At 58.6% G+C, this 112,141-nt stretch carries 112 protein-coding genes, 2 pseudogenes and 1 riboswitch (2 of these 115 only partly in view); of the genes and pseudogenes, 60 read left to right on the top strand and 54 right to left on the bottom strand.

From position 1 onward, the window contains the following. Positions 1–49, top strand: partial view of a tetratricopeptide repeat protein gene (locus ACZ1G7_RS15065; protein WP_472660203.1) — the 3' portion only. The gene continues 1,631 nt to the left of window position 1, outside the view; only the last 49 of its 1,680 coding nucleotides appear in the window; its start codon lies beyond the left edge, outside the window; the stop codon is at positions 47–49. Between the two features lie 174 nt (positions 50–223). Next, the gene (locus tag ACZ1G7_RS15060) at positions 224–1,147 is read left to right on the top strand and encodes a 4-(cytidine 5'-diphospho)-2-C-methyl-D-erythritol kinase (RefSeq protein ID WP_472660202.1); all 924 of its coding nucleotides are present in this window, start codon (positions 224–226) and stop codon (positions 1,145–1,147) included. A 59-nt stretch (positions 1,148–1,206) separates the two neighbouring features. Here the strand turns inward: ACZ1G7_RS15060 and ACZ1G7_RS15055 are convergent, their stop codons facing one another. Beyond that, a complete protein-coding gene (locus ACZ1G7_RS15055; protein ID WP_472663743.1) occupies positions 1,207–2,193 on the bottom strand; it encodes a polyprenyl synthetase family protein in 987 nt (328 codons plus the stop codon). 67 nt (positions 2,194–2,260) lie between these two features. Here ACZ1G7_RS15055 and ACZ1G7_RS15050 point away from each other — a divergent pair, with 67 nt between their 5' ends. The 3 genes from ACZ1G7_RS15050 (at position 2,261) to ACZ1G7_RS15040 (ending at position 3,489) form a co-directional block, all read left to right on the top strand. After that, entirely contained in the window at positions 2,261–2,476 is a 216-nt protein-coding gene (locus tag ACZ1G7_RS15050) for a putative signal transducing protein (protein WP_472660201.1), read from the top strand. A 5-nt stretch (positions 2,477–2,481) separates the two neighbouring features. After that, positions 2,482–3,231 (top strand): tRNA1(Val) (adenine(37)-N6)-methyltransferase, encoded by a 750-nt coding sequence (locus ACZ1G7_RS15045; RefSeq protein ID WP_472660200.1) that lies wholly within the window; start codon positions 2,482–2,484, stop codon positions 3,229–3,231. A gap of 93 nt (positions 3,232–3,324) precedes the next feature. Continuing rightward, positions 3,325–3,489 (top strand): YdcH family protein, encoded by a 165-nt coding sequence (locus tag ACZ1G7_RS15040; protein WP_472660199.1) that lies wholly within the window; start codon positions 3,325–3,327, stop codon positions 3,487–3,489. Positions 3,490–3,560: 71 nt separating this feature from the next. On the opposite strand, the gene gcvA is transcribed toward ACZ1G7_RS15040, so the two are convergent. Continuing rightward, positions 3,561–4,442: a transcriptional regulator GcvA gene (gene gcvA / locus ACZ1G7_RS15035; RefSeq protein WP_472660198.1), complete on the bottom strand. Its 882-nt coding sequence runs from the start codon at positions 4,440–4,442 to the stop codon at positions 3,561–3,563. A gap of 169 nt (positions 4,443–4,611) precedes the next feature. Here gcvA and ACZ1G7_RS15030 point away from each other — a divergent pair, with 169 nt between their 5' ends. Further along, entirely contained in the window at positions 4,612–4,743 is a 132-nt protein-coding gene (locus ACZ1G7_RS15030) for a hypothetical protein (RefSeq protein ID WP_472660197.1), read from the top strand. Positions 4,744–4,814: 71 nt separating this feature from the next. Here the strand turns inward: ACZ1G7_RS15030 and phbB are convergent, their stop codons facing one another. The 3 genes from phbB to ACZ1G7_RS15015 all read right to left on the bottom strand — a co-directional run bounded on the left by phbB (position 4,815) and on the right by ACZ1G7_RS15015 (position 7,793). After that, a complete protein-coding gene (gene phbB, locus ACZ1G7_RS15025; RefSeq protein WP_472660196.1) occupies positions 4,815–5,540 on the bottom strand; it encodes an acetoacetyl-CoA reductase in 726 nt (241 codons plus the stop codon). Between the two features lie 85 nt (positions 5,541–5,625). Beyond that, positions 5,626–6,801: an acetyl-CoA C-acetyltransferase gene (locus ACZ1G7_RS15020; protein WP_472660195.1), complete on the bottom strand. Its 1,176-nt coding sequence runs from the start codon at positions 6,799–6,801 to the stop codon at positions 5,626–5,628. Between the two features lie 167 nt (positions 6,802–6,968). Next, complete coding sequence (locus tag ACZ1G7_RS15015; protein WP_472660194.1) at positions 6,969–7,793, bottom strand: EAL domain-containing protein; 825 nt, start codon at positions 7,791–7,793, stop codon at positions 6,969–6,971. Between the two features lie 127 nt (positions 7,794–7,920). Here ACZ1G7_RS15015 and ACZ1G7_RS15010 point away from each other — a divergent pair, with 127 nt between their 5' ends. After that, positions 7,921–8,490, top strand: a complete 570-nt coding sequence (locus ACZ1G7_RS15010) for a DNA-3-methyladenine glycosylase I (protein WP_472660193.1) — start codon at positions 7,921–7,923, stop codon at positions 8,488–8,490. An 80-nt stretch (positions 8,491–8,570) separates the two neighbouring features. Here ACZ1G7_RS15010 and katG read toward each other — a convergent pair whose 3' ends face one another. Beyond that, positions 8,571–10,757 (bottom strand): catalase/peroxidase HPI, encoded by a 2,187-nt coding sequence (katG, locus tag ACZ1G7_RS15005; RefSeq protein WP_472660192.1) that lies wholly within the window; start codon positions 10,755–10,757, stop codon positions 8,571–8,573. A gap of 123 nt (positions 10,758–10,880) precedes the next feature. Here katG and ACZ1G7_RS15000 point away from each other — a divergent pair, with 123 nt between their 5' ends. Beyond that, entirely contained in the window at positions 10,881–11,783 is a 903-nt protein-coding gene (locus tag ACZ1G7_RS15000; RefSeq protein ID WP_472660191.1) for a LysR substrate-binding domain-containing protein, read from the top strand. Here the strand turns inward: ACZ1G7_RS15000 and ACZ1G7_RS14995 are convergent. Both ACZ1G7_RS14995 and ACZ1G7_RS14990 read right to left on the bottom strand, forming a co-directional pair. Next, the gene (locus ACZ1G7_RS14995) at positions 11,780–14,293 is read right to left on the bottom strand and encodes an ABC transporter permease (protein WP_472660190.1); all 2,514 of its coding nucleotides are present in this window, start codon (positions 14,291–14,293) and stop codon (positions 11,780–11,782) included. The two genes, ACZ1G7_RS15000 and ACZ1G7_RS14995, sit on opposite strands and share 4 nt — an antisense overlap. Next, on the bottom strand, positions 14,290–14,979 hold the full coding sequence (locus ACZ1G7_RS14990; protein WP_472660189.1) for an ABC transporter ATP-binding protein: 690 nt from the start codon (positions 14,977–14,979) through the stop codon (positions 14,290–14,292). Before ACZ1G7_RS14990 ends, ACZ1G7_RS14995 begins: the two co-directional genes overlap by 4 nt. A gap of 10 nt (positions 14,980–14,989) precedes the next feature. On the opposite strand from ACZ1G7_RS14990, the gene ACZ1G7_RS14985 reads away from it, so the two are divergent. Next, positions 14,990–15,652, top strand: a complete 663-nt coding sequence (locus ACZ1G7_RS14985; protein WP_472660188.1) for an arylesterase — start codon at positions 14,990–14,992, stop codon at positions 15,650–15,652. On the opposite strand, the pseudogene ACZ1G7_RS14980 reads toward ACZ1G7_RS14985, so the two are convergent. Both ACZ1G7_RS14980 and ACZ1G7_RS14975 read right to left on the bottom strand, forming a co-directional pair. After that, positions 15,649–17,291 (bottom strand): annotated as a pseudogene (locus ACZ1G7_RS14980) (ABC transporter permease). The gene ACZ1G7_RS14985 and the pseudogene ACZ1G7_RS14980 sit on opposite strands and share 4 nt — an antisense overlap. 106 nt (positions 17,292–17,397) lie before the next feature. Then, positions 17,398–18,387, bottom strand: a complete 990-nt coding sequence (locus ACZ1G7_RS14975) for a phosphotransferase enzyme family protein (RefSeq protein ID WP_472660187.1) — start codon at positions 18,385–18,387, stop codon at positions 17,398–17,400. A 114-nt stretch (positions 18,388–18,501) separates the two neighbouring features. Here ACZ1G7_RS14975 and ACZ1G7_RS14970 point away from each other — a divergent pair, with 114 nt between their 5' ends. Both ACZ1G7_RS14970 and ACZ1G7_RS14965 read left to right on the top strand, forming a co-directional pair. Then, positions 18,502–21,708 carry a 2Fe-2S iron-sulfur cluster-binding protein gene (locus ACZ1G7_RS14970; protein WP_472660186.1) on the top strand — a complete coding sequence of 1,069 codons (3,207 nt, stop codon included), beginning with the start codon at positions 18,502–18,504 and terminating at the stop codon, positions 21,706–21,708. A 106-nt stretch (positions 21,709–21,814) separates the two neighbouring features. Then, entirely contained in the window at positions 21,815–22,576 is a 762-nt protein-coding gene (locus ACZ1G7_RS14965; protein WP_472660185.1) for an HpcH/HpaI aldolase family protein, read from the top strand. Between the two features lie 15 nt (positions 22,577–22,591). On the opposite strand, the gene ACZ1G7_RS14960 is transcribed toward ACZ1G7_RS14965, so the two are convergent. The 3 genes from ACZ1G7_RS14960 to ACZ1G7_RS14950 are packed head-to-tail and all read right to left on the bottom strand — an operon-like array spanning position 22,592 to position 27,008. Beyond that, positions 22,592–24,901: a hybrid sensor histidine kinase/response regulator gene (locus ACZ1G7_RS14960; RefSeq protein WP_472660184.1), complete on the bottom strand. Its 2,310-nt coding sequence runs from the start codon at positions 24,899–24,901 to the stop codon at positions 22,592–22,594. 52 nt (positions 24,902–24,953) lie between these two features. After that, positions 24,954–25,268, bottom strand: a complete 315-nt coding sequence (locus ACZ1G7_RS14955) for a DUF1653 domain-containing protein (protein ID WP_472660183.1) — start codon at positions 25,266–25,268, stop codon at positions 24,954–24,956. Between the two features lie 15 nt (positions 25,269–25,283). Then, complete coding sequence (locus tag ACZ1G7_RS14950; protein ID WP_472660182.1) at positions 25,284–27,008, bottom strand: adenosylcobalamin-dependent ribonucleoside-diphosphate reductase; 1,725 nt, start codon at positions 27,006–27,008, stop codon at positions 25,284–25,286. Between the two features lie 458 nt (positions 27,009–27,466). Between ACZ1G7_RS14950 and ACZ1G7_RS14945 the strand changes: the two genes are divergently transcribed. The 4 genes from ACZ1G7_RS14945 to ACZ1G7_RS14930 all read left to right on the top strand — a co-directional run bounded on the left by ACZ1G7_RS14945 (position 27,467) and on the right by ACZ1G7_RS14930 (position 32,323). Beyond that, a complete protein-coding gene (locus tag ACZ1G7_RS14945; protein WP_472660181.1) occupies positions 27,467–28,042 on the top strand; it encodes a glutathione S-transferase family protein in 576 nt (191 codons plus the stop codon). A 382-nt stretch (positions 28,043–28,424) separates the two neighbouring features. Beyond that, positions 28,425–30,131, top strand: a complete 1,707-nt coding sequence (locus ACZ1G7_RS14940; protein WP_472660180.1) for a putative bifunctional diguanylate cyclase/phosphodiesterase — start codon at positions 28,425–28,427, stop codon at positions 30,129–30,131. Positions 30,132–30,391: 260 nt separating this feature from the next. Further along, complete coding sequence (locus tag ACZ1G7_RS14935; RefSeq protein WP_472660179.1) at positions 30,392–31,312, top strand: aminotransferase class IV; 921 nt, start codon at positions 30,392–30,394, stop codon at positions 31,310–31,312. A gap of 39 nt (positions 31,313–31,351) precedes the next feature. Further along, complete coding sequence (locus ACZ1G7_RS14930; protein ID WP_472660178.1) at positions 31,352–32,323, top strand: LysR family transcriptional regulator; 972 nt, start codon at positions 31,352–31,354, stop codon at positions 32,321–32,323. Here ACZ1G7_RS14930 and ACZ1G7_RS14925 read toward each other — a convergent pair. Next, positions 32,320–33,822 carry a trimethylamine methyltransferase family protein gene (locus ACZ1G7_RS14925; protein ID WP_472660177.1) on the bottom strand — a complete coding sequence of 501 codons (1,503 nt, stop codon included), beginning with the start codon at positions 33,820–33,822 and terminating at the stop codon, positions 32,320–32,322. The two genes, ACZ1G7_RS14930 and ACZ1G7_RS14925, sit on opposite strands and share 4 nt — an antisense overlap. 187 nt (positions 33,823–34,009) lie before the next feature. Between ACZ1G7_RS14925 and ACZ1G7_RS14920 the strand changes: the two genes are divergently transcribed. The 4 genes from ACZ1G7_RS14920 to ACZ1G7_RS14905 all read left to right on the top strand — a co-directional run bounded on the left by ACZ1G7_RS14920 (position 34,010) and on the right by ACZ1G7_RS14905 (position 38,713). Then, a complete protein-coding gene (locus ACZ1G7_RS14920) occupies positions 34,010–36,445 on the top strand; it encodes a GcvT family protein (RefSeq protein WP_472660176.1) in 2,436 nt (811 codons plus the stop codon). A 110-nt stretch (positions 36,446–36,555) separates the two neighbouring features. Then, positions 36,556–36,792, top strand: a complete 237-nt coding sequence (locus tag ACZ1G7_RS14915) for an Lrp/AsnC family transcriptional regulator (RefSeq protein ID WP_472660175.1) — start codon at positions 36,556–36,558, stop codon at positions 36,790–36,792. 54 nt (positions 36,793–36,846) lie between these two features. After that, positions 36,847–37,734: an MBL fold metallo-hydrolase gene (locus tag ACZ1G7_RS14910; RefSeq protein WP_472660174.1), complete on the top strand. Its 888-nt coding sequence runs from the start codon at positions 36,847–36,849 to the stop codon at positions 37,732–37,734. Positions 37,735–37,909: 175 nt separating this feature from the next. Further along, entirely contained in the window at positions 37,910–38,713 is an 804-nt protein-coding gene (locus ACZ1G7_RS14905; protein ID WP_472660173.1) for a CE1 family esterase, read from the top strand. Here ACZ1G7_RS14905 and ACZ1G7_RS14900 read toward each other — a convergent pair. Beyond that, positions 38,710–39,642: an MBL fold metallo-hydrolase gene (locus ACZ1G7_RS14900; RefSeq protein ID WP_472660172.1), complete on the bottom strand. Its 933-nt coding sequence runs from the start codon at positions 39,640–39,642 to the stop codon at positions 38,710–38,712. The genes ACZ1G7_RS14905 and ACZ1G7_RS14900 overlap by 4 nt on opposite strands. 145 nt (positions 39,643–39,787) lie before the next feature. Here ACZ1G7_RS14900 and gltX point away from each other — a divergent pair, with 145 nt between their 5' ends. Then, positions 39,788–41,110 carry a glutamate--tRNA ligase gene (gene gltX / locus ACZ1G7_RS14895; RefSeq protein ID WP_472660171.1) on the top strand — a complete coding sequence of 441 codons (1,323 nt, stop codon included), beginning with the start codon at positions 39,788–39,790 and terminating at the stop codon, positions 41,108–41,110. 94 nt (positions 41,111–41,204) lie between these two features. On the opposite strand, the gene ACZ1G7_RS14890 is transcribed toward gltX, so the two are convergent. Then, on the bottom strand, positions 41,205–41,759 hold the full coding sequence (locus tag ACZ1G7_RS14890; protein ID WP_472660170.1) for a TlpA disulfide reductase family protein: 555 nt from the start codon (positions 41,757–41,759) through the stop codon (positions 41,205–41,207). Positions 41,760–41,787: 28 nt separating this feature from the next. On the opposite strand from ACZ1G7_RS14890, the gene argH reads away from it, so the two are divergent. From argH to ACZ1G7_RS14870, 4 genes are all read left to right on the top strand, one after another. Beyond that, positions 41,788–43,194 (top strand): argininosuccinate lyase, encoded by a 1,407-nt coding sequence (gene argH, locus ACZ1G7_RS14885; protein WP_472660169.1) that lies wholly within the window; start codon positions 41,788–41,790, stop codon positions 43,192–43,194. Further along, on the top strand, positions 43,191–43,313 hold the full coding sequence (locus ACZ1G7_RS14880) for a hypothetical protein (protein ID WP_472660168.1): 123 nt from the start codon (positions 43,191–43,193) through the stop codon (positions 43,311–43,313). The genes argH and ACZ1G7_RS14880 overlap by 4 nt, the downstream gene beginning before the upstream one ends. A 96-nt stretch (positions 43,314–43,409) precedes the next feature. Beyond that, positions 43,410–43,880, top strand: coding sequence for a transcription elongation factor GreA (greA, locus tag ACZ1G7_RS14875; RefSeq protein ID WP_472660167.1), 471 nt, complete (start codon positions 43,410–43,412; stop codon positions 43,878–43,880). Between the two features lie 35 nt (positions 43,881–43,915). Beyond that, a complete protein-coding gene (locus ACZ1G7_RS14870; protein ID WP_472660166.1) occupies positions 43,916–44,977 on the top strand; it encodes a hypothetical protein in 1,062 nt (353 codons plus the stop codon). A 30-nt stretch (positions 44,978–45,007) separates the two neighbouring features. Here ACZ1G7_RS14870 and ACZ1G7_RS14865 read toward each other — a convergent pair whose 3' ends face one another. Genes ACZ1G7_RS14865 through ACZ1G7_RS14850 form a run of 4 tightly spaced genes read right to left on the bottom strand, consistent with a single transcriptional unit; the run spans position 45,008 to position 49,123 of the window. Beyond that, on the bottom strand, positions 45,008–47,113 hold the full coding sequence (locus ACZ1G7_RS14865) for a molybdopterin-binding protein (protein WP_472660165.1): 2,106 nt from the start codon (positions 47,111–47,113) through the stop codon (positions 45,008–45,010). Then, entirely contained in the window at positions 47,110–47,604 is a 495-nt protein-coding gene (gene mobB / locus ACZ1G7_RS14860) for a molybdopterin-guanine dinucleotide biosynthesis protein B (protein ID WP_472660164.1), read from the bottom strand. Before mobB ends, ACZ1G7_RS14865 begins: the two co-directional genes overlap by 4 nt. Further along, positions 47,601–48,203, bottom strand: coding sequence for a molybdenum cofactor guanylyltransferase MobA (gene mobA, locus ACZ1G7_RS14855; protein ID WP_472660163.1), 603 nt, complete (start codon positions 48,201–48,203; stop codon positions 47,601–47,603). Before mobA ends, mobB begins: the two co-directional genes overlap by 4 nt. Positions 48,204–48,244: 41 nt before the next feature. Then, positions 48,245–49,123, bottom strand: coding sequence for a formate dehydrogenase accessory sulfurtransferase FdhD (locus ACZ1G7_RS14850; RefSeq protein WP_472660162.1), 879 nt, complete (start codon positions 49,121–49,123; stop codon positions 48,245–48,247). 60 nt (positions 49,124–49,183) lie between these two features. On the opposite strand from ACZ1G7_RS14850, the gene ACZ1G7_RS14845 reads away from it, so the two are divergent. Both ACZ1G7_RS14845 and ACZ1G7_RS14840 read left to right on the top strand, forming a co-directional pair. After that, complete coding sequence (locus tag ACZ1G7_RS14845) at positions 49,184–49,882, top strand: AzlC family ABC transporter permease (RefSeq protein WP_472660161.1); 699 nt, start codon at positions 49,184–49,186, stop codon at positions 49,880–49,882. Further along, entirely contained in the window at positions 49,879–50,208 is a 330-nt protein-coding gene (locus ACZ1G7_RS14840) for an AzlD domain-containing protein (RefSeq protein ID WP_472660160.1), read from the top strand. The genes ACZ1G7_RS14845 and ACZ1G7_RS14840 overlap by 4 nt, the downstream gene beginning before the upstream one ends. On the opposite strand, the gene ACZ1G7_RS14835 is transcribed toward ACZ1G7_RS14840, so the two are convergent. Both ACZ1G7_RS14835 and mscL read right to left on the bottom strand, forming a co-directional pair. Further along, positions 50,205–50,669, bottom strand: coding sequence for an Lrp/AsnC family transcriptional regulator (locus ACZ1G7_RS14835; RefSeq protein ID WP_472660159.1), 465 nt, complete (start codon positions 50,667–50,669; stop codon positions 50,205–50,207). The genes ACZ1G7_RS14840 and ACZ1G7_RS14835 overlap by 4 nt on opposite strands. Before the next feature lie 119 nt (positions 50,670–50,788). After that, positions 50,789–51,220, bottom strand: a complete 432-nt coding sequence (mscL, locus tag ACZ1G7_RS14830) for a large conductance mechanosensitive channel protein MscL (RefSeq protein ID WP_472660158.1) — start codon at positions 51,218–51,220, stop codon at positions 50,789–50,791. Between the two features lie 148 nt (positions 51,221–51,368). Between mscL and ACZ1G7_RS14825 the strand changes: the two genes are divergently transcribed. Then, positions 51,369–52,067 carry a glutathione S-transferase family protein gene (locus ACZ1G7_RS14825; RefSeq protein ID WP_472660157.1) on the top strand — a complete coding sequence of 233 codons (699 nt, stop codon included), beginning with the start codon at positions 51,369–51,371 and terminating at the stop codon, positions 52,065–52,067. A 40-nt stretch (positions 52,068–52,107) separates the two neighbouring features. Next, the gene (locus ACZ1G7_RS14820; RefSeq protein ID WP_472660156.1) at positions 52,108–52,413 is read left to right on the top strand and encodes a DUF6958 family protein; all 306 of its coding nucleotides are present in this window, start codon (positions 52,108–52,110) and stop codon (positions 52,411–52,413) included. Positions 52,414–52,429: 16 nt separating this feature from the next. Here the strand turns inward: ACZ1G7_RS14820 and ACZ1G7_RS14815 are convergent, their stop codons facing one another. Further along, positions 52,430–52,879, bottom strand: a complete 450-nt coding sequence (locus ACZ1G7_RS14815) for a YtoQ family protein (RefSeq protein ID WP_472660155.1) — start codon at positions 52,877–52,879, stop codon at positions 52,430–52,432. A gap of 13 nt (positions 52,880–52,892) precedes the next feature. After that, complete coding sequence (gene pheT / locus ACZ1G7_RS14810) at positions 52,893–55,295, bottom strand: phenylalanine--tRNA ligase subunit beta (RefSeq protein ID WP_472660154.1); 2,403 nt, start codon at positions 55,293–55,295, stop codon at positions 52,893–52,895. Between the two features lie 199 nt (positions 55,296–55,494). On the opposite strand from pheT, the gene ACZ1G7_RS14805 reads away from it, so the two are divergent. Continuing rightward, positions 55,495–55,683: a hypothetical protein gene (locus tag ACZ1G7_RS14805; protein ID WP_472660153.1), complete on the top strand. Its 189-nt coding sequence runs from the start codon at positions 55,495–55,497 to the stop codon at positions 55,681–55,683. Between the two features lie 34 nt (positions 55,684–55,717). On the opposite strand, the gene pheS is transcribed toward ACZ1G7_RS14805, so the two are convergent. Continuing rightward, the gene (pheS, locus tag ACZ1G7_RS14800; protein WP_472660152.1) at positions 55,718–56,791 is read right to left on the bottom strand and encodes a phenylalanine--tRNA ligase subunit alpha; all 1,074 of its coding nucleotides are present in this window, start codon (positions 56,789–56,791) and stop codon (positions 55,718–55,720) included. 334 nt (positions 56,792–57,125) lie between these two features. On the opposite strand from pheS, the gene ACZ1G7_RS14795 reads away from it, so the two are divergent. Both ACZ1G7_RS14795 and ACZ1G7_RS14790 read left to right on the top strand, forming a co-directional pair. After that, positions 57,126–57,854 carry an OmpA family protein gene (locus tag ACZ1G7_RS14795; protein WP_472660151.1) on the top strand — a complete coding sequence of 243 codons (729 nt, stop codon included), beginning with the start codon at positions 57,126–57,128 and terminating at the stop codon, positions 57,852–57,854. Next, a complete protein-coding gene (locus tag ACZ1G7_RS14790; RefSeq protein WP_472660150.1) occupies positions 57,851–58,117 on the top strand; it encodes a hypothetical protein in 267 nt (88 codons plus the stop codon). Before ACZ1G7_RS14795 ends, ACZ1G7_RS14790 begins: the two co-directional genes overlap by 4 nt. A gap of 600 nt (positions 58,118–58,717) precedes the next feature. On the opposite strand, the gene rplT is transcribed toward ACZ1G7_RS14790, so the two are convergent. The 4 genes from rplT to pyk all read right to left on the bottom strand — a co-directional run bounded on the left by rplT (position 58,718) and on the right by pyk (position 61,118). Beyond that, positions 58,718–59,083, bottom strand: coding sequence for a 50S ribosomal protein L20 (gene rplT / locus ACZ1G7_RS14785; protein WP_472660149.1), 366 nt, complete (start codon positions 59,081–59,083; stop codon positions 58,718–58,720). Positions 59,084–59,095: 12 nt separating this feature from the next. After that, a complete protein-coding gene (rpmI, locus tag ACZ1G7_RS14780; RefSeq protein WP_298295760.1) occupies positions 59,096–59,296 on the bottom strand; it encodes a 50S ribosomal protein L35 in 201 nt (66 codons plus the stop codon). Positions 59,297–59,418: 122 nt separating this feature from the next. Next, positions 59,419–59,643: a hypothetical protein gene (locus tag ACZ1G7_RS14775; protein ID WP_472660148.1), complete on the bottom strand. Its 225-nt coding sequence runs from the start codon at positions 59,641–59,643 to the stop codon at positions 59,419–59,421. A gap of 26 nt (positions 59,644–59,669) precedes the next feature. After that, the gene (pyk, locus tag ACZ1G7_RS14770; RefSeq protein ID WP_472660147.1) at positions 59,670–61,118 is read right to left on the bottom strand and encodes a pyruvate kinase; all 1,449 of its coding nucleotides are present in this window, start codon (positions 61,116–61,118) and stop codon (positions 59,670–59,672) included. A 136-nt stretch (positions 61,119–61,254) separates the two neighbouring features. On the opposite strand from pyk, the pseudogene ACZ1G7_RS14765 reads away from it, so the two are divergent. The 3 genes and pseudogenes from ACZ1G7_RS14765 (at position 61,255) to ACZ1G7_RS14755 (ending at position 62,659) form a co-directional block, all read left to right on the top strand. Then, positions 61,255–62,000, top strand: a pseudogene (locus ACZ1G7_RS14765) (N-formylglutamate amidohydrolase). 12 nt (positions 62,001–62,012) lie between these two features. Then, positions 62,013–62,312: a DUF1244 domain-containing protein gene (locus ACZ1G7_RS14760; protein WP_472660146.1), complete on the top strand. Its 300-nt coding sequence runs from the start codon at positions 62,013–62,015 to the stop codon at positions 62,310–62,312. 77 nt (positions 62,313–62,389) lie between these two features. After that, entirely contained in the window at positions 62,390–62,659 is a 270-nt protein-coding gene (locus ACZ1G7_RS14755) for a hypothetical protein (protein WP_472660145.1), read from the top strand. A gap of 20 nt (positions 62,660–62,679) precedes the next feature. Here ACZ1G7_RS14755 and ACZ1G7_RS14750 read toward each other — a convergent pair whose 3' ends face one another. The 6 genes from ACZ1G7_RS14750 to ACZ1G7_RS14725 form a co-directional block, all read right to left on the bottom strand. After that, entirely contained in the window at positions 62,680–64,395 is a 1,716-nt protein-coding gene (locus ACZ1G7_RS14750; protein WP_472660144.1) for a hypothetical protein, read from the bottom strand. Positions 64,396–64,737: 342 nt separating this feature from the next. Next, positions 64,738–65,595, bottom strand: a complete 858-nt coding sequence (locus ACZ1G7_RS14745) for a D-amino-acid transaminase (protein WP_472660143.1) — start codon at positions 65,593–65,595, stop codon at positions 64,738–64,740. A gap of 4 nt (positions 65,596–65,599) precedes the next feature. Continuing rightward, positions 65,600–66,562 carry an N-acetyl-D-Glu racemase DgcA gene (dgcA, locus tag ACZ1G7_RS14740; protein ID WP_472660142.1) on the bottom strand — a complete coding sequence of 321 codons (963 nt, stop codon included), beginning with the start codon at positions 66,560–66,562 and terminating at the stop codon, positions 65,600–65,602. Beyond that, the gene (gene dgcN / locus ACZ1G7_RS14735; protein WP_472660141.1) at positions 66,559–67,560 is read right to left on the bottom strand and encodes an N-acetyltransferase DgcN; all 1,002 of its coding nucleotides are present in this window, start codon (positions 67,558–67,560) and stop codon (positions 66,559–66,561) included. Before dgcN ends, dgcA begins: the two co-directional genes overlap by 4 nt. Before the next feature lie 147 nt (positions 67,561–67,707). Continuing rightward, positions 67,708–68,550, bottom strand: a complete 843-nt coding sequence (locus ACZ1G7_RS14730) for a sugar phosphate isomerase/epimerase family protein (RefSeq protein ID WP_472660140.1) — start codon at positions 68,548–68,550, stop codon at positions 67,708–67,710. Beyond that, entirely contained in the window at positions 68,547–69,530 is a 984-nt protein-coding gene (locus ACZ1G7_RS14725; protein WP_472660139.1) for a fatty acid desaturase, read from the bottom strand. Before ACZ1G7_RS14725 ends, ACZ1G7_RS14730 begins: the two co-directional genes overlap by 4 nt. Positions 69,531–69,622: 92 nt before the next feature. Between ACZ1G7_RS14725 and ACZ1G7_RS14720 the strand changes: the two genes are divergently transcribed. Beyond that, positions 69,623–70,480, top strand: coding sequence for a LysR substrate-binding domain-containing protein (locus ACZ1G7_RS14720; RefSeq protein ID WP_472660138.1), 858 nt, complete (start codon positions 69,623–69,625; stop codon positions 70,478–70,480). 8 nt (positions 70,481–70,488) lie between these two features. Here the strand turns inward: ACZ1G7_RS14720 and ACZ1G7_RS14715 are convergent, their stop codons facing one another. The 8 genes from ACZ1G7_RS14715 to ACZ1G7_RS14680 all read right to left on the bottom strand — a co-directional run bounded on the left by ACZ1G7_RS14715 (position 70,489) and on the right by ACZ1G7_RS14680 (position 77,775). After that, entirely contained in the window at positions 70,489–70,839 is a 351-nt protein-coding gene (locus ACZ1G7_RS14715) for a hypothetical protein (RefSeq protein WP_472660137.1), read from the bottom strand. Between the two features lie 92 nt (positions 70,840–70,931). Continuing rightward, the gene (gene cobM, locus ACZ1G7_RS14710; protein ID WP_472660136.1) at positions 70,932–71,699 is read right to left on the bottom strand and encodes a precorrin-4 C(11)-methyltransferase; all 768 of its coding nucleotides are present in this window, start codon (positions 71,697–71,699) and stop codon (positions 70,932–70,934) included. Positions 71,700–71,760: 61 nt separating this feature from the next. After that, a complete protein-coding gene (gene cobJ / locus ACZ1G7_RS14705; RefSeq protein WP_472660135.1) occupies positions 71,761–73,572 on the bottom strand; it encodes a precorrin-3B C(17)-methyltransferase in 1,812 nt (603 codons plus the stop codon). Next, positions 73,563–74,264 (bottom strand): precorrin-2 C(20)-methyltransferase, encoded by a 702-nt coding sequence (gene cobI / locus ACZ1G7_RS14700; RefSeq protein WP_472660134.1) that lies wholly within the window; start codon positions 74,262–74,264, stop codon positions 73,563–73,565. The genes cobJ and cobI overlap by 10 nt, the downstream gene beginning before the upstream one ends. Further along, a complete protein-coding gene (cbiE, locus tag ACZ1G7_RS14695) occupies positions 74,261–75,466 on the bottom strand; it encodes a precorrin-6y C5,15-methyltransferase (decarboxylating) subunit CbiE (RefSeq protein ID WP_472660133.1) in 1,206 nt (401 codons plus the stop codon). The genes cobI and cbiE overlap by 4 nt, the downstream gene beginning before the upstream one ends. An 83-nt stretch (positions 75,467–75,549) precedes the next feature. Beyond that, positions 75,550–76,191, bottom strand: a complete 642-nt coding sequence (locus tag ACZ1G7_RS14690; protein ID WP_472660132.1) for a precorrin-8X methylmutase — start codon at positions 76,189–76,191, stop codon at positions 75,550–75,552. A gap of 61 nt (positions 76,192–76,252) precedes the next feature. After that, positions 76,253–77,554, bottom strand: coding sequence for a sirohydrochlorin chelatase (locus tag ACZ1G7_RS14685; RefSeq protein WP_472660131.1), 1,302 nt, complete (start codon positions 77,552–77,554; stop codon positions 76,253–76,255). Further along, positions 77,551–77,775, bottom strand: a complete 225-nt coding sequence (locus tag ACZ1G7_RS14680) for a DUF6732 family protein (RefSeq protein WP_472660130.1) — start codon at positions 77,773–77,775, stop codon at positions 77,551–77,553. The genes ACZ1G7_RS14685 and ACZ1G7_RS14680 overlap by 4 nt, the downstream gene beginning before the upstream one ends. A gap of 287 nt (positions 77,776–78,062) precedes the next feature. Between ACZ1G7_RS14680 and ACZ1G7_RS14675 the strand changes: the two genes are divergently transcribed. Then, positions 78,063–79,037 (top strand): glutathione S-transferase family protein, encoded by a 975-nt coding sequence (locus ACZ1G7_RS14675; protein ID WP_472663742.1) that lies wholly within the window; start codon positions 78,063–78,065, stop codon positions 79,035–79,037. 6 nt (positions 79,038–79,043) lie between these two features. Here ACZ1G7_RS14675 and ACZ1G7_RS14670 read toward each other — a convergent pair whose 3' ends face one another. Then, a complete protein-coding gene (locus ACZ1G7_RS14670) occupies positions 79,044–79,400 on the bottom strand; it encodes a response regulator (RefSeq protein ID WP_472660129.1) in 357 nt (118 codons plus the stop codon). Positions 79,401–79,584: 184 nt separating this feature from the next. Here ACZ1G7_RS14670 and ACZ1G7_RS14665 point away from each other — a divergent pair, with 184 nt between their 5' ends. Then, positions 79,585–79,971, top strand: a complete 387-nt coding sequence (locus ACZ1G7_RS14665) for a DUF1636 family protein (protein ID WP_472660128.1) — start codon at positions 79,585–79,587, stop codon at positions 79,969–79,971. A 17-nt stretch (positions 79,972–79,988) separates the two neighbouring features. Beyond that, positions 79,989–80,888 carry an adenosylcobinamide-phosphate synthase CbiB gene (cbiB, locus tag ACZ1G7_RS14660; protein WP_472660127.1) on the top strand — a complete coding sequence of 300 codons (900 nt, stop codon included), beginning with the start codon at positions 79,989–79,991 and terminating at the stop codon, positions 80,886–80,888. Here the strand turns inward: cbiB and ACZ1G7_RS14655 are convergent. Then, positions 80,878–81,708, bottom strand: a complete 831-nt coding sequence (locus ACZ1G7_RS14655) for a trypsin-like serine peptidase (protein ID WP_472660126.1) — start codon at positions 81,706–81,708, stop codon at positions 80,878–80,880. The two genes, cbiB and ACZ1G7_RS14655, sit on opposite strands and share 11 nt — an antisense overlap. Positions 81,709–81,811: 103 nt before the next feature. Next, on the bottom strand, positions 81,812–85,267 hold the full coding sequence (gene smc / locus ACZ1G7_RS14650; RefSeq protein WP_472660125.1) for a chromosome segregation protein SMC: 3,456 nt from the start codon (positions 85,265–85,267) through the stop codon (positions 81,812–81,814). Positions 85,268–85,479: 212 nt separating this feature from the next. Between smc and ACZ1G7_RS14645 the strand changes: the two genes are divergently transcribed. The 6 genes from ACZ1G7_RS14645 to ACZ1G7_RS14620 all read left to right on the top strand — a co-directional run bounded on the left by ACZ1G7_RS14645 (position 85,480) and on the right by ACZ1G7_RS14620 (position 92,071). Further along, entirely contained in the window at positions 85,480–85,773 is a 294-nt protein-coding gene (locus ACZ1G7_RS14645) for a DUF1294 domain-containing protein (RefSeq protein WP_472660124.1), read from the top strand. Between the two features lie 89 nt (positions 85,774–85,862). Continuing rightward, a riboswitch (cobalamin riboswitch) is annotated at positions 85,863–86,078 on the top strand. A 37-nt stretch (positions 86,079–86,115) separates the two neighbouring features. Continuing rightward, positions 86,116–86,253, top strand: coding sequence for a hypothetical protein (locus ACZ1G7_RS14640; RefSeq protein ID WP_472660123.1), 138 nt, complete (start codon positions 86,116–86,118; stop codon positions 86,251–86,253). A gap of 96 nt (positions 86,254–86,349) precedes the next feature. Further along, positions 86,350–87,429, top strand: a complete 1,080-nt coding sequence (gene cobW / locus ACZ1G7_RS14635) for a cobalamin biosynthesis protein CobW (RefSeq protein ID WP_472660122.1) — start codon at positions 86,350–86,352, stop codon at positions 87,427–87,429. After that, the gene (locus ACZ1G7_RS14630; RefSeq protein WP_472660121.1) at positions 87,426–87,872 is read left to right on the top strand and encodes a GNAT family N-acetyltransferase; all 447 of its coding nucleotides are present in this window, start codon (positions 87,426–87,428) and stop codon (positions 87,870–87,872) included. The genes cobW and ACZ1G7_RS14630 overlap by 4 nt, the downstream gene beginning before the upstream one ends. A gap of 1 nt (position 87,873) precedes the next feature. After that, positions 87,874–91,605, top strand: coding sequence for a cobaltochelatase subunit CobN (gene cobN, locus ACZ1G7_RS14625; protein WP_472660120.1), 3,732 nt, complete (start codon positions 87,874–87,876; stop codon positions 91,603–91,605). Continuing rightward, on the top strand, positions 91,598–92,071 hold the full coding sequence (locus tag ACZ1G7_RS14620; protein ID WP_472660119.1) for a GNAT family N-acetyltransferase: 474 nt from the start codon (positions 91,598–91,600) through the stop codon (positions 92,069–92,071). Before cobN ends, ACZ1G7_RS14620 begins: the two co-directional genes overlap by 8 nt. On the opposite strand, the gene ACZ1G7_RS14615 is transcribed toward ACZ1G7_RS14620, so the two are convergent. Next, positions 92,061–92,354 carry a hypothetical protein gene (locus ACZ1G7_RS14615; RefSeq protein WP_472660118.1) on the bottom strand — a complete coding sequence of 98 codons (294 nt, stop codon included), beginning with the start codon at positions 92,352–92,354 and terminating at the stop codon, positions 92,061–92,063. The genes ACZ1G7_RS14620 and ACZ1G7_RS14615 overlap by 11 nt on opposite strands. A 120-nt stretch (positions 92,355–92,474) precedes the next feature. Here ACZ1G7_RS14615 and cobO point away from each other — a divergent pair, with 120 nt between their 5' ends. After that, positions 92,475–93,092, top strand: a complete 618-nt coding sequence (gene cobO, locus ACZ1G7_RS14610; protein ID WP_472660117.1) for a cob(I)yrinic acid a,c-diamide adenosyltransferase — start codon at positions 92,475–92,477, stop codon at positions 93,090–93,092. 148 nt (positions 93,093–93,240) lie between these two features. Continuing rightward, positions 93,241–93,795 (top strand): NADPH-dependent FMN reductase, encoded by a 555-nt coding sequence (locus ACZ1G7_RS14605; RefSeq protein ID WP_472660116.1) that lies wholly within the window; start codon positions 93,241–93,243, stop codon positions 93,793–93,795. A gap of 11 nt (positions 93,796–93,806) precedes the next feature. On the opposite strand, the gene ACZ1G7_RS14600 is transcribed toward ACZ1G7_RS14605, so the two are convergent. Then, positions 93,807–94,868, bottom strand: a complete 1,062-nt coding sequence (locus ACZ1G7_RS14600; protein ID WP_472663741.1) for an NAD(P)/FAD-dependent oxidoreductase — start codon at positions 94,866–94,868, stop codon at positions 93,807–93,809. Positions 94,869–94,932: 64 nt separating this feature from the next. Between ACZ1G7_RS14600 and mnmC2 the strand changes: the two genes are divergently transcribed. Both mnmC2 and ACZ1G7_RS14590 read left to right on the top strand, forming a co-directional pair. Beyond that, positions 94,933–95,595, top strand: a complete 663-nt coding sequence (gene mnmC2, locus ACZ1G7_RS14595) for a tRNA (5-methylaminomethyl-2-thiouridine)(34)-methyltransferase MnmC2 (protein WP_472660115.1) — start codon at positions 94,933–94,935, stop codon at positions 95,593–95,595. Further along, positions 95,592–96,470, top strand: a complete 879-nt coding sequence (locus ACZ1G7_RS14590) for a DMT family transporter (protein ID WP_472660114.1) — start codon at positions 95,592–95,594, stop codon at positions 96,468–96,470. The genes mnmC2 and ACZ1G7_RS14590 overlap by 4 nt, the downstream gene beginning before the upstream one ends. On the opposite strand, the gene ACZ1G7_RS14585 is transcribed toward ACZ1G7_RS14590, so the two are convergent. Beyond that, positions 96,442–98,331 (bottom strand): lytic transglycosylase domain-containing protein, encoded by a 1,890-nt coding sequence (locus tag ACZ1G7_RS14585; protein ID WP_472660113.1) that lies wholly within the window; start codon positions 98,329–98,331, stop codon positions 96,442–96,444. The genes ACZ1G7_RS14590 and ACZ1G7_RS14585 overlap by 29 nt on opposite strands. A gap of 183 nt (positions 98,332–98,514) precedes the next feature. Here ACZ1G7_RS14585 and dapA point away from each other — a divergent pair, with 183 nt between their 5' ends. The 6 genes from dapA (at position 98,515) to ACZ1G7_RS14555 (ending at position 102,665) form a co-directional block, all read left to right on the top strand. Continuing rightward, positions 98,515–99,387, top strand: a complete 873-nt coding sequence (dapA, locus tag ACZ1G7_RS14580; RefSeq protein ID WP_472660112.1) for a 4-hydroxy-tetrahydrodipicolinate synthase — start codon at positions 98,515–98,517, stop codon at positions 99,385–99,387. Between the two features lie 149 nt (positions 99,388–99,536). Next, the gene (locus ACZ1G7_RS14575; protein ID WP_472660111.1) at positions 99,537–99,806 is read left to right on the top strand and encodes a GNAT family N-acetyltransferase; all 270 of its coding nucleotides are present in this window, start codon (positions 99,537–99,539) and stop codon (positions 99,804–99,806) included. 19 nt (positions 99,807–99,825) lie between these two features. Then, the gene (gene smpB, locus ACZ1G7_RS14570; RefSeq protein ID WP_472660110.1) at positions 99,826–100,299 is read left to right on the top strand and encodes an SsrA-binding protein SmpB; all 474 of its coding nucleotides are present in this window, start codon (positions 99,826–99,828) and stop codon (positions 100,297–100,299) included. Continuing rightward, entirely contained in the window at positions 100,299–100,574 is a 276-nt protein-coding gene (locus tag ACZ1G7_RS14565; RefSeq protein ID WP_472660109.1) for a hypothetical protein, read from the top strand. The genes smpB and ACZ1G7_RS14565 overlap by 1 nt, the downstream gene beginning before the upstream one ends. 54 nt (positions 100,575–100,628) lie before the next feature. Next, the gene (sseA, locus tag ACZ1G7_RS14560) at positions 100,629–101,477 is read left to right on the top strand and encodes a 3-mercaptopyruvate sulfurtransferase (RefSeq protein WP_472660108.1); all 849 of its coding nucleotides are present in this window, start codon (positions 100,629–100,631) and stop codon (positions 101,475–101,477) included. Between the two features lie 3 nt (positions 101,478–101,480). Continuing rightward, a complete protein-coding gene (locus ACZ1G7_RS14555) occupies positions 101,481–102,665 on the top strand; it encodes an amino acid aminotransferase (RefSeq protein WP_472660107.1) in 1,185 nt (394 codons plus the stop codon). Between the two features lie 347 nt (positions 102,666–103,012). Here the strand turns inward: ACZ1G7_RS14555 and ACZ1G7_RS14550 are convergent, their stop codons facing one another. Continuing rightward, positions 103,013–103,483, bottom strand: a complete 471-nt coding sequence (locus ACZ1G7_RS14550) for a protein tyrosine phosphatase family protein (RefSeq protein WP_472660106.1) — start codon at positions 103,481–103,483, stop codon at positions 103,013–103,015. A 125-nt stretch (positions 103,484–103,608) separates the two neighbouring features. On the opposite strand from ACZ1G7_RS14550, the gene ACZ1G7_RS14545 reads away from it, so the two are divergent. From ACZ1G7_RS14545 to ACZ1G7_RS14530, 4 genes are all read left to right on the top strand, one after another. Then, positions 103,609–104,235: a queuosine precursor transporter gene (locus ACZ1G7_RS14545; protein ID WP_472660105.1), complete on the top strand. Its 627-nt coding sequence runs from the start codon at positions 103,609–103,611 to the stop codon at positions 104,233–104,235. A gap of 255 nt (positions 104,236–104,490) precedes the next feature. Next, positions 104,491–104,913 (top strand): alternative ribosome rescue aminoacyl-tRNA hydrolase ArfB, encoded by a 423-nt coding sequence (gene arfB / locus ACZ1G7_RS14540; RefSeq protein WP_472660104.1) that lies wholly within the window; start codon positions 104,491–104,493, stop codon positions 104,911–104,913. Further along, positions 104,903–106,174 carry an aspartate aminotransferase family protein gene (locus ACZ1G7_RS14535; RefSeq protein ID WP_472660103.1) on the top strand — a complete coding sequence of 424 codons (1,272 nt, stop codon included), beginning with the start codon at positions 104,903–104,905 and terminating at the stop codon, positions 106,172–106,174. Before arfB ends, ACZ1G7_RS14535 begins: the two co-directional genes overlap by 11 nt. After that, on the top strand, positions 106,167–107,099 hold the full coding sequence (locus tag ACZ1G7_RS14530) for a phosphotransferase enzyme family protein (protein ID WP_472660102.1): 933 nt from the start codon (positions 106,167–106,169) through the stop codon (positions 107,097–107,099). The genes ACZ1G7_RS14535 and ACZ1G7_RS14530 overlap by 8 nt, the downstream gene beginning before the upstream one ends. Before the next feature lie 75 nt (positions 107,100–107,174). Here the strand turns inward: ACZ1G7_RS14530 and pncB are convergent, their stop codons facing one another. Beyond that, positions 107,175–108,467, bottom strand: coding sequence for a nicotinate phosphoribosyltransferase (pncB, locus tag ACZ1G7_RS14525; RefSeq protein ID WP_472660101.1), 1,293 nt, complete (start codon positions 108,465–108,467; stop codon positions 107,175–107,177). Between the two features lie 61 nt (positions 108,468–108,528). After that, the gene (gene pncA, locus ACZ1G7_RS14520) at positions 108,529–109,134 is read right to left on the bottom strand and encodes a bifunctional nicotinamidase/pyrazinamidase (protein WP_472660100.1); all 606 of its coding nucleotides are present in this window, start codon (positions 109,132–109,134) and stop codon (positions 108,529–108,531) included. 78 nt (positions 109,135–109,212) lie between these two features. Here pncA and trhO point away from each other — a divergent pair, with 78 nt between their 5' ends. After that, complete coding sequence (gene trhO, locus ACZ1G7_RS14515) at positions 109,213–110,112, top strand: oxygen-dependent tRNA uridine(34) hydroxylase TrhO (protein WP_472660099.1); 900 nt, start codon at positions 109,213–109,215, stop codon at positions 110,110–110,112. Next, positions 110,109–110,792 (top strand): arsenical resistance protein ArsH, encoded by a 684-nt coding sequence (gene arsH, locus ACZ1G7_RS14510; protein WP_472660098.1) that lies wholly within the window; start codon positions 110,109–110,111, stop codon positions 110,790–110,792. The genes trhO and arsH overlap by 4 nt, the downstream gene beginning before the upstream one ends. An 8-nt stretch (positions 110,793–110,800) precedes the next feature. On the opposite strand, the gene ACZ1G7_RS14505 is transcribed toward arsH, so the two are convergent. Beyond that, entirely contained in the window at positions 110,801–111,973 is a 1,173-nt protein-coding gene (locus ACZ1G7_RS14505; RefSeq protein ID WP_472660097.1) for an NAD(P)/FAD-dependent oxidoreductase, read from the bottom strand. 39 nt (positions 111,974–112,012) lie between these two features. Then, positions 112,013–112,141: the 3' end of a hypothetical protein gene (locus ACZ1G7_RS14500; protein ID WP_472660096.1), read on the bottom strand. The gene runs 288 nt beyond the window's last position; 129 of the gene's 417 nt are visible here — the last part of the coding sequence; its start codon lies beyond the right edge, outside the window; its stop codon occupies positions 112,013–112,015.

Here is a 112,141-nt window from a genome sequence, read left to right as displayed (position 1 = left end):
CGACGTGGTTTATGAAGAAGAAGCAGCCGCTGGTGGCTCTGACAACTAAGGCCAAACCAATTCTGAGCTTGGGCAAGACATCCACCTTTCGCCCGGTGGGAACCGCCGGGCAGCCCCCGACCGCCCCCATGGGCGGGGGCTTTCAGCCCGACGCCCGCGGTCGGGGCCTGCCCTCAGCTCTGCTAAATTGGGTCTCACACAGAAGACCCGGCGTGCTCAGTTCATGATCACCGAATTCGCCCCCGCCAAAGTCAACCTGACCTTGCACATCACCGGCCAACGCGATGACGGGTATCACCTGCTCGACAGTCTCGTGATGTTTGCAGATATCGGCGACCGGCTCGACATCGCCAAAGCAAACACCTTGTCCCTGACAATCGAGGGCCCGAAAGCCAAAGGCGTCCCAGCCGATACCTCCAACTCGATCCTCAAATGTGCCCAATTGTTTCAGCCCCAAGACACAGGCGCTGCATTCACGCTAACCAAACACCTGCCCTCCGCTGCTGGTATTGGCGGGGGGTCCGCCGACGCGGCTGCGGCGTTCCGTGGGCTGTTGCGCCTCTGGGACGACACGCCGCTCGACCAGCTTTTCTACAAAGCCCTCGACCCAGATCAATTGACTGATGATGAGACCGCCGCGATCTCCGCCAAACTCAAAGAGCTTGGCGCCGACGTCCCGGTTTGCCTGTTTTCCCAGACCACCCGGATGCGCGGCATCGGTGAGCAATTGACCTTCGTCACATCGTTGCCCAGCCTACACGCCGTCTTGGTCAATCCCGGCATCTCAGTGCCGACCCCGCAGGTCTTCAAGGCGATCACCGAAAAGAACAATTCGCCCATGCCAGATGCGCGCGTAGATTTTTCTGACCGTGCCGCCTTTATCGATTGGCTCGCCACCCAGCGCAACGATATGCAAGCCGCCGCCTGCGCGATTGCACCTGTGATCACGCAGAGCTTGCAACAAATCGAAACCACCCAAGGCTGCGCACTTGCACGCATGTCCGGCTCTGGGGCGACCTGTTTTGGGTTATACCTCAATGCGGAAGACGCCACCGCTGCGGCGCATGAAATTCAAGCAAATCAGCCCGAATTCTGGGTGCAACCCTGCCTGCTCGGCGGCGCGGGGCGCACCTTTCTAAATCGTTAAGATTTTTAGAATGTCGTTTCTTATGAGTAGCTTACAAGATTCCCCGCATGCGGGGCACCTCAATTGATCCGGGCGACCACGTAATCTGCCAGATCTGACAGCATCTCTCTCATCGCATGATCGGGAACGTTTTTCAGGGATGTCTTGGCCTTTTCAGCCCACTGAACCGCCTCCGTCCGAGACGCCTCCAACGCCCCATATTTCTTCAGCAGGGCCAGACAGGTTTCAAGATCACCCTCCTCCTGCTGACCCTTCTCAATCGTCCGCTTCCAGAACGCCCGCTCCTCATCATCCGCCCCGGCAATCGCCTTGATCAACGGCAAGGTCAGCTTCCGCTCCCGGAAATCATCCCCCACATTCTTCCCCGTCTGAGCGCTGATCCCGCCGAAGTCCAGAATATCATCCGCGATCTGAAAACTGATCCCCAGCGCGTCACCATACTCAAAGAACGCCCTTACAACCGCCTCCGGCGCGTCCGCAATCATCGCCCCCACTTCTGTCGCCGCCGAAAACAGCGCCGCCGTCTTCCCGCGCACGACCTTCAGGTAGGTCTCCTCCGTCGTCGCCAGGTTCGAGGCCGCCGTCAACTGCAGCACCTCCCCCTCCGCAATCGTCGCCGCCGCGTTCGACAGCACCCGAAGCACATCCATCCGCCCCGGCTCCGTCATCAACTGGAACGCCCGTGCAAACAGATAGTCGCCCACAAGTACACTGGATTGATTGTCCCACAACAGGTTCGCCGACGGCCGCCCCCGCCGCTGCTCGGATTCATCAACAACATCGTCATGCAACAAGGTCGCCGTATGGATGAACTCAACCGTCGCCGCCAGATGCACATGATAGGGCCCCGCGTAGCCACAGATACCCGCAGCCGCCAAAGTCAGCATCGGCCGCACCCGCTTGCCACCCGCATCCACCAAATGCGCCGTCACCTCAGGAATGCGCGGCGCGTGCTCAGACGCCATCCGGTCCCGGATCAAGCTGTTCACGTGGGTCAGATCATCCGACAGGGCCGCCTGCAAACGGTCATGCGGCTTGATGCTCATTTCGCTTTGGATCGTCACGCTGCCTCTTCTCTCGACATTCCTATCCGGCTGCCGTTATCTCGCATCTATGAAAGAGCTTCTACGCAGCAACGACCCCACAATAATCGCCTTCGCCAAAGCCCTGCTTGAGGGGGAAAACATAGGCGTGTTTGAAATGGACGTCCACATGAGTGTGCTCGAAGGTAGCATTGGCATAATGCCGCGGCGGCTGATGGTGGTCGACCGTGACCTTTTCATCGCCCGCGCGGTTCTCACGGACAATGATATCGAGCTGAACGGGTAGCGCCGGTGGGGTTTTCAGAGGCTCAGATCTCCAAAGACGATTTCCTCGATGGTCTTTTGACCATTCGGCAGCCAAAAGACGGGTACCGCGCTGCAACAGATCCGGTTTTTCTGGCGGCTGCGTGCCCTGCCAAACCGGGTGAAACGGTGCTCGATCTGGGCTGCGGCGTCGGGACCGCCAGCCTGTGTCTGACCCGTCGCGTCCCGGTCGAACTTACCGGCCTCGAAATTCAGCCTGACTATGCCGCCCTCGCCCGCAAAAATGCCCGGGAGAATGGGATTGCCATGACCGTGCTTGAAGGCGATCTGTCCAACATGCCAACGGAGCTGCGAAGCCAGAATTTCGACCACGTGATCATGAACCCGCCATTTTTTATCGGTGGCAGCAAAGCAACGGATGACGGTCGCGCGCGCGCGCGTCAGGAAGTGACGGAGCTTCCGATCTGGATCGACTCGGCACTCAAGCGACTGAAGCCGAAGGGCTGGCTGACGGTAATCTTAATAATTGAGCGCCTGCCGGATGTTATCAACGCGCTCAATGGGCGTGCAGCTGCGATACAAATAAAGCCACTTTCTGCACGGCAAAACAGGCGTGCGAGTCGATTTCTGTTGCGCGCGCGCAAAGGCTCCCGCGCCGCCGCATCCTTGTCTAACCCGCTGATTCTTCATGAAGGATCGACGCATGATCGGGACAGCGACAGCTATACCCAAGAGGCGAAATCTATCTTGCGCGGCGTGCAAGCCATAGAATTTTAACGATTTCTTCTGCGCCGCCGCGTCGTAAATGTCGTGACAGGTTGGCAAAGATATGCTGCACTGGGGCACCATATCATTTTTAGGAGGATTGCCATGACCATCACTTCGCATCTGACGGAGCTGAAACGAAAGCACGAAGCCCTGTCTGAAATGGTGGAGGCTGCACATCGCAGCCCGGGTGCGGATGACTTGTCTATCGTCGAGCTAAAGAAACAAAAACTGCGATTAAAGGAGGAAATGTCGCGGCTTCAAACCTAGCGACACTCCTCAGATTTAAGGTGCAGCGGCCTCGTTTGAAACACTCAAACGCGGCCGCAATTGGTTTTGGATCAGGTGATCGCACTTGGATCGAGGAAAGTGAGTCCTTGTTCGAACCCGGAAAGGTCTGCCGTTTCCGCCTCGATCCATTTGATGAACCTCGCCACCAAGGGGCGGGTTTCCGACCCAAGCGGACAAACAATCCGATAGGCCGCGTTAAGACGCATCGCGGATTTGAACGGAATCACCAAGCGCCCGTCCCGCAAATATGACTCCGTCATAGAAATACGCCCCAACACCACGCCGGCGGACGCAAGTGCCGCGTCAATCGCATGATCGGATTGCGAAAAGTGCGGACCCTGCTGACGGGGCTCAGGAAGCCCGCAGGCTTTGAAGAAATAAGACCAATTGGGATGCGGCTTCAAAAAGACGGTGTGGTCGTCATGCAGAAGCGTCATATCCGCAAGGTCTGACAGTTCCGACAGGTCTTGCGCCAAAACAGGCGACACCATCGGCGCGATCCATTCATCTATGATCTGCTTTGAATACAGGTTCTTGTCGCCGCCCTGCCCAAAACGAATTGCAACGTCGACATCATCGCGGTCGAAATCGACGATCTGCAGGCTAGCTGAAAAGCGCAATTCAATGTCCGGGTTTGCTTGGGCAAAGGTAAACAGACGCGGCGCAAGCCATTTTGCGGTAAAGCCCGGGCCTGCCGTGATGGTTAACGTGTCTTGGTTCAATCGACGCGTCACAGTGCGCCAGGCCGATTGCAGAGCTGTGAAGCCGTCGCGCACGCCGGGCTGCAACAGCTTGCCTTCCTCTGTCAGTTCAACCGCGCGGTTGAGGCGTCGGAACACGGGCGCGCCAAGATGCTGTTCAAGCGACTTGATCTGAAAGCTCAAAGCCGCCGGCGTGACATTCAATTCCTCCGCTGCGAGAGCAAAGCTCATATGGCGCGCAGCCGCTTCGAACGCTCTAAGCGCTGTGAGGGGTGGGAGCCTGTCCATAGCTCACATAAGTATAACTTAACTGAAGGCTTGAAAAGTCTCGTTTGTCGGTTGGCTGGCGGGGCCGCATATTGGTTTCAATTCAGAAATTCAGATGCTTACGGAGCTGACAATGATCGAAACACATCTCAACCCACAGGCAATCGCCGCACAGAAAGCTGCACATGACATTCGTGGGGAGGCCGTTGCCTCCTTGTTCCGCGCCATCCCAAAGCTGGTTTCGTCCCTTAGAAACTGGTCCTGACCAAGCGCGCCACGCAGAAAAAAAGGGCCGGAGCAGCTGATGCTCCGGCCCTTTCCATAAGCAATCTACTTTTAGGACAGGTACTGGCCGCCATTGGCTGAAATCGTGGAGCCCGTAACAAATCCAGCATCGTCCGACGCCAAGAAAGCGACAGCGCGCGCGATTTCTGATGCCTCGCCCAAGCGCCCAACGGGAATTTGGGGAAGAATGACTTCGTTCATCACCTTTTCAGGGATAGTACTCATCATTTCCGTGTTGATGTAGCCGGGTGCCACGACGTTGACTGTGATACCAGCCCGGGCACCTTCTTGCGCCAGAGCCTTGGTGAAGCCGATATCGCCCGCTTTGGTTGCCGCATAGTTGGCCTGTGCGAACTGACCCTTTTGGCCGTTGATCGAAGAAATCGTCACGATCCGCCCAAATTTGCGTTCGCGCATACCGCCCCAGACGTTGTGCGTCATGTTGAACACGCCATTCAGGTTGGTATCGATACACTCATGCCATTGCTGAGGCGTCATTTTGTGAAACGGTGCGTCGCGTGTGATCCCGGCATTATTTACGAGGATATCGACCGGGCCGATCTCGGCTTCGATCTGGGCCACGCCATTGGTACAGGCGTCATAATCGGCAACATTCCATTTGAAGGTTTTGATGCCAGTCTCCGCCGTGAAGGCCGCGGCTTTTTCGTCATTGCCGGCATAGGTCGCAGCGACTTGGCACCCTTCTGCCTGAAGCGCTTTCGAAATGGCCGCGCCGATACCGCGTGAGCCGCCTGTCACAAGTGCAACACGAGACATGATGTTTCCTCCTGAAAATCTAAGGTAATTTTATTTCTAAAGCACGATAGGTTGCGCAATATTTATGCGCAACCTATTTCCTCGCTTAGGGGCGTTCGAGGCACATCGCGACGCCCATACCGCCACCAATGCACAAGGTCGCGAGACCTTTTTTCGCATCGCGGCGCTGCATTTCGAAAAGAAGGGTGTTCAGAACACGACAGCCCGACGCACCGATCGGGTGCCCAATAGCAATGGCGCCGCCATTTACATTGACGATCTCAGGGTCCCAGCCCATATCCTTGTTCACGGCGCAGGCCTGCGCAGCGAAGGCCTCATTCGCCTCGACAAGGTCCAAATCTTCCGGCGACCAGCCCGCTTTTTCCAGCGCTTTACGCGACGCGTAAATCGGGCCGACACCCATGATGGACGGGTCCAACCCAGCTGTTGCGTAGGACACAATGCGGGCCAAAGGCTCAATCCCACGCTTTTCAGCATCGTCAGCCGACATCAAAAGCGTCGCTGCAGCACCGTCATTCAGACCAGAAGCATTCGCGGCGGTTACAGACCCATCTTTGGTGAAAGCCGGGCGCAGTTTTGCCATAGCCTCCATCGTTGCGCCGTGGCGGATATATTCATCACTATCGATGGTCAGGTCGCCCTTACGAGTCGACACAATGAATGGCGTGATTTCGTCAGCGAACTTGCCAGCTTTCTGCGCAGCCTCTGCTTTATTTTGCGAAGCGACGGCAAATTCATCCTGCGCATCGCGGCTGATCTGCCATTTCTGAGCAACATTCTCAGCCGTTTGGCCCATGTGATAACCGTTGAAGGCATCCCAAAGCCCATCGCGGATCATCGAGTCGATGTATTTGAGATCACCCATCTTCTGGCCTTGACGCAAATTCGCGACATGTGGGCTCATCGACATGTTTTCCTGACCGCCAGCGGCAACAATATCTGCGTCGCCAAGCTGGATATGTTGGGCGCCCAGCGCAACGGCACGCAAGCCCGAACCGCACACCTGGTTGATGCCCCAAGCGGCGCTTTCAATCGGAAGACCCGCGTTGACATGCGCCTGACGGGCCGGGTTTTGACCCTGCCCACCGGTCAACACCTGACCCATTATGGTTTCGCTCACCTCAGCTTTGTCAATTCCCGCGCGATCAACAACGGCTTCAAGAACTGTCTTGCCCAAATCATGCGCCGGAGTGTTGGCGAAAGACCCCAAAAAGCTGCCAACGGCCGTTCTGGCAGCTGATGCGATAACCACATTTGTCATGAATATTCCTTTCCGACGGCAACGCCGATTTCCGAATCCAACCCACGCGCTGACCGCGTGTTCTCTTGTTTGAGTAGCAAGGCAGGCATGGCGACGCAAACAATCAGCAGGCGAACTGCGCAAACAGCGCCCTGTGTCATTCTAAAAATTGGAAAGATAGAAAAACTTTAGCCGGTCGCGCCAAAGCTGCTTTTCGTTTGATTTGGCAATCTGAGTTGCGGCGCACCGAAGAGATAGCCCTGCAAACAGTCGAGCCCCGCGTTGATCAGATATTCTGCCTCCTGCGGACGCTCAACGCCCTCAGCAACCGTAAACATATCGAAGTGCTGGGCAATGGAGACGAGCGCCTCCGTCAGAACCTGATTGTCCTGATCTTCGTGGATATTGCGGATGAATTGGCAGTCAAGCTTCACAACATCAAAACAGAAATCCTTGAAGTATCGAAAGGCGGTATATCCAGCACCGAAATCATCCAAAGCAAAGCTCACGCCATGGCGGTTCAACCGGGTCATGAAATCAACAACAGCGTCCGGCATGCTGACGGCCGACGCCTCCGTGATTTCAATAATCAACCGCTCGCCCAGGGTCGGGTCTCGGAAAACTGCGCGTTCAAATACCGTTTCCCAACGATCCAAACCAATCGTGCGCGGCGAAATGTTGATCGAAAGGCGCAGGCTTGGATGGTCGATAAGCGCTTGGCAGCCCATTTCGAGGGCGAGGCAGTCGATAATGCGCCCTTCCTCAAACGGCTCAATTTCCGAAATAAATTCGCTGGCAGGGATCACGCGTTTGGTTTTGTCCATGACGCGCACCAGACCCTCAAAAAAGGCAGGCTGCGTCGTATTTTTACTTTGCATAATTGGCTGGAAAGCGAGCATGACATTGCGCGTCTTTAGGCCTTCGCGCACCATTTCGATGATGTTGCGGTCACGCTCCAACACCGCCGCTGCAAGCGGGTTCGAATAATTGTCCCAAGTGCCAGTTTCGGTCACAACCAATTCCTTCGCTACGGTCGCCCCAGCTACACGTGGCTCCGTTAAATCGAAGTAAATATTCCACTTTTGTTCTAATTTGACTAAACTCGCCATCCTAAGTCTAACCCGTTGAAAGAGATGCGAAATGGTCCAGAGGTGCGATTGGTGCGAAGGCAACCCCGACTATATTAAATATCATGATGATGAATGGGGTCAGCCAGAACATGACAGCCGTGCGTTGTTTGAATGCTTGATTCTCGAAGGGTTTCAGTCGGGCTTAAGCTGGATCACGATCCTGAAAAAACGTGAGGGTTTTCGTCGCGCCTTTGCTGAATTTGACCCAGACGTTATTGCGACTTGGGGTGATGCAGAAATTGAGAAGCTAGTTCTGGATCCCGGCATTGTGCGTCATCGCGGCAAAATCGCCGCAACAATCAAGAACGCAAAGGCCTGGCAAAAGATCGAGGCTCGGGAAGGGTTTTCCAACTTCATTTGGAACTATGTGAATCACACGCCAATCCAGCCATCACGCTCCGCTCTCAGCGACGTTCCGGGCAAAACCGAGCTCAGCACCACGATCTCTAAAGATTTGAAGAAAGAGGGATTTGGATTTTGCGGGCCGACGACAGTCTATGCCTTCATGCAAGCCGTTGGCATGGTTAACGACCATGTCGCGTCCTGTCACAAATTCGCCGCGCTCGCCGGCACGAAGTAGTCCAAGACTGCCCACCCTTACAGCTAAAAAAAACGGCGCGCTTCGGGTGAAGCGCGCCGTTCTTAGAACTTTTGGGACGGTTACGCCAATTCGAAGCGATCCGCGTCCATGACTTTGGTCCACGCGGCCACGAAGTCAGCGACAAAATCACCTTTCGCGTCGTCGCAGGCATAGACCTCCGCCAAAGCGCGCAATTGGGAGTTTGACCCGAACAACAGATCTACCGATGAGGCTGTCCATTTGACGTCGCCCGAGGCCGCGCTGCGCCCTTCGAACAGGTCAAATTCGCCGGTCTCTTCCCATTTCGTGTCCATATCCATCAGATTCACGAAGAAGTCGGTCGTCAGCTGCTCTGGTGTATCGGTGAGCACGCCAGCCTTGCTGCCATCGACAGTCGCAGCCAACACCCGCAAGCCACCGACAAGCACGGTCATTTCCGGTGCGCTAAGCCCCAGAAGATGCGCTCGGTCGACCAGCAGTTCGGACGGGGTACGGTACTGGTTCTTGGTTGCGTAGTTGCGGAAGCCGTCGGTCTTTGGCTCAAGCACGTCGAAGCTTGCCGTATCTGTCTGCTCGGCGCTCGCATCTGTCCGGCCCGGGGTGAAGGGAACGGTGACCGCGTGACCGGCATCGCCAGCAGCTTTCTCAACAGCCGCAGCGCCACCCAAGACAATCAGGTCCGCCATTGATACCGGCTTGCCAAAGCTTTGCTGCACGCCTTCAAGGGCGCTCAGCACTTTCGCCAAAACCTTGGGCTGGTTCACGGCCCAGTCCTTTTGTGGCGCAAGGCGGATACGGGCGCCATTGGCCCCACCACGGCGGTCAGTGTGGCGGAAGGTTGAAGCTGATGCCCAAGCCACGCTAACCAAATCTGAGACCGACATCCCCGTCGCCAGGATTTGCGATTTCAGCTCGGCCACGTCAGCATCGCCGATCAGGTCGTGATCTACTGCCGGAACCGGATCCTGCCAGATCAGCGGCTCGGCTGGTTTCTCCGCACCCAAGCCACAGACATGCGGGCCCATGTCGCGGTGGGTCAGCTTGAACCAAGCGCGCGCGAAGGCATCCGCAAACTCAGCGGGGTTTTCATGGTAACGGCGCGCGATTTTCTCGTAAGCCGGGTCCATGCGCATCGCCATATCAGCCGTGGTCATCATCAACGGCACTTTGGTGTCCGAGCCGTCGACTTGCGGTGCATGATCGCTGTCATCAAGGTCTTTTGCAGCCCAGATGTTGGCGCCAGCGGGGCTCTTGGTCAGCTCCCAGTCATAGCCGAACAGCACATCGAAATAGCCGTTGTCCCAGTTGGTCGGATTCGCGGTCCATGGGCCTTCAACGCCCGATGTGATCGCGTCCACGCCTTTGCCGCTGGCATATGATGACAGCCAGCCCAAGCCTTGCGCAGTCACATCGGCGCCTTCAGGCTCTGGGCCCACATGCTCAGGGTCGCCGGCACCGTGGCCTTTACCGAATGTGTGGCCACCAGCAACGAGTGCGACGGTTTCTTCGTCATTCATCGCCATACGCGCAAAGGTTTCACGAATGTCGCGGCCAGACCCGACCGGGTCCGGATTGCCGTTTGGACCTTCTGGATTGACGTAAATCAGGCCCATCTGCACAGCAGCAAGCGGGTCTTCAAGCTCACGGTCGCCTGTGTAGCGCTGATCGTCGAGCCAGACGGATTCGGGGCCCCAATAGATGTCTTCCTCGGGCTCCCACACGTCTTCACGGCCACCGGCGAAGCCGAACGTTTTGAACCCCATGGATTCCAATGCGACGTTGCCGGTGAGAACCATCAAGTCAGCCCAGGAAATCTTGCGGCCATATTTCTGCTTGATCGGCCAAAGCAGACGGCGCGCCTTGTCGAGGTTGCCATTGTCAGGCCAGCTGTTGAGCGGCGCAAAGCGCTGCGTGCCCGATGTGGCCCCGCCGCGGCCGTCATAGGTCCGGTAGGTGCCCGCGCTGTGCCACGCCATACGGATGAAAAGCGGACCATAATGGCCATAGTCAGCGGGCCACCAGTCCTGGCTGTCGGTCATCAATGCGGTCAGGTCATCTTTCAGCGCCTGCAAATCGAGGCTTTTGAATTCCTCAGCATAGTCAAAATCATCACCCATCGGGTCGTTTTGCGGCGCGTTCTGGTTCAACACTTTCAGGTTGAGTTGGTTGGGCCACCACAACTTGTTGTTCATACTTTGGATGACTGTGTTGATTTCACGTCCGCCCATAACTGGGCATTTCGATGCGCTACCTTGGTTGCCGTCCATGGTGGCCTCCCTGAATTGAGTTGCAAAAAATGGTGTGGGCTGACTCCCACTCTGGCATCGATTTACCACCTTCTTAGAATTAGTTTAAGTTGAATTTCCTGATTGTTGAGATAAGAATTTCTTATGAAAAATCTAACACTCAAACAATTCCGGTATTTTGAAGCGCTCGCCCAGCAAGCGCATTTTGGCCGCGCGGCTGAGACATGCGCCATATCGCAACCAGCCTTGTCGATGCAGATCAAGGAATTGGAAGACACGCTTGGCACACCGCTGTTCGAACGAAGTGCGCGCCGCGTCCGTCTTACGCATTTCGGCGAAGAATTTGCAGGCCGGGTCCGCGACATACTCAGGGCCGTTGACGAACTGACTGACCTCGCGCGCGGGCCAGATGACAGTTTGCTGCGGCGACTGCGCATTGGGGTGATCCCCACAATTGCGCCCTACCTTTTGCCTGGTTTCGTCGGTCGTCTGACCCAAAAGTTCCCGGGGCTTGAGCTGCATATCCGCGAAACGCTCACCTCCCGGCTGATTGAGGAACTTGATGAAGGGCGGATTGACGCGGCGATCGTGGCGCTTCCTGTGTCCGAGCCCGCGTTCACAGAGGTCGCCTTGTTTGAGGAAGACTTTGTACTTGTGCGCCCTGACACGGATGCCGAAAAACCTGTTCCCAGCCCCGAAACCCTGCGCGAAATGCGCCTACTTCTTCTTGAGGAAGGTCATTGCTTTCGCGATCAGGCCCTTTCGTTTTGCAATATTCAATCGGCTTTGCCGCGTGAAGGGCTCGATGGCAGTTCCTTGTCGACTTTGGTGCAAATGGTTGGCGCCGGGATCGGCGTTACCTTAATCCCCGAAATGGCCATCCCGATAGAAACCCGTTCCGCCGATGTCTCCGTCGCAGCGTTCAAATCGCGCAAGCCCTCGCGACAGGTTGGGATGATCTGGCGCAAGACCAGCCCGCTTTCCGATCAGTTTCTACAAATTTCCGAAGTGGTTCGTGACGCGGCGCAATCGTTGCGAACACGCTAGCCTTGTGCCCGCAAAACCTGCGCCGGACGCGCGGCAAGCGGACGCCATGCAAAATAGAACCCCGTCAGAAGCGTGGCCAGCAACCCACCTGCGACGACCGCCAAAGCAGACGGCAATGCGACCTGAAAGTCGCTATCCATCACAAAATAAGTCACCGCCCAACCCGCAGTGATCCCAGCGCAAAGCGCGATGACCCCAGCGGTCAGCCCAAGAATTGCAGATCGCAGCATGAAATTTCCCAGCACAGCAGCCCGTGTCGCGCCCAGCGTTTTCAAAATCGCGCCCTCGTAAACCCGCGCACGTTCACCTGCGGCGGCAGTCCCGATCAAGACAATCGCCCCGGTCAACAATGTCGCAAGTGCGCCATAAGTGACGGCAGCTGCGATCCCTGAGAGAAGCTCAGAGACACGGTCGATTGCATCGCGGACCCGGATCGCAGTGACGTTTGGATAGGCTTGCGCCAATGCGCGCAGCAACGCTCCTTCGTCGCTTTGTTCAGCATAGACGGTGGCAATGTGCGAATGCGGGGCGCCCGCCAATGCGGCGGGGTTCATGGACAGGATGAACCCGATCCCACCTGTGGAAAAATCGACTTCGCGAAAGCTTGTGATCGTGGCTGTGATGTCGCGCCCCAGCACGTTTACCGTCATCGTATCGCCCAGCGACAAACCCATTTCCGCAGCCTCCTCCGCGGCAAAGCTGATCTGCGGCAAGCCGCCATGATCTTCGGCCCACCAAGAACCTGCGGTGATCTTCGTGCCTTTGGGCGGGGCGGCCGCGTAGGTTATGCCCCGGTCGCCCTCCAAAACCCAGTGGTCCCCGGCCACATCGCGGGCCGGCATGTCATTGATCTGCGTAATCACACCGCGCAACATAGGCGCGCTTTCAACCCGGTCGACGCGGGCGCGGTCCTGCAAGGAACGGGTCAGCGGCGCAAGCTGGTCTGGTTGAATATCCACAAGGAAATAGGCTGGCGCGACCTCAGGCAGATCTGTCGAAATGGCGTTTCGCAAGTTCCAATCAATCTGGCCCACCGCCGCCAGAACCGACAGGCCCAGCCCTAATGACACCACGACCGAGTGCACCTCCCGCCCGGGTCCGCCCACGGCTGACAGCGCAAAGCGCAACTGACGCGTGGTGCGAAATCTCGGAGCAAGCAGGCGCGCCAACGCCTTGATCCCCGCAGCTGCCAACAACAACACCGCGAAGGCACCCATAACACCCAGCGACGCCCAAAGGGTCAGGTACCATAGACCAGTCAAATAGGCCGCGGACAGGATCAAAACCAACAAGATCACACTGCACAGCAACAGCCAGACCGGGCGCGGCCAGCCCGAAATGCCCGCCTTCGCGTCGCGAAACAGCGCGGCGGCTTTGATGTCTTCGGTTTGCGCCAAGGGCCAGAGCGTGAACAGCGCCGCAGACAGCGACCCATAAAGCGCCGCTTCAAACAGCGGCTTAGGGCGCAGGGCGAATTCCACCGGCACGGGCAATCGCGCCTCGATCAAGGGCGATAGCAAGAACGGCACGCTCGTCCCGATCAGCAATCCCAACGCGGTCCCAATCGCGGACAGCACCGCGATTTGCAGCATATAGGCCTGAAAGACGACGCGCCGTTCGGCCCCGATGGAGCGCAAAGTTGCAATGACTTGAGTCTTTTCTGACAGATAGGCCCGCACCGCGGCGGAAACGCCGACACCGCCCACCGCAAGCCCTGTCAGCCCAACAAGCACCAGAAACGCCGACAGCCGTTCGACAAACTCAGCGATCCCGGGCGCGCCGTTGCGACGGTCGCGCCAGCGAAACCCGGTGCCATCCAATTCTTGTTCGGCCTCAGCTTCCATCACTGCCGGATCGCGCGCGGATTTGATGCGGTACTGTGTTTCAAACAACGTCCCTGGCGCTACCAGCCCCGAGCCTTCAAGAGCGCGCGACGCCACAATCACCGGCGGGCCAAGGGAAAATCCTGCGCCGGCGCCGTCGGGCATACGTTCAAGCGCCGCCATCACAATGAAATCCTGCGTTCCCAGGCTGGCCGTATCCCCGACGGCAAGTCCCAACCGGTCCATCAAAAGCGGGTCGACAAGAATGCCCGGCACGCCTGCCTGCCCCGTAAGCGCCACGTCGAGAGCGATATCAGGGTCAAGCCTGAGCTTGCCATAAAGCGGGTAGAGATCATCAACGGCCTTCACCTGTGTCAGCGCGCGATCCTGATCCGCGCCGACCAACATAGAGCGGAAATCAACCAGTTCGGACAATTCCCCTTGGCTGGTCATCCAGTCACGCTCCTCCGGCGTGGCGAAGCGGTAGGTCAGTTGCACCTCCGCATCGCCGCCCAGAATGACCGCGCCTTGTTCGCTTAAGCCTGCCTCGATCGCGCTACGGACCGTCCCAATAGCTGCAATCGCGGCCACGCCAATGGCAAGGCAGGCCAAAAACACCCGAAACCCGCCTATCCCGCCGCGCAATTCGCGGCGCGCGATGGTCCATGCGACGGACAAACTGCTCATTGCGCGGCAACGGTAAGGCTGTCATCCAAAACCTGCCCGTCGCGCAATTGGACGATACGGTCACACCGCGCCGCAAGCTCCGGCGCATGGGTCACAAAAATAAGAGTTGCCCCCGTTCGGTCGCGCAGTTCAAACAGCAAGTCCATCACCATTTGGCCGGTTGCGGCATCAAGGTTCCCAGTCGGTTCATCCGCCAAAAGCACATCAGGTCGGGCGACAACGGCGCGCGCAAGCGCCACACGCTGCTGCTCACCCCCCGACATTTGCGATGGGTAGTGGCCCAGACGATCTGCCAGACCCACGGTGGCCAATTCCGCTTCCGCGCGCGCAAAGGCGTCTGGTGTTCCGGAAAGTTCCAAAGGCAGAGCCACGTTTTCCAATGCGGTCATTGTCGCAATGAGGTGGAATGATTGAAACACAACCCCCATATGATCCCTGCGGAACCGCGCCAGGGCATCCTCCCCCATCGGGGTCAGGTCCTGGCCCAAGACCTGCACCAAACCAGATGAGGCGCGCTCCAGCCCACCCATCAACATCAGGAGAGATGATTTGCCAGACCCGGATGCGCCCGTTAGCCCGACCGTTTCACCTTTGGCGACGTCCAACGAAATCCCTTTCAGGATGTCGACCGATCCCGCATTGCCGGCAAGCGACAGGCGCACGTCTTTCAAAGTCAAAATGGACAAGGCGATCTCCGTGGTTGGACCCTCCTTAAATAGGACCCGTTTATGGTTCCTCAACGCCGCATGTGTTTTTACCGCATTTCCTGCACTCGCAGAGCCAATCACCATTGCGGCACTGGGCGACAGCCTGACCCAGGGCTACGGGTTGGTGCAAGAGGATGGCTTCGTGGCGCAGTTGCAGAACTATCTCGATGACCAAGGCCTCGATGTGGTGCTGATCAACGCCGGTGTGTCGGGCGACACCACCGCTGGTGGGCTGTCGCGCATCGACTGGACCCTAACGGAAGATGTGGACGCGGTGATCGTCGCACTTGGGGCCAATGATATGCTGCGCGGGTTACCGCCCGAGGCGGCACGCGCCAATCTTGATGGCATTCTGGCCCGGATTGACGCCAAGCAATTGCCTGCACTTTTGGTCGGCATCGACGCCCCGCCCAATTTCGGCCCCGACTATGAGCAGGCGTTTGAAGCGATCTACCCCGAGCTTTCGCAGGATTACGGCACGCTTCACTTCCCCAATTTCATGCAAGGTTTGGCCGATCTAGGTGATTTGGAGGCCGTCATGCGCGATCACATGCAGGGCGACCGCATCCATCCGAACGCGTCCGGCGTTGCGCTGATCGTCGAGGCGATGGGGCCAATTGTCAAAGACCTAGCGGCCCGGGCGACGCCTTAGGCGCGCTGCGCTTTGCCGACCTTACGGCAGAGCAAAATCACCGGAAGCAAGCCAATCGATGCAATCACAAGACTAGGCACCGCAGCGCCGTCGAGTCGTTCATCGGCCGCCAGACGAAAGGCCTGGACCGCAAGCGTGTCAAAGTTGAAAGGCCGCATGATCAGCGTCGCGGGCAGCTCTTTCATCACGTCGACAAAAACGATCAAGGCGGCGGTTAGCAGGCTTGGTGTCAGGATCGGGATATGCACGCGCCCAACGACCCCCCACACCCCTTTGCCAAGAACCCGCGCCGCGGCATCCATGTTGGGGCTGATAGCTGAAATCCCGCCCTCATAGGCCCCCAGAGCGGCCGCCAGAAACCGGATCATATAAGCCGCGATCAGCAGCCAGATGGAACCGGTGAACAACAGACCGGTCGAGACATCAAATGTCGCTCGCATCCACGCGTCCAACGCATTGTCAAACGCCGCAAAAGGCACCAGCAGACCAACCGCGATTACGCCACCCGGCACCGCGTAGCCAAGCCTGCCAAAATACAGAGCGGAGGCCGCGAGCTTGCCCCCCAACTGCGATGCAGCGCCCCCAATAACAGCGCAGCAAATACGGTCAGCGCGGAGGCAATCAATGCCAGCGTGACGGTGTTGGAGATGAAAGACAGATAGCGCGGGCTCAACAGGTTTTGCTCAGATCCGAGCCCCATCAGCACCAGTGCTATGGTCGGAATGATCACGCCAAACAGGATCGGCGCGCAGCACAAGCATAAGGCAAACACCCCCGTCCCGCGTTCCAATTGGACCCTTTCATGCGCATTGGTGGCTTTCTTGGCCGCATAGCGCGCGTTGCCGCGGTTGCTGCGTTCCAAGAACGCCAAAAGCAGCGCGAATGCCAGCAGGCCCAACGACAATTGTGCCGCAGCGGCGCGGTCCCCCATGGAAAACCAGCTCGTGTAAATACCCGTCGCGAATGTCGGCACTGAGAAATAGGAGACAGTACCAAAGTCGGCAATCGTCTCCATAGACGCGAGCAAGACGCCAGCCGCAATCGCCGGGCGCGCCATGGGCAGCGAAACGCTCCAAAAGGTTTGCATGGGCGTCTTCCCCAGCGAACGCGCGGCATGAAACATGGACGCGCTCTGGCCCATAAACGCGCTACGCGCGAGCAGGTAGACGTATGGATACAACACCAGGATCAGCATGACGGCGGCCCCGCCCAAAGACCTGATTTCAGGAAACCAGTAATCGCGCGGGCCATAACCCATCACAGTGCGCAGCGTCGTTTGCACAATGCCCGGATGGTCAAGGATGTCTGTATAGGCATAGGCCAGCACATAAGCCGGAAAAGCCAAGGGAATGACCAACCCAACCTCAACCCATTTACGGCCTGGAAACTCGGTCATTGTGACCATCCAAGCCGCGCCTGTGCCCAGCGCAGCGGTCCCTGAGCCTACAAGTGCGACAAGCGCCAAGGTCGTCAGCATGTAGCCGCCCAGAACAGTGTCGAGCAGGTGCTGCAACGTGTCTGAAGACCCCGTGAACGCCGCGGCCACGACACCAAGATGCGGCAACGCACAGATCGCCGCGACAAGCACCGCGCCTGCCACAAGCCCCCTATGGCCCAGCTTTCCGAGTGCCAGCTTCATACCCTGCATTGCCACCATGCCTTACCACCGCGCCGCAAATTTGCGATTCCTTCGTAGGTCATAGCGCGTTTTCATTGAGTTGACTATTTCTGTAGGAAATACGCTACTAGCCAAGCTGATCAAGAAATGTTTGCCCTAAGCGCGCCGTGGTCGCAGCAAATCCATCGGCAAGCGCCTGCGGCTCCGGCGCCTCGATATGGCTGCCGATCCACGCCAGAAGGGCCATCCGGCGCAGCATGACGAATGTGTCAATCTCCGCCTCATCTTCTGGGTCCAGGTTCCGCAAACGGCGATACCCTTTCAGCCACGCCTGCTTCAGTTCCGGTATCCGTGGGTCATCTTCCAAAAAGCTGATCGCCGCGGCAAAGTCATACATCAACCAGCCAAAGCCGCAGTCATCAAAATCAATCAGCCGCGGCCCATCGGCACCAAGGATGACATTGGCCATCCGCATGTCAGCATGGATCAGGTTGAAACGCGTGGGCGCCTGACCATAAGCGCGCAACCGGGTTCGGATCAAAGCCTCGACCCGTTCCAAAACAGCGCTAATCTGAGGGTCAACACCGGGCGCGTCGCGCCAGTTGCCCCAGGTCGGGCGTGGGCCGAAGACGCTCTCGATATCCCATGTCAGCCTGTCAAACGGTGACGGCTTGTCCCAAATCATCACGTGGTCATGGCACTGCGCCGCAAACGCGCCAAGCTGCTCAAAGCTTTGCGCCAGATCGCCATCTTCGCGCGGGGCACTGCCTTCAATAAACTCGAACATCACCATTTGATGCGCGCCCGGCAGCTCCGCGATAGCGCCCTGCTGCAAGACCGCACCGTCGCGTCCGGGGATCGCTATAGGTGTCTCGACGCCTGCGTCGCGGCGCAGCGCATCAAGCCATGCCAATTCGCACATGATCGCCCGCACTGAATGATATCCCTGTCGATGCACCCGCAGCACGGATTTATAACCGCTTTCGGCCTCGATCAGGTAGGTCGTGTTCTCTGAGACGTTGATGAGCCGTGCCTGGGCATTTGGCGGCATATCCCACAGTGACAGCGAGTGCGTCACCAGTCGTTGCAAATGCGCCAGTTGCTGCTCCAGCGTCATTTTATGCCCTCCCAAACTTGGTAAAACAGGATGTCCCGCGTTTGTTTTACGAAGGCAAGCGCAAAACCGGCGCATTGCTCTGGCAAAACGCCATCGGCCCGATAGGATGCGCGAATGAAGTTCTTCTCCACCAAATCGCGCCCCATACATCTTGGTCCCTACCCGATGGAACGTCTGCTGCGCCAAGACAGTGCTGACCTGACCATATGCCCACCCGCAGAGCCGCTAAGCTTCGCACATCCCGACGCGCCGCAAAGCATCGTCAACGCTATGGCTGAATATCAGGCGATGCTCGATGCGATCGGGGACGGGCTGGTCAACAAGACCAAGGCTGACTGCCCATCCGACCTTACCGAACGCGCCAACCACGTCAAAAGCTTCGGCTATTTCGCGGACGCAAGCTGCGTCGGGATGTGTGAGCTTCCGCAAAGCGCTGTTCTGGCGCAGCCACATCGCAACCCTGACATTGACGCGCTAGCGGAGGCATTGCGCACCCGGCAGACCAAAACGCTGGCCTCAGGCATCGATGTGATCATGGCCAATCTGCGCGACAGTATGGAGGCTGGGCCAACTGGTATCGGCGGCCACACCCATGCCATTGTCTTTTTGTACGAGCATCCGCGCGATCCCGACCCATCGGAGCCGGGCTATGAGTGGATCAAAGATGCTCAAGCACATCGCGCCGCGCTCAGGGCAAATGAAACCGCCTGCGTCATCGGTAATTATCTACGCGTGTTGGGCTTTGACGCGAAATCGCACAGTGCCTCCTCCAGTGATGTGGATTTGGGTCAGCTGGCCGTCGCGGCGGGGGTTGCGACCGTTGAAGAAGGCGCCCTGACGCATCCCTATCTGGGCACAGGCTTTGGCCTCGCTGCCGTAACGACGACGTTTGAGGTAACGACTGATAGGCCCTTGCGCCCGCTGGCCCGGCAACCACGGTCAAAGACCCACGGGCTGGCCTGGCAGATCGGCAAAGGCACGGAGAAATCGGCGCATACCCGGACGCTGTTTGCCAAGCGCCGCTATGTCGACGGCGCACACCCGTTTGAGCGGCTCAAAAGGGTCGACACGCCCACCACCTATATCGACGAGCCCAATGTCGCACGCGTGCCCAAGCGCACCGACATGTTTGCACGGGCCTTGTTTGGTGACATGGGAAAGACCAATCAGAAAGCGGCAACCAACGGGCACTACGCCCTCAAAGCGGCGCCTTCCGCCGCGCAACGCCGCGCGCTCGGGGCTTTCGTGCTACTGCAAGACGGCGATCCGGAGGGCGCACCACAAAAGCTCGACCCGGTCGCCGCCGCAGAACATATCAAGGCTGCGAGCTACTTTTTGGGCGTAGACGCGGTTGGCATTTCGCGCTGCCCAGACTGGGCATGGTACAGCCATGATGCTCGCGGTGAGGTGCTGGTGCCGCCACACGACAACGCAATCTCCATGATAGTCGATCAGGGTTTTGAAACCATGGCGGGCTCCAGCGGCGATGACTGGATCGCCGTCGCCCAATCCATGCGCGCCTATTTGCGGTTTTCGCTGCTGGGTGGGGTCATCGCCAAGCAAATCCGTCGGTTGGGGTATTCCGCCAAGGCGCATACAGTGATTGACGGCGAAGTCTTGCAGCCGCCGCTTTTGTTGCTGTCAGGTCTGGGCGAGGTCAGCCGGATCGGCGAGGTTATCCTGAACCCGTATCTGGGCCCGCGTCTGAAATCAGGCGTTGTGACCACCGACCTGCCACTCGCCCATGACAAGCCCATTGATTTCGGTCTGCAGAGCTTTTGCGAAAGCTGCAACAAATGCGCGCGCGAATGCCCGTCCGGCGCGATCACCGCCGGGCCAAAGCTGATGTTCAACGGCTATGAAATCTGGAAATCCGACAGCCAAAAATGCACCTCCTACCGGATCACAACGCCGGGCGGCGCAATGTGCGGGCGCTGCATGAAAACCTGCCCTTGGAACCTTGAGGGTTTGTTTGCGGAAGCCCCGTTCCGCTGGGCCGCGATGCATATTCCAAAATCAGCACCACTGCTCGCCAAGCTCGATGACTTTGTTGGCAATGGCGATTTGAACCCGGTCAAAAAATGGTGGTGGGATCTCGAACTGGAAGAGGACGGCGGCTATCGCCCAACACGGCATCCCGTCAACACAAGGGGGCTGCAAAAAGACCTTGATCTGCGTTTTGAAGATCAAACTTTGGCAGTCTACCCCGCACCATTGGCACCCCATCCTTACCCCTACCCGTTCCCGATGGACCGTGAGGCTGGCATCGACGCCTATAAGAAGATGATCAGCGCATCGGAGTATCGCCGCCGACTGAACGCCGGCACACTCGACGGCGTGGTGCATCGCTACTCAAACGACGCCGAAAGCCCGGTCATCCCCGTGATCGTCAGCAAGGTGGAGAAAATGTCGGAATCGGTCACGAAGTATGAGTTCCGCCGCGAAGACGGGCAGGATCTGCCCGCATGGCAGGCGGGCGCGCATCTCGATATCGTCGTAGCCCCCGAATTCTTGCGGCAATATTCCATGTCTGGCGATCCTGCGGACCGGTCGCATTACCAAATTGGAGTGTTGCGCGAAGATCACGGGCGCGGCGGCTCGGCATTGCTGCACCGAATTTTCAGCGAAGGGCGCAAAGTCTTTATCGCCCCGCCGATCAACCATTTCCCAGTTGCCGCAGATGCGACACGGCACTTGTTGATGGGCGGCGGTATTGGCATCACCCCGATGATCGCCATGGCCCATGAACTGCATAAGGCGGGCCGCGATTTTGAGCTGCACTATTCGGTGAAAGACCGGGCGGGTGCAGGTTTTCTGGACGACTTGGCTGCGGTCCCTTGGGCCGCGAAGGCGCATATACATGTCTCAGCAGAGGGTACGCGCGCCGATCTAGGCACGTTCTTGGCGGGTTATCAGAAAGGTTGGCACGTCTACACGTGCGGCCCTGACGCGTTCATGAACGCTGTGTTGCAAGAAGCTGAAAACTGCGGCTTCCCGGAAGACGCGCGCCATATGGAATATTTCGCCACGCCGGAGACGCCCGACTGGGTCAATACGCCATTCACGCTCAAACTCGCGCGGTCAGGTCGCAGTTTGCATGTACCTGCGGACAAATCGGCCAGCGAGGTGCTGCTTGAGAACGGCATCCACGTCGATATGAAATGCTCCGACGGGATTTGCGGTGTGTGCAAATGCGGGCTTAGGTCCGGCGATGTCGAGCATCGTGACTTTGTGCTGTCAAAAGACCAACGTACCCGCGAAATCATCCTGTGCCAGTCGCGGGCCGCTGAGCCAGGTGGTGAGATCGAAATAGAGCTTTGAACCGGGTTTTACCGCCGATTTCGTCCGGGGATTGTGGCTGGACGTCTTGGAACCATTGGCCGAATATGGCGTGATCCGTTTCACTTGACCAAAGGCGCACCGCACCATGACACCATCCTTCAAAACACGCATGCTGTCGGGCGAGACGCTGGTGGGAACTTTCCTGAAGACCCCGGCGCATGAAATGATCGAGGTTTTAGCAAAATCAAATCTCGACTTCATCTGCATTGACGCCGAACACGCGCCCTTTGATCGTGGCAGATTGGATATGTGCCTGGCAATCGCGCGTGCGCTCGAGATGCCGACGCTGGTGCGGGTGCCTGTGGGCGCGCCGGTCGAGTTACTTAAAGCGCTCGACAGCGGGGCGACGGGCATTGTGGTGCCGCATATCGACACGGTTGAAAAGGCACGCGACATCGCACGCGCCGGTCGGTTCGGGCATGGCGGTCGCGGCTATGCGGGTTCCACGCGTTGGGCCGGGTTTGCGACCCGCCCAATGTCCGACGTGCTTCAGCAAAGCATCGATGAGACGGTCATCATTGCGCAAATCGAAGAGCCCGAGGGCGTCGAGGCAGCATCACAAATTGCAGCCGTCGATGGCATCGATGGGCTGTTCGTCGGCCCCGCAGATTTGGCAGTCTGTTTTGGAACCACGGACCCATCAGATCCGAAAGTGCTGGAGGCGATGCGCAGCACGGGCGAAGCTGCGAAAGCCAATGACAAGGCGTTTATGACCTTCGCCGGCAGCGCGGCCCAGGGGCCCACGCTCAAGGCATTGGGCGTTACAATGTTCTTTGTCGCCTCGGAACATGCCTTCATGCTGCGCGGCGCAAATGCCGAGGCAGACGCACTTCATTCAGACCAGTAGCCAGTCGCCACAACGCTAAGCTTGAACCGGGCCAAACATCACTTTGTTGATCGCTTTCGAAATGCTCGATTTGTCGAACGGCTTGGAGATCAGGACAAAATCGTCCTCATTGGCCCCGACAAGTTCGCTTTCCGCATAGCCGGACATGAAGAGCACTTTTGCCTGCGGCTGAACCTTCTTCAGATCCCGCGAAAAATCGACACCGCTGCGCGTGCCGGGCAGCAATATATCGACAAGAAACAGATGCACTGTTGGGTTATCTTGTGCGAAAGCGCTCGCCTCATCCGCGGTTGAAGAGGTGGACACTTTATATCCAAGCGACGCGACGATGCGCGACACGGTTTCCAACACATAAGGGTTGTCCTCAAGGATATGAATGTGTTCGTCATTGCCGGGCAAAGTCAGCTGCGGCTTCGCCTTTGGCTCTTTCGCACCTGTTCCGCTTGCGCGCGGAAGGTAGAAATAAACCGCGGTACCTTCCCCCGGCTCGCTCACAATCCGTGCATCGCCGCGCGACTGGCGCGAGAAGCCCAAAACCATCGACAAGCCCAGCCCGCTGCCCTCGCCAATACCTTTGGTGGTGAAAAACGGCTCAAACGCCTTTTGGCGCGTCGCGGCATCCATGCCCCGTCCTTGGTCCTTCAACGAAATCTCGACATAGTCTCCGGGCTCAAGATGCAGCCCTTGAAGGCTGAGCATTTCCTTTGCCGTTCTGTTGGCGCATGTGATGACCAGATCGCCACCTTTGGGCATCGCATCGCGCGCGTTCAGCGCCAAGTTGAGTATCGCGGTCTCTATTTGGGTCGGGTCGGCGTAGACGGGCCAAAGCTCCGTCGGGGCGGCATAGGTCACTTCGACGGTTTCACTGATCGCACGCAGCAACGTGCCTTTGATCCGCGGTATCGTAACATTCAAATCAACGCGCTTCGGTATCAGCGTTTGTTGCTTGGCAAAGGCCAGCAAATGCCGCGTCAAATCCGCGCCGCGCTGTGCTGCGCTCTTAATCGCGCCCGTCAGATCGGGCTCGCCCACCTCCAGCTCCTCCAGCAGCTCCGCATTGCCTTGGATCACCGTCAGCAGGTTGTTGAAATCATGCGCCAGCCCGCCGGTCAGCTGACCAATGGCTTCCATCCTTTGTGATGCGAGCAACGTCACCTCAAGCTCTTTGCGCTTGGTGATATTCGTGAGCAACCCGGCAGAGCGCAGGACCTTGCCTCGCGCGTCATAGACGCATTTTCCTTGGCAATGAAACCAAAGAACACGGCCATCTTTGCAAATGATGCGCATTTCATGTGACAGGGGACGGTCGTGGTGAAACAGGTGTTCTGACAGTTTCTGCTGGTAATCCGCCAGGTCATCGGGGTGCACAATACTGTCGAACCTATGCATCGCCAGCAGGCTCATAAACTCATCTTTGGTGTATCCCAAAGCATGTATGAAACTTGGCGACAAAAAGAGCCTGTCTGCGGCAACGTCCCAATCCCAAATCGCGGCGGTCTGAACCGCAAGCTCGTAGCGTTCACGCGACACACGCAACTTGTCGGAGCTTTCCTCGACCGCGCTTTTCAACGCTTCTTTTTCGCTCTCCTGGCGGGCGCGCAGCCGTGCTTGTTCGGTGACATCTTCTTCGCTCAGGACGATGACATATTCGCCTGTGATCGGGTCACGCCCTTTTCGAACGCCAACCATATGTGTGCGCACACCGCCTTGGGTGCGCATCTCGGCCTCCCAGCTTTCAGTGCTATTGGCCAAAGCAAGGTCAAGAACCTTGTCTGCGTCCACAGGATCGTGAAACCGCGACTGCAAATCGGTTACGTCCTGCGATGTACGCCGCAGCGCGCCAAAACAGGCCAAGGCGGCGGGGTTTTGCGCAAGCAAACGCCCATCCAGCGAAAAGGTTGTGATCAACAGCGAGGTCGCGCGCGCCGCCTCCAGCAAGCGCCAGGTTTCGTTGTCCGCGTCGCGTTCGAGCAACTGCAACAGCTCAATCAGAATACCATTGGTATTGTTGGCGATCTTGACTGGTTGGAAGGACAAAACGACCGTTTGCGGAACCCCGTCAGGGTACAAGGTCCATGTGTCTGACACGCGTGTCTCATGCGATGCCAGATCGACGATCTGACGCAGGCGTTCGCGCACTGTGACGCTGTCGCTTGAAAAGTCGCGCGACTGCATCTCCGAGAGGCTATCCGCCTTCCAGAAAGCCAGTCCCTGATCATTCGCCCACCAAATGTTGTGTTTGTCTGCATCAAAGATCCAAACAGGTGTCGACAGATGCGTAAGTTGGCGAAGATCGGAAAGATCTTCAAACTTCAAGCGTTCCAAAAAAATAGACTTTTATAAAACAATTCCAGATAGCTTGAGCGTTAACGATGATTTAATCAAGTTCAATCCCCGACGGCGGGGCGGCCGACAACGGCGAAAAGCGGCCATCATAGAACTCAGTCACAGGGCGCACCCAGACCGTGCCGTCAGCATCATCATATATCACGACATCACTCCGATCCGTTTCAAGAACGCCGGCCATCAACACCCGGTAAAGACCACCCTTTTTGTGCATATGCGTCGGTGCCCAACCGGGTAGCGCAGGCACCGCTGGCGTCGGGCCTTTAGGCGCCGCAATAGGGTCGTCGGGTGCGCGTCGGCGAAAGATCCCGCCGACGCCGCGCAGGGCTGTCTCAATAAAAGTCATACCCCAGTTAGGCCATTATGCTGCCAAAACGGAACCCGTAATGTCATTGGGCCGGTAAGTTGTGCAGCCCTTGCAGCCCCGCCTGTAGGCTTCCCGGTAGATATTCTGAAAGTCATCAAAAGAGATTTCTTCAGGGCAATTCACTGTCTTGGAAATGCCGCTATCAACCCATTTCTGTGCCGCTGCCTGAATACGCAAGTGATCCGTCGGGCTAAGGTCTGCAACCGTCACAAACGCCTCGCCCAGCGCAGCGTCTTTCCCATACACCTTTCGGTACAGGTAGACCGCGTAGTCCTCGACCAACTCTTCCGATTTCGTGCCGTCCGGCAGCGTGATCTTACGGCGGTAGCTCGTCGAAAAGATCGGCTCGATCCCTGAAGACACATTGCCCCCAAACATTGATGTCGTGCCCGTCGGCGCGATTGTCGTCAGTGCGCCATTGCGCAACCCGTGTTTCGCAATCGCTGCGCGCACATCATCATCAAGGTTTTGCACCGAAGCGCTGGTCAAATGCGCCTCGCGGTCGAAGGCAGGGAAGACCCCGCGCTCAGCCGCAAGCCGTGCGGACGCCAGATAAGCCGCGTTTTGGATCGTACGCATCCAGTGCTCGATCAGCTCAACCGACGCCGCGCTGCCATATTTCACTCCAAGCATGACCAAAGCGTCGGCCACGCCAGTGACGCCAATGCCAATCCGGCGTTTCGCTTGCGCTTCTTGAACCTGCTCCGGCGTCGCAAATTCCGAAACGTCCAATGTATTATCAAGCAGACGTACAGCCGTCCCAACATGCTCTTTCAGAGCATCAAGATCCAGGCGCGCCGCATCCCGGAACGGGGTTTTCACGAGCCGCGCAAGGTTGATTGATGCCAACGGACATGTGCCATTTGGCGGCAATGGCTGCTCAGCGCATGAATTTGTGGCAGAAATAGTCTCGACGTAGCTAAGCGGGTTCAGCGCGTTGATACGGTCAATAAACAGCACCCCAGGCTCGGCCGCTTTGTAGTTCTGTTCCATGATCTTGGTCCAAAGCAGCTCAGCATCGATTGTCTTAACAACCTCGCCGTTCCAGCGCAGATCCCATGTCTTTTTTTCGGCAACCGCCTGCATGAAAGCGTCGCTGATCATCACCGAAAGGTTAAAATTGCGCATCCGCGCGGGATCTGATTTGGCGACAATAAACTGTTCAATATCGGGATGATCATCGCGCAGCGTGCCCATCATCGCGCCGCGTCCCATACCCGTCACAAGCATGCGGCACACAGCGTCGCAAATATCCATCGCCGCCAGCGGGCCAGCGGCTGGACAGTCCAACCCGTCAACCACGAAACCGCGGGGCCGCAGCGTTGAAAAGTCGAACCCGATACCGCCGCCCATCTTCATCGTGAGCGCCGCTTCTTTCACCACGTCCATGATCCCCTCAACCGAGTCAGGAAGTGTTTTCATGACGAACGTATTGGAAAGTGTCACCGATTTTTGCGACCCTGCCCCAACCAGTATGCGCCCTGCCGGGAGCAGTTTGAACCCGCGCATGGCCTCGTAGAACTGTTCCTCATAAATGGGTTTGTCGCCCTCGAACTCGCCTGCAGCGAGCGCTTTGGCCACGCGCCTCCAAGTGTGTTCGACAGCAAAGTCATTAATCTTGCCGTTCTTCCTGTCTTGATATTTAGCACGCCAAATCTGTTCTGAAATCGGTTGGTCAAACGCGACCGGGTAAAGTGCGGACTGTGAAAAGTGGTACATAATTCCCCCAAAGGTTGCAGCTAATTCGAAATTTTTTTTCAAAGAATTTTCGATAAACCCAAAATAGGTCGAAATGTACCGTAACAACAGTAACAGGTGTAAATACTCTGTTAATTGGTTAACTCGATCACACGCGGAGGCGTCGCGCGTCTGCGCTGCCTGTACGAACAAAAAATCTTCGGCTCAACGCAAGTTAATTTGCGCTCAGAACACGGTACGCACTTCGTCACTCCAGGTCATGACTGAGATCATTCTTCTGCACTGTCTCAATCATGGTTACGAAAGGTTTGGCAGTTTTGGTAAAGTTTTATTTGAACTGAAAATGCAAAGGTTTCAGGCGTTTAATACGCTTTAAGGAATGGCATTTACGTCTCCGTCAAAAGTAGCTCGGAGATTGCAAAATGACAAAACTATACGCGTGCCTTGGATCGGGAAATTGCTTTAAACCATGGCTGGCCATGACGCAGCTTGGGGTACCCTTTGACCTTAGCCTCATCAATGTTCTTTCCGGCGAGCAAAAGTCAGAGTCTTACCTAAAAATTAACCCTTTAGGTGTGGTGCCCTACCTAGAGGTTGATGAAAAAATGGGCATTGGTGAAAGCAATGCGATGCTCTGGTACCTGTGCGAGGGCACGAACTTGATGCCTCAATCGCCCGCGGGGCGCGCCGAAGCACTGCAATGGATGTTTTTCGAGCAATCCAAACTGGAACCGTTTATCTCGCCCGCCCGCTTCTTTACGACCATTTTACCAGAGCAACGAGAGGACCGTGCAAACGATATCGCAACGTGGCAGTCATGTGCGCGGCCGGGCCTGGAGCGTTTGAACGCGCATTTGGAAAAACGCCAGTTCATGCTTGAAGAAGGCTATTCAATCGCTGACATCGCCCTCTTTGGATATGTGCATGTATTGGATGAAGCCGGTCTGAGCTTCGACGACTTTCCAGCCATCGGCCACTGGGTCGCCACCGTCGAAGCAACCGACGGGTTCAAGCCGCTCAGCGCGCTGGGCGCGGTGCAGGTCAAGGCAGCCTGATCACCTGGGGCTCAGAATGAGAAAAGCAGACATCAATCTGACATCTGTGTCGCCGGTCAATGGCGATACAGTCTCTGCCGTCGCAATGACGGAAGACCTGCGTCTTCTGTCACAAAGGCTGGAGACTGCAGTTTGGATATTTGACATTGATTTCTGCCGCATACTCTACGCCAACGAAAGTGCGTGCGACCTGTGGCAAGCTAAGTCAGAAGACGCGTTGCGCGAACGTGACCTTAGCAAGGATATGTCAAACAAAGTCGCCGAACGTCTGCGCCAGTATCAGGCCGATTTTCTGGAGTTTGACACGACCTTCCGGGAGGTTTGGACCCTTTACCCGGGGGGCGTGCCAACCAGCCTGCAAGTGGTTTTCCGGGGTTTCAAATTGGCCGACGGGCGCATGGCCATGCTATGCGAAGTGGCGTCCAATGCGGAAAAGGAGCCCGAAAGCCTCAGAAGCGCCGAAGCATTGCTGCACACCGATGTGATGATTTCCTTGTTCGAAAGAGGTGGCTCTCCTTTTTACTTGAACCCAGCCGCACGGGCATCCTCGACATCGCCACATATACGCATTTCCGAAAAATTTTTGCATGAAAGCGACTACAAAATACTGTCCAGCAAGCTGGAGCGTTTTGGCGAGCACCGCATGATCGCCAAAGTGAAAACCAAAGCAGGTATGAGATGGCATGACGTTTCGGCCAAAACCTGCTCCGACGCTGTGACTGGCAAACCGTCGATCTTGATCACCGAAATTGACGTCAGCGAACTCAAAAATGCCCGCGACAAAGCGAGATATCTCGCTGATAGCGACCAGCTGACCGGGTGCTTTAATCGCAGCTACCTGATGCAACACATCGCGATGCTCGAAAAATATAATATCGAAAACTGCGCCTTGCTGAGTTTCGACATCGACAAATTCAAGCAAATCAATGACACCTACGGCCATGAGATGGGCGATGTCATCCTCCAAAAAATCGCCGCTCGCGTGCGTGCATCCGCAAGAGCCAATGACATTGTTGTCCGCCTGGGGGGTGATGAATTTTTAGTCGTTTTTGAAAACATCGAGGGGCGGGACGAGCTCGAGAAAACCGTCACACGCATTCAGGAGGTGGTTTCCGAACCGATCACGCATGACGACACCAAAATTAAAGCCACGGTCAGCATCGGCATTGCAACGTTTAACCCACGCGAGTCCGACTTTGCGGAGGTGATGCGCGAGGCGGATGTTGCGCTTTACGCATCAAAGCAAGGGGGCCGAAATCGCGCGACATTTTTCAATGAAGAAATGGGGGAACGGGCACGCACGCGAGCTCAAATCGAAACAGAGCTCAAACGCGCTGTCGAGAACCAGGAATTTGAACTTTTCTATCAACCCCGGATCGAGCTTAAGACCGGTCGTATTGTCTCTGCCGAAGCGTTGGTTCGATGGCGTCATCCCGAGCGTGGTTTGGTTGCGCCGGGCGAATTCATCCCGATTTGCGAAGAAACAGGCCTGATCGAAGAACTTGGCCACATAATTTTGAGACTGGGTTGTGCAAATGCAATCGAATGGAACGAAGCCGGCAAGGACTTGCAGGTTTCGATCAACATTTCTCCACGCCAATTCGCCGACGCGCGCTTGATGGAGGCGCTCTGCGAGATCTCAAAACGCGAAAACTTCCCAACCCACAAAATCGAACTCGAGATCACAGAATCCGTACTCGTCGGTGACCTCGATGAGATTGAAGAGAAGCTAAAAACGATCTCGGATATGGGGTACCGGATTGCGATCGACGACTTTGGAACAGGCTACTCAAATCTGTCCTATATTTCACGGTTCCCGCTGAATTGCCTGAAGATAGACCAGTCTTTCATAAGTCAGCTCCCCAAGAGTGGACCAATACTTGAACTTATCCTAACTCTTGCAAATCAGATCGGTGCAACAGTCGTCTCCGAAGGCGTGGAAACCAAGGAACAACTCGACTGGCTCCAAGATCGCGCCTGCGAACAGGTTCAAGGCTTTTACTTTGCCCGCCCGTTGCCGGTCGATGATTTCTTGAAGCTCACATCAGAACGCGTTTTTGAAACGATACGCACCGCGCAGAAGGACTGATTTGTCCACGTCGCAACCCAGTTGCACTGCAAACCGACCATGTCGAAAATTCGGGCTGCAGCAAGGTCATAGACGAACGACAAATACCACCATCATAGAAATTCCTGCACCGCTTCGGCTGACAGTGCCGCATGACACCAGCATCTGGTCGAGTTGTTGTTGGCGGCGCCAAACACTCCCTGCTACAGTTTTCCTTGCTATGACCAGAAAGATACGTTTGGCGACGTCGCGCAAGCGCTTCACGACAATGGGGGCTTCGATTGTCCAACAAAACTATATCGACACATGCATCCGCCGAAGATGTGCGCAATGACAACATCCAGATCTATGTCGACGGTGAGATTCTGCATCGAGACAGCGCAAAAGTGTCCGTCTACGACTCTGGCTTCATGCTTGGCGACGGGGTCTGGGAAGGGTTAAGGCTCTATGACAACACCCTGCCCTTTATTGACGCGCATCTCGACCGGCTCTTTGAGGCCGCTCTTTATATAGACCTCGACATTGGCAAGACGCGCGATCAGCTCAAAGAAGCAATCCAACAGACGCTGCAGGCCAACAACATGACCACGGATGTGCATATCCGGCTGATGGTGACGCGGGGCAGAAAGAAAAAGCCATTTCAGCACCCGCATCTCAGCATATTTGGCAGCACGATCGTGATTATCGCCGAACACTCCAAGCCTGACGAAAGCATTGTCGAGCGTGGCATTCGGCTTCACACGGTGCCCCATCACCGCGGGCTACCGCTGACCCAAGACGCAAAGCTCAATTCGCACTCGAAACTGAACTGCATCATCGCCTTGAATCACGCTATTCGCGCGGGCGCCGATGAGGCCCTGATGCTCGATCCTTTCGGCTTTGTGAACACAACAAATGCCTGCAATTTTTTCATCGTCCGCAAGGGCGAGGTTTGGACCTCCACAGGGGACTACTGCATGAACGGGATCACGCGGCAAAAGGTGATCGACCTTTGCACAGAAAATGCCATTCCCGTTTTTGAACGAAACTTTTCTCTGGTCGACACATACAGCGCAGATGAGGCCTTCCTGACCGGAACGTTCGGTGCACAAACCCCGGTATTCGAAATTGACGGTCGTACAATTGGCGCGGACAAGGCGGGGCCCGTTTTCATGCGCCTCAGGGAACTCTACAAAGATCTCATTGCGCGGCAAGGCACATAGGCGACCCGAAGTGATCGACGCAAGATGCAGGCCCAAATCATGACGCCCTCATTGCCATCTCTGCAAGCGCTTCAGCTGTTTCGCGCCTTGGCCGCGTCGGGTTCCGTCAAGGAAACGGCCACGCGGCTGAATGTGTCGACCAGCACCGTGTCCTATCAATTGAAATCTCTCGAAACGCTGCTTGGCGCACAGCTAGTCGAGCATGGCACGCGCCCGATGTCACTGACTGCAAAAGGCGTCATTTATCTGCGCTATGTCGACGAGATAATGGCCCTGTTGGAGCAAGGATATCGCGACCTTCAATCCAACGAAATGTCCGACCTCCGCCATCTACGGCTTGGTGTGATCGACGATTTTGAAAGCGATATTGGCCCTGAAATCAACCGCATGCTCAGGACGGCCTTACCAAAATGCAAATTCGCCAGCCACACCAGACCCAGCCATGAGATATTGGCAATGCTGCAAGAGCGCGCCCTCGACATTGGCCTCGCGACGCAGCCCCAGATACCATTGCCCGATTTGGTCGAATACCCGCTTTTGCGCGATCCGTTTGTCTTGGCGGTGCCGTTAAGCTTCTCGGACCCAGCCGGCGCGTTGCTGCGCGAACCATCTCCCCTTCCATTCTTGCGATATACCGGGTCGCAGATCATGGGACGTATGATCGACGCGCAGCTCAGCCGTCTCAAAGTCAAGCTGGACACGGCGTTCGAGCTGGACAGCACGGCCTCCATTTTCGGCCTGATCGCGCAGGGCGACGGATGGGCAATCACGACGCCTAGCAATTTCGCACGCGCCCGACGGTTTCACGACCAGATCAAATTGCTCCCATTTCCGCAAAAATCATTCGCCAGGACGATATCGCTGTATCAGGCCAATACCGCCGCCACTGATGTTGCGTCCTTGATCTCGACGGCCATGCGCAGCTTGCTGACCAGCCACGTGATCGTACCAACGACGCGCAAATATCCTTGGCTGGCAGGCCATTTCAACGTTCTGCAGGAACGACCCTAAAGGATCGAGAACTGATCGCGGATCGCGCGCTCTTGCGACGTGCTCAGATAGTTTGGCCGGTGGTCGGACAAAATGCGCTGCGCCTCGGTTTTGGCCCGCGCCCAAGACTGCTGCGCACCGCCATCTTCCCATGTTTTGGGTTGGTCGCGATCAGCAAGTTTCGGATAATGGTAGTCGCGTTCCATCGCGGCATGGGTCAGGTCATTGCCCAGAAAATGCCCATCACCAAGCACCGCCTCGCAGATTGACCCGTAGCCAAGGTTTTCATCGGTGACTTCTATGCCGCGCAGCGCGCGGTAGGTCATCGCATGCATTTCATTGTCGAGGATAAATGCCTCAAAACTTGCGCCCAACAGCGACGCCGTCATGCCAGAGCTTTCATAGATCAGATTGCCGCCAGCCAAAGCCGCTGCCAGACTTGTCATCCCTTTTTCGAGCCCATGCTGCGCGTCGATCGCCTTCGCGTCGGTCATCGAACAGGCAACTCCCGAAGGCAGCCCCAACCAGTTCGATATTTGCGCCGACGCCGCGTTCAAAACGGTCGCCTCGCCGCCCGCGCCCGCAAAGGCGCCACTGCGCAAGTCAATCACCAATGGCCAGTTTGAAAACACCATAGGGAAGCCCGGCGACAGGGTGTTGACCATGACAAGACTTGCCAGCGTTTCCGCCAAAGACTGCGCCAGAAACCCGGCCAAAGTTGCAGGCGCCGTCGCACCCGCCTGGGCCGCCGTGATACAGGACATCGGAATATTGTGCTCGATGCATTTGTAGACCACGTCAACCGCATCCTCGCCAAACCGCATAGGCGAAATGATCGGGCTGATATGTGCCTTTACGAAGGGTCGTTTCGCGAACTCCCCCTCACCTCCCGCCGCAATATCAAACAGACGCACAATCGGGTCGACGGTTTCGGCCAGCGTAAAGGCCGTGGCCACAGGCTTTGTGGTGTTCTTAAGCAGCGCAAAGGCCGTGTTCACATCCAGATCAAAGGTGCCCGGAACATCCGTTGCGATGCAGCACCGCGTGAACCAGGCGACATTATCCAAGACATCCTGCAAGCGCGTAAAATCATGCAAATCTGCCAGCGTGGATGGTCGGTAGAGCCCGGTCTCCAGATCAAGCGTGTTCACCGCAGCACCGCCCGTGCCGAAATAAACACGGTCGCCGCCCACCTCAATCGACCGATTTGGGTCACGGCCATGAAAAACGAACGTCTTCGCGGCCTTATCAATCGCGTCCTCGACAAGCGTTTTTGGAAACCCGATGCGACCCGCGCCAAGATCGGTGGCACCTGCCGCGCTCAAATCCTGCCACAGTCGATCCGGCACCTCACCAAGCCCAAGATCGGATAACAGGCGCAAAGCTGTTTGGTAGATGTTTTGGATTTCCGGTTCGGAAAGCGGTTTGTAAAACCCGCCCCTCTGGCCGGGTGCAGCTGGGTTAACATCAAGCGGTCTGGCGCGCTTTGCCAAACGGGCGTCACGTCCTGCACGTCGCATGTCTGTCTCGCCCTCCGGAATGCCCTAAACGTTAACCGGACACCAACGGACGCGCATATCGCAACCGCTTTCCCTTAAATCCTAAAAATTCGGATTTCTTATTTCAAATTTTAGATTTTCATAATGGAACGTTGACCAAAGCGATGCAGTTGGGGCCAGTAACATGACGCAATTCAAAAGGTGACACATGAAAACGCAAACCCGCACTGTTGTTATTGGCGGCGGCATCGCCGGATGCTCAACCCTGTATCACCTGACCCAGGAAGGCTGGACTGACGTGGTCCTTCTGGAACGCGATGAGCTGACCTCCGGCACCACTTGGCATTCCGCCGCGCAGGTCACGAATTTCGGCATGAACCAAACCATGGTCGGGCTGAAAACCCATTCGATCAAGCTGTACCAAGAGCTGCGCGACGACCCCGATTACCCTGTCAGCTACAATCACGGCGACGGCGGCATCAGGCTGGCCAATACCCAGGCCCAGATGGACGGTTACCGCCATTTTGCGTCGATGGCGCGCGGCATGGATGTCGAATTTGAAGTGATCGACGCCGCCGAATGCGCGCGCCGCCATCCGCTGATCTCTACCGACAACCTTCTCGGTGGGTTGTGGGATGGAAATGACGGCGACATTGACCCCGCCAGCCTGTGCCAAGCGCTCGCCAGACGCGCCCGCAAAGCGGGTGCCGAGGTTTACCGCAACACCCCCGTAACCGGCCTGACCCAAAACCCAGATGACAGCTGGACGGTGCACACAGATCAGGGCGACATCACCTGCGAGGTTGTCGTAAACGCCTGCGGCTACCGCGTGAATGAGGTCGGAGCGATGATGGGCATCCACCACCCGGTCATGTCGATGGAACACCAATATTTCGTCACCGAAGAGATCCCTGCGATCCGCGACGCAGGCCACAGGATGCCGCTACTGCGCTGCCCGATCAGCGATTATTACAGCCGTCAGGAAAAGAACGGCCTCTTGGTGGGCTTTTACGAACAAGACTGCAAAACCTGGGGCATGGACGGCATCGACCCGCATTTCGTCAATGCGCTTTGCCCCGATGATCTGGACCGCATCACCGATGTGTTGGAAGGCGCGTTCGCCCGCATGCCGGTCCTTGAAGAGGTCGGCATCCATACCGTCGTCAACGGCCCGATCACCTACACTATCGACGGCGCGCCGCTGGTGGGCCCAATCCCCGGCAAGCGCAACGCGTATTGCATCATCGGCCTGCGCGCGGGTCTTGGCGAAGGTGGCGGGCATGGCTGGCTTCTGGCCCAGCAGATCGTACATGGCGAGGCCTGCTACGACACCTGGTGCCTCGATCCACGACGTTTCACCGGGCATACAAATGTCGAATTGACAGCGCTCAAGGCCATCGAAGACTACCAAAACGAGTTCCGCTTTCACTTCCCGAACGAACACCGCCCCGCCGGACGCATGGCCAAAACCACACCGCTCACCCCCGTCTTGGAGGCGGAAGGCGCCGAATTTACCGTCGTGAACGGATGGGAACGCGCGGAATATTTCAAACCTGCCCCAGATTTCCACGTGGCCCACAGCTTCAAATTTGACGAGGCGCATGACGTGGTCGCGCAAGAGGTCGCCGCCATCCAGAACGCCGCAGGCCTGTGTGAGGTCAATGGGTTCAATAGGTTCGAAATCACCGGCCGCGACGCGCAAAGCTTTCTCGACCGCATGATCTGTGGGCGCCTGCCACGCAAAACCGGACGCGTCGGCTTGGCCTATCTTCTCAATCACCAAGGCATGGTCAAATCAGAGGCCACGATTGCCAATTTGCCCGCCAGCGACCGTGGACCGGCACGCATCTGGTACGGATCGGCAGCGGCCTCCGAATTCCATGACATGGATTGGCTGACGCAGCACATTGCACCCGCAGAGGATGTCTCGATCCGTTCTTTGACTAACGACCAGACCATCCTTGTCCTCGCAGGCCCCAAGGCCCGCGCAGTTCTGCAAACGGTCAGCCGCGGCGACTGGTCGAAGGAGGCTTTCCCTTGGCTGTCAGTTCGCGAATGTTTCATCGGGATCGCGCCCGCGACAGTCATGGCCGTCAGCTTCTCAGGCGAGCTGGCATATGAAATCCATATCCCCAACGCCTCCCTCTGGTCCGCCTATCGCAGCTTGCGCCAAGCTGGTGATCCGCTCGGGTTGAAGCTGTTTGGCGCTTTGGCTGTCGAATCCATGCGTCTGGAAATGGGGTATTTGCACTGGAAAGCCGACATTCTGACCGAATTCGACCCGTTTGAAACCGGCCTCGACCGGTTTGTGACCATGGACAAGGACAATTTTGTGGGCAAATCGGCCCTTTTGGAACGCGCGAAATCGCCGCCCCAAAAACGGCTGACAACGCTTCTGGTCGACAGCACCGACGATCACGCGCATGGCGGCGCTTCCGTGATGGCACAAGGCCGCGTCGTGGGCACCGTGACCTCGGGCGGCTTCGGGCATCGAACGCAAAAAAACATCGCCTATGCCTATATGGACGCCGCGGTGCTGGACGCAAACGAACCGCTCGAAATCGATATGTTGGGCCGCATGGTTAAGGCGCAACCGACAACCGCAAATCTCTACGATCCGCAGATGACCCGGGTGCGCGAATAGCCGCAAGGGCTTGCGACGGATCGCTGAGACAGGCAAGCTTTCCAGACCAAGTCGACGTTCGCAAATTCTGGCGCGTCGGACAAAAGCCGAAGCAACTAGGAGATGCGCCCATGACCTGTGTTTTCGTTCAAATTCGCTGCGCGCCTGGCACGACATATCAGGTCGCCGACGCGCTTGCCCTGCGCGAAATTCATTCGGAAATGTATTCGACCAGCGGCGAATATGACTTGTTGCTGAAGATTTATGTCCCCGACGGAAAAGACGTCGGGCGTTACATCAACGACAACATCAGCCCAGTTGACGGCATCGAGCGCACGCTGACAACAATCACATTTTCAGCATTTTGAGCTTTGCGCCACCAATGCTAACATTGCGCCGTAGAATGGCGAAAGGGACACATAATGACTTCGCTGCCTGAGCTTCACATGGACCAAAAACCGGACGTAACGTCGTTCTTCGATCCGCAATCGAACACGATCAGCTATGTGGTTAAAGATCCCGGCAGCAATGCCTGCGCAGTGATCGATGCGGTGATGAATTTCGACTACGCCGCGGGCCGGCTCAGCTTTGACTGCGCCGATGAGATGATCGCTCATATCGAAGACCAGAAGCTGTCGCTGGAGTGGATTATCGAGACCCATGTCCATGCCGATCATCTGTCAGGCGCGCCCTATGTTCAGCGCAAGCTCGGTGGCAAAATCGGGATTGGGGAACATATTCAAACGGTTCAGGACACGTTTGGCAAAGTCTTCAACGAAGGCACTGAATTCCAACGCGACGGATCGCAATTCGACGCCCTGTTCACAGATGGCCAGACCTACCAAATCGGCGGGCTCGATTGCGTTGCCCTGCACACGCCCGGCCACACGCCTGCATGCATGGTTCACATCATGGGAAATGCGGCCTTCGCGGGTGATACGTTGTTCATGCCCGATGGCGGCTCGGCGCGGGCAGATTTTCCGGGCGGCGATGCAGGGCAGCTCTACGACTCGATCCAGCGTGTCCTGAGCCTGCCTGACGATTTGCGGCTCTTTGTCTGCCATGACTACGGCCCCGGCGGCAGATCAATTGCGTGGGAAACCACGGTTGGCGCGCAACGCGCCGCAAATATCCACGTCGGCGGCGGCACCAGCCGCGAAGAGTTCGTGAAAATGCGCAGCGAACGCGACGCACAATTGGCCATGCCCAAACTGATCATCCCCGCCTTGCAAGTGAACATGCGCGCGGGCGACATGCCCATCGATCCGGCGGGCAACATGATGCTGAAAGTACCGGTGAACAAGCTCTAGAAAACCGTCGAGACTGGCTGCGACAGCAGCCCGCATTCTGGAAGCAACGCGTCGGATACTATAAATCCGCCCGCCGCTTGGGCTCAAAAACGATCCGATCTGCCAGAGTTGTGATTTGTCTCTCCCAAGCTCGGCGTTAGCTTGCTCGAAAGCACCCTAGCCTCGGAGCCCCCAAATGCGCGCCCTCATCCTCCTTGCAGCCTCCCTTTTTGCAACGCCCGCTCTCGCCTGTGGCCCCGATACCGACTGCATGGTCGGCGAACGGCACTACCGTATCTCAATGCCCGCAGGTCATGACGGCACCACAAAAGTTGGCGCAATTGTCTGGGCGCATGGTTATCGCGGCTCGGCCAGGGGAATGATGCGCAACAAGGGTTTCCTGAACGCAATGTCTGAAATGGGCCTTGCCGTCATTGCCTTGAAATCGGCTGATGATGACTGGGTGCTGCCGAATTCGCCCCGCCGCAGCAATATCGATGGCAGCATCGAGTTCAACTATCTCGACGCCGTCATTGCCGACGCCTCGGCCAAATTCGCAATTGATACGGACCGTATGATGATGTCGGGCTTTAGCGCAGGCGGGATGATGACATGGAATGTGGCCTGTGCGCGGCCCGCGCTCTTTGCGGGCTTCGCGCCCGTCTCCGGCACGTTCTGGCTGGAACCGCCCGCAACCTGCGCCAACCCCGTGACCAGCATCATCCACATGCATGGCGACGATGACCCGACGGTTCCTCTCACCGGGCGACCCATCGCCGACACCCACCAAGGGGCGGTTGCCGATAGTCTTAAGATGTACGCAAAATTTGGCGATTTCGGCGCGCCCGAGCCGCGCAGCACCGTGATGTTCGACTGCCTTGACCAGCGCAATGCGGCCGGTGACATCCTCGAATTCTGCCTGTTTGAGGGCGGCCACTCCTTCCGCAGCGATTATGTAAAATACGCGTGGGAAAGACTGGCCGCCGAGGGAAAGCTCTAAAGCATCATTTGGTAGGTGACAGGCACGTAGTTGAACCCGTCATCCTTGGCCTCGACATAGCCCATGCCGGGCCACGGCATGTGGTAGCCCACCATCGGCACCCGGTCAGCGGCGAGCATGCCCAAAACCTTGCGGCGCGACGCGGCAGCGGCGGCCTTGTCCATGTCAAAGCGCACTTCCCAATCCGGGTGTGCCAGTGACCAGACATAGTGGTTCGCCAGATCGGCCATCAACAACAGCTGCTTGCCGCCGCTCTCCAGCATATAAGTCATATGCCCCGGCGTATGCCCAAATGCCCCCATGGCGGTGATGCCCGACACAATAGACGCCCCGTCATCAATCATCGAAAACTTCTCATTCAACGGCGCGACCTTGGCATTGAACGTGTCATTTGCTGCGCCTGACCAGTGGTTATGCTCCACGGCGCCAGTGATGTAGGCAGCATTGGTGAAGGTTTCGCCAGCGTCGCCCATCAGCCCGCCAATGTGGTCCCCATGCATATGGGTGATCACCACATGCGTAATGTCGCCTGCAGCATACCCCGCCGCGCCCAGCGCGCCGGTGATGCTGTCAGGGCTCAGCCCGGTATCGAACAAAATCACCTCACTGCCGGTGTTGACCACCGTCGGCGTGAAGAAAAATTGCGCCACATCGATTGGCAAAAACGCCGCGTCGGATGCTGCTTTGAAGGTCTCCGCATCGACATTCATACCAAATATCTTTTGCGGCTCTTCGACGGGTCGGGTGCCCGCAAGCAAGGTCGTCACCTCAAAATCGCCCAGCTGGGCACGACGAAATTTCGACAAGCCAGGACCTTTGGCGGCATGCCCATCAGCGCGGGCCGAGGTGGCGGTCAAAAGCGCAGGCGTTGCAAGCGGCAAAGCCGCCCCAAGTTTCAAAGCGCTGCGGCGGGACAGGATCGATGGCATCAGAAACACTCCTTGTTGGATATTGTTAACCACAACATAGCGCGCGGATGGCAAAAGGGGATGACGACTGCGTGAACGTCCGCCGGATATGGACTTTCGCGGCGGGCTGTGTTTCACCCGCGCCAAGCCCCAAAGGACCAAAATCATGACCGTCACCCGCTTCGCCCCCTCGCCCACAGGCTATCTGCATGTCGGCAACCTGCGCACCGCCTTGTTCAACTACCTGATCGCCAAAAAGGCGGGCGGGCAGTTCATCCTGCGGCTCGATGACACCGATCCGGCGCGTTCGAAGCCTGAATACGCGGATGCGATCAAGCAGGACCTTGAATGGCTCGGGCTCGAATGGGACCGGGTGGAAACACAATCCTCTCGCCTCGACCGCTACGCCGAAGCCGCCGACAGGCTGCGCGCGGCAGGCCGGTTTTATGAAGCGTTCGAAACCCCGACCGAGCTGGACTTGAAGCGCAAAAAGCAACTCAACATGGGCAACCCGCCGGTCTATGATCGCGCCGCACTCGATTTGTCGGACGCCGAAAAAGACGCCCTCCGCGCAGAACGCGGGTCTGGCGTGTGGCGTTTCAAGCTTGATCACGCGCGCATCAATTGGGCCGACGGCATTCTGGGCGATATTTCCATCGACGCCGCCAGCGTGTCCGACCCGGTGCTTATTCGCGGCGACGGGCAAGTCCTCTATACCATCGCCTCCGTGGTGGATGACACCGAAATGGGCATCACGCATGTCGTGCGCGGCTCGGATCATGTCACCAACACCGCAACTCAAATCCAAATTATCGAGGCTTTGGGCGGCACCGTGCCCGCCTTCGCTCACCATTCCCTGCTGACCGGCCCGCAAGGTGAAGCGCTGTCCAAACGCCTCGGCACGCTCGCCCTGCGCGACCTGCACGACAACGGCGTCGAGCCGCTGGCCCTGCTCAGCCATATGGCGCGCATCGGCTCCTCCGACCCGGTTGAGTTGCGCAGCTCGATGGCCGAGCTGATCGACGGGTTTGATCTGTCGCATTTCGGCGCGGCACCCACGAAATTCGATGTCGAAGACCTCTATCCGCTCACGGCGAAACATCTGCACGGGCTCGACCTGTCAGCCGTCAAAACCGATCTCGACGCGCTCGGCGTTCCAAGCGACCTGCAGTCCGCGTTCTGGAATGTCGCCCGCGACAACATCACCACGCGCAAGGATCTGGCGACATGGTGGATGCTATGTCGTGACGGCGCAGACCCGGTGATCGACGCTGAGGACGCGGATTTTGTGGCGCAGGCGCTGGGTATGCTGCCAGCCGCCCCGCATAGTGACACGACGTGGTCGGAATGGACCTCCGCGGTGAAGGCGGCCACCGGCCGCAAAGGCCGTGGCCTGTTCATGCCACTCAGAAAAGCGCTCACCGGTATGCAGCACGGACCCGACATGGGCCAGCTTCTGCCGCTTTTGCAGGTGATCAAAGCCAAATAGGCTTCGTTTTGTCAGAAATACTCTGGGTGGCTGCCCGCGTGGCGGAGGGTGAAACCCGCCAAGAACGCATTCAATCGCGGGCGGCGCAGCCGCACTATGATCCAGACACCCAAGCCTCGACCAGCGCGATAGCCTCCGGGCTGTCCCAATGAAAATCACCCACGGCGCGGGCCACTTCGCGCCCATCGGCGTCGATGAAGATCGACACGGGCAGCCCCGGCGCGCGCGCCTCGCGCGGCAGCTTCATTCCCGCGTCAAACAGCTTCGGCAGGTTGTCCAATTGTTTCTCGGCAAAAAACGCGTCCACCGCAGGTCGGGCGTTGCGCCCAACAGCCAATGTCACCACTTCGAAATTTCCCTCAACGGCGCCATCCAACGCATTTAGCGCAGGCATTTCCTTCACGCAGGGTGCGCACCACAGGGCCCAAAAATTCAACAGGATCGGCGTGCCGCGATAGGCGTCTAGAGATGTCAGCTGGCCATCCGCATCCAAAAAACCCGACAATGCCAGATCGCGCGGTTCCGCGTGGAACTGGATGCGGCCCAACTCGCCCACGGCCAGCCCCATAAGCCGCCCCATATCGGCAGCCGCGGGGTTGCCCATCAGGCACAGCCCCGCGTATAGGACCAAGGATCGAAACAGACGCATAGTGCCACTCCAGCAAGGCCAGCCACAGATGACTGACGCAAATTCCAAAACCCAAAGCGCAAACACAATGTGGGGCGGGCGCTTCGCCGCTGGTCCCGACGCGATCATGGAGGCAATCAATGCCTCCATCGGGTTTGACCAGCGAATGGCGGCCCAGGATATCCAGGGCTCCCGCGCCCACGCCGCAATGCTCGCGGCCCAAGGCATCCTGACGGATAACGACGCGGAGGCGATCCGTGAAGGCCTCCTCACGGTCTTGTCAGAGATCGAGACCGGAAAGTTTGACTTCAAACCTGCCCTTGAAGACATCCACATGAACGTGGAGGCCCGCCTGAAAGATATCGTGGGCGAGCCCGCAGGCCGCCTGCACACGGGCCGGTCCCGCAATGATCAGGTCGCAACCGATTTCAAACTCTGGGTCCGCGACCAGATCGACGCCGCCATCACCGGTATCGAGGCGCTTCAAAAAGCATTTCTTGCGCAGGCAGAGGCCGGTGCCGACTGGGTCATGCCCGGCTTCACCCATCTGCAAACCGCCCAACCTGTCACATGGGGCCACCACATGATGGCCTATGTCGAGATGCTTGGCCGCGACGCATCGCGTTTCAAAGACGCCCGCGCGCGGATGAATGAAAGCCCGCTCGGCGCCGCCGCTTTGGCCGGCACCAGCTTCAATATCGACCGTGACGTCACGGCTGCGGCTCTGGGGTTCGACCGTCCGGCGGCAAACTCGCTCGACGCCGTGTCGGATCGCGACTTCGCGCTCGATTTTCTCTCCGCCGCATCGATCTGCGCCATGCATCTTAGCCGCTTTGCCGAAGAGCTGGTGATCTGGTCCTCGGCACAGTTCCGCTTCGTGACGCTGTCCGATCGCTTCTCGACCGGCTCCTCCATCATGCCGCAAAAGAAAAACCCCGATGCGGCCGAGCTGATCCGCGCCAAGGTTGCGCGCATCTTCGGGGCCAACACAGCGCTGATGATCGTCATGAAGGGCCTGCCGCTGGCCTATTCAAAAGACATGCAAGAAGACAAGGAACAGGTCTTTGATGCCGCCGACAACCTGATGCTGGCCTTGGCTGCCATGACCGGCATGGTCAGCGATATGAGCGCAAATCAGCCCGCGCTTGGGCAAGCCGCCGCCAGCGGTTTTTCCACCGCCACCGATCTGGCCGATTGGTTGGTGCGCGCCCTTGATATGCCCTTCCGCGACGCCCATCATGTGACGGGCAGTCTGGTGAAACTGGCTGAGGACAAGGGCTGCGACCTGCCCGACCTCAGCTTGTCAGAAATGCAGGCAGTCCACAGCGCGATCACGGACGATGTGTTCGGCGTGCTGGGCGTGCAAAACTCCGTCGCCAGCCGCACAAGCTATGGCGGCACCGCGCCCGCGCAGGTCCGGGTACAAATTGACCGGTGGAAGGAAAAACTGGGATGACACGTTTTCTGGCAGCACTCGCGCTTGCGGCCCTTGCGGCTTGCGGCGTCGACGGCGAACCAACCACGCCCACTGCGGCGATCACGGCGGACGCAAGCACCGCGTCGGCACAAGCCTAAACGCGACGCACCCCACAGCCCTTGCAAATAGGCCCCTTTAGGGGTGAAGTGAATTCACAGGCGCACGCATGCGCATAGAGTAAGAAGTAAACAAACATGGATAAAATCCCAATGACGCCGAAAGGCTTCAAAGCCCTCGACGGCGAATTGAAGCAGCTGAAGGTCGAAGAACGCCCCGCTATCATTCAGGCGATTGCCGAGGCGCGCGAGCATGGCGATCTGTCGGAAAACGCCGAATACCACTCCGCCAAGGAGAAGCAGTCTTTCATCGAGGGCCGCATAAAGGAACTTGAAGGTATGATCGGCCTCGCGCAGGTCATCGACCCCACAACCCTGTCTGGCAGCATCAAGTTTGGCGCAACCGTCAAGCTGATCGACGAGGAAACCGAGGAAGAGAAAACCTACCAAATCGTGGGCGAGCAGGAAGCCGACATCCATAGCGGGCTTTTGAATATCAGCTCGCCCCTAGCCCGCGCCCTGATCGGCAAGGAAGAGGGCGACAGCGTCGAAGTGCGCACACCCGGCGGCACCAAAGACTATGAGGTTTTGGAAATCTCCTATATTTAAGAGTGACCCCTGAACGGGGCAGCGGGGGCTGGACAATGAACGACGAGACGACAGGCCAAGAAGTATTGCCGCCGCAGCCCATAACCGGGCAGGCGAAAGGGGCAATGCATTTGGGTGCCTATGCCCGCCCAGATCGCGGGCTGGTTGCAGCAGACATTATCGCAATTGCCTTGACCGGGCTCTGGCTGATCGGCGTCGTGATTTACTTCCTGTTTCTGCGCCCGGCGGAAACCCAAAGCACCCAATCGGGCTGGATCCTGTCGATGTTGGCAATTTTCCTGCCGATTGCGCTGATCTGGATCGGCACAACCGTCGCCAAAACCGCCGCCGTCATGCGCCAGGAATCCGCCCGCCTGCAAGGCGCCATCGACGCCATGCGCAACGCCTATATCCAGCAAAGCCAGCTCGCGCCCGCTGGCCTGAAACCAACCGTTGAAAAGAAGCTCGAAGAAATCGCGGCCTCCCAAAAGCAGACCGAATTCGCAATTGCCACCTTCGCCACGTCGCGCGAAGCCAATCTGCTGCCCCCCGCCGCAGAACAGCCCGCCCTGATCCAACCCGGTGTGGCGCAAGGCGAAAGCCAGCCCGGGCTGGCGCTGGGCACACCGCCCGAAGCGCTTGCACCTGCCTTGTCGGTCAGCGACTTCATCGGTGCGCTCAACTTTCCTGAAAATGAAAATGACGCAGAAGGCTTCCGCCAGCTGCGCCGTGCCCTTGCCGACAACAATAGCGGCAAGCTGGTGCGCGCCTCGCAAGACGTGCTGACACTGCTCAGCCAGGACGGCATCTACATGGACGACCTGCGCCCCGACCGGTCCCGGCCAGAGCTGTGGCGCAAATTTGCGGACGGGCAGCGTGGCTCAGGCATTTCGGGGATTGGCGGCATCCATGACCGCTCGGGTCTGGCCCTTGCAACGGGTCGGATGCGCTCCGATCCGATCTTTCGCGACGCGGTGCACCACTTCCTGCGCCAATTTGACAAAACCTTCGCCAAATTCGCCGAACATGCCACCGATGACGACATTGTCCGCCTGTCCGACACCCGAACAGCCCGCGCCTTCATGCTGCTGGGCCGCGTCGCTGGTACGTTCGACTAACGCTCAGGCGTCGCGAAGGCCCATGAACCGCTAAAGCCCGAAGCTGCCAAACGGGATGTAGCGCACCAAATCCCCCTCGCTGACCTCCCGCGCGTCATCGCCCAGCTCGACCAGCCCATCTGCCCAGCTCAGCCCGGAAATACGGCCCGATCCTTCGGATCCAAAAACTTCAACCCGGCCATCTGGCGCTATCCGTGCGCGCAAATATTCGCGCCGCCCGCGTTTCTTGGATTTGGAGAACGCGGCAGGCACATCAAAGCCCTGCGGCTCCAACCAAGCGCCGCCCGCCAGCACGGACAGGGCCGGGCGCGCGAAAATCAGGCTGCACACGAAGGCCGCGACCGGGTTGCCCGGCAAGCCAAAGACCGGCACGCCCTCAAACATCGCAAGCGCCAAGGGGCGGCCCGGTTTGATCGCGATGCGCCAATGGGTCAGCATCCCATCTTCGCGCAGCAGCGCGGAGACATGATCCTCATCCCCCGCCGACGCGCCGCCAGAGGTCACGATCACGTCGCAGTCCCGCGCGGCGCGTCGCAATGTGGCGTCCAAAACCGCACGGTCGTCGGGCGCGTGTCCCAGATCGACTGGCTCATACCCCCAAGCGGCGGCCAAAGCCCGCAACATTGGCCTGTTGGCGTCAAAGGTTTTGTCTGCCGGTGTGCCCGGCGCGGGCGGCGCAAGTTCGTCCCCGGTCGACAAAACGCCGACCCGCAACCGCTGGAAGACCGACGCCTCTGCCAAGCCCAAAGCCGTCGCAAGCGCCACATCCTGCGCGCGCATTTTGTGACCTTTGCGCAAAGCGATCTGGCCCGCCTGCATGTCTTCACCCGCCTTGCGCGCGTTTTGGCCGGGCTTGAGCGTGGCGGTGATCGACACCTGCCCGCCATCGACGACCGCTTCTTCCTGCATCACGACTGTGTCGACGCCCGCGGGCAGCAGCGCGCCCGTCAGAATGCGGATCGCATGACCTGCCGGAACGGCGCTTTGATATGCAGCCCCCGGCGCCGCACGCCCCTCAAGCAAAGGCATCGTCTCAGCATGGCCATCAAAGGCAAACCCATAGCCATCAATTGCAGAATTGGCGCCGGGCGGGTTGTCGCGCGCGGCAATCAGGTCCGCCGCCAGAATACGCCCCGAAGCATCGGAAACGGACATCACCTCAGGGCCCACGACATGGCGCAAACTGTCTTTGAGCGAGGCCAGGGCCGTCTCCACCGGCGTCCATGCGACGCCCGCTGGCAGCGCGAAACAGTCATTGGGCAAGCTGTGGTCCGGTTTCGCCATTTGCGCCATCTCTTCCTCAAACCCTACGCCAAGTATCCAGCCCTCGCCCTGCGACGCCCGCCCGTCGGCCAAAATCGCCGAAAGACGGCCCGCTGCGTCCAGCCGCGACAGGCATTCGGCCAAGATGCGCACTTGGGCCGCATCCTTGATCTCACCGCCATATTGCCCGTCCCGAACCGCCCCCGCAATGAGGGAGGGCCAGACCTCGACAAAAGCTACCGGCGCGTCCAACGGCTCAAACGGCCAGACCGCAACCTGACCCGCGAAGGCCTGCCGCAGCCGCGCCAAAACCGGCAACCCCATGATGACTTGGGAGCCGACCGCGCCCGCCCCCGCCAATTGCCAACAGGTGAAACTGCCTGGCGCCTGCTTCTCGACTGTCCGCTTTTCGGCGAAAGTGGTACAGGTGCGATCCAGTCCTTTTCGCGGCACATCCGCGATGTCACGGTTTCGAAACGGGTTGCCCCAAAACGGGCCGATGCCCGGGAACATCGCGTTGATCTGACCGGCCAACTCAATGCGGTTATTGCGATCCGGCGCGTCTTTGACCCGCGTGGCAAACCAATCCCAAAGGGCAAGCGGGTTGTCCTCCCCCGTCACCGCGCGCGCAAAGCCCTGCGGGTAGCCAAAGGCAAAATCAAACCCGATGCAGACGCGCTGCCCGGCGGCCAGCTCAGTCCACAGACGCGCCGCGATCCAGCTTTCGGCCGCAGCGCGATTTCGCAAGTAGGCAGGCGGCTCAGTGACGCCCTGAGACGTCACCCCAACCCAAATCGCATCTTTCTTGGGCCGCGGCCCGGCATCATTGCCGCCAGACCAATCGACGATGATATGGGTGTCAAACAGGCTCAAAGGCCCAAAGTGGAGGCGATGAAATCCGCGATTGCTTTCGTGTCATCGAGATCAAAGACGGGGACAGATATGTCCGGCAACGCCTCGTCGCTTGCGACGGCCTGCACGCTGGCATCCTCAGATGCAATCAAAGGTTGCCCGGTTTCCTGACGATGCGCTTCAACCTTGGGATGCGCGTCGCGTTTATATCCTTCGATCAGCACCAGATCGACCGGCGACAATTTGGCAAGCAGATCGGCCAAAGGAGGCTCATCGGCGCCGCGCAGCTCGGTCATCAGCGCCCAGCGGTTGGCCGATGACAAAAGCACCTGATGCGCGCCCGCGACCCGGTGCCGGTCGCTGTCCTTTCCGGGCCGGTCTACGTCAAAACTGTGATGGGCGTGCTTCACCGTCGACACGCTGAGGCCCCGCGCCGTGAATTCAGAAACCAGCCGTTCCATCAGCCCGGTTTTGCCAGAATTTTTCCAGCCGACAACGCCAAAGACCTTCATGACAGCATCCCCTCAGCCCGAACCAAATCTTCCGGCGTGTTCACATTGAAAAACGGATCAAACCGCTTGGCGGGGAACTCGGCCAATGCCGTGCCGTGCCGATCGGTCCATTGCACCACTTTTCTAAGCCCATCTTGCAAGGCCACGCGCAAATCGTGGCGTAAAGACACCGGCCAAAGCCCGAAGGTTGGGTGCCTTGACAGACCACGCTCCGGATCCGGCGTCGCCGCCAGTGCAATCGGGGCGCTTTCCGCCGCCAGCATCAAATGCGGCACCAGATCGCAGGGGAAAAAGGGCGTGTCCGCCGCGGCCGTAACAATATGGGCGTGGCCCTGTTCGGCCGCCCAATCCATACCCGCTAGCACGCCAGCCAATGGCCCCGCGAACCCGTCAATGCTGTCGGCCACGACGGGCAGGGCGACGTCGAACCGGGACGCATCGCCATTGGCGTTGAGCGCGAGTGCGCAGACCTGCGGCTCCAACCGTTCGATCACATGTTGCAACAGGCTGCGACCGCCCAGGGCAAGCAATCCTTTGTCGCCCCCGCCCATACGGCGCGACAGGCCGCCCGCCAAAATAACACCCGCCGGTTGTTGCATCTACCCGACCCTCCGGGGGGAATATTTTTGAAACAATGAAGTCATGGGCGCGCGCCTTTTCGGCCAGCCTTGCGCGGCTCAGCCGCGACGTTTTGCAAGTCCGCGTCCCAGACCAGCCGCTCCGCGCCAGACAAGCACATGAAGCGCTGCCCCCGCATGCGCCCAATCAGCGTTAGGCCCACTTGCTGCGCCAGCTCAACACCCCAAGCCGTGAAGCCAGAGCGCGAGACCAGCGCGGGGATCCCCATCATCGCGCATTTCATCACCATCTCGGATGTCAGCCTGCCGGTGGTGTAGAGCGTCTTGTCGGCGGCGCTGATCTTGTCAGACAGCATCCAGCCCGCGATTTTGTCGACCGCGTTGTGGCGCCCCACATCTTCCATATAGGCCAGCGTATCGGCGCCCTGACACAGCACTGTGCCATGGATCGCGCCGGCGCTCAGGTACAGGCTGTCGGTGGTGTTGATCTTGGCCGCAAGCGCATAAAGGTCGGACGTGCGCACGGCCAGATCGGGCAAAGTGACCTCAGACAGCTCGGCCATCATGTCACCAAATACGGTCCCGACGGCGCAACCGGAGGTACGCGTTTTCTTGGCGAGCTTGTCTTCATGGTCGGTCTCAACCTCGGTGCGCACCACGACGACGCCAAGCTCCTCGTCATATTCCACGCCGGTGACCACATCGGCTTCCGTCAGCATCGCCTGATTGCGCAAAAACCCCAACGCCAGATAATCGGGGTAATCTCCGATGGTCATGGCGGTGACAATTTCGCGGGAGTTCAGGAAAATCGTCAAAGGACGTTCCTCAACCACGTTGATCTGCTGCGCCGCGCCCGTGTGATCAACGCCCGAAACCGCGCGCGTCAGCCCGACCCCGTCCGGCGAAGGCGCAATCTGATATGAGCCATCACGATTTGGCATTTGACCTTCGCAGCCTCCTGACGTCCTGATGCGAACCAGACGACACACTAAGGCCGACAGATGCAATCCACCACCACCAAAACGGCCTATAAAAGAGGCTTTGCGGCTGCCCTGCCCTTCTTCATCGTCGTCATCCCCTTTGCCACGCTGTTCGGCGTCGTCGCGACCGAGGCCGGTTTGCCGCTTGTGCAGGTCATGGCTTTCTCAACGCTGGTGATCGCGGGCGCATCGCAATTCACCGCTCTGCAATTCATGTCGGAAAACGCGCCGGTGATCGTGGTTCTCGCCTCCGCGCTTGCGGTAAACCTGCGTATGGCGATGTATTCGGCTTCTTTCACCCCGCATCTGGGCCGGGCGCCGACCTGGCAGCGCGCGTTGATCGCCTATTTCCTTGTCGATCAAAGCTACCTGCTGTCCCACACCGAATATGAAAAAGCGCCACAGACGAGCATCCCCTACAAGGTCGCTTACTTTTTCGGGACCGTGACCCCAATCTGCCCACTTTGGTACCTGTTTACTTATGTCGGCGCGGTGATTGGCGAGGCGATCCCGGCGGAATACGGGCTCGACTTCATTGTCCCCATCGCGTTCCTCGCCATGATTGTGCCCGCGCTGCGCACGCTCGCGCATGTGGCCGCGGCGCTGACATCTATTATCTTGGCGCTGTTGCTCGTGGCGGTGCCGTTCAATCTGGGGCTGCTCATCGCCGCACTTGCCGCCATGATCGTCGGTGCCGAGGTCGAAAGGCGGATGTCATGACCTACACGAATGCGGAAATCTGGTTCATCATTATTGCCCTTGGGATCGGCACGTTTCTGGTACGGTTTTCCTTTATCGGGCTGGTCGGGGATCGCGAAATCCCGGAATGGCTGCTGCGCCATCTGCGCTACACGCCTGCCGCTATCATTCCCGGGCTGGTGGCGCCGCTGGTGCTGTGGCCCGCCGCCACCGATGGCCAGCCGGACATAGCGCGGCTGGCGGCGGCCTTTGCCACGGTCGCGGTCGCCTATGTCACCAAAGGCACCGTGCGCGCGATCGCTGCGGGGGCGCTGACGCTCTACGGGGCGCAATACCTGCTGGGCTAGACCGGCAAGGCGGTGGTCTTGAACACGGTCCTCAGCGCGAAGCTGGATTGCATCCCCTGCACCCCCGGCAAGCGCGCCAAAGAACGCCGGTGGATCCGTGCGAAATCTTCGGTGTCAGCCGCCACCACTTTCAACAAATAGTCGGCTGAGCCCGCCATCAAATGGCATTCCAACACCTCCGGGATGCGCTTGACCTCCCGCTCGAATGCGTCGAGCACCTCATCGGCCTGCCCGCTGAGCGTGATCTCAACAAACACGGTCGTGGGTCGGTCAACCTTGCGCGGGTCCAACAATGCCACGTAGTCACGAATGATCTTTTCATGTTCAAGCCGCGCGACCCGCCGATGGCAGGCGGAGGCGGACAGGTTCACCTTCTCCGCCAAGTCAGCATTCGAAATCCGGCCCGATCTTTGCAAAACCGCCAAAATTCGGGCATCTGTTGCGTCAATCTCGGGTTTCATCGCAAATCCTTCGCTGGAATGTCGCCAGCTAAGCTAATTCGTGCAAGCACCGCCAACAAGCGCAAAGAAAAAGGCCCGCCGGGTTGGGCGGGCCTTTTTGGAAACTTTGATCAGAGCGATCAGGCTTTTTTCAGCTCACCCAAGATGTCGGCCAGCAGCTCTTCTTGCGTTGGGCCTGCGGGCTCTTCGGCCGCTTCTTCTTGTGGACCTTCGGCTGCAGCCTTTACTTTGTTGACGTAGCGCACCAGCATGAAGACGACAAAGGCGATGATCAGGAAATTGATCACGGCCATGACGAAAGCACCCCAAGCAAATACGTTGGCGCCCGCTTCGCGCGCTGCCTCCAGCGACGTGCCTGCGGCCACTTCGCCGGCCAGGGTAATGTAGTTGTTGGTGAAATCGACGCCGCCAGATACCAGCCCGATGATCGGGTTGATCAGGTCAGCCACCAGTGAGGTGACGATCGCCGTAAAGGCCGCGCCGATGATGATACCGACGGCCATGTCCATGACATTGCCTTTGGCAATAAAGTCTTTGAATTCGCTTAGCATTGTTAGTCCCTTTTGTTGTCGAAGCCGCGCTTATTTTTCTGTTATGTGCGCTTGCGCAGACGTCTTACCAGATTGGTTAACGTTTTCACGCCTTTTTTCTGCACATTGATCACATAAGTTAGAGGGGAAATTCAGAAAGGTTTCCCCTATGTCCGAACTCTCGGCTTTCCCCATCGACAAGAAGTGGCCCGCAAAAGACCCAAGCGTGCTGCAGCTATACTCTTTCCCTACGCCAAACGGCGTCAAAGTCTCTATCGCTCTGGAAGAAATGGGCATCCCCTATGAGGCCCACAAAGTCACGCTCGCCGACGCTGACGTAAAAAGCCCCGAGTTCCTGTCGCTCAACCCAAACAATAAAATTCCTGCCATCATCGACCCGAACGGGCCGGATGGTGCACCCATCGGGTTGTTCGAATCCGGTGCCATTCTGCTCTACCTGGCTGAGAAATCCGGCAAGCTCATCGGCAAAACCGCCTCCGACAAGGCCAAGGTCACGCAATGGCTGATGTTTCAGATGGGCGGGCTTGGGCCGATGCTGGGCCAGATGGGCTTCTTCTTCAAATTCGCCGGGTCCGAGTGGGAAGATGACCGCCCGCGCGACCGCTACATGGCCGAGGCCAAGCGCCTGTTGGCCGTCCTGGAAAAAGAGCTCGACGGCAAAGACTGGATCGCCGGGGACTATTCAATTGCCGACATCGCGATTGCCCCATGGCTATTGGCATTGGAATTTTACGGCACCAAAGACGCGGTCGGATGGGACAATCACCCCAACCTCATCGCCTATGTCGAACGCTTCCTTGCCCGCCCAGCCGTGCAGAAAGGCCGCGTGACCCCGTCGCGCGACTAACACTTGCCTTAAAAAAAGCGTCTGCCATATCATCTGCACTATGGCAGACGCAAAGATCGAGGTCGAAAACGTCAATGTCCCGGGTCAGGTAACTCGGGTCGACCGTGCCAAATATGAAGACATGAAGCGGGCGATGTTGCGCGTGATGAACGACATGCCGCCCGGCCTCACTGCCAAAGAGATCAAGGACGCCGCCCAGCCATATTTGTCGCCCGAGCTCTTCCCTGAAGGCAAAACCGCCGGGTGGTGGGCCAAAACTGTGCAGCTTGATCTGGAAGCCAAAGGTGATCTGGCTCGTAGCGATACCAAGCCGTTGCGGTGGTACAAGCTCTCGTTATCGCGTTGAAGCCGGGCGCACAGACTTAACCGGGCAGCGTACCGCCCAACACATATCGAAGAATGTCGGAGACCTTTACAGGGTCATCCGTGACCGCCAAGGCCGCTGCATCCACCTCTTTCAGCGCATGCTGGTGCTCTGCGCCGTGTACAACGATCAGCGATTTGCCCAAAGCAGCGGCGTAGCCCGCGTCAAACGCGGCGTTCCATTGCTTGTACTTCTCGCCAAATCGCACCACGACCACATCCGCGTCAGACAGACCCTTTCGGGTGCGGATCGCGTTGACCATCGCGCCCTTGTGGTCATGCCAGTATTTCTGATCTTCCGCGCCCAATATCGCGACACCGCAATCATCCGACGCCGCGTGGTCCGTCACCGGGGCGGAAAACGCGATATCAAGACCCGCGCAGGCCGCAATAATCTGATCCCGCCAATCGGTGTGAATTTCGCCCGACAGGTACACATTCAAGGTCATCGCATTCTCCTGATCAGCCGCGCAGCGCGCCGCCGGTGGCTTTGGTGACTTTCTCGACGATCTTGGCGGCAAGCGCCTCGACCTCCTCATCCGTCATGGTCTTCTCAATCGGTTGGACCCGCACGGTGATCGCCAGGGATTTTTTGCCCTCGCCCAGATTGCCACCGATGAACTCGTCAAAGACGCGCACCTCTTCGATCAGCGTCTTGTCCGCGCCGCTGGCGGCATTGACCAGCGTCAACGCTTCCACATCCGCATCAACCACAAAAGCAAAGTCGCGCTCGACCGCTTGCAGGTCGCGCAAGTGCAGCGCCGCGCGCGCGGCGGATTTCGCTTTCGGGAAAGGCACCTCAGCGGGCCACAAGGTGAACGCCATGGCCGGGCCTTTTACGCCCATCACGTCCAGCACTTTCGGGTGGACCTCGCCAAACACACCCAACACCTTCTTGGGACCCAGACAAATCTGCCCATGACGCCCCGGGTGGAACCAATCCGGCCCGTTGCGCATGATCTGAACCTTCGCAGGCGCCCCCATCGCGCCCAAAGCCGCTTCCGCATCCGCTTTCACGTCAAACACATCAACCGCGCGCCGCGCGCCCAACACGTCATTGGGGCCGGTATAACCAACCAAAAGCCCCGCCGCCTGCAAATGCTGCTCGGCAGGCTCACCGCCATGGAAGGCAGGTCCAACCTCAAACAAGGCTACGTCGGCAAACCCGCGGGCCTGATTGCGCGCCGCCGCTTGCAGCAGCCCCGGCAACAAAGCGGGCCGCATATGGCTCATCTCCGAGCTGATCGGGTTCTCCAACATGCTCGCGTCGCCGCCGCCGCCAAACAAAGCCGAAGCTTTGGCGTCGATGAAGGAATAGGTCACGCATTCATTGTAGCCCAACGCTGCAATCGTGCGTCGCACCGCCTGCTCGCGCTTTTGCATCGGCGTCAGAATGGGCTTCGGGACGCCCACATCCACACGCGCCATCGGTTTGCCTTGCAACTTGGTCAACGACGCAATCCGCGCCACTTCCTCAACCAGATCGGCCTCGCCCTGAACGTCGGGCCGCCAGCTTGGCACCTGCGCCATGTCGCCGTCCATCACAAAGCCCAGATCTTCCAGGGTCTTGCGCTGCACGTCGGCTGGAATTTCCATGCCCACCAGCGATTGCACCCGGTCCGTGTCCAGCTTGTAGGCCCGCGCATGATCCGGCATCGCGCCCGCCATCACCACGTCTGAGGCCTCCCCACCGCACAGATCCAAAATCATCCGCGTCGCGTGTTCGACCCCCACCGGTGTCCAGTTCGGGTCAATCCCGCGTTCAAACCGGTAGCGCGCATCCGAATTGATCTTCAACCTGCGCCCCGTATGCGCGGTGCGGATCGGGTCGAAAAACGCAGCCTCCAGGAAGACGTTGGTGGTTTCTTCGGTACAACCAGAGGTCAGCCCACCCATCACCCCACCAAGGCTTTCAACACCCGCATCGTCGGAAATTACCGTCATGCCCGGCTGCATGGTGTAGGTTTTCTCGTCCAGCGCCAGAAACGTCTCGCCGCCATCCGACAAATGCACGCGCAGATCGCCTTTGACCTTGTCGGCGTCAAACACGTGCAAAGGCCGGTTGCGGTCATAGGTGAAGAAGTTGGTGATATCGACCAGAGTCGAAATCGGTCGCAGCCCAATCGCTTTCAACGCATTTTGCAGCCAATCAGGCGACGGGCCGTTCTTCACGCCCTTGATAACCCGACCGTAGAACACCGGGCAAGCGCCGCTGTCCAAAGCCTCAGGCTCAATCGTCACCCCAATCGGGCAAGGAAAGCCGCCCGGGATCGGGTCTGTGTCGCGCGCCTTCATCACACCAAGCCCGCGCGCCGCCAGATCGCGCGCAATGCCGCGCACGCCCAAAGCGTCGGGCCGGTTCGGCGTGATCGCAATCTCAATCATCGGGTCAATCGTCTCCGGCCGGTTCTCAGCCAGCCAATCGGCAAAGCTGTCCCCCACCTCACCGGACGGCAGCTCGATGATGCCGTCATGCTCGTCTGACAGCTCCATCTCGCGCTCGGAACACATCATCCCGTGGCTCTCGATCCCGCGAATTTTGCCAACACCAATCGTGGTGTCGATGCCCGGCACATAAACGCCCGGCGACGCGATCACGACAGTGATGCCTTCGCGCGCATTGGGCGCGCCGCAAATGATCTGGGTTTCGCCATCCGCCGTTTGCACCTGACAGACCTTTAGCTTGTCGGCATCAGGATGCTTTTCGGCCTTGTTGACGTAGCCAATGGTAAAGGCGCTCAGACGCTCAGCCGGGTTTTCGATGCCTTCAACCTCAAGCCCTAGGTCGGTCAGGGCGTAGGCAATCTCGTCAACGGTGGCATCGGTCTCAAGATGATCTTTGAGCCAGGACAGGGTGAATTTCATCTCTTCGCCTTAATTCAGCAGATTTCATGTCAGCGCGAGGGGTAACGCATCAGGGCCTTGGATAAAAGGGGCGGCAGGCCCGTAAAACGCAACACAATATGTTAAGCATTCGTTGACCTTGCCTTAATCCCGCCACATTTGGGCGGCAATAAGGCGGAAGTGGGGCAGTAGTAACGATTCTTAAGTTTTTGGGTATAGTATGACCTCCTTCATCGCCGACATCGTCGCCACCGTGTTTCGCCCGTCAATAGCGGTGCTTGCGGTTGCCATTGCACTGGGCATTGCGTCCTGGGATCACAATGCACATTTCGCCGACGCAAAACACGTCGACCTCACCGATTGGAGCTGCACAGGGCTGTTCAAACCCATCTGCCGCGCCTTCAACTAAGCATTGAAAATGTGAAACAGCCGCGCCCGACGGGTTAGCGGCTCAAGCCCGCCGCAAGGTCTGGCTGATCCAACGCGGCGAAGCCGTAATGGCGCAACCACCGCAAATCGCTGTCGAAAAACGCCCGCAAATCCGGGATGCCATATTTCAGCATCGCGATCCGGTCGATCCCCATCCCAAAGGCGAAGCCCTGCCACTCAGTTGGGTCAATGCCACCGGCCTCCAGCACCTTCGGGTGCACCATTCCGGATCCAAGGATTTCCAACCAGTCATCACCCTCGCCCACTTTCAGCTGACCGTTGTCCCACGAACAGCGGATATCGACCTCAGCCGAAGGCTCCGTGAATGGGAAATGGGAGGCGCGGAAGCGCAGTTCAACGCCGTCCACCTCGAAGAAGGATTTCACGAACTCTTCCAGCACCCATTTCAGGTTCGCCATCGAGATTTCTTTGTCGATTGCCAGCCCTTCCACCTGATGAAACATCGGTGTGTGGGTTTGGTCATAATCGGCGCGGTACACGCGGCCCGGGCAGATCACCCGGATGGGCGAGCCCTGGTCCAGCATCGACCGGATTTGCACAGGCGAGGTATGTGTCCGCAGCACATGCGGTGGGCGATTGTCGCCGTCGTCGCGGTGCATATAGAACGTATCCATCTCGCCGCGCGCCGGGTGATGGCTCGGAATATTCAGCGCGTCAAAATTGTGCCAGTCATCTTCGATCTGCGGGCCCTCGGCCACGGCAAACCCCATATCGGCGAAAATGGCGGACACCTCTTCGGTCACTTGGCTGATCGGGTGGATCGTGCCCGCAGGCCGGCCTCGCGACGGCAGGGTCACGTCCAGCCATTCGGTTTTCAAGCGCTCGTTTAGCGCCGCATCCGCCAGACCCGCTTTCTTGGCAGCAATGGCGGAGTTCACCTCATCCTTCAGCGCGTTCAACGCCGGCCCTGCAACCTGACGCTCTTCCGGGGTCATCTTCCCCAGCTCGCGCATTTTCAGGCTGATCTCACCCTTTTTGCCCACTGCCGTCACGCGGATGGTTTCCAGCGCGGCCTCGTCCGCCGCGTCGGAAATCTGACCAAGATATTTTGCCTTCAGATCGTCCATGACGGCCTCCAGAATTCACTGTTGCGGTGCTACATCCGGACGCCCCCAAGTGCAAGCGGGCCGGAAACCGCCAAATCCAAAAAAGAAAATTGAGTCATTTCAATCGCTAAGCGGGCGAGTGAGTCTTAAGAGTCACGCTGCCGAAAAAACCGCAAAATACAGTTATTTTTGGGGTTTAAGACACAACATCAAGCATCTTAACATATCATTAACTTTTTGCCCGAGTTCGATTTGAAAACCGTTTGGGGACGGCGTCAAACCAAGCTGCCAAGTAGAAAAGTTTAGTCAGGATGCGGCGCCGCAAGGCGGGCCGTGCGTGTTGGGGGAAGTAACAATGAAGCCGCTGGGCGTTGAGCTGGTGAAGCAAGGGGGTGCCTGTGCCGTGGCGCTGCTGGGCTTCTCGGTTGTCGGTGTGACCGCCTGGGCGGGGCTCGACGCCGCGCGCGTTAACCCACCGCTGCCGCTGGACCCGCCACAAGTTCATGACATCGCACTGATCAGCGCGCCCGCGCCGTTGGTCATCCCCGCCATCACCGACACAACACCCCCGCTAGAGGCCCCGAAACGCATCGTGGTCGCCGCTGCACCAGCGCCCCAGGAAATCGCAGCCCCCAAACCCGCGCCACAGGTCACCGTCATCGCCGTGACCCCACAAATTGCGGCGCCAACCACGGCGCAATCCGATGACAGCTGTGTGGCCGAACTCGCAGCCTTCACAGCACGCAAAACCATCCAGTTCCGCACAGCCAGTGCCACGCTCTCCACAGACCAAAAAGACATGCTGCGCCAGGTCGGCCAAATGGCGCAAGACTGCCCCGACGCGCTGGTCCAGATCGAAGGCCATACCGACAGCACCGGCTCTGACGCGATCAATCTCAAACTCAGCTGGAAGCGCGCGGAAAACACGCTCGCGGCTCTCGGCACGCTTGGCATCTCGACCGATCAGTTCGAACCCGTCGGCTACGGCGCCCGCATGCCATTGGCGCAGGGCGACACCACAGATGAAGACGTGAACCGCCGCGTCGCCTTCAAAGTTTTGAAGAAACCGGAGCTGGACCAATGACACTGTCGGCGCTTTTGCAATTCGCCATTTTGGGGCTGACGATCGCCGCCTCCGGCGCCATCGGGTTCTGGCTCGCCCGCCAGTTGGGCTATGGCGCAAACACCGACACCAAGACCACAGAAAAGATGGCGCAGACCATCGAGCAGCTGCGCATGCGCGCGGATCAGGCAGAGGCTGACAAGGTCCGCGCCCTGATCGCATCGGAACGGGACAGAAAACGGATGGAGGCCCTCGACCCCATCTACCGTCACGCCGCCGAGTAAAGCGCGTAGATCGCAGAAACTAAAAAAGGTCGCGCCAACTGGAGCGGCCTTTTTTGTTATTTCTTGCGCGTCAGTCTGCTTTGCGGGACAAAGCGACTGTTTAACAAGAAGAGCCCAATGTCCGCAGATTCAAATACAGCTTGCCTTATAGATTGCTTCAGAAATCAAGGAACCTAAGAGTAGGTTCGCAATCATGCCTGAGCCAAATAGGCCTACCCAGAGAGAATTGTATTTGAGCTCTTTAAGTGGCCGGTGGTGTCTCAAGAGAAGCAAACAAACTAAAATTGCTCCCCCGACAGCAAAAACGAATGCTCCATTGGCATCACGCATCGTCCAATCACAAAAAAAGGCCAAGATAATCTCACTTTTTAAAGTTTACCCAGTCGCTGACACCAACCGAGCAGATTGGTTTTCATGATACATGTTTCGGAGCACAAGAACAAAGATGCGAACTGAAGCGGACACTCGTGCAAACCACAGCATCGGTGACTCTGGGGCTCAAAGCAGCCACTTATCGCGATGCCACGCACGACTTGCCCGGGTTAAACGAAAAAAGCCCCGCTCACCGCAGGGCTTTTTCCAATTCAAATCGACAGAAACTTACGCAGGCAGCGCAGCTTTTGCCTTTTCAACCACAGCAGCAAAGGCCGCAGGCTCGTTCACGGCCAGATCGGCCAGAACTTTGCGGTCCACTTCGATGCCAGCCAGTGACAGGCCGTTGATGAAGCGCGAATAGGTCATGCTTTCATCAATCGAACGGCAGCCGGCGTTGATGCGCTGAATCCACAAAGCGCGGAAGTTGCGCTTGCGGGCCTTGCGGTCGCGGGTTGCATATTGGTTGGCCTTATCGACCGCCTGACGGGCGACCTTGAAGGTGTTCTTGCGACGGCCATAGTAACCCTTAGCGGCTTTGATGACCTTCTTGTGGCGTGCGTGTGTAGTGACGCCGGATGTAACTCTTGCCATGTCAGTCTCTCCTTAGCGCGCGTAGGGCATGTATTTTTTCACGATGTTCTCATCTGCCTTGCAGAGAAGCGTCGTGCCGCGCGCGGTGCGGATAAACTTGGTGGAGCGCTTGATCATGCCGTGGCGTTTGCCTGCTTGACCAGCTTTGACGCGGCCAGAGGCCGTCATCTTGAAGCGCTTTTTAGCGCCCGATTTTGTCTTCATCTTCGGCATTTCCATCTCCTACAGATCTTGAGTGGTATGCGCGGCGACTCGGCATGCCATATAGGCCGGTCCCACGGGGTCGAGCGCGCCTTCTACGGCGCTTTTTCAAGCTTGGCAAGCGTTTCCGCAGCTTAGAACAAACTGCCCACGACACGCGCAATGATGTTGGGCAAGTCATTAAACGAATACCCACCCGGGGTCTTGTAGATCGCGTAAATGATCATGCCGCCCGAGACGACCACCGCGACCGTCGCCGCTCGCGGTGGGTTACCATCAACAATGGATGAAAAAATGCCCGGGATCGCCAAAACGCCAATGACGAGCCCCAAAACAAGAATAAATTCGGTTGCAATCATGGCTCCCTCCACAACTGCTCACGATGTTATTCAGGTCCGGTTGCGAAAATCAATCTTTCTTCAACAGGGGCCACGCGCAGAATGTTGGTTGTACCGGGTTGGTTGAACGGCACACCCGCAGTGACCACGATCTGATCGGCCTCCGTGGCGAACCCGTATTCACGCGCGGCGCGGGCCGCGGCAACCACGGCCATTTTGAACCGTTCAACGGAATCCGTCATCACGCAATGCATGCCCCAGCTCAGGCACAGCCTGCGCGCCGTGCCCGTCAGCGTGGTCAGCGCAATCACCGGCACATGCGGCCGTTCGCGTGACACCAGCAGCGCCGTTGTACCTGATTGCGAGAAGCAGCAGATTGCCTTGATATCGGTGGTCTCGGCAATCTCTCGCGCGGCGACCACGATCCCGTCAGCAACCGTATGCTTCTTACCACCGCGTTGCGCCGCAATGATCTCGCGATAGTTGGAGTCGTTCTCGACCTCAACCGCGACATTGTTCATCGTCGTCACCGCCTCAATCGGGAACGAGCCCGCGGCACTTTCGGCGCTCAGCATGATGGCATCCGTGCCCTCATAGATCGCGGTTGCGACGTCAGACACTTCAGCACGTGTTGGCATTGGGCTGTCGATCATGCTTTCCAGCATTTGGGTCGCCACAATCACCGGTTTGGCCACAGCGCGACACTTGCGCACCAGACGTTTCTGGATCGGTGGTACGTTTTGCACCGGCAGCTCAACGCCGAGATCGCCGCGTGCGACCATGATCCCGTCCGAGACCGCCAGAATGTCGTCAAACGCCGTGACAGCGGCAGGTTTCTCGATCTTGGACAGCAGTGCGGCCCGGCCATCGGCCAGCTTGCGCGCTTCTTCAACATCCGCCGGGCGCTGCACAAAAGACAGCGCCAGCCAGTCGACCCCCAATTGGCAGACGAATTCCAGATCCTTGCGGTCCTTGTCGGACAAGGCCGCCAGCGGCAGCACCACGTCCGGGACGTTTACGCCTTTGCGGTTCGAAATCACACCACCCACGGTCACTTCGCAATTGGCGTAATCCGCGCCGCATTCCTTGACCTGCAAGCGGATCTTGCCGTCATTGACCAGCAGCGACGCGCCGGGCTCCAACGCGTCAAAAATTTCCTTATGCGGCAGCTGGACGCGCGTGGCATCCCCGTCGGCGTCGTCCAGATCCAGCCGGAAGCTGGCGCCGACCTCAAGGTCATGCCCGTCATCATTGGCAAATTTGCCAACGCGCAGCTTGGGGCCCTGCAAATCGGCCAGAATGGCGATCGGACGGCCCGTGTCCTTTTCAATCTGGCGGATGATCTGGTGGCGCACGCGAATCTCGTCGTGGTCGCCATGGCTCATGTTCAGGCGGAACACGTCGGCCCCGGCCTCAAACAGCGCTTTAATCATCTCGTAATCGTTGGATGCCGGACCCAGTGTTGCAACAATCTTGACCTTGCGGAGGCGTCTCATTCGGGCGTCTTCCTTCGTAGAATTTCAATTTTGATCTTGGGCCGGGGCCACATATGGCGCAATCCGGGCGTCATCGCAACTGGCCCTTTTGCGCAGCGCCCCGTAGATAGGCGCTGCATGTAACGGAACTTTTACGATGACCCACCGCCCTTTCGACATTCACGCGCCGCAAAACGCCAATGCCTCGCGCTGGGTGGTCACCTGCGATCACGCCGCCAACACCGTGCCGGGCTTTGTGGCAGGCGGCGATCTGGGGCTGCCCGCAGCCGACATGGCGCGCCACATCGCCTATGACATCGGGGCCGCCGGCGTCAGCCGCGCGCTCGCCGACCGGCTGGGGGGCCGGCAATCCTGTCCAACTTCTCCCGCCTCGTGATCGACCCCAACCGTGGCGCGGACGACCCGACCCTGATCATGCGGCTCTATGACGGCACCATCATCCCCGCCAACAAGACCATCACGCAGGCCGATCGCGACCTGCGCATAGACAGACTCTACCGCCCCTATCACGCAGCACAGGCCCAGCTGCTTGGCGCACGCGAAAACCCGGTCATCGTCTCCGTCCATTCCTTCACGCCGCAGCTGCGGGGCCGCCCGCAGCGCCCATGGCAGATCGGTATCCTCTATGCTCACGACGCTCGCCTCGCAGTGCCCCTGATCAACCGCCTCAACGCAGAGCCTGACCTCTGCACGGGCGACAACCAGCCCTATAATGGCGCGCTCAAAGGCGACAGCATGGACCAGCACGCGCTCAGCCATGGCCGCCCCCATGTCTTGATCGAGCTGCGAAACGACCTCATATCATCACAAACGCAACAAATCGCATGGGCCGACCGGCTCGCGCCAATCTTGCAAGAAACGCTGGCCACATCCGGCCTGTAGACGGAGGAAACAATGGACGCCCAAACCCAATTGGAGCTGGAGGCCGCCGCCTTTCGCACGCTCCGTGACCACCTGCAAACCCGCACCGATGTGCAAAATATCGATATGATGAACCTCGCGGGCTTTTGTCGGAACTGCCTCAGCCGCTGGTATCAGGAGGCCGCAGCCGAGCGCGGCATCGAAATAGGCAAGATGGAGGCGCGCGAGATGTTTTACGGCATGCCCTTTGACGACTGGAAGGCCCAGTATCAAACAGACGCCAATGCCGATCAAAAAGCCGCGTTCGAGGTCGCGCATAAAGACGCCACCTAACGCGGGCGTGATCAACCGTGCCTACCCTGCGCGGCGCAACTCGTGTTAAGGTGGGATATTGCAACAGGAGGCCCCTCATGAGCTTCACTAAATTTATTGCCGCAACCGGGCTGGCCGTCAGCCTTGCAACGCCCCTCTGGGCCGAGCGCCCGCTCGACACGCTTGAGGCGAGCATCGCCAGCGAACTTCCGAATTACGGCTTCGACGACGTCGACGTGCGCGACCTGTCCACGGGCCAAATCGCCCATATCCACCACCTGCTCTATTCCGGCAAAGGCACGGCGGAAATCAAAGGTCAGATCGGCGCCGTCCTTGGCGACAGCCTGCTCAGGACGTTCTTTAAATAAAACGCCACGACCACCTGTTGTCAGTCCAGCGGGTCAGCCAATTTGGACGTCTGGGTACATTTGAAAAAATACGACAGAATAGGCACCGCGCTGACAATCGCAGCTGCGCGTAGCCACCAAAGGGCCGCGTCGTCATACCCGACAGTTGTTGCAATAAGATACCCCAGCCACAGCCACGGCGCGATGACGATTGCGCCCCAGACCTCTGACCAACAGCCGTGATCGGTCCCCGGCCCGAAATCGACGGCACGGTAATCCCCACCTCGTTTCGTTTTGCCGTTGGGTAGCACTTTGTCAGGCACATTGGGGTAGGTGTAATTGCCCTTATTTTCAAACACGATATCGTAGAGCAGTTTGATAACGCGGTAATTGTCAAAATAGGCGTTGTGCGAATAGCCGGGATCAAAATACGTCAGGTTGTTCACATGCACGTTGTCTATTCTCGACATATTCCAGGTCGAAGATGACGGCGAATGCAGTGGCCCTGAAATAATGTCAGCACCATCCCAGACATTCGTCCAATGCACCTTGGGCTTACCACCTGACTTTCGAAATGGCTCGGTGCCGATATCGCCACGCAACTCTCCATAGACTTTGCGATACCGCCGGATCGGGCTTCGAAAGCTCTCAAAAAAGTAAGAAATCTTGTCCACCGGGGATGCCAGCGTCACAAAATGGTCGATCTTGTTGAAATCGACACGCCCTTTCATCAGGTCTTGGGCATTCACGGCCCTGTTGGCATGAACCGCTGCCAGCAGCGTGTCATAGGCAACCGACGTTCCAAGCGAATGCGCCACAACGACCACGCGATCGCAGTCGGGTTGGCTCACAACATGGCTGAGCAAATCGACCGATTTTTTCAGCACCGCCTCGCGTTTTGCGAATTTTTCATCCGTCTCCGCATAGGTCGACCAGGCCTCCACATCTGCCAAACGGTGCACAAGAAAACCGCGCATCAACCCGCCAAAGATCAGTGCAAACGCGATCACAATGGCATTTTTTGGCCCGGCCTGCGCCCAATCGGGAATGGTGATTGTCTCGGTCAGCCCCATCATTTGCAAAACCCATGGCACACCTGCCAGCAAGGACAAAATGCCAGCGGCAACCAGCAAGAAGATCAAAGCAATTGTCAGCAACAGGCTTGTCATCAAGACAAAATTGCTCATTTCCGTTCGCACATGGGTCCAACGCCACCGTTTGGCCAATGTCGTTAAGCGTTGGACGCGTCCTGTTTTGCCCGGATTATTTTCTTCAATCTGCCGCAGGAACCCTTTGAAGTTCGGTTTGATCTTAATTTTCTCTTCGGCTTCCAGCTCTTTCGCGCGACGGCTCCAGCTTGGGTGATCAAACTTGGCGTAGAGTTCAAGAAGCGTTCTGAAATCACGTTCAAACGTCCCCTCAGGCCATCGGTCAGGGTTTTCCAAAATCTCGAACAAAGTGGCGCGGCGGACGCGTTGCCGTTCCGCCCAAGGCGTCCAAAGCATTTTGATTGGCCGCGAAACCTGTCTCAATATCCACTTGAGGACAGCCCGGTATGACCGTTCCTCACGCATTTCATCGGCCCAATACGCTTCATAAAAGCGCAGTTTGGTTTTTGGCCCGTCCCAGTTTTGAAATTCCTTGAGATGAAACGCACGAATGAACGAAACATCATCCCCCTCCGCCTCACGGTTCAATTCCGAGCGGGGGTTTATTTTTCGCAGGTTTCCCAGCTTGTGACCGCGTTTGAACGACACGTCAAAAAATCTGTCAAACCTGTCCACCAGCCTGCTGGTTTCTTCAAAACGGCGCTGACTTCCCATGCCATGGAAATACAAAACAGAAACGTTCTCGGTTTTTGGGGGAGGGGCTTGTATCATCTAGGACCTCGAAATCATCAAAAGCACAAAAAAGTAAAAATGCTGCAATGCACCTGAGGCTAGGTGAAGGGGTTGCGTTTTGCACTCAAAAAAAGCGCATTCGACACAGCGCTTGGCCCGCAAACTAGCGCGACCAAGTAGTAAACAAACAGTAAAAAAATTTTGGAAGTTGCTTTATATCAGCGACTTACAAAATTCCCCGCATGCGGGGAACCGTGATCAGAGCGCCTGTTTCCGGCTTTCTTCCAGATAAAGCTCCCGCAATCTTGCCGCCGATTTTCCGGGTTTTCCATCGCCCAAAGCGACCCCATCAATCTCGACAACCGGCATCACGAAGGTCGAAGCCGAGGTGATGAACGCCTCATCCGCCGCCTTGGCCTCCTCAATCGTGAAGGCCCGCTCCTCAACTTCCATCTGCGCCGATTTTGCGTAGGCCAGCACCGCCGCCCGCGTGATCCCATGCAAGATTTCAGTCCCCAGATTGCGGGTGATGATCTTGCCGTCTTTCACGATATAGGCGTTGTTCGACGACCCCTCCGTGACGTGACCATCCTCGATCATCCACGCATCATCCACCCCCGCGCCTTTCGCCATCATCTTCGCCATCGACGGGAACAACAGCTGCGTCGTCTTGATATCACGCCGTGCCCAGCGTTGATCATCGACCGAGATGACTTTCATACCGGTCTCGATCTTCGGGTTGTTCAACAGGTTCGCCGTCTGCGTGAACAAAACCAGCGTCGGCGGAGTATCCTCGGGCGGGAACGCGAAGTCGCGGTCACCGGGATTGCCGCGGGTGAGCTGAAGGTAGATCATCCCTTCTTCAATCCCGTTGCGTTCGACCAGCTCGCGATGCACCTCAAGAAGCGCATCGGCATCCACCTGATACTTGATCCCCAGCTCGTCACAAGACCTCTGCAAGCGCTTTACATGGCCCTCGAAGGCGATGATCTTGCCATCGAGCACGCTGGTCACCTCATAAACCGCATCGGCAAACAGAAACCCACGATCAAAGACCGAAACCTTGGCGTCAGCCTCAGGGACATACTCTCCGTTCAGATAAACAATGCGGCTCATGATTTTATCCCCATAGGCTGGCCGCGGGCGCATGCACCCCGGCGGCGTCAAAAAGTAACGGTGTCTCGCGGTCTTCGGCCAGAAGCAGCGGCCCGTCAAGGTCTGTGAAGGCCGCACCCTGCGCCACAATCGTGGCAGGCGCCATGGCCAGAGATGATCCGACCATGCAGCCGACCATGACACCGTAGCCCAGTGCCAGCCCCTCGCGCTTCAGTTCGAGCGCCTCGGTGAGCCCGCCGGTTTTGTCGAGCTTGATGTTGATGACATCATATTTGCCCTTCAAGCCGGGCAACGAGCTGCGGTCATGGCAAGACTCGTCCGCGCAGACCGGCAGCGGGCGCTCGATTTCCGCCAGCATATCGTCTTTCCCAGCAGGCAAAGGTTGTTCCACCAGCTTAACGCCAAGGCGAACCAAATGTGGCGCTAGATCGGAATACACCTCAGCGCTCCATCCTTCATTCGCATCGATGATGATCGGCGTATCGGGCGCGCCCCGACGCACCGCCTCAAGCCGCTTCATGTCATCCGGGGTGCCAAGCTTGATCTTCAACAGCGGCCGTTGCGCATGTTTGCGCGCCGCCGCCTCCATTGCATCTGGCTCCGCCAGCGACAAGGTATAGGCAGTGATCTCGGGCAGCGGTGCTGCAACGCCGATCAGGTCCCAGACGCGCTTTCCGGCGGCCTTCGCCTCCAAATCCCAAAGCGCGCAGTCAACAGCATTCCGCGCAGCCCCAGCTGGCAGTGCATCATGCAGCGCGGCACGCGAAATATCAGCGGGCAGATTTTCAATCTCCGCCGTGACACTGTCCAAGGTCTCATCATAGCGGGCGTAGGGCACGCATTCACCCCAACCCGCCACACCATTTCGCGCGATATGCGCTGTCAGAACCTTGGCCTCCGTCCGCGACCCGCGCGAGATGGTGAACACCTCCGCCAATCGAAACGTATCTGCCGTGACCTCGATCACAGGGCTTCCAATGCATCCACAAGCTTTTCGGCGCCGAAACGGAACGGGTCGGTCGTCGGCAACCCCATGCGCGCCTCAACTTCGGCGACATAGGCTTTCGCTTCGTCTTCCGGCATATTCTGGGTGTTGATCGAAATGCCGATCACTTTGCAGGCCGGGTTCACGACATGGGCCATTGTCAGCGCCAGATCGCGCAGCGCTTCCAGCGACGGCTGCTGGTAGTCCGGCAAGCCACGCATATGGGTACGTGTCGGCTCATGCGCCAGAACAAGCGCGTCAGGCTGGCCACCATGGATCAGCGCGAGGGTCACACCGGAATAAGACGCATGAAAGAGCGAGCCCTGCCCTTCGATATGATCCCAGTGATCGTCATCATTGTCAGGCGTCAGATATTCGACTGCGCCGGCCATAAAATCAGCAATCACAGCGTCCAGTGGCACACCACCACCGGTGATCAAAATCCCGGTTTGGCCCGTCGGGCGGAAGGTCGATTTCATGCCGCGCTTTTGCATTTCTGCGTCCATGCAAAGGCCGGTATACATCTTGCCGACGGAGCAATCGGTGCCGACCGCCAAAATCCGTTTGCCTTTGCGTTTCACACCGCTGGCAATTGGGTAAGCGACTGAAGGAATGCGCACATCGTGCAGTGTGCGGCCGTGAACCTTGGCGGCGCGCTGCAACTCATCTTCGTCGCGCAGCAGATTGTGTAGGCCGGAGGCAATGTCGTAGCCCAGCTCCAACGCCTCGACGAGGACTGCTTTCCATGCGTCCGAAATGACACCGCCGCGGTTTGCGACACCAATCACCAATGTCTTGGCACCGGCATCCAGCCCCTCTTGCAGGGTCATATCGGTAATCCCCATGTCGGCTTTACAGCCCTCCATGCGGAACTGCCCGACCGCGTTTTCAGGGCGCCAATCCTTGATGCCTTGCGCCACTTTGGCCGCAAGTGCGTCTGGCGCATCGCCGAGGAACAAAAGGTATGGTGTCTGGATCATGTCGGGCCCCTAAAGCAGCGAATCTATATGTCGCGCATTGATAACGCATTGAACGCGGGAATGGTCTTGCGAAGAGACGCGCATCAAAGGTATTTCTGCGAATATTCGCTGCCTAACAGATAAATCATGTGAAGATTATTCGAATAATCAGGTATCCCCACCCAAATCCTGCCAAATATCGGAAACCCAAGATTTGATCTTTTGCGCCTCTTCCCAGCGGTTCGACAGCTCACGCCCGTCTGGGCCTGTCATCGCATATTCCGGGGGGCCAAGTTCACACACGAAAATGCAGTCACCTGACGCATTTCGGTCCCGCCACGACGCCATGCCTTCGCGCCACCAGCCTTTGAACAGTTCGACCCATTTCTGGTTTTGCGGAAAGTCCAACTGTAGCTGAATTTGCTGGCGTGATGCGACCCGCCCCTGGAAGCTGTCGGAACGTACCAAGATGCGCGATATCAGCGCCATGTCGTGGTCCGACAGCGGGAACCAGAACTCCCGGTCGACAACGTAATGCGACAGGTCCGCGCAAATACGCATCTCAGGGATCCGCTCAATCAATTGCAACGTGGTGTAGAGATCATTGGTGATGCAATTGCGATGCGTCTCAAACTGGATCGGCATCCCGATCCGATCTGACATAGCCATCCATGTTTCGATCACCGGCACCATGTCATCCAGTGTAATCGGCATCACCTGCCCGATCACATCAACAAAGGGCGCGCCAAAATCCTTTGCCATATGAAGTGTATCTTCCAGACTTTCGATCGTCTTGGGAAAGGCTACAATGAGCGGCGTGATCCCGTTGGCTTCCATGTGCGGGCGCACTGCGTGCGCGACAGCGACGTCCGAGGCGCCAAGATCGATCGCCATCCCGTCAAATCCTGCGCCCGCGACCATTTCGCAAACCTGCTCCAATGGCAGCTTCACACCGGTCTGGTCATGCGGCTGCATCGCCCAAAGCGACGTGTAGGTCTTGAGCTGCCTCATTCGGCCGGGATACGCGCAGAGCGTCCGCCAGAAGTCGGAACGATCCACACCTCATCCATCGGATATTGGCTTTCATCCTTCGCGCGTAGCTTTGAGATCACCTCGATCTGGAATTCAATCCAACCCATGCGGTGCACTTCGCCTGCTTTTTCTTCAATCTTATCGTTGAGTTGCTTCAGTTTCCAAAACGGTACCGCCGGAAAGGTGTGATGCGCGGTGTGGTACGGCATCTGCCAGCACAGCCACCGAAACAACGCGTTGGTGCGGGTCGACCTGGTGTTTTCCAGAATGTCCTGTTCGTGGCTTAGACCCAGATGTTCAATCGTATTTTGCAACTGATGAACAGGCTTGGTCAGGATCATTGGTATGATCCAGAAGGTCAGCGCAGCCCAGCTGCCCAATGCGATGCTGACCAAAGCGATCACCCCGTACAGCGCCAGGTGAAGACGGGCCTCTTTGATGATTTTCGTCTCTTCCTCAGCCCGAATGTAGGGTTCCAGAATAATTCCGCGCGCCCGACGGATATTGCCAACGATCCGGTTGCGCCAATAGCTGACACCGGTGATCCAAAGCAGGTAGGTCCCCAGCGTATAGGGCTCGCGCACGAGTTCGCCGTCACGTTCCCAATCCTGCGTGTATTGGTGATGGGCGAAGTGCATGACCTGATCAAAATCGCGCGGGAAGATTTGGATGAAGCCGATGATGCGACCGAAAATCTCATTCAGCTTGCGGGTTTTGAAGACAGTTGCATGGCTCAGCTCATGCTGGCCCGCGTAAAGAAAGTTCAACAACACACCAAGAACGAGCCCAGTTACAACCACCCACCAGCTGCCCAGGGCCTGCCAGTGCAGCAGCCCAACAAGAAAAATCGCCCCGAAATGCGACCCGAGCTGAGCAAATCCGCGCATATCTGACCGTTGAGACAAGCTTCGCAGCTCAGCAGGCGTGAGAATTTTGCGACGGGAAAAACTTGCATCCATGCTTTGCGCTCCTTCGTTTAAAAGAGAATGACATGAAAATTATTGCGTGTCATACGGAGAATATTCAAAAAACTGATGAAGAAATTTAATGAATGAACCCTAGCCTTCCGATGCTCCGCAGCTTGGTCAGCCTGTCGCAAACCGGCAGCATGACGAAATCAGCCGATGCGTTGAACCTGACCCAATCCGCGATCAGCCACCAAATGCGCAGTCTGGAGGAGGTATTGGGCTATAAGCTGTTGGTCCGTCAGGGTCGTGGCATTCGCCTCACCCGCGAAGCTCGGCTTTACGTGATGGAGATCGCCCCAGCACTGAACACAATCGCGCGTGCAAGCCAGATAGCGGAGACCACCGGCAAGCTTGTTTTAAACGTGGCTCCAGGCTTCGCCGCAAGTTGGCTGGCCCCGCGTATCAGCCAGTTTGCCTCCCAGCATCCCGGCCTTAGCTTGGTCATCAACACACCGCGCGGATATGGCGAGCTTGGCACGCGTGACGATGATCTCTACATTACCTTTCTCAGCGCGGCGCAACGCCCCGCATCAGCGCGTCTTCTCTATAAAGTGTCGTTCTTCCCGGTCGCCGCACCACGCCTTGTATCAAAGCATGAACGCATGGATCTGGAAACGTTGCTTGCCTTTCCAATCCTGCATCTCGACAGTACGTCCGATTGGACAAAATGGTGCGAAGACGCCGGTAGCTTGGCGCGGCCCGCGCCGGGGATCGTCTTCCAGGACATGCAAATCATGAATGCCGCTGCGCGTTCGGGCCAAGGCGTGGCATTGGGCGATCAGCTTACAAACAGGGAGGATCTGCAAAACGGCACGCTCATGCGGGTGCACCCCCATAGCTGGCAGACGCCGTACGCCTACTATCTGCTCGAAGGCGACACCTCTAGCTCACCGGCCAAAACGGCCTTCATCGATTGGCTCGTCGGGCAATTCGATGGTTAGTTGAGGAACTAGTGGGAGGGCAGCAGGCCGGCTGGTGCATCCTCGTCACGGACAAAATCAAGTGCCGGTTTGTCGGCCGCTATCGTATTTCGCTTAAATTCATAGACCCGCAAGCCATCCTCTTCGCGTGACGTGACGATCAACGCTTGATACAAATGGCGCCCACCATCGTAAATATCGACCAATCCACGCAATCGCGGGGCGGCCTGCGCATCCACACCAAATTTGCTATCGCGATATTGGAGGATGGGAAAAATTGCGTCACCCGCGTGAACCCGTAACCTCGAGCCGCGTTTGAGCGCTGTTTTCCGCGCGAGCTCAAGACCGGCGCGCACTTCACTGGACAAAAAAGTCGACATTTCGACACCTCATAAACAACACCGCTATGATAACCACTATTGACGAAATCTCCTAAAACTTCGTTTCAAATCAGCGGATATCCCAAATGTAGCTATGCCTTTAGCTTAGGACGCAACACATGGGGTGTTTGCGGGTCATAAAGCGCCGAGTCCTTAAAATCTTTGATACCGCCCAAAGCCGGTCCAACCAGAATCAACGCGGTTCGTGTGATCTTTTCAGCCCGTACTTTTTCGCGAATATCAGCAAGCGTTCCACGCAAAAACAGCTCATCGGGCCAAGAGGCGCGGTAAGCCACCACGACGGGACAGTCTTCGCCGTAGTAGGGGATCAATTGCCGTTCAATTTCGCGCAGCGCGCGGATGCCCAAATGGATCGCCAGAGTTGTGCCTGTACGCGCGAAGTTTTCCAGCGTTTCACCTTGCGGCATGGAGGTCGATTTCATCGACATACGCGTCAAAACAATCGATTGGGCAATTTCGGGCACGGTCAGTTCCTGCCCTAAAGCCGCGGCCGCTGCTGCATAGGCCGGAACGCCTGGTATGATCTCATACGCGATCCCATCGGTCTTGAGACGTCGTATCTGCTCTGCGATAGCTCCGTACAATGACGGATCACCCGAATGCACACGCGCCACATCCTCACCGCGCTCTCGGGCCGCCAAAATCTGCGCATGGGTGTCATCCAGCGTCATCGGCGCAGTGTCCATGACCAAGGCGCCGTCTGGCGCACCTGCAACGACCGCTTCGGGCACCAAGGACCCTGCAAAAAGGCAAACCGGGCATTCAGAAATCACACGTTGCGCCTTTAGCGTTAGCAGCTCGGGGTCACCGGGTCCTGCGCCGATAAAATAAACTTTCATCTCTCATCTCCAGCGCGGGAAGGTGGGCGGGGCGATGCGCCACAGGCGCGAGCGTCGGCCGTCATGACCGCTTCTCCGCTAAATCCCCATCGATCTTGCGCGCATACCCGCGCGGCGTATACATCCGCGGCCCTTCGCCCAGCCGCGCCAGCTTCGAATGGCTGGACCCAACCAACACGACGGTCAACATATCGACCTCATCGACGTCCAATTCAGTCAGTTTGCGGTAGCGGATATGTTCCTCCGGACGGCCCAGAGAGCTCGCCAACATCACGGGCGTATCAGCCGGGCGGTGTTGTAATAAAATATCGCGTGCCTCCGCCAAAAGTGTGCGCCTGAGCTTGGACACAGGGTTATAAAACGCGATCACAAAATCGCCCTCAGCCGCGGCATGCAGGCGCTTTACGATGTCTTCCCGCGGCGTCAACAAATCGCTCAGCGAGATCGCACAAAAGTCGTGTCCCAAAGGTGCGCCTGCACGCGCGGCAGCCCCCTGCAACGCTGACACGCCAGGGGTAGAGATCACCTCAACCCGCCGCGCCGCGTCGCTGACACCCATCTCATCGGGGCCACGATCAAGCAGCTCAAACACCAGAGCGCCCATTGCGTAAATTCCCGCATCACCTGAGCAAATCAGGGCGACATTACGTCCCTCACCGGCGCGTTCTAGCGCATAGCGGCACCGATCCTCTTCGCCGCCCAAAGGAAAGTCGGACCGTTGTTTCCCGTAAGCCAAGGGCCCCAACAGATCGATATAGAGCCCATAACCCACAAGCTCCTCAGCCTCTTGCACCAGTTTGGAGGCCTCCGGCGTGCGCCAGCTGTGCTGACCCGGCCCAATCCCGACAATCGAAAGCTTGCCGCGGGACCGGCCACGCAATTCGATGATCGGCTCTTCGGCAAGCGCGATCGCACAAGTCGCATTCTTGGTTTTGCGTTTTGGCACAAGCAGTTGCGCGTGTTCGCCAGCCCCCGCAAGCGCTGCGGCCTCGCTCACACCATGAGTACCGACCTCTGCAAAAACCACCTCGGATGGGTTGGCCAGCCGGTGCGTTTCAACTTCCAAATTGGTGGCGTCGAAAACCCGAACAGGTAGGTCTAGCGCGCGCGACAACGCGTGTACCGCGGGCTCGTCCGCCTTCAAATCAAGCGTGTAGATGGCCTTCAAGGCACCGGGTGCTAGATTGGCTTCACGAAGCGCGGACATAACCAAATCATGCAGCTCCTCGGGCGCGCAATTGCGCGCGCAACCGACGCCAAGCGCAGCAACCTGTGGGTGGAATACGAGGTCCGCGTCCGAAGGCGCGGTCGTGCAAGAAATCCGAAGATCATTACCTGTGGGCAAATCAGCCAACCAAGGCGCATCCCCTTCAATTTGCGTGGTTTTTCCAGCCAATAGCCCGGCCATCACATCTTTCGCACGCTCGGGATTGGCCAGCATATAGCCCATGGGGGGCTCATCCAATGCAACCCCTAAAGCCACGTCGCCGGCAGTTGTCACGGCTGCGGTCGCGCCCAGCTCGGATGCGATTTTCGAGGCCAATCTGTTTGCGCCGCGATGCCCACCGAGAAGCGGAACAACGACCGATGCATCATCCGATACTGAGACGACTGGCGGCTCGGTTGTCTTGTCCGCAAGCAAAGGCGCTACGGCGCGAATGAGAATGCCGGACGCGCAGACGCCAATGATCGGCGTGCCTGCCGCAAATAACGTTCGGACATGGTCCAATGCGTTGTCAAAAAACAAGTCAGCCTGATCAACGCGGTTCGTGCGCCCATGGACGGGCGCGCCGAGCAATTCCGCGATACGGTGCGCAGTCGCCTCGCCCGCGCGGTTCAGGCAGATCACCGCCGGAATAGAGTTTAGAGCCATGGATCGGCCCCTTTCGTCAGCAAGATCATTGAAAAATAGGGTGCCTTTTCAGGGGCTTGCGCGAGCGGTAGAACGATTTCCTCTGGCAGTGTCGCGCGTTCGACATAGGTCGCTTGGTCGGTCAGACCCAGTGCATCAATCACGGACCGTATCTTTTGCAAATGACGTCCAACCTTCATGATCACAACGCTTTCCGCCCCGTCGATACGGCTACGCAGCTCGCCTTCTGGCAGGGGGCCCGGCAAAACGGTCAGGCGTTCATTGCGCGCAGCGAGTGGCATCGCGGCGCGTGCAGCACAAGCGGTCACAGAGGTGACGCCGGGGATGATCTCGACATTGAACCGCTCGGACAAACGGGCGTGAAGATACATGAAAGAGCCGTAAAAAAACGGATCACCTTCGCACAGGCAGATAACATTGTCGCCTTTTTCCAATGACTTAGCTATGTCATTGGCCCCTTGGTCATAAGCGTCCTGCGCTGGTTGACGCTCCGTGCTCATGGGGACATCCATGCGGATTTCGCGCACGCCGGCAGGGATCAAATCCTGTGCAATGGAGCGAGCAAAGCTGTCGCTGCCTGCCAGAGTTGGATAGGCAATCACCGACGCGCCTTGTATAAGCCGGGCTGCTTTAAGAGTTATTAACTCAGGGTCCCCAGGTCCGAGGCCGATGCCGTAAAGCGTGCCGGTCATCGCTTTACAAGGCTCCATTGGGTGACGGTCATGGACGGTCGCCAACCCGTCAAACGGCCTACGGGTTCCGCGCGTTCGACGCCGATTTTGACCAGCTCACCGCCATGTTTTGCACGCAACGCAATCAACAGGCTTTCACTTTCAAGCGTCACCGCATTTGCGACCAGACGCCCCAATGGGCGCAGATTTTTCCACGCGATATCAAAGACTTCTTCGCTGAGACCGCCGCCGATGAAAATAGCGTCAGGGGCGGCCAGACCGCTCATTGCAGCGGGGACTTCGCCCTCGACCAGCTCCAGCTTCGGTGCGCCCAAAGCGAGCGCGTTTTCGGCGGCCATGGCGCGGCGGTCCGCGCGAGGCTCAATACCGATGGCGCGGGCGTAGCGGGCGGCGCGCATCCATTCGATGGCGACGGAGCCGGAACCCGCCCCAATATCCCACAAAAGGGCACCGCGCATGGGCATGAGTTTGGCGACGGTTGCGGCCCTAACCTCTTGTTTTGTCATCGTTCCGTCGGACTTGAACAGATCATCTGCAAGGCCCGGAACGCGTGGTAGCAAAGCAGCGTCAGGGGCTGCGATGCAGTGAACGGCGAGCGTATTGAACGCGGGCACTTCATGCGTCCAATCGCTGGCAAGCCCTTCAAAACGTTGTTCTTTTTCGCCACCCATATTGGCAAGAACCGTCATTTCCGATTGACCAAACCCGCGCTCGGTCAAGAATTGTGCGATCTGTGCAGGTGTCTCTGGGCCCGTTGTCAGGATAATAAGCCTTTGATCTGGTTGAATAAAAGCGACCATCTGATGGACGGGACGACCATGCACGGTGAGGGTTTCAACGTCAGCGAGGCTCCACCCCATGCGCGCGGCGGTCAGTTGAAAAGCGGACAATTGGGGGTGGTAAACGATCTGCGCGGGGTCAATTGCACGGCCTATGCGAGCCCCGACGGAGAACCAGAGCGGGTCCCCGGTTGCCAAGACGACAACCCGTTTTCCCTTGAAAGACAATAGCTTATCTATGAGCGCATCGAAAGGCGAAGGCCACGCGACCCGTTCCGCAGTGACATTTGGCGACAGCTCATGATGGCGATCGCCACCGACGATCACCTCTGCGGCTTCGACGACGGCGCGGGTGACGGGGGTGAGGCCATCGAGGCCGTCCTCACCTATGCCCACAATGTGCAACCATGGAGCGTTAACCATTCCAAGACCCCCGCGAAATGGGCGTACACAACCCGTACACAACCCGTACACACCCCGTCGTGACACGCTTATGTACGGCGTTGTTAACCATTTGCTTTTTCTCCCGCACCGATGGCGAGCGCATTGACCGCTGCGGAGGCCATTGCGGAACCGCCTTTGCGACCACGCAGCGCCACGAATTCGCAGCCCCGCGGGTTGGCGGCTAATTCGGCCTTCGACTCCGCTGCGCCGACGAAGCCGACGGGGAAACCCAAAATGACGGCCGGGCGCGGGAAGCCTTGGTCGATCAAATCGAGCAGGTGAAACAGCGCGGTGGGCGCATTGCCGATGGCGACGATGGCGTCTTTGATATGCGGCTCCCACAGCTCGACGGCGGCGGCGGAGCGCGTGTTGCCGATGGATTTGGCGCGGTCGGGCGTTGTGGGGTCGTTCAGGGTGACGATCACCTTGTTCTCGGATGGCAAGACGCGCCGGATGATGCCCGCGCCAACCATTTCGCAATCGCACAGGATCGGTTTACCCGATTTTAAAGCGGCATGGCCTAGGGTGAACGCGTGGTCAGAGAAGGAGAGCCGGTCAGCAATTTCAACCATTCCACAGGCGTGGATGACACGTGTCGCGAGCGTGTCGAGCCCGTTTGGGAACCGCGCCAAATTTGCCTCCGCCGCGACGGTGGCAAAACTGGCTGCGTAGATCGCTTGCGGGTCCTTCTCGTAAGGGCGCATCAGGTTTGCGCCCCCGATTGAAGGGCCTCTGGCGGGAGTATTTTTGACAAAACGAAGCGCATCAGGCTTTGAGCTTCGACTGCGTCAGCTTTCGCGCACTTTCCGGGCCATGCGGATGTTTGGCATGTGGGTAGGGCGCGTGGTGATGGTCGTGATCATGGTGATGGTGGTGATCGTGATCGTGGTGGTGCTCGTGATCATGATCGTGCGTGTGGGCGTGCTCGTCGCCGTGTGTATGACTGTGGTCATGGTGGTGGTGATGGCCGTGATCATGCGCGGCTTGCGCCTGCAGGCGGCACATGCCAGTGCAAAACGTGTCACAGAGCGCGCAATCGGAAACGTTGGAGCCGGGGGCAGATGCGCCCTGCCCTTCAACATGGTGATGGTGGCTTTCCTGAATCGCGCCGACCTCCCCCTCAAATCCCAACACTTGCGTCCGGTACTTGCACAAAACGCATGTGGGCGGTGGGGTGTCGGCGAAGGCCGGGTGATTGCGCGCGTCGGCCGGGATCGTCACGTCCTTGCCGCCTTCCATCGCCAAAACCTGCGTCCGGTAGGCGCAGATGCCGCAATTTGGCGGTGGGTTGGCGCCCATCTGCTCGGTCACTCGCTCGGCGAAAGTTTCCAGAACCTTTGCATGGTCATTCAGGTAGCCCGCTTTGACAAACTCGATGTCGGGATGGGCTTCTGCGACCATGTCAGTGAAGCCGTAGATGCGGTCGATCAGAATACCGGTGAACAGGAAATAGGGGAAAACGATGATGCGTTTGTAGCCGAGCTTGGCGGCGTGGGTCAGGCATGGTTCGACCAAGGGGAAGGTGACGCCGGAAAAACCGACCTCAGCCCAGCCGAACCCCATGCCTTCATGGAGCATGCGGGCGATCTTGGCGACATTGCCATTGGCATCCGGGTCAGAGGCGCCGCGCCCGATGACGACAAGGCAGGTGTCCTCATTGGCAACGTGCTTTTGCGCATTTGCGGCATCAACTGCTTCTTGGATACGCGCGCCAGCGGCGGCGATCATTTTCGGATCGACCCCAAGCTCACGCCCATAGCTGATCGCGATGTCATGCTTGGCCGCGTAGGTGTTCAGCACTGTGGGGATGTCATTTTTGGCGTGCATCGCGGCAAAGAGCATGCCGGGCACCGCGAGAATTTTGGTGCAGCCCTTTTCGCGCAAGGTATCGAGCCCGTCGCGGATGACCGGGTTGGCGAATTCGAGATAGCCGTACTCAACTTCCCAATCGGGCGGGAAATGACCGGGCAGTTTTTCGGCCAAGACTGAGAACTGATCGACGGCGGCTTGGCTGCGCGAGCCGTGGCCGCAAATCATGACACCGACTTTTTCGGGGGATGTGGTCATGCCGCTTCCTCCTCTGCTTCGATCTCCTCGACCTCTTCCTCGGGTGCATCTTCGGGGTCTTTTTTGCCCTTGATCGCACCCCAGATCGACACGCCAATGGCAACCCCGATGGCGATACCCGCGACCCAGTGATCATGCCCGGCGGCCTGGCCCAGATGGCCGACATGCGCGGCGGCGGGGGCGCCAATCAGCGTGAAGGCGATAAACAGCAAGCGGGTCATGGGCGCACCTTTCTCATTTCCAAATAGGGAGAGGGGGCCAGCTTGAGCCCATCTGACGATGCAACCGGTGGACCCCCTATTTGGGTCGATCCGAAGGCCGCCAACCTCTCTGGGCCTTGCGGCCCTCGTCTGAGTGACAGGTCTATCGGCCCGCGCAAGGGGCCGCAATGGGGGAAGCGTCACCCGAAGTGCCGTTTGCGTCCTGCGCAATTTCTGTGCGGCGACGCGTGATGACAGGTGATGACGGGCAGGTTAAGCCCGTTTGGCAATATGAAAGGGAGCAACCCATGGGCCTATTGGTCGAAGGTGAGTGGAAAGACCACTGGTATGACACGAAATCGACGGGCGGCGCGTTCAAGCGCACCACCGCCGGGTTTCGCAACTGGATTACCGCTGATGGCAGCGTGGGCCCTTCGGGGGACGGCGGGTTCAAGGCGGAAGCCGGGCGGTACCATCTTTACGTGTCTTACGCATGTCCCTGGGCGCATCGCGCGCTGATCTTTCGTAAGTTGAAAGGGCTGGAGGGGTTGATTGATGTCTCTGCCGTGCATCCCGACATGTTGGGCGACGGCTGGACCTTCGAAACGGACGATTTGGGTGCGACCGGTGATCAGCTTTACGGGCTGCCTTTTGCGCGCGACATTTACCTCAAGGCGGACCCGCATGTGTCCGGGCGGGTGACTGTTCCGATCCTGTGGGACAAGGAGCGCGAGACGATTGTCAGCAACGAAAGCTCCGAGATTATTCGCATGTTTAACACGGCCTTTGACAGGCTGACCGGCAATGGGCTGGATCTTTGGACCGAAGGGTTGCGAGAGGCGATTGAACCGGTGAATGCGCGCATCTACGACACGCTGAACAATGGGGTCTACAAATCGGGGTTTGCGACGACGCAAGCCGCCTATGACGCAGCGGTGCATCCGTTGTTTGATACGCTTGATTGGCTGGAAACCCGCCTATCGGACAACCGCTACCTGATGGGCGATACTGTGACCGAGGCCGACTGGCGGCTGTTTACCACTTTGGTGCGGTTTGATCTGGTCTACCACCTGCATTTCAAATGCAACCGGGCGCGGTTGGTGGACTACCCCAACCTATGGGCCTACACGCGGGAGCTTTACCAATGGGAGGGCGTGGCCGAGACGGTCAATTTCGACCATATCGTGCGCCACTACCACTACAGCCATGAAAGCATTAACCCGCATCGGATCGTGCCCATTAACCCTGTGATCGACTGGAACGCGCCGCATGGGCGCGGCTGAGACCGCCTATCGCCCGTGATGTTCGACCAAAGCGGCCATGTCCTCCGGCTTGGTCGCTGACGGGATCAAAGCCGCGGCATTGGCCATATAATTAAAGATGGTGCCGTCTGAGAAGAAGCTGTTCGAGGTGACAAAAATCACCTTGCTTTCGGGGCGGCGGTAGCTGGCGTAATCGGCCACGGCCATAGCGCTTCCCAAGCACAGCTCAAGATCCAGAATGATCACGTCAAACACGTCATCTTGCAGCGCCTCAACGGCGTCGCTTTGCGAGCGCAACACACACACATCTGCGCCGAGACGCCGAATGTGATTGCACCATATTTGACCCAGATTTGGGTCGCTTTCGACAATTAGGACTCTCATTGAATGTCCGACCCTCTACATGTGGCGAATGTGGCCGGTACCTTTCCCCTTAAAGATACCTCTTCAGTTTCCTTTACGTTAGTTAACAAAGCGTAAAGTGAATTTAACTCATTTGTATGACGGCGGGTTCTTGCGCGGCCCTGCAAAATGGGGTTGATGGACGCCTGAAAACCACGAGGACGAGATGACCAGCTGGATCACAATTTGCGACACGTGCAAACGTGAAGATTGGGCCGAAAGCGCCCAATCGCAGACCGATGGCGAGCGCTTCGCTGCCATGGTTGAGCGCGCCGCAGACGGTGTAGACGGCGTCGAAACCCGCCGCCATTCCTGCCTGATGGGCTGCAATCGCGCCTGCAATGTCGCAATCCAATCCGAGGGCAAGCTGAACTACACATTGGGCGAGTTTGAACCGTCTGAAGAAGCCGCCGAAGCGGTTGTCGGCTACGCGAAATTACATTCCGAAAGCACCAGCGGCCAGGTGCCCTACCGCGAATGGCCGCAGCCTATCAAAGGGCATTTTGTGACCCGCCACCCGCCCCTGCCGGGCACCACACCGACCACCGAGTAGATCGCGAGGCACGCTAGATGCTTGCAATTGCGATGTTTTTGGACGCGACACTGGGGGAGCCCCGCTGGCTTTGGTCCCGCGTGCCGCACCCCGCCGTGATCATCGGGCGCGCGATTGGGTGGTTGGATGCGCGGCTCAATCGGGGACCGCGCAGGATGATGGGCATCGGGATGATCATCTTGTTGATCGTCGGCGCGCTTGCAACCGCCACCATCATCGGGCGACTGCCATTTGGCGACATCTGGAGCATCCTGTTCGCCGCTATTCTGATCGCGCAGCGCAGCCTGTCGGACCATGTCCGCGACGTCGCCGATGCGCTACGCCTAAGCATCGGGGACGGCCGTCGTGCGGTCGCCAAGATTGTGGGGCGTGACACCGCCGACATGGAAGCGGCCGCGATTGCCCGAAGCGCAATTGAAAGCGCCGCCGAAAACCTGAGCGACGGTGTCGTCGCCCCGGTCTTTTGGTTCTTGATCGGGGGGCTGCCGGGCATACTCGTTTACAAAGCTGTTAACACCGCGGACAGCATGGTCGGGTACAGAACGCCCAAATATGAGGCATTTGGCTGGGCGTCGGCGCGGTTGGATGACGTCCTGAACTGGATCCCGGCCCGTCTGACCGCAATCTTGATTCTTGTTGCCGCTTGGCGGCTAGACCTTTGGCGTTTGGTACGACGCGATGCCCCGCTGCACCGCTCCCCCAACGCGGGTTGGCCTGAGGCGGCTATGGCGAGTGTCTTGGGCATCGCCCTGTCTGGCCCACGCAGCTATGATGGCGAGATGCGTGACTTTCCATTCGTGCATCCAGAAGGTCGCAAAGCGCTAGCGCCCGCAGACATTGATGCCTGCATTTCCATGTTGTGGAAGACCTGGGCGCTGCTTTTTGGCGCCGCTGTAGTCTGGGCGCTTATCGGGTGATTTGCGGCAGACCCGACCGGGTCGAAAGTTTGCGTGCGTTGGGCAAGCCGCCGACCGAAGACGCATTGACGAAACGCGGGTCAACATCGGTCGTTTGCAATGTGCGAACGATGCGGTCCACCGCCGGACCAAGCGGCGCGCCGAGTGCGATTTTATTGCCATTGCGTTCCGTCATAGCGGAGATAACCGAGGCGATTTTTGGGCCCGCATCCGTCATCACGAAGATCGGGGAGCCCGAGGCACCGGGGTCAACGTCACATGTATATTGCAACACGTTTTCAAAGCGGGCGAACATCTGGCAGCCCTCTTCGAGGGACGCCACCTCACTGCGACCACGCGCATAGGACACGACGATCACGCGGGCGTCCAAGGCCGGTTGCCGGTCGCGATCGAAGGGTATGATGGCGGCATTTACGATGGGGACCGCCAGCTCAATCACGGCCACATCGGTCGCCACGAGCTTGGGAGAACTGTTTTTGGATCCATCATCGACATAGTCGGCATGGATCGCGATACGTTTGCCACGTTGCGTCGCAGCAGCGCGGCCGTTGCGGTAGCCCGCGCGGAAGACGATTGTCTCCGCATCTCGTATTTCGCCCTTGTCATAGACGCAGTGCGCGGCTGTCAGGACCAGCTTCGGGCTGATCAACGCACCGGTGCAAGACCCGTTTGGCATATCAAGACGGCCAACGGCCTGCCATGGCAGGGCCTGCGCAGGCGTTTTGAGCGCCTCCAAAGGAGCGGCTTTTGTTTGGCTGAAGGCGGGCACTGAAAACAGCGCCGGCAACAGAACGAGGGCGGTGAAAAATGCACGTAACATGGGCGCAGGGCTAGCCCCGTTTTGTGGCAGTATTAAGGAAGATTTGAGCAGTATTGCGGGTATTGTTGCGCATCTGGCCGTGCGGCCCCTGAGGCCCTTGGGGCTACGCCACCATCTGTTCGGCCTTTTTCAAGTCCACCGAGACCAGTTGCGACACGCCAAGTTCGGCCATTGTGACCCCAAAGAGCCGATCCATCCGCGCCATGGTGACCGCGTGGTGGGTGATGATCAGGAAGCGCGTGTTGGTCCGGCGGGTCATCTCATCAAGCAGATCGCAGAACCGCGTGACGTTGGCATCATCAAGCGGCGCGTCGACCTCGTCGAGAACACAGATCGGCGCGGGATTGGCGAGGAACACCGCGAAGATCAGGGCGAGCGCGGTCAGGGTCTGTTCCCCACCTGACAGCAGGCTCAGGGTGGACAGCTTCTTGCCGGGCGGTTGACACATGATCTCAAGCCCCGCTTCAAGCGGGTCGTCGCTTTCGACCATGACAAGCTTGGCTTCGCCACCGCCGAACAGATGTTTGAACAGCGTCGCGAAGCTTGCATTCACCTCCTCGAACGCGGTCAGCAGACGTTCCCGGCCTTCCTTGTTCAGCGAGGCGATGCCGGTGCGCAGTTTTGAAATCGCTTCATGCAGGTCGGATTTTTCTTTCTCCAGACTGTCATGTTCTTCCTGAACTTCGCGGGCGTCTTCTTCGGCGCGCAGGTTGACAGCACCGAGCGCGTCGCGCTGCCGTTTGAGGCGGTTGACGTCGTTTTCAATCGCCTCGGAAGCGGGCATTCTGTCAGGGTCTGCGTCGAGCGTTTCGAGCAAGGCCTCGGGCGTGACTTCCATTTCTTCGCGGATACGGTCGACGGCAACGGTGACGGTTTCGCGCGCGGCCTCGGCCCGGGCCTCGGATCTTGCGCGCGCCTCGCGGGCCTCAGACGCGTTGCGTTCGGCGTCGCGTTCGGTCTGAATTGCCTCACGCAGGATGGTTTCGGCTTCGGCCAATGCGTCGGCGGCTTTTTGGCGGCGGGCCTCGGCGTCATTGATAGCACCGGTCAGCTCGTCGCGTTTGGCGGCGATCTCATCTGGGGTGGAGCTGGCAGCTTTCAGTTCCGCTTCACTGCTGGTTTTGCGTTCTTCCAGCTCGGCGATGCGCTTTTCGGCTGTCGCCAGACGGTGCTTCCAGCCGCTGATCTCAGTCGTAATTTCCTGGCTGCGCTTGAGGCGGGCCTCACCCTCGCGGCGCAGCTCATCATGGTTGGAGCGTTTGGCGAGCATGGTCATGCGCGCCGCCTCGACGGTCATTTTGACGTCTTCGATTTGGGCGCGGGCCGCATCGAGATCACCCAGATCGGACACGCCTTTTTCAGCCTCTTGCAGACGCGCGCGGGCGGCCATGGCTTCTTCTTCGTAGCGCGTCACGGCGAGGCCCAGCGTTTCCTGCTTACCCTGCGCCATGGATTGTTCGCCCTCCGCACGGCTGAGCGCGCGGGCCGCGTCGGCCATACGCTTATCTGCGTCGCGGCGCGTGTCGCGGGCGGCACGGTCTTTGGCGGTCAGTTCTTCCAATTCACGGGTCAGGTGTTCATGCGCGGCGCGGGCACCATCGGCGGCGGCGGAGGCGCGTTCGACACCTTGCTTTAGCTCTTCGAGACGGTTGAGCTGTTTCAGGCGCAACGCGGCAGAACTTGGCGCGTCTTCGGCGTCGGTGCGGAACCCGTCCCAGCGCCACAGATCGCCTTCGACAGAGACCAGCCGCTGGCCCGGTTTAAGGTCCTTTTGAAGCCGCGCGCCATCGGCGGCATCGACCAATCCGACCTGGCTCATACGGCGTGCGAGCACTTCGGGGATGGTGACATAAGTGGTCAAAGCCTTGACGCCTGCAGGCAATTCCTGCGGCGTTGTGTAGCCGGGCAGCACAGCCCAGCCGGTGGGCTCATCGGGGGCAATCTGAGGCGCGCGCAGATCGTCCGACAATGCGGCACCCAGGGCCTTCTCATAGCCCGATTTCACCTGCACCACGTCCAGCAACTGCTTGCCATCGGCAGTGTCGCGTTCGACCAGTTTGGCCAGCGCTGTGGCTTCGGCGCGCAATGCGTTTGCCTCGCCTTCCGCTTCTGATCGCTGGGCGCGGGCAGTTTCTTCGCGGGACTGGGCATCGCTGCGGTCTATGTCAATTTTCGCCAGATCAGCGTCGGCCTGTTCGGCCAGCGTCGCGGCCTCCGTCGAGGCTGTTTGCGCCGTTTCCAAATCGGCGGCAGCTTTGGCAACTGTTGCCGCAGCATCGCCCATCGCAGCGCGGGCTTTTTCGGCCTCGCCTTCATAGCGGTCGCGGGTCTTTTGGGCGTCTTCCAACAGACGGTGCGCAGATTGGTGGCGCGCGGCAAGGCGTGCGACATCTTCGGTTTGCTCGGACAATTGCGTTTCGCGATCCGACAGGATGTTGGCAGCTTCGCGCGCCTCAGTACCCGCTTGGTCGAGCTTATCGGTATGCCCTTCGGACGCTTTGTTCAGCTCGCGCTCTTCCCATTCCAGCCGGTCGATGGTTTCGCCCGCGTCTTTGTTCAGCGAGGCTTCGCGTTCGATATCCTGACCCAGCTGCGTGATCCGCCCGGTGAGCGTTTCGATCTGGCGCTTGGCCTGCGCTTCCTGATCGCTGAGCGTGTCGCGCTGCACGGCGAGCCGTTGCAGGATCGCGGCGGCGACCGCCTCTTCTTCGCGCAGCGGCGGCAGGGCGGCGTCTTGCGTTTCGCGCAACTTTGCGGCCTCGCGGGCTTGCCGCTCAGATTGCGACGCGATCTGGGTGCGCTCGGTCAGCTCAGTGCTGGCGGCGGCGCTTGCCTCATCCGCTTCCTTCCAGCGGCGATACAAAAGCAGCCCCTCGGAATTGCGCAGCTGATCACCGATTTCGCGGTAGCGCGCGGCCTGTTTCGCTTGGCGGGCGAGCTGGGCAAGCTGGGTGGCGAGCTGTTCGAGCACGTCTTCGACGCGGCCCAGATTGGTTTCCGCGCCGTTCAGCTTCAGTTCCGCCTCATGCCTCCGTTGGTAGAGCCCGGAAATGCCGGCAGCTTCTTCCAGAATGCGGCGGCGGGCCTTGGGGCGTGCGTTGATCAGCTCAGAGATTTGCCCCTGACGCACCAATGCGGGCGAATGCGCCCCGGTGGAGGCATCGGCGAACAGCATTTGCACGTCGCGGGCGCGCACATCCTTGCCGTTGGTTTTGTAGGCAGAGCCTGCATCGCGGGTGATCCGGCGGATGATTTCGAGATTGTCGAGGTCGTTGAACCCCGCGGGCGCGAGCCGTTCGCCATTGTCGATCTGCAGTGAAACTTCGGCAAAATTGCGCGCTGGGCGCGACATTGCGCCAGCAAAGATGACGTCCTCCATACCAGAGCCGCGCATGGATTTGGCGCGGTTTTCGCCCATCACCCAACGCAGGGCCTCCAGCAGATTGGATTTGCCGCAGCCATTGGGGCCCACGACGCCCGTCAGACCGTCAGCAATAATAAGCTCCGTGGGGTCCACGAAGCTTTTAAAGCCGTTCAGTCTGAGTTTCGAAAAGCGCAACGGGGCGTCATCCACGGAATCGGGGCAAAGGTTTGTCGATTGTTCGGAGTGGGGCCACGCGAGTCAACGCAAAACCCCCAGATATGGCGGCACAAACCCGCTTATCCACAGGATGTTGAGGCATCACTGCCCCGATTTTGCTACCTGCCTTCCTTAATTTTGTCCGTTTACGTTGGTTAACGTGAGCGCGGGGGCCAGAAACGGACAAAACCATGCTGCTGATCATCCTGCTCGCTTACACGTATCTCATTGTCGTAAACGTTGTGTCATTTGTAGCTATCGCCATCGACAAGAACCGCGCCCGCGCGGGCAAATGGCGCATTCCCGAAGGAAACGTTATCGCCTTGGCCGCCTTGGGTGGCTGGGTCGGCACAAAACTGGGCCAGAAGGTCTTCCGCCACAAAACACGCAGACAGCCCTTTACCATGGTTTTGAACGTGATCCCCTTCGGCCACGTCGCATTCGCCGTTCTGGCCATTGTCAGCCTGACGCCGACCGGGGTTTAGACCTTTCGCCGCTGCGTTTGACGCAAAGATTCGGCCCAAAACACACAGGACATGTCGTAATCGACCTTGACCCTGCCCTTTCGCAGGGCGCATGCTCGCGTCTGCATGGTTCCCCGTGTGGCGCAAAGCGTGGCGGGGAAAAATGGGAATACGGTGCGCGTGACCCAATTCGGGGCGCAATGCCGGAGCCGCCCCCGCGACTGTAAGCGGTGAGTGCTGGTCGACAACGCCACTGGGAAACCGGGAAGGCCGACCAAGCATCACGACCCGCGAGCCAGGAGACCAGCCTTGCATCTATTGGAACCCCGGCCGTCGGGTGTGACGGCTTGAAGGAGACACGAGATGAAAAAGAACGCGAAAGCGATCGCCGCGGCCCGATCACAGCAGGCCTCTAGCGCAAAAATTCTTGGCATGGCTGGCGCCGTTTTGCTGGCACTTGCAGTGGTGGCGTCTGCCGCCCTGTCCGCCCTCTTCACCTAAAACACAGTCCAAAACTGACATGACCGGCGCGCAAGGTGCTGGCACCGCTCGGGCCTGCCCGCTGCTTGATTTTGGACCCGCGCGGAGGAGTTTCACATGCCCGCAAAGATACCCGCCACCGTTGTCACCGGCTTCCTTGGCGCCGGGAAGACCACGTTAATTCGCAACATGCTACAGAACGCCAATGGCAAGCGCATCGCGCTGATCATCAACGAGTTTGGCGATCTGGGCGTGGATGGCGACATCCTGAAAGGCTGCGGCGACGAGACCTGCACCGAGGATGACATCATGGAACTGTCCAACGGCTGCATCTGCTGCACCGTGGCCGAGGATTTCGTGCCCACGATGGAAAAACTGCTGGCCCGGGAAGACAAGCCCGACCACATCGTCATTGAGACCTCCGGGCTGGCCCTGCCGCAACCGCTGGTGCGCGCGTTCAACTGGCCCGAGATTTCGACCCAAGTGACCGTTGACGGCGTTGTCACCGTGGTCGACGGCAAGGCCGTGACCGAAGGCCGGTTTGCGCATAATGTTGAGGCCGTAGACGCGCAGCGCAAGCTGGACGAAAACCTCGACCATGAAACGCCCTTGTCAGAGCTGTTCGAAGATCAGGTGGCCTGCGCAGACATGATCGTTGTGAACAAGTCGGACCTGCTGTCGGACGATGAAAGCGCATCGCTGGTGACCCAGCTGAAAGGCGACAGCCGCGATAGCGTGCAGGTCGTGAAAACCTCTATGGGGAAATTGCCTGTGGACGTGTTGTTGGGCCAAGGCATCGGCGCGGAAGGTGATCTGGAGGCGCGCCACGAGGTGCATCACCACCACCATGACCATGATGACGACCACGACCATGATGATGATCACGACCATCACCATCACGAGCATGACCACGACGAATTTGAAAGCTTTGTCGTGACCCGCGCCGAGATCACGGATCCAAAGGCCTTCGCAGAACAGGTTGCAACCGTTATCCGCACCCATGACATCTTGCGCCTGAAAGGCTTCGCGGCTGTCGCAGGCAAACCGATGCGGCTGACATTGCAAGCCGTCGGCCCGCGCATCGACACCTATTTCGACCGGCCCTTTGGGGCAGCGGAACCACGCGAGACCAGACTTGTCGTGATTGGACAAGCGGGCCTTGATCATGCGGCGATTGAAGCCGCGTTGCAGGCATGATCGTCGAGCCGGGTGACCCCCGCGACCCGCAGGCAACCGCGCTTCTCAAGCAAAGCCACGCGCTGATGCAGGAGCTGTTCGAACCTGAGGAAAACTACTTCCTCGACATCGAAGAGCTTTGCACACCTAACATCCGCTTCCTTGTCGCCAAAGACAGCGACACCGTGACGGGCACAGCCGCGCTGTCGCTAAAGGATGGCTATGCCGAGGTGAAATCGATGTTCGTCGACCCGGCGCGGCGTGGGGAAGGCATTGCCGACGCCCTGATGGTTGCTTTGGACGACGCCGCGCGTGCCGAGGGTGTCACTTTGTTGCGTCTGGAAACGGCTGAAAAACTGGCGGCGGCGGTGAAGCTTTATGCCCGTCACGGCTTCACCGAATGCGCGCTTTTTGGCGACTACCAGCCCAACACCACCAGCCTGTTCATGGAAAAGGCGCTGTAACATGCACCTTCTGGCCGCCACGCCTGGCGCGATTGACAATGGCACCGAGCCGGTCGATCTGGGCCAGACGCCGGCGGATGTGGTCTTTATCTCCGCCGCCGATACGGAGCTGGCGGCCTTGTCGGAAGCGCGTTCCGAGATGTCCCGCGCGCCGTCGCTGCGGCTGGCCAACCTGACCCATTTGCAGCACCCCATGTCCGTTGACCTGCATATTGAGGCCTGCGCTGCCAAATCGCGAATAGTCATCGCTCGTTGCCTCGGTGGGTCGGGTTATTGGAAATACGGGCTGACGCAATATGCAGCGCATTTGCATGAGGCGGGCGTGCCCTTCGTTGCCCTGCCGGGCGATGACAAACCGGACGCGGAACTGCGTGGGTTGTCCACCGTTTCAAGCGAGGATTATGACGCGCTTTGGGCCTATATGGTCGAGGGCGGGCCGGCCAATGCGACCAACTTTCTGGCCTATGCAAGCGCCATGCTGGACGGGTCTGACACGCCGCAAGCCGCGACGCCGTTGCTGCGCGCGGGCGTCTACTGGCCCGGCGCGGGCGTTTCAGATCTGGCCACTGCGCAAGAAAATTGGGCGGACGGCGCGCCGGTGGTGCCACTGATCTTCTACCGCGCACTCGTCCAAGGGGCCGGACTTGCGCCGATCAACCGAATGGTCAAATCGCTGCTGCGCGAAGGGTTGAACCCGCTTCCCATTTTCGTGGCATCCTTAAAAGACCCGGTCAGCCAGGCCACGTTGCAAACGCTGTTTGAACAAGCCCCGCCAGAGGTGATCCTGAACGCCACCTCGTTCGCCGTCGGCTCCCCGCATGCGGGCGATGACGGCCCGGCGAACCCGCTTGTGATGGCGGCGGCGAACGCTTCGCCTGTGTTCCAGGTCGTCTTCGCTGCCAGCTCTGAGGGCGCATGGGAAGAAGGCCAAACTGGCCTTTCCGCGCGCGACATCGCGATGAACGTGGCCTTGCCCGAAGTGGACGGCCGCATTCTGACCCGCGCCGTCAGCTTCAAAGGGGAGGCGTTTTTCGACGAAGCCACCGAATGCCCCATCGCCACCTACCGCGCGCGGGGTGATCGCATCAGCTTCGTGGCCAGGCTTGCCGCCAACTGGGCCCGGTTACGCCGCACGCCAGAGGCCGAGCGCAAAACCGCGCTGATCCTCGCCAATTACCCGAACAAGGACGGGCGCTTGGCAAACGGCGTGGGCCTCGACACACCGGCATCGACGGTCCACGCTTTGGACCTGCTGAAAGAGGCGGGCTACGGCGTTGACGTGCCCGAAACGGCCAAATCACTGATGGACCAGATCATGGCGGGTCCGACCAACTGGTTGACAGATCGGGCCGACACCGAAGGCGGCGAGGTGATGTCGCTTGCGGCCTATAGGGCAGAATACGCCAAGCTGCCTTACGCGGTGCGCCAACGGATTGAAGACCGCTGGGGGCAGCCTGAAAACGACCCGTTCTTCATTGTTTCAAAAATATTCCCCCCGGAGGGCCCGGCCACAAAAAGCGCGGGTTTCAAGCTTTCGATCCACCGGTTCGGCAACGCCGTTGTGGGCCTGCAACCGGCACGCGGCTACAACATTGACCCGACCGAGACGTATCACTCGCCCGACCTTGTTCCGCCGCACAATTACCTCGCCTTCTATTTCTGGCTGCGCCACGCGTGGGGCGCGGATGCCATCGTGCATATGGGCAAACATGGCAATCTGGAATGGCTGCCGGGCAAAGCCACGGCATTGAGCGACGAATGCCTGCCCGAGGCCGTTTTCGGGCCGACACCGCATATCTATCCGTTCATCGTCAACGACCCCGGCGAAGGGACGCAGGCCAAACGCCGCGCCCAAGCGGTGATCATCGACCACCTGACCCCGCCACTGACCCGGGCTGAGACCTACGGGCCTTTGCGCGATCTCGAAGCGTTGGTTGACGAATATTATGAAGCCGCAGGTGTCGACCCACGCCGGATCACCCACCTGCGCCGCGAGATCCTGACCCTGACCCAAGCCACCGGGCTGGACGCCGATGTTGGCATGAAGGGCGAGGATGAGGATGGCGACCTGGCCAAGCTGGACGCCTACCTTTGCGAGCTGAAGGAAGCACAAATTCGTGACGGGTTGCATGTGTTTGGCCAATCGCCCGTGGGCGATCTGGAACGCGATCTGACCATTGCGCTGACCCGCGTGCCGCGCGGGGACGGCAAAGGGGTGAACGCGTCGCTGATCCGTGCGATTGCGCAGGATTTGGAGCTGGATTTCGACCCGCTTGATTGCGACATGGCCGCACCATGGGACGGCGCGCGGCCAGCTATTTTGGAAAACATCAGCACTGACGGCTGGCGCAGCCATGGCGATACGTTGGAACGGATCGAGCTTTTGGCGATTCAGCTTGTTCGGGATGGCGGGTGGGGCGATGACGTCAGTCGAGCGTCAGACGACATTCTTGAAGACATCAAAACCCGCATTCAGCCTATCGTTTCAGCATGTGGCCCTAAAGAAGGGGCGGGGCTCCTCAGCGCCCTCGCGGGGCACTTCGTTGCCCCGGCACCGTCCGGCGCGCCCACCCGTGGGCGCTTGGATGTGCTTCCCACCGGGCGTAACTTCTTCTCAGTGGACAGCCGGGCCGTCCCCACGCCCACCGCCTGGGCCTTGGGCTGGAAATCGGCCAATCTGCTGATCGAAAAGCAACTGCAAGACCACGGCGACTGGCCCCGCGCCATGCTGCTGACCGCCTGGGGCACGGCCAATATGCGTACGGGCGGCGATGACATTGCGCAAGCCTTAGCGCTGATGGGCTGCAAACCAAAATGGGACAGCGCCAACAGGCGTGTCACCGGGTTTGAGATCCTGCCGCAAGGCGTTTTGGGCAGGCCGCGTGTGGACGTGACGCTCAGGGTTTCGGGTTTCTTCCGCGACGCGTTTCCGCAGCAAATCGCCTTGGTCGATAGCGCGGCCCGCGCCATTCAATCTTTGGACGAGCCAGACGACCTGAACCCGGCAGCCGCGCGGGCCCGGCAGGGCGAAAACCCGTCGCGCGTCTTCGGCTCCAAACCCGGGGCATATGGCGCCGGTTTGCAAGCCATGATCGACGAACGGCTTTGGGCCGACAAAGCAGACCTTGCGAAGGCCTATATCGAATGGGGCAGCTACGCCTACGGCAAGGACGGCGACGGCGTTCAGGACAAACCCGCGCTGACCGCCCGCCTGTCACAGGTCGAGGCCGTGGTGCAAAACCAAGACAACCGCGAACATGATCTGCTCGACAGTGATGACTACTACCAGTTCGAAGGTGGTGCAGCGGCGGCGGTGTCAACGCTTCAGGGCCGTGACAGGCCAATCTACCATAATGACCATTCGCGACCGGAACGCCCCGTCATCCGCACCCTTGAGGATGAGATAGGCCGCGTCGTTCGATCCCGCGTGGTCAACCCGAAATGGATCAACGGGGTCAAACGCCATGGCTATAAAGGTGCGTTCGAAATGGCGGCGACGCTCGATTACCTTTTTGCCTTCGCCGCTACCACGGGCGCAGTGCGGGGCCATCATTTCGACCTCGTCCATCAGGCGTTTCTGGAAGATGACGAGACCCGGGATTTCATCGCGGAGCACAACGCGCCCGCCTTGCGCGAAATGGCTGAACGGCTGAACGAGGCGATTGAGCGTGGGCTTTGGGTGCCCAAATCAAATTCCGCCCGCGCGCTGCTGAGTGAGCTTGCCAGTGCCTAAGGTCGCTCGCATTCAGAACGACTACGATTGGTCCGCCATTTTGCACCTTCTTCATGAGAGCTTTGCCTATATGGCGGGGCGTATTGATCCCCCCTCCTCCCTCCATCAGATGTCTCAACAGGACATTCAAGCCTTCGCAGGACAACATTTTTTATGGATCGCCGAGCATGAAGGCGTACCCATCGCATGCGGTTTCGGCACGCCCCGGACTGATTGCCTTTATCTGGGCAAGCTTGCAGTCGCCAAAAGCCATCGACACATGGGCCTTCTACGGCAAATCATCGTCACTGCGGAGAGCTGCGCTGCCCAACTTGAAAAACCATTTTTGGAATTGCAGACCCGCATTGAGCTGACCGAGAACCACGCAACCTTTGCGCGGCTGGGTTTTGTCAAAACGGCGGAGGGGCGGCATCCCGGCTATGATCGCACAACGGAAATCACGATGCGAAAGGCGGTCAGCAGATGAGTTCGGCCTTCACCAAAGCAACATCGCCCGACAGCGAGGCTGGCGGCACTTTGCAACCGCTGGCCCGTTCCATCGCAAGCGCCGCGCTTGCAAAAACCTGCGCCTCTGACAACCGCCAGGCGCGGTTGGTGCGATACGCCTCAGCACTGCTGCGCGTATGGTTGACGGTGAAGCTGTGGCCGCCTGCCGATTGCTTGGATGTCGTGCCGCCCCAGACATCTACCCCCGGCGCTGCGCAACCTGCCAGAACGAGCGCCGTGATACATGGGAGGATGTTCTTCAATGGGTTTTCCTGTCTGGGGCAACACCTAAGACCTACCGCCACCATGGTTAAGAAAGCGTTACGATTTGCATTCCTTTGTGGCCTCAGCCAAAAATTATACAAGATATAGGAGAGAGACCGATGAGCGACTCGCCCGAAGACCTCGACCGCCACGCGATGAAAATGGCCAAGAAGAAGGCCGCACGCGACAAGATCATGGCCACCAAGACGGACAAAAAGGGGCTGGTGATTGTCCATACCGGAAAGGGCAAAGGAAAAAGCTCTGCCGCCTTCGGGATGATCTTCCGCTGCATCGCGCATGACATGCAATGCGCCGTGGTTCAGTTCATCAAGGGCGGCATGTCCACCGGGGAACGCGACCTGATCCTAAGCAAATTCAGCGACACCTGCGCCTTCCACACAATGGGCGAAGGCTTCACCTGGGAGACCCAAGACAAGTCGCGCGACATTGAAATGGCACAAGCCGCATGGACCAAAGCGAAGGAACTGATCCGCGACCCCGCCAACCACATGGTGCTGCTCGATGAGATCAATATTGCCATGCGCTATGACTATATTGACGTGAACGAGGTTGCCGCTTTCCTGACCGCCGAAAAGCCAGAGATGACCCATGTGGTTCTTACCGGACGCAACGCCAAGGAAGAACTGATCGAAATCGCGGACCTTGTGACCGAAATGGAACTGATCAAACACCCGTTCCGGTCCGGCATCAAAGCGCAAATCGGCGTCGAGTATTAAGCCAAACCTTTGAAAAGCCGGGCATGTACCGGTGTTTCATTGAGTTGAAAATATGCAAATCGTAAGGGCGCTTCTTTTCGCCCAAAGCAGGTGATTTGGGTCACCGGCGGGCTATCTTTGTCAAAATCCTGATTAATCGAGGGCTACCATGACCGATTTCAACATTTTGGGCATCTCCGGGTCGCTGCGTAAAGCTGCGACCAACCGTTTGCTGATCCGCGAAGCCGCCCGCCTCGGCAACGCCACATCCTTTACCGAAGCGGACCTGTCACTACCGCTCTATGATGGCGACCTTGAGGAGGCGGAGGGCATTCCAGAGATCGTCCAAAAGCTTGCCGACCAGATCGCCAGCGCGGATGCCGTGGTGATCGCCAGTCCTGAATATAACAAAGGGATTTCCGGCGTTTTGAAAAACGCACTCGACTGGGTAAGCCGCACGAAAGGCGCGCCTTGGGCGGGCAAACCCGTGGCTATCATGTCGGCAACGGCGGGCCGCGCGGGAGGCGAACGCGCGCAGTTCAACCTGCGTTTGGCGATGATGCCGTTTCGCCCGCGTATTTTGCAAGGGCCCGAAGTCCTTGTTGCCCAGAGCTTTGACGCGTTCGATGAGGGCGGGCAGTTAAAGGGCGAGCTTTATCAAAAAGCCCTAACAGAGCTGATGTCGGCTTTGAAAGCGGAGGTGGATTTGGTTCGATCCGCCTAGGTTTCGGCAAGCTATGGGTTTTGCCGAAGGCTGGCCTGCGGCCTGAAACTGTCGGGTATTGCGTCGTGCCCGTCGAGGAGCAGGTCCGCCATGACCCCGGCCACTTTCGGCGCCATGCCGAACCCGATTTTGAAGCCGCCATTGGCGATGAACTGACCGGCATGGACAGGATGCGCGCCAAGAACCGGCGCGCGGCTTTTGGTCCGCGGGCGCACACCGGCCCAACGCGCGATCACCGGCGCGCCTTGCAATGCCGGGACCGCCGCCAGAGCGCGCGCATGAACCGCGTCGAGCTGCGCATCGGTTGTTGCGGGGGCGTCAAAGTCACGCTCAGACGTTGATCCGATCGCAACCGTCCCGTCACTATGCGGCACAATATGCAGCCCATCAGCAAAAAGCTGCGGCGCGCCTTTCGCATCAAAGTCAAGCAAGAGCGCCTGACCTTTGACACCGTTTCCGAACGGCTGATCCAAGGCATGGGCATCTTGCAACAGCCCTTCATAGCCTGTCGCATGGATCACCTTTCCGGCGGGCGTGCCCTGCCCAATCACAATCTCGCCCCCGCCACGCTGAACCGCTTTTGCAAGCGCCTGTACCGCGAGACGCGGGTGGATATGCGCGCTGAGCGTGTCTTCGATCAAAAAACCGGTGGGGCTGGGCGGCTCCCACGCGGCGCGCTTTGTCTCGGTCACACGCCATTCGGCGTGGCCCTGCCAAAGCGTTTCCGCGTTTTCAGCGCGCGTATGCGCCAGCTGCAACCCATGGGCATCCAAAACCGGTTGAACACGGCCCGTCCGTATATAGCCAGACGGCAGCCCGGAGGCGCGTTCGACCTTTGGCCACCAGTCGGGTGCCGCGATCAGGCTGTCGAATTGAAATTGCTTCTTGTCGTTCCAGTTTTCGGGCGTGTGCGGCGCCAAGGCGCCAACGATCCCGCCCGATGCCCCCGCGCCAACGCCGCGCCGCTCGATCACCCGAACCCGTGCCCCGCGTGTCAGGCACGACCACGCGATGGAAAGCCCAAAGATACCGGCGCCCAAGACGGTGACATCTGGCGCAACGCTCGGCCGCATTTCTGGCGTGGACAAGGTGATCTTCCTTCCGCATTGTCTGGCGCAGAACCTAGGGCAGAACACCATGACAGACCAGCGGGCGGAGCTTGAATGGCGGGACGGACAGATACCCGTTTCCACCCGGTTTGATGATCCGTATTTCTCACTCGATGACGGCTTGGCGGAAACGCGGCATGTGTTTTTGGCGGGCAATGATCTGCCCGGGCGGTTTTGCGATGGGTTTCATATCGCCGAGCTGGGGTTTGGCACCGGGTTGAACCTGCTGACCGCTTGGCAGGCATTCAGCGGCCCCGGGGTTTTGCGGTTCACCAGTTTTGAAGCCTTCCCTATGGCGAAGGCGGAAGCTGAGACCGCGCTTGCAGCCTTCCCGGAGCTGGCCTATCTGGCTGAGCCCATGCTGAGCGCTTGGTCGCAGGACAGCTTCACGTTTGAGGCAGACGGGATCACAGCGCAAGTGATAGTGGGCGATGCCAATGCTACGCTTGCGACCCAAGACTGGCAGGCGGATGCGTGGTTTCTGGATGGGTTTTCGCCCGCAAAGAACCCGGAGCTTTGGAACGAGGCGCTTTTGGCGCATGTCGGCGCGCACACCAAAACAGGCGGCACATTCGCGACCTACACGGCAGCGGGCCATGTCCGGCGCGGGCTGGAAGCCGCAGGGTTTGACGTGACCCGTGTGCCGGGATTTGGGCGCAAACGGCATATGTCGGTCGGGGTCAAGCGATGACGGACGCGCAGCGCGGCATCTGGTTGATGATCCTGACAATGTTCATCTTTGCCATGCAGGACGGCATCTCGCGCCATTTGGCGGGCGAATACAACGTGATCATGGTGGTGATGATCCGCTATTGGTTTTTTGCGGCCTTCGTGTTGACGGTGAGCGCAAGGCGGGCCGGGTCCATCGCGAACGCAGCACGCACATCGCAGCCGGTATTGCAGGTCTTTCGCGGAGTTTTACTGGCCGCGGAGGTCTGCGTCATGGTGCTGGCCTTCACGCTACTGGGGCTGATTGAAAGCCTTGCCATTTTTGCCAGCTACCCTTTGATCGTTGCGGCGCTATCGGGTCCGGTTCTTGGTGAAGCCGTCGGCCCGCGCCGATGGGCGGCGATTGGGGTGGGCTTCATCGGCGTGTTGATCATGCTGCAACCGGGCCTCAAGGTGTTCAGCCCGGCAGCGTTCATCGCGCTGACATCGGCCACAATGTTTGCACTTTATTCCCTGCTGACACGTTATGCTGCCCGCAAAGACCGCACTGCAACGTCGTTTTTCTGGACAGGCGTTGCCGGGGCGGTTGGGATGACACTGATCGGCGTCTGGTTTTGGGAGCCGATGAGCGCCCGCGACTGGGTCTGGATGGGTATTCTTTGCATGACTGGGGCCGCCGGGCATTACCTGCTGATCCGGGTCTATGAGCTTGCGGAGGCCTCAGCCGTGCAGCCCTTTGCCTATTTCCAGCTGGCCTTTGCGAGCGTGATCGGGGTGCTGGTGTTTGGCGAAACCATCGAGACGAATATCGCCATCGGCGTGGCTTTGGTGATCGCGGCGGGGTTGTTTACGCTTTGGCGTACAAAAGTCAGCGACGCAGATCCGCCGTCAAATTGACCGCTGGCAGCTCACCCGTCAGCCGCGCGCGGTAGGGCAGGAAGCTTTCGGTGACGCGCATCACGTAGTTGCGTGTCTCCCGGAAAGGCAGGTTTTCGATCCAATCTATGACGTCAATCTTGGGGTCGCGCGGGTCGCCATAGTCGCGCATCCAGCGGTTGGCGCGCGATGGGCCTGCATTATAGGCAATCGCCATAAGAACCGGGTTGCCTTGATAGCGCCGGGACAGCTCTGCCAGATATGCGCCGCCCAGCCGGGCGTTGTATTCAGGATCAAAGAGGAGTTGATCAGCGTCGTAATCTTCGCCAAGCTTGCCTGCGACCTCCCGCGCTGTTGCGGGCATCAATTGCATCAACCCGCGCGCGCCGACGGGGCTGATCACGACCGGGTCGAACTCGCTCTCACGCCGGGCGATGGAGAGGGCGAAGACCTCGGACACCGGCAGCTCCATCCCGGCGGGTGTGGCGATGGGGAAGTAGGTTTTGTATAGCTCGAACCCTTGCCGGGCCGCTTGTTTGGCGAGCATCAGGGCGATATGCGGCTCGTCCAGTTCCAGCGCGAGGTCGCCTAGTTGGCCTTGTTCCGCGCGGGTTTGGGTTTCGGCCAGATGGACGAAGAACCGCTCCGACAGGCTGCGGACACCACTGCGCTGCAACAGCCGGGCAGCTTGAAAAACGGAGCTGTTATTGAACGCAGCATCACGCCAATCGGGGAATTCGTCTTTGCCCAGCATCGCAGTGGGAGCGGGCAAGCCCCCCGCTTCCGCCGCAAGTTGGCCGTAGAAGGAGGACTGGTATTTCGCCGCAAACGCATAGGCTTTTTGCGCATCCTCCGTCTCGCCCATGGCAGCATAGGCACGTCCTGTCCAATAGCCCGCGCGGCCCAATGAAATGGGCGTTGCAACAGCGGCCTCAAACACGCGGAAATGCTCCAGAGCCTGTTCGGGAGCATTCAGATAGCGCAGCGCGATGAAGCCTGATAGCCATTCGAGATCGGCAAAGGCAGAGCCTTTTGACAGGTAATGCGATGATGCGACGCTATAGGCCTGCGCGGGCTTTCCGTTCCGCAACAAGGCCCGGGCCATGGTGCGGCGGCGCGGCGCCCACATCTCAGGCTTGCCCAAAGCTTCCGCGGAGACAGAGCGTTGAACGATGATATCAAGCGCATCTTCCCGCCCTTTGCGCGCGCGCCAGAGGAAGCGCTCAAAGGCGAGGCCAGGGTCGTCTTTCAGCTTGTCCGGGACGGCCTCTATCAGCGCGTCGACACCCGAAAGGTTGCTACGCAGTGCAATGCGGGCTTCGGCCAAACGGCGGTAATCCTTGCTGACCAAAGGCAGCATCCGCTCAATCGCTACGTCGCTGTCACGCCAGAGCAGCATGTCGAGCCGCTGCTCGTGCAGGTCTTTGAGGGTCTTGGCGTTGCGGGTGACAAAGGCGTCATGCTCATCCGCGCTGAGGTTGAAGGTGAGCCAGCCGCGTTGCACCTCAAGCGCGCCCTCGTAGCTGCGGTTTGAGCGGATCAACGCCTCCGCCAACCGCAGCGATCCGGTGCCGGTGCGGGGCGCTTGAACGAAGAAATAGTCGATGACACCCGACATATCGGAATAGAAGCGTGGGATGCTGTATTCGCAGCGCTGGCGCAAAAGCGGCATGCCGGGCCAATCAGCGTTGCGGTCGATAAAGTCGAGGCATTCATCGAACGTCCCCTGCCAGCCGCGCAGCCGGGTCCAGTCAATAATGTCACGCGCGATGGGGTCGGTGATATCTTCACGCAGTTGGGCCACCGTGTCCCAATCGCCCTTGGCGCTTGCGCTGAGCGCGTCTGCCAGATCGCTGTCTGCGCGTGCTGGCGAGCTAGCCATCAAGCATAGGCTAAGAGCGAAGAAAATGCGGATCAAAACGGGCCTCGTGCGGGGTTGAGACATGCAAGATAGCGCAGCCCTTGCCCGGCGCAAACTCACAAACTTGGCAAGATCAGGACTTGCAGCTAGGTTCCGCCGAGGCTATCCGGCCCATGCTATATTAACACTCAAGGAGTACGTGTCATGTTCAAGGGATCTATGCCCGCGCTGATCACGCCGTTCAAAGACGGCGCAGTGGATTTTGACGCGCTCAAACACTTGGTCGAATGGCATATCGAGCAGGGTTCGCACGGGCTGGTGCCAATGGGCACAACCGGCGAAAGCCCAACCGTCAGCCATGACGAGCATGACGCCGTGGTGGAATGCGTCGTCAAAGCAGCCGCTGGCCGCGTGCCTGTGATTGCGGGTGCCGGGTCGAACTACACGGTTGAAACCGTGCGGTTGGTCGAGCATGCCAAAAAGGTGGGCGCGGATGCCGCGCTGATCGTGACGCCCTATTACAACAAGCCCACCCAACGCGGGCTGATTGCGCATTACATGGCGGCTGCCGAGGTGGGATTGCCGATCTTCATTTACAACATCCCCGGCCGGTCGGTCATCGACATGACGCCCGAGACCATGGGCGAGCTGGCCAAACACCCGATGATCATCGGCGTCAAAGACAGCACTGCCGATATGGCGCGTGTGTCCAAGCAGCGCGAATTGTGTGGTCCTGACTTCTGCCAGATGTCGGCGGAAGATGCCTCAGCGCTGGGTTTCCACGCGCATGGCGGGGTTGGCTGCATCTCGGTCACGGCCAATGTCGCGCCAAAGCTCAGCGCGGAGTTCCAAGATGCGATGACCGCAGGCGACTACGCCAAGGCGCTGACCTATCAGGACAAGCTGATGCCGCTGCATGAGGCGATCTTCACGGAACCGGGCCTGATCGGTGCGAAATATGGCGTCTCCCTGCTGGGCAAATGCAGCGAAGAGGTGCGCCTGCCGCATGTCGGCCTGGAAGACAGCACCAAAGAGAAGATCAAAGCTGCCATGCGCGGCGCGGGGCTGATCAACTGATCCTGCGCCCGTATCAACCAAACGACTTAAGCGGCCTCCTAACCTGTTGGGAGGCCGCAATTCGTTCAACCAATCCGCTGCTTCCCGAAAGCTTCATTCTGGCCGAGCTGGGCAATATCGCGCATAGCTACATCCCTAATGTCGAGACGATGGTTGCCGACAAAGACGGTGTGGCCGGGTTCATTTCCTTGCTGGGGCGCGAGGTGGCCGCGTTATTCGTGCATCCGATCCATCAAGGGACCGGCATTGGCAGCGCGTTGCTGGCCCCGTATCCCGTGCCGCTATCGCTGGAAGTCTTCGAGCAGAACCTAAAAGCGCGCGCCTTTTACCACCGGCACGGGTTTCGGCAAACCGGCGAGCGGCGCCATGAAGAAACTGGCCTAAACCTTTTCCTGCTAGCCCTAGACGAACGCCCCTAGCAGCCCCTATATCGCGGGGATGGCCAAGAAAGACGAAAATAAGAACTACAAGGTGATCGCCGAGAACCGACGCGCCCGCTACGACTACGCCATCGAGGATGACGTGGAATGCGGTATCGTGCTTGAAGGGTCTGAGGTGAAAAGCTTGCGCACGGGCAAAGCGCAGATCACCGAATGCTACGCCGCGGTAGAAGAAGGCGAGCTGTGGCTGGTGAACAGCTACATCCCACCCTATGCGCAAGCCAAAACGTTCCAACATGAAGAACGCCGCCGCCGCAAGCTGCTGGTCAGCAAGAAGGAGCTGGCCAAGCTGTGGTCCGCCACCCAGCGCGAGGGCATGACGCTGGTGCCGCTAGTGTTGTATTTCAACCATGTGGGCCGCGCGAAGATGAAAATCGGGATCGCCAAGGGTAAGAAAAACCACGACAAGCGCGAAACCTCAGCAAAACGCGACTGGAACCGCCAGAAGGCGCGGTTGATGAAAGAGCATTGATGCTGGAGTTTTCTCCATTGTTGCAGTTCCCGTTATTGGCTTTCGTCTATGCAGCCATCGGGATGTTGGCCTGTAACGTCTTGGCGGTGCTTGTTAAACCGCTCAACCTTGGACTTTTTCTGAACCTTGTTGTGGGCGGCTGCATTGGCGCGCTCGCCGGTAGCTTTGCATATATCAATATCCGCGTTGACATGGTTGACGGCGCCCTCGCCGTCCTTGCCCCAATTCTGGTGATGAGCACGGTTGGCGCTTTCCTGAACCACCGCGCCCGCTAGACAGCGCTTGGGCTTGGCGCTAGGTGTCAGGCATCCCGAAGTGGCAGGTGAAACATGTCAGACGACCCGACGACCTTGGTCAGCACCGACTGGCTGGCACAGCATATCAACGACCCGGATTTGCGCATTCTGGACGCAAGCTGGTACCTGCCCGATGCCGGGCGCGACGCGAAAGCTGAATACGGTCGCGGCCATATCCCCGGCGCACGGTTCTTTGATATTGATGAGATCGCCGATACGCGGTCCGCCCTTCCGCATATGGCCCCGCCGGCCGAAAAATTCATGTCCCGATTGCGCGCCATGGGCGTGGGCGACGGGCATCAAGTAGTGGTCTATGACGGCGCTGGGCTGTTTTCAGCGGCGCGCGTTTGGTGGCTGTTTCGCCTGATGGGCAAGACCGATATTGCCGTGCTCGATGGTGGCTACCCAAAATGGGTCGCGGAGGGTCGCGAGACGGAGGACCTGCCCCCGGTTTTGAAAGAACGCCACATGACCGTGCAACGCCAAGCGCATCTGGTGCGCGACGTCACGCAAGTCGCCGCAGCCGCCAAGCTAGGGGATCACGCCATACTGGACGCCCGCGGCCCGGGTCGCTTTGCGGGGACTGAGCCCGAGCCACGCGAAGGGATGCGCGCCGGGCATATGCCGGGCGCCACCAATGTGCATTACGCAACTTTGCTGAATGCCAACGGTACGATGAAATCCGTCCCGCAGCTCAAAACGACGTTTGAGGCCTCCGGCGCCGATCTGACCAAGCCTGTGATCACAACTTGTGGGTCGGGTGTGACGGCGGCAATCCTCTCACTTGCGCTGGAACGGATTGGTCATCGCAACCACGCCCTTTATGACGGGTCTTGGGCCGAATGGGGCCAGTTTGACCAATTGCCGATAGAAACCGGATAAGACATGTTTGAGACCTTGAAGGCGCAGCCCGCCGACAAAATCCTCGCCCTGATGGCAGCCTTCAAGGCTGACCCGCGAGAGACAAAAATCGACCTCGGTGTGGGCGTTTATAAAGACGCGACAGGACTGACCCCGATCATGCGCGCCGTGAAGACAGCAGAAAAGCAGCTGTGGGAGGTCGAAGCCACCAAATCCTACACCGGGCTAGCCGGCGAGGCAGATTTCCACCACGCCATGCGGGACCTGATCCTGGGCGACACGGTGAGCCCCAATAATTTCGCCGCTGCCGCCACACCCGGCGGGACCGGCGCCGTGCGTCAGGGGCTCGAGCTGATTCAGATGGCCAGCCCCGAGGCCACGATCTGGCTGTCGGCCCCGACATGGCCAAACCACCCCTCGATCATCAAATACCTCGGCATGAACATGGCGGAGTACCGCTATTTTGACGCCGATACGCGCGCCGTCGATTTCAATGGGATGTTGACGGATCTGTCGAATGCCAAGCCCGGCGATGTGGTGCTGCTGCATGGCTGCTGCCACAACCCGACCGGCGCGAATCTGAACAGCCAGCAATGGCAGGAGGTCTCGGACCTGCTGATCGCCAAGCAGCTCATCCCCTTTGTCGATATCGCCTACCAAGGCTTCGGCGACGGGTTGGAGGCGGATGCCTGGGGCGTGCGCCACCTGGCCAAAAAGCAGCCTGAAATGCTGATTGCGGCGAGCTGTTCGAAGAATTTCGGGGTCTACCGCGAACGCGTCGGCTTGCTGATGGCGCTTGCGCAAGACAGCGCGAAGACCGAGCTAAACCAGAAAACGCTGGCATTCCTGAACCGCCAGAACTTTTCATTCCCGCCGGACCATGGCGCGCGGGTTGTCACGATGATTCTGACCGACGATGCGTTGCGCAAGGATTGGGCCGCTGAGTTAGAAGACGTGCGCACCGGCATGCTCAAGCTGCGCAAGCAACTGGCCGACACGCTGCGCAAGCGCACCGGGTCTGATAGGTTTGGGTTTCTGGCAGATCACCGCGGTATGTTCTCACGCCTCGGCGCTACGCCGGAACAGGTTGAGGCGATGCGCAAGAGCCATGGCATCTATATGGTCGGTGACAGCCGGATGAATATCGCGGGCCTCAACGAGGCGTCGATCCCCATCCTTGCAGATGCGATTGTGGAGGCCGGGGTCTAAACGAACCGCTCGCCCTGACATTTTGGGCAACGACCGGTCTTGCGCCCCATGCAACCTGAACAGCGGTCAAAATTCGGTTTTCCGTCAAAGGTTTTACCGATCATGACGCGGCCGGACCCCGCACAAATGCGGCAGGGCGCCAGCCCTGTGCCGTTGCATCGATGGCATTGCCGCTTGATTTCGGGCACTTTTTTCCGGATTCTCACATGCGTTTCCACTACGCCATCCTTCCATCAGACTTACCTAACGGAACCGGGGTGGCACTTAATTGTGGAAATTCTGGGGCAATTTCCGAATATTGCGCCGTTTATACGGCCTTTGAGGCCGAAAATCGGCTTTTTCATGCCCTAATAGTCATAACCTTTGTACCGATTGGGTTTCTGAGCATCCTCAGGCTTGCCAATGAATTCGGCCCAAACGTCGCCCGGCCGCCAGATCGAATCCATGCGTGCGAACGCTTCTTCCGCATCACCGCCGCGCCCTTCAGCCGCAAAACGGTAGAAGAATGCTGAGACCCGCGCGTTGTAGATGCAATGCACATGAACGGGTGCCTCCCCAATGAGCGCAAGAGTCTCACAAAAATCGGTAAAATCAGCATCTGTAGGAGCATCAAAATCAACCGGAATATAGTGATAACGGACGCCGAGCGCGTCTAGGCTGCCCGCCTCATCCGGTAAAGCGCCCTTATTGCTATGCGGCCCAAGGTTGATCACGTCACCCACGCCCATCGCTTTGATCTTTGCCAATTGCGTCTCGGTCGGCTGACCAGAGCTTGTCACATGCGCATTCACGCGCCGCCAGTTGATCACATCTTCCACGAAACGCCTGCCCTGAGTTCTAAACCCGCTTGGCCAAATGATAGCCCTTGCGCCGCGAGCACGCATCTCCTAAACCGCGCCTCACTTTCCAAGTCTCCGCTACCTTGTCAAAACGGAACACATCAATGACACGTCTTATCCCCGGCATTCTTGCCATGGCCGCTGTGGTGGTCGCCTCCAACATTCTGGTGCAATTCTTGTTCGGCAATTGGCTGACTTGGGGCGCTTTCACCTATCCAATTGCATTTTTGATCACCGACCTGATGAACCGGCTGTATGGCGTCTCCGCCGCGCGCAAAGTCGTATTTGCAGGCTTCATCGTCGGCATCATCTGTTCGCTGATCGGGTCGCAAATCATGCTCGAGTTCGGACCAGCCGTACCGCTGCGCATCGCCGTGGCATCGGCCATCGCCTTCCTGACGGCGCAATTGTTGGACGTGTCTATCTTCGACCGTTTGCGCGCCGGTACATGGTGGAAAGCGCCGCTGGTCTCAACAATTGTGGGGTCTGCTGTCGACACAGCGCTTTTCTTTACCATCGCCTTTTCCGCTTCCGTCACCATCTTTGGCCCGGGCGCAGACGCCGCTGTGAACTGGTCTTGGGAAGGCGTGCCGCTGCTTGGCCAAGGCCCGCTTTTGCCGCTTTGGGTATCGCTGGCTGTGGCTGATTGGGGCGTGAAACTGGCTGTTGCTTTGGTGGCACTTGTCCCGTTCCGCATCCTCGTTACAAAACTTTCGCAAAGGGCTGTGTAAAAACATCTTGTTTTATACACAAGATATGGCACCATCATTCTCAACAGCAACCAGAGAAAGGAGGTGTCCATGTCTAGAGTGATATTGGAAGAAGGTGTCAAGCAAGGTGCGGAGGTGCGCTTTTAGGGGCAGCCCCCTGAACCACACCGAGGTACCAGGTCAATCCACTTGACCCCACCTCCATCAGATCTCGGAAGGGTCGCTGCGCTGTCGGCGGCCCTTTCTCTTTGGCCCGCACGCGCATACGGTGCTGCCATGATCCGCGTAAACGACCAAATCACCATCGAAGACTGGGAGCTTTCCGAAAGCTTCACCCGCGCCTCTGGGCCCGGCGGGCAGAACGTCAACAAGGTCTCCACGGCTGTCGAATTGCGGTTCGAAGCCGAGCGGTCCCCCCATCTGCCCCCGGCGGTCAAAGCCCGATTGAAGCGTTTGGCCGGGCGGCGATGGACGAATGAGGGTGCGTTGGTGCTGCAGGTTCAAGACACGCGCAGCCAGGCCCGCAATCGCGAGATCGCCGAAACACGGCTGAAAGAGCTGATCCTCAAAGCATGCGAAACGCCCAAAAAACGGCGCCCGACCCGACCAACGCTGGGGTCCCAAAGGCGCCGCATCGCCGCCAAGAAGCAACGCGGCGAAATCAAATCGATGCGTGGGAAAATCAACTATGACGACTGACCTTTTGGCGCGCCGCGCCGAACGACTTGGCCCCAATGTGCCCACCTTTTATGAGGAACCGGTCCATATTGTGCGCGGTGAGGGTGTCTGGCTTTGGGATGCGAACGGGCGCAAATATCTCGATTGCTACAACAATGTTCCACATGTCGGTCACTGCCATCCGCATGTGGTTGAGGCGATTGCGCGGCAGGCTGCGACACTCAACACCCATACACGCTACTTGCATGAAGGCATTCTCGACTATGCCGACCGGCTGACCGCCAAGCTGGACCACGACCTGAGCCAGATGATCATGGTTTGCACCGGGTCAGAGGCAAACGATATCGCCCTGCGCATGGCGCAAGCTGTAACCGGAAAAGCCGGATTCATCGCGACCGACAACACCTATCACGGCAACACCTCCGCCGTCTCTGCGCTGTCCACACGCCGCCCGCCGATTGGCGGCTATCCCGGACATATCCGTCTGGTGCCCGCGCCAAATTCTGTCGATCCCTTGGGTGGCACGCAAGAAGATCAGGCGCAGGTCTTCGCCGAAAACATCGCCCGCGCGATTTCGGAATTGGAGGCTGCTGGACATGGCTTTGCGGGTCTTATGCTCTGCCCCAGCTTCGCCAACGAGGGTTTCCCGAGCGTCGCACCCGGCTTCCTTGATCCGACGGTTTCAGCCGTCAAAGCTGCTGGCGGCCTGATCCTGTGTGATGAGGTGCAACCCGGTTTCGGGCGGCTTGGGTCCCATTTCTGGGGGCATGATTGGCTGGGCTTCGCGCCCGATGTGGTCACCATCGGCAAGCCCATGGCCAATGGGCATCCCTGTGCTGCGGCCATCGCGCGCCCTGACATAATGGCGGCCTTCCGCACCGCTTTTGGGTATTTCAACACATTTGGTGGCAACCCGGTCAGCTGCGCTGCGGCCATGGCCACACTTGATGTGTTGGAAGACGAAGGTTTGCAAAGAAACGCTCTAGAAACGGGTGCTTACGCCTTGTCGCGCCTCGCCCAGGTCGAACATCCGCTCAAGGTCGAGGCCCGCGGCCAAGGCCTGTTTTTCGGCATCGAATTCGCCCATGCAGATGGCAGCCCGGCCACAGATTTCGCCGCCCGCATCGTCGAAGGAATGCGCAAGCGCGGTGTGCTGTTGAACCGGATCGGGCGGCATATGAACACGCTGAAGATGCGTCCGCCTATGCCGTTCACGCGCGACCATGCCGACCTTGCCATGGACACGCTAAACACGGTCTTGAATGACACGCCCTATGACTGATTTGACGGCCCAAGCGATCAAAGCCTGTGCATCTTGGGGCGGCTCACTAACGCCGCCGCGCCTGATCGCCGACCGCGAAAACGCTGTGTTTGAGGTCACCCTCGCAGGCGGTATCAAAGCAGCCTTGCGCCTACACCGCCCGGGTTACCAGACTGCCGCCGATATCTGGGCGGAACTTCATTGGACAAACGCGCTTGCAAAACAAGGTTTCCCCTGCCCCCGGCCCATCCTGACCGACCTGCAAGGGATGGTTGTGAGCGACGCCCTTGGCAATGTGACGTCGATGGTATCCTGGATCGACGCAGCGCCGATTGGGGAGGGCGGGAAACCATTTGATGGCACATTGCAAGACCACCTCACCCTTATGGAACGCCTCGGCCAAACCATCCGCGACATGCATCAGATCACGGACGAGCTGAAGTTTGGTCAGTTGCAGCGCCCCAGCTGGGACAAAGACGCGTTGCTTGGCGAAAACCCGCATTGGGGCCGGTTTTGGGACAATCCCTCGCTCAGCACTGATGAGGTCGAACTACTGCAAAAAACACGCGCAAATGCTGCGCAGCAATTGTCTAGTATCAAAGACTTAGACATAGGACTGATCCATGCCGACCTGCTACAGGAAAACATACTGCAAAACGCGGATGGGTTGCATATCATTGACTTCGATGATGCAGGCTATGGCTACCGGTTATACGATCTGGGCACTGCGCTGGTGCAACACCAAGACCACCCAAACCGCAACGCGCTCGCCGCCGCTCTCTGCCGTGGTTATGGCTGCGACCCGCAGTTGATGCCGCTTTTCACTCTGCTACGCGCGCTCGCATCCTGCGGCTGGGTAATCGCGCGTTGCCCTGAAGATGACCCGCGCCAACGGGTCTATGCAGAACGCGCATTGCGCTGCGCACACCGCTTCCTCAACGCGTAACCCGCCCCTTCATTGTTTTAAAAATATTCCGGGGGAGGGCGCGAAGCGCACGGGGGCTGGCCCCCATCTGGGTTTTCAAACAACGACGTCCAATTCGCGCTGCGCGCCGACGCCAAAGACACGCTTATACCGTTCGATCTCCAACGCCGGACCCATGGCCTTTTTGGGGTTGTCTGACAGCTTCACAGTCGCATTTCCGTTCGCGCTGACGGCTTTGCAGACCAGTGAAAACGCCTTCAACGCGTCATCGGGCACAAGACCGCGGAAATCGTTGGTCAGCATCGTGCCCCACCCGAAGGAGACCCGCACGCGGCCTGCAAACTGCGTTTGCAGCTCTATAATTTTATCAACGTCGAGCCCGTCTGAGAAGATCACCAGCTTCTCGCGCGGGTCTTCGCCGCGTTCAGTCCACCACTTGATCGCGATCTCGGCAGCGGTTGCCGGATCCCCGGAATCCACGCGAATACCTGTCCATTTCGCAAGCCAGTCGGGCGCATTATTCAAAAACCCTTCGGTCCCATAGGTATCGGGCAAAATAATACGCAGATTGCCATCATGTTCCTCATGCCAATCGGCCAGAACGTCGTAGGGCGCGCGGCGCAATTCGTCGTCACTTTGCGCAAGTGCGGAATACACCATCGGCAATTCATGCGCGTTGGTTCCAATCGCTTCGACCTCCCGCCGCATCGCGATCAGGCAGTTCGACGTACCTGCGAATTTCCCACCCAGCCCCTCGCCCATGGCCTGGACGCACCAGTCCTGCCACATGAAACTATGCCGACGCCGGGTCCCGAAATCCGCCAGCCGCAAGTCCTTAACGCCTTGCAGCGCCTCGACTTTTTCCCACAGCCGCGTCATCGCGCGGGCGTATAGCACCTGTAGCTCGAACCGGCCCATGTCTTTCAATACCGCGCGCGAGCGCAGCTCCATCAAAATCGCAAGCGCGGGAATTTCCCACAGCATCACGTCAGGCCATTTGCCTTCAAATGTCAGCTCATATTGCCCGTCACGCTTTTCCAAATGGTAGTCGGGCATGCGAAACCCTTCGAACCACTCCATGAAATCGGGCCGGAACATCTGCCGCTTGCCGTAAAACGTGTTGCCGCGCAAAAAGGTGCTTTCCCCGCGCGACAGCGACAGGGATCGCACATGATCCAATTGCTCGCGCAGCTCGCCCTCATCGACGATATCGGCCAGGCGGATGGATTTGGTCCGGTTGATCAGCGAGAAGGTGACATCAGTGTCGGGTTTGTTGCGAAACACCGATTGGCACATCAGCAGCTTGTAAAAATCCGTGTCAATCAGCGAGCGGACGATCGGGTCGATCTTCCACTTGTGATTGTAAACGCGTGTCGCGATGTCGACCATGTGAAGCCTCCCTGACCGAACAGCAGTTAGAGCGGATGTGGCCGCGCCTGTCCAGTGCCGCTTAAGCGGCCAATGTCACGCCAGCGTCGCGCATATTCTCAACGGCGGTCTTCAGACTGTCTTCGGCAATTGCGCGGCTCATTTCATAGGCGACCGTCACGTCGAATTCCAGCTTGGCGCCATCAATGGCGGAATAGGCCACGCAATAGTCCAGCGCCAGGCCCACCAGTGTCAGCTTCTGGATCGACCGCATCCGCAAATATCCCGCCAGTCCCGTTGTCGTGGTCCGGTCATTTTCAAAAAACGCCGAGTAGCTGTCGATGCCCGGCCGAAAGCCTTTGCGCACAATCATTTGGGCCGGGTTGAGATTCAAATCGGGGTGAAACGCGGCACCGTCGCTGCCTTGAATGCAATGATCCGGCCACAGCATTTGTGGGCCATACGCCATCTCGGTCATGGTGAACGGGTCCATCCCTGCATGCGACGAAGCAAAAGAGGAATGCCCGGACGGATGCCAATCCTGCGTGAGGATCACATTTTGAAAATCGCCCATCAGATCGTTAATATCGCTGACGATCTCATCGCCGCCCGCAACGGCCAAGCCGCCGCCGGGGCAAAAATCGTTTTGCATATCAATCACGATCAAAGCTTCGGATGCATCGCGCATGAGCCACCTCCTGTGGTTGCTCTATTGCTAGGCCGCTCCCCTCTTGAATGCAACGCCCAAGCCTCGTATCTGGGCGCCATGTACACCGTCGCGGCCCTATACCACTTCACCCGTTTTGATGATCCCGACGGCCTGCGCCCGGCGCTGGTGGCACTGTGTGAGACGCATGGGATCCGGGGCACGCTTCTGGTCGCGCGCGAAGGCATCAATGGCACCGTTGCCGGAAAACGTGATGGCATCGACGCGTTGCTGGCGCATCTGCGCGCCCTACCCGGCTGTGCCACGTTGGAGCATAAGGAAAGCACTGCTTCCCAAATGCCATTCAACCGAATGAAAGTCCGGCTGAAGCGCGAGATTGTGACCATGGGCCAACCCGACGTGGACCCGACCGCCGGCACCGGGCATTATGTCGAGCCGGAGGACTGGAACGCATTGATTGAAAGCGACGATGTCGCGGTGATCGACACCCGCAATGATTATGAGGTCGCGATAGGCACTTTTCAGGGGGCCATCGACCCGGAAACCAAAAGCTTCGGCGAATTTCCAGCCTGGTGGCAGGCCAATAAAGACCGGTTCCACAACAAGAAAATTGCGATGTTTTGCACTGGCGGCATCCGCTGTGAAAAATCGACCAACTACCTTCTGGGCCAGGGCGTCGAAGACGTGTTTCATCTCAAAGGCGGCATTCTCAAGTATCTTGAGCGCATTCCCGAAGGCCAAAGCACCTGGGATGGGGAGTGTTTCGTGTTTGACGGGCGGGTTTCCGTTGGCCACGGGCTGAAGGAAGGCAAGCACAAGCTGTGCTATGCCTGCCGTCGCCCGCTGGAACCCGAAGACCTGCGTCGTGGCGAATATGAGCCGGGTGTCTCTTGCCACCACTGCATTGACGAGACGTCGGAGGCCGACAAAACCCGCTTCCGCGACCGTCAAAGACAGATCGAGCTGGCCCATAAACGCGGCGAAAGGCATATCGGATGAGCGACACACCCAATATTGAAGACAGCCAGTTTCAGCCCATCGCGTTTGACGGCCCACCGCCGAACATCTTGTTGCTGTACGGCTCACTGCGCGACACGTCCTATTCGCGTGCCGCCTCTGAGGAATGCGCGCGGATCTTGCAGAAATTCGGGGCCGAGACCGTGACCTATGACCCGCGCGGCCTGCCCTTGCCGGACGCCGAAGACGCCAGCCACGAAAAAGTAGCCGAGCTGCGCGACAAGGTCACCGCCTGCGACGCCATGGTCTGGGTCAGCCCAGAGCGTCACGGCGCGATGACGGGCATCATGAAAACGCAGATCGACTGGATCCCGCTGGCACTGGGTGGCGTACGGCCGACCCAAGGCAAGGTGCTGGCCATCGGTCAGGTTAATGGCGGCTCCCAAAGTTTCAACACGGTCAACCAGCTGCGCATTCTGGGCCGCTGGATGCGTCTGCTGACCATCCCGAACCAGTTCTCGACCCCCAAAGCGTGGCTTGAATTTGAAAAGGGCCGCATGAACCCGTCGCCGTTCTACAACCGTATGGTCGATGTGATGGAAGAACTGATGCGCTTCACGATCCTAACCCGCGACATTCGCGACGAGCTGGTCGACCGCTATTCAGAACGCGTGGAAAGCGCGGCAGAGCTGTCGAAACGGGTCAATCAAAAGTCGATCTGACGACCCACTCACCTTCGAAAAAGCTGCGCAGATCGGTCCACACATTTCCGCCAAATCAAAAGCGTTACCCTTCGCACAATCATCCCAACCGAAAAGTCATTTTGAAAATAGCGCATCAGTTCGGCACCTGGCATTTTTTCCATGCGCCGTAGCGAGCGTTCCCAGTTTTTTGTCGTGTATTTGGCCGCCGCGCGATTGATCCAGAACCCGATCTGATAGTTAAGCGACAGCTGACGTGCCGCTTGTCTTTCCCATCTTTTCAGTGCCTTGGGGGACCCTTCAGACAAAGCATGCCCCAAGAGCCGACCTTGTTTTATGCAAATGCGCAACCCTTCGCCAAGCGTTGGGGTTGCCATGTTCGCACTGTCCCCCACGCGGATGACATCCCCGTAGACCAGCTGTTTTTCATAGGCGATTGAGGGGATCGTACCTGCATTGACATGCTCGCCGTCGGGGCGTGGGATGGCCATTCGTTCTAGCTGATCTGATGCCAAAAGCGCTGCCATCATGTCCTTAGGCGAGGCATCGGAATCCGGACGTATGACCCCAACGCCCAACCGCATCGTCCCGTAATTTGTCGGAAAAGCCCAGCCATAGCCTGACAGTGCAAAAGCGCCAAAAAACAAAACCGCACGTCTCATGTCCGCGCCTGCAACGGGGTATTCGTATTCCAACCCGACCGCGTCGCGCGCGGGTTTCTGGTTTAGGCCCAGGCTTTCAAGAACGGCGCAATGCCAGCCCGAAGCGTCAATGATCTGACGCGATTTGATCTGCCATTCGCCCTCCCCTGCGGTGCGCAGGGTAGACAAATAGCCCGCCTCAACGCGCTTTGTACGCAAGAATTTGGTGCCGCAAAATATTTCGGACGATGCCCGCGCGCCGAGCCATTTGTAGAGCCGCGTTATGTCGAGCACCACCGCTGGCGCGTCACGAATATCAACATTGACTTCGCGCGTGTCCGAAAAAACGTCCATCTGATCAATGCGTTGGTAGAATTCTTCTGGAATTTCAAGGCGCTGCACGTCTTTCAACCATGACCCACCAGAGGTTCGAACAGGTTTGCCAATTTCTTTGTCCTGATGCACCAAGACGGAGTCGACACCTTGCAGCGCGCCCGAGACTGAAAGCCCTGCTGGCCCGCCGCCAACAATCAGAATATCCGTTTCTAGAATCTCGACCATGGTCCCTCCTGCCACGCAGGGCGAGGACCTGCCAGAGGGTCAGGGCAATGCGTCATAGGTGTACCCAAAGACGGCTTCTTGCGCGAGGTCGAGCGCGTCCAACACAAAACTAAGATCCCCTTGTGTGAATTCAGGCAGGGCTGACAAGTTTCGGTCGCCGGCACCGTC

Source organism: Litoreibacter sp. JB4-2, assembly GCF_055693445.1.
The sequence above is the reverse complement of the archived record's forward strand: the minus strand, read 5'-3'. Positions and strand labels throughout refer to the sequence as shown.

Bases quoted from the DNA above. Each gene is read 5' to 3' on its own strand.
- greA (WP_472660167.1), top strand. From the start codon at position 43,410: ATGGATAAAATCCCAATGACGCCGAAAGGCTTCAAAGCCCTCGACGGC.
- ACZ1G7_RS14795 (WP_472660151.1), top strand. From the start codon at position 57,126: ATGAAGCCGCTGGGCGTTGAGCTGGTGAAGCAAGGGGGTGCCTGTGCC.
- cbiE (WP_472660133.1), bottom strand. From the start codon at position 75,466: ATGGTTAACGCTCCATGGTTGCACATTGTGGGCATAGGTGAGGACGGC.
- ACZ1G7_RS14965 (WP_472660185.1), top strand. From the start codon at position 21,815: ATGACACCATCCTTCAAAACACGCATGCTGTCGGGCGAGACGCTGGTG.
- ACZ1G7_RS14880 (WP_472660168.1), top strand. From the start codon at position 43,191: ATGACACGTTTTCTGGCAGCACTCGCGCTTGCGGCCCTTGCGGCTTGC.
- ACZ1G7_RS15055 (WP_472663743.1), bottom strand. From the start codon at position 2,193: ATGAGCATCAAGCCGCATGACCGTTTGCAGGCGGCCCTGTCGGATGAT.
- ACZ1G7_RS14545 (WP_472660105.1), top strand. From the start codon at position 103,609: ATGACACGTCTTATCCCCGGCATTCTTGCCATGGCCGCTGTGGTGGTC.
- ACZ1G7_RS14950 (WP_472660182.1), bottom strand. From the start codon at position 27,008: ATGTACCACTTTTCACAGTCCGCACTTTACCCGGTCGCGTTTGACCAA.
- dgcN (WP_472660141.1), bottom strand. From the start codon at position 67,560: ATGATCCAGACACCATACCTTTTGTTCCTCGGCGATGCGCCAGACGCA.
- ACZ1G7_RS14530 (WP_472660102.1), top strand. From the start codon at position 106,167: ATGACTGATTTGACGGCCCAAGCGATCAAAGCCTGTGCATCTTGGGGC.
- ACZ1G7_RS14805 (WP_472660153.1), top strand. From the start codon at position 55,495: ATGACCTCCTTCATCGCCGACATCGTCGCCACCGTGTTTCGCCCGTCA.
- cobM (WP_472660136.1), bottom strand. From the start codon at position 71,699: ATGAAAGTTTATTTTATCGGCGCAGGACCCGGTGACCCCGAGCTGCTA.
- ACZ1G7_RS14850 (WP_472660162.1), bottom strand. From the start codon at position 49,123: ATGCCAAATCGTGATGGCTCATATCAGATTGCGCCTTCGCCGGACGGG.
- pheT (WP_472660154.1), bottom strand. From the start codon at position 55,295: ATGAAATTCACCCTGTCCTGGCTCAAAGATCATCTTGAGACCGATGCC.
- ACZ1G7_RS14665 (WP_472660128.1), top strand. From the start codon at position 79,585: ATGACCAGCTGGATCACAATTTGCGACACGTGCAAACGTGAAGATTGG.
- ACZ1G7_RS15050 (WP_472660201.1), top strand. From the start codon at position 2,261: ATGAAAGAGCTTCTACGCAGCAACGACCCCACAATAATCGCCTTCGCC.
- ACZ1G7_RS14675 (WP_472663742.1), top strand. From the start codon at position 78,063: ATGGGCCTATTGGTCGAAGGTGAGTGGAAAGACCACTGGTATGACACG.
- ACZ1G7_RS14820 (WP_472660156.1), top strand. From the start codon at position 52,108: ATGGCAGACGCAAAGATCGAGGTCGAAAACGTCAATGTCCCGGGTCAG.
- ACZ1G7_RS14815 (WP_472660155.1), bottom strand. From the start codon at position 52,879: ATGACCTTGAATGTGTACCTGTCGGGCGAAATTCACACCGATTGGCGG.
- ACZ1G7_RS14590 (WP_472660114.1), top strand. From the start codon at position 95,592: ATGACGGACGCGCAGCGCGGCATCTGGTTGATGATCCTGACAATGTTC.
- ACZ1G7_RS14670 (WP_472660129.1), bottom strand. From the start codon at position 79,400: ATGAGAGTCCTAATTGTCGAAAGCGACCCAAATCTGGGTCAAATATGG.
- cobN (WP_472660120.1), top strand. From the start codon at position 87,874: ATGCACCTTCTGGCCGCCACGCCTGGCGCGATTGACAATGGCACCGAG.
- ACZ1G7_RS14945 (WP_472660181.1), top strand. From the start codon at position 27,467: ATGACGCAGCTTGGGGTACCCTTTGACCTTAGCCTCATCAATGTTCTT.
- ACZ1G7_RS14845 (WP_472660161.1), top strand. From the start codon at position 49,184: ATGCAATCCACCACCACCAAAACGGCCTATAAAAGAGGCTTTGCGGCT.
- cobJ (WP_472660135.1), bottom strand. From the start codon at position 73,572: ATGGCTCTAAACTCTATTCCGGCGGTGATCTGCCTGAACCGCGCGGGC.
- ACZ1G7_RS14835 (WP_472660159.1), bottom strand. From the start codon at position 50,669: ATGAAACCCGAGATTGACGCAACAGATGCCCGAATTTTGGCGGTTTTG.
- ACZ1G7_RS14915 (WP_472660175.1), top strand. From the start codon at position 36,556: ATGACCTGTGTTTTCGTTCAAATTCGCTGCGCGCCTGGCACGACATAT.
- cobI (WP_472660134.1), bottom strand. From the start codon at position 74,264: ATGACCGGCACGCTTTACGGCATCGGCCTCGGACCTGGGGACCCTGAG.
- ACZ1G7_RS14775 (WP_472660148.1), bottom strand. From the start codon at position 59,643: ATGATTGCAACCGAATTTATTCTTGTTTTGGGGCTCGTCATTGGCGTT.
- ACZ1G7_RS15060 (WP_472660202.1), top strand. From the start codon at position 224: ATGATCACCGAATTCGCCCCCGCCAAAGTCAACCTGACCTTGCACATC.
- mobA (WP_472660163.1), bottom strand. From the start codon at position 48,203: ATGCAACAACCGGCGGGTGTTATTTTGGCGGGCGGCCTGTCGCGCCGT.
- ACZ1G7_RS14870 (WP_472660166.1), top strand. From the start codon at position 43,916: ATGAACGACGAGACGACAGGCCAAGAAGTATTGCCGCCGCAGCCCATA.
- argH (WP_472660169.1), top strand. From the start codon at position 41,788: ATGACTGACGCAAATTCCAAAACCCAAAGCGCAAACACAATGTGGGGC.
- cbiB (WP_472660127.1), top strand. From the start codon at position 79,989: ATGCTTGCAATTGCGATGTTTTTGGACGCGACACTGGGGGAGCCCCGC.
- katG (WP_472660192.1), bottom strand. From the start codon at position 10,757: ATGGACGGCAACCAAGGTAGCGCATCGAAATGCCCAGTTATGGGCGGA.
- ACZ1G7_RS14640 (WP_472660123.1), top strand. From the start codon at position 86,116: ATGAAAAAGAACGCGAAAGCGATCGCCGCGGCCCGATCACAGCAGGCC.
- pncA (WP_472660100.1), bottom strand. From the start codon at position 109,134: ATGCGCGATGCATCCGAAGCTTTGATCGTGATTGATATGCAAAACGAT.
- pyk (WP_472660147.1), bottom strand. From the start codon at position 61,118: ATGAGACGCCTCCGCAAGGTCAAGATTGTTGCAACACTGGGTCCGGCA.
- ACZ1G7_RS14725 (WP_472660139.1), bottom strand. From the start codon at position 69,530: ATGGATGCAAGTTTTTCCCGTCGCAAAATTCTCACGCCTGCTGAGCTG.
- ACZ1G7_RS14655 (WP_472660126.1), bottom strand. From the start codon at position 81,708: ATGTTACGTGCATTTTTCACCGCCCTCGTTCTGTTGCCGGCGCTGTTT.
- rpmI (WP_298295760.1), bottom strand. From the start codon at position 59,296: ATGCCGAAGATGAAGACAAAATCGGGCGCTAAAAAGCGCTTCAAGATG.
- phbB (WP_472660196.1), bottom strand. From the start codon at position 5,540: ATGTCTCGTGTTGCACTTGTGACAGGCGGCTCACGCGGTATCGGCGCG.
- ACZ1G7_RS14825 (WP_472660157.1), top strand. From the start codon at position 51,369: ATGTCCGAACTCTCGGCTTTCCCCATCGACAAGAAGTGGCCCGCAAAA.
- ACZ1G7_RS14930 (WP_472660178.1), top strand. From the start codon at position 31,352: ATGACGCCCTCATTGCCATCTCTGCAAGCGCTTCAGCTGTTTCGCGCC.
- ACZ1G7_RS14745 (WP_472660143.1), bottom strand. From the start codon at position 65,595: ATGAGCCGCATTGTTTATCTGAACGGAGAGTATGTCCCTGAGGCTGAC.
- gcvA (WP_472660198.1), bottom strand. From the start codon at position 4,442: ATGAGCTTTGCTCTCGCAGCGGAGGAATTGAATGTCACGCCGGCGGCT.
- ACZ1G7_RS14890 (WP_472660170.1), bottom strand. From the start codon at position 41,759: ATGCGTCTGTTTCGATCCTTGGTCCTATACGCGGGGCTGTGCCTGATG.
- trhO (WP_472660099.1), top strand. From the start codon at position 109,213: ATGTACACCGTCGCGGCCCTATACCACTTCACCCGTTTTGATGATCCC.
- ACZ1G7_RS14905 (WP_472660173.1), top strand. From the start codon at position 37,910: ATGCGCGCCCTCATCCTCCTTGCAGCCTCCCTTTTTGCAACGCCCGCT.
- arfB (WP_472660104.1), top strand. From the start codon at position 104,491: ATGATCCGCGTAAACGACCAAATCACCATCGAAGACTGGGAGCTTTCC.
- cobW (WP_472660122.1), top strand. From the start codon at position 86,350: ATGCCCGCAAAGATACCCGCCACCGTTGTCACCGGCTTCCTTGGCGCC.
- rplT (WP_472660149.1), bottom strand. From the start codon at position 59,083: ATGGCAAGAGTTACATCCGGCGTCACTACACACGCACGCCACAAGAAG.
- ACZ1G7_RS14690 (WP_472660132.1), bottom strand. From the start codon at position 76,191: ATGCGCCCTTACGAGAAGGACCCGCAAGCGATCTACGCAGCCAGTTTT.
- ACZ1G7_RS14720 (WP_472660138.1), top strand. From the start codon at position 69,623: ATGAACCCTAGCCTTCCGATGCTCCGCAGCTTGGTCAGCCTGTCGCAA.
- ACZ1G7_RS14605 (WP_472660116.1), top strand. From the start codon at position 93,241: ATGACCGATTTCAACATTTTGGGCATCTCCGGGTCGCTGCGTAAAGCT.
- ACZ1G7_RS14555 (WP_472660107.1), top strand. From the start codon at position 101,481: ATGTTTGAGACCTTGAAGGCGCAGCCCGCCGACAAAATCCTCGCCCTG.
- cobO (WP_472660117.1), top strand. From the start codon at position 92,475: ATGAGCGACTCGCCCGAAGACCTCGACCGCCACGCGATGAAAATGGCC.
- ACZ1G7_RS14730 (WP_472660140.1), bottom strand. From the start codon at position 68,550: ATGAGGCAGCTCAAGACCTACACGTCGCTTTGGGCGATGCAGCCGCAT.
- dapA (WP_472660112.1), top strand. From the start codon at position 98,515: ATGTTCAAGGGATCTATGCCCGCGCTGATCACGCCGTTCAAAGACGGC.
- mnmC2 (WP_472660115.1), top strand. From the start codon at position 94,933: ATGACAGACCAGCGGGCGGAGCTTGAATGGCGGGACGGACAGATACCC.
- sseA (WP_472660108.1), top strand. From the start codon at position 100,629: ATGTCAGACGACCCGACGACCTTGGTCAGCACCGACTGGCTGGCACAG.
- ACZ1G7_RS14645 (WP_472660124.1), top strand. From the start codon at position 85,480: ATGCTGCTGATCATCCTGCTCGCTTACACGTATCTCATTGTCGTAAAC.
- ACZ1G7_RS15000 (WP_472660191.1), top strand. From the start codon at position 10,881: ATGAAAAATCTAACACTCAAACAATTCCGGTATTTTGAAGCGCTCGCC.
- ACZ1G7_RS14955 (WP_472660183.1), bottom strand. From the start codon at position 25,268: ATGACTTTTATTGAGACAGCCCTGCGCGGCGTCGGCGGGATCTTTCGC.
- ACZ1G7_RS15040 (WP_472660199.1), top strand. From the start codon at position 3,325: ATGACCATCACTTCGCATCTGACGGAGCTGAAACGAAAGCACGAAGCC.
- ACZ1G7_RS14575 (WP_472660111.1), top strand. From the start codon at position 99,537: ATGGTTGCCGACAAAGACGGTGTGGCCGGGTTCATTTCCTTGCTGGGG.
- ACZ1G7_RS14840 (WP_472660160.1), top strand. From the start codon at position 49,879: ATGACCTACACGAATGCGGAAATCTGGTTCATCATTATTGCCCTTGGG.
- smpB (WP_472660110.1), top strand. From the start codon at position 99,826: ATGGCCAAGAAAGACGAAAATAAGAACTACAAGGTGATCGCCGAGAAC.
- ACZ1G7_RS14565 (WP_472660109.1), top strand. From the start codon at position 100,299: ATGCTGGAGTTTTCTCCATTGTTGCAGTTCCCGTTATTGGCTTTCGTC.
- ACZ1G7_RS14995 (WP_472660190.1), bottom strand. From the start codon at position 14,293: ATGAGCAGTTTGTCCGTCGCATGGACCATCGCGCGCCGCGAATTGCGC.
- gltX (WP_472660171.1), top strand. From the start codon at position 39,788: ATGACCGTCACCCGCTTCGCCCCCTCGCCCACAGGCTATCTGCATGTC.
- ACZ1G7_RS14970 (WP_472660186.1), top strand. From the start codon at position 18,502: ATGAAGTTCTTCTCCACCAAATCGCGCCCCATACATCTTGGTCCCTAC.
- mobB (WP_472660164.1), bottom strand. From the start codon at position 47,604: ATGAAGGTCTTTGGCGTTGTCGGCTGGAAAAATTCTGGCAAAACCGGG.
- ACZ1G7_RS14685 (WP_472660131.1), bottom strand. From the start codon at position 77,554: ATGACCACATCCCCCGAAAAAGTCGGTGTCATGATTTGCGGCCACGGC.
- ACZ1G7_RS14925 (WP_472660177.1), bottom strand. From the start codon at position 33,822: ATGCGACGTGCAGGACGTGACGCCCGTTTGGCAAAGCGCGCCAGACCG.
- ACZ1G7_RS15010 (WP_472660193.1), top strand. From the start codon at position 7,921: ATGGTCCAGAGGTGCGATTGGTGCGAAGGCAACCCCGACTATATTAAA.
- ACZ1G7_RS14715 (WP_472660137.1), bottom strand. From the start codon at position 70,839: ATGTCGACTTTTTTGTCCAGTGAAGTGCGCGCCGGTCTTGAGCTCGCG.
- ACZ1G7_RS14760 (WP_472660146.1), top strand. From the start codon at position 62,013: ATGGACGCCCAAACCCAATTGGAGCTGGAGGCCGCCGCCTTTCGCACG.
- ACZ1G7_RS15020 (WP_472660195.1), bottom strand. From the start codon at position 6,801: ATGACAAATGTGGTTATCGCATCAGCTGCCAGAACGGCCGTTGGCAGC.
- mscL (WP_472660158.1), bottom strand. From the start codon at position 51,220: ATGCTAAGCGAATTCAAAGACTTTATTGCCAAAGGCAATGTCATGGAC.
- ACZ1G7_RS14630 (WP_472660121.1), top strand. From the start codon at position 87,426: ATGATCGTCGAGCCGGGTGACCCCCGCGACCCGCAGGCAACCGCGCTT.
- arsH (WP_472660098.1), top strand. From the start codon at position 110,109: ATGAGCGACACACCCAATATTGAAGACAGCCAGTTTCAGCCCATCGCG.
- pncB (WP_472660101.1), bottom strand. From the start codon at position 108,467: ATGGTCGACATCGCGACACGCGTTTACAATCACAAGTGGAAGATCGAC.
- ACZ1G7_RS14755 (WP_472660145.1), top strand. From the start codon at position 62,390: ATGAGCTTCACTAAATTTATTGCCGCAACCGGGCTGGCCGTCAGCCTT.
- ACZ1G7_RS14910 (WP_472660174.1), top strand. From the start codon at position 36,847: ATGACTTCGCTGCCTGAGCTTCACATGGACCAAAAACCGGACGTAACG.
- ACZ1G7_RS14920 (WP_472660176.1), top strand. From the start codon at position 34,010: ATGAAAACGCAAACCCGCACTGTTGTTATTGGCGGCGGCATCGCCGGA.
- ACZ1G7_RS14535 (WP_472660103.1), top strand. From the start codon at position 104,903: ATGACGACTGACCTTTTGGCGCGCCGCGCCGAACGACTTGGCCCCAAT.
- ACZ1G7_RS14900 (WP_472660172.1), bottom strand. From the start codon at position 39,642: ATGCCATCGATCCTGTCCCGCCGCAGCGCTTTGAAACTTGGGGCGGCT.
- ACZ1G7_RS14585 (WP_472660113.1), bottom strand. From the start codon at position 98,331: ATGGCTAGCTCGCCAGCACGCGCAGACAGCGATCTGGCAGACGCGCTC.
- ACZ1G7_RS14505 (WP_472660097.1), bottom strand. From the start codon at position 111,973: ATGGTCGAGATTCTAGAAACGGATATTCTGATTGTTGGCGGCGGGCCA.
- ACZ1G7_RS15030 (WP_472660197.1), top strand. From the start codon at position 4,612: ATGATCGAAACACATCTCAACCCACAGGCAATCGCCGCACAGAAAGCT.
- ACZ1G7_RS14975 (WP_472660187.1), bottom strand. From the start codon at position 18,387: ATGACGCTGGAGCAGCAACTGGCGCATTTGCAACGACTGGTGACGCAC.
- ACZ1G7_RS14790 (WP_472660150.1), top strand. From the start codon at position 57,851: ATGACACTGTCGGCGCTTTTGCAATTCGCCATTTTGGGGCTGACGATC.
- ACZ1G7_RS14600 (WP_472663741.1), bottom strand. From the start codon at position 94,868: ATGCGGCCGAGCGTTGCGCCAGATGTCACCGTCTTGGGCGCCGGTATC.
- ACZ1G7_RS14680 (WP_472660130.1), bottom strand. From the start codon at position 77,775: ATGACCCGCTTGCTGTTTATCGCCTTCACGCTGATTGGCGCCCCCGCC.
- pheS (WP_472660152.1), bottom strand. From the start codon at position 56,791: ATGGACGATCTGAAGGCAAAATATCTTGGTCAGATTTCCGACGCGGCG.